Below are 88,567 nucleotides of genomic sequence, written 5' to 3'. Positions count from 1 at the left end.
ATACCAACAATGTCAATCAGCAGACGGTCGACGTGACCGCTTAACAACCTTCCCTCGCGACTCGCGTCGCTCGCGAAGGCCAAAGAGTATAGGAGCGACAAGTCCCCGCTGCAACGCCCAAGGCGCTGCAAATTTGGCCTGTCTATCCGGAAGCCTCGTCGGCACCGCCGCAGCCATCGAAGGTTGCGGCAACGCCCTGAAGCGGCGCTGGATATAGGCGGTGGGACCGCCCCTTGTCCAGAGGGAAATTCAGAAAACCGCAACCTTTCTTACCAAGCCGAAGCCGCACGGCTCGCATAGGGCTCACATCAAGCCAAGCTCGCGCAGTTCCGCCCAAAGCGCCGGCGGCAGATCGTCGGCTTCGGCTCCGGCAAGGGTCAGATCGCGCGGCGCCTGATCCGGACGCAGATACCGCCAGCCCTGGAAGGGCCGTTGGGCACGCGGCACGACCCGCACCAACTCGGGATCGAGCATCAGCCGCGTATAGGGACGCCCGTTCTCGTCCTTGGCCTCTTCCAGATCCAGCAGGGACTGCCGGCACTGCACCAGACCACGAATCACCCAGTAGATCGAGCCGCCCTCCAGCAACTCGGCGCCGCGCTTCGGCCGCATGCGGGTGCCGTGCCAGATCTCTCCGTGCTGCTTCAGCCGCCCGGCCTGCCACCGCGTCAGCGAGTCCACGTCTTCGCTGCCCACGGAAAGTTTGATGAGATGCAACGTCATGATGTCACTCGAGAAAGTGGCGCAGCGCTCCTGCGCTGCCAAGCCGCCCGTCCGGTCCGGGCTGTGGACAGCTAGGCCGCCTTGCCCGCCAAGGCCTGGGAAACCTTGGAAACAGGGGCGCGGCCCAGATGGTCCGAAATAAAGCGACCGGCGGCCACCACGGCGTCGAAGTCGACGCCGGTCTCCAGCCCCAGACCCTCTAGCAGATAGAGCAGGTCCTCGGTCGCCACGTTCCCCGAGGCGCCCTTCGCGTAGGGGCAGCCGCCGAGCCCGGCGACGGAGGAATCGACCGTCGCGACCCCCTCCTCCAGGCAAGCCAGGATATTGGCCAGCGCCTGACCGTAGGTGTCGTGGAAATGCACCGCCAACCGGTCACGCGGAACCGCCTCGGCCACGCGGCGGATCAGGGTCCGCGCCTTGCCGGCGGTGCCGACGCCGATGGTGTCGCCGAGCGAAATCTCGTAGCAGCCCATCTCCACCAGGGCGGTGGAGACCTGGGCCACCTTGCCGGGATCGATGTCGCCTTCGTAGGGACAGCCCAACACGCAGGAGACATAGCCGCGCACTCGCATGCCGGCGGCCAGCGCCCCTTCGCAGACCGGCCGGAAGCGCGCCAGGGACTCTTCGATGGAGCAGTTGATGTTGCGCTGGCTGAAGCTCTCCGAGGCCGCACCGAAAACCGCGATCTCCTCGACCCGGCTCTCCAGGGCGCGGGCCAACCCCGTCTCGTTGGGAACCAGCACGGGATAGGCCGTCTCGGGCCGGCGGCTCAGGGATGCCAGCACCTCGGCCGTATCGGTCATCTGCGGCACCCACTTCGGGCTGACGAAGGCGCCGGCTTCGACCGCCGGCAGGCCGGCGGCGGCCAGCCGCTCGATCAGCTCCACCTTCACCGCGGTCGGCACCAGGGCGGTCTCGTTCTGCAGTCCGTCGCGCGGTCCCACCTCAACGACGCGGATTGCTGTCGCAGTCACGATGCCGCCTCCTCCACCACAGCCGGCGCGAACTCGAGCAGCTCGACGCCTTCCTCGACCAGATCGCCGGCGGCGTAGCGCAGCGCCGCGATCCGACCGTCCGCCGGCGCCGAGAGGGTATGTTCCATCTTCATGGCCTCGAGCACGATCAGGGGCTGGCCGGCCGTCACCTCGGCGCCGGCCTCGACCAGAACCTGCACGACCTTGCCCGGCATCGGCGCCACCAGACGGTCGTCGCGCGTCTCGTCGGCCTCGCCCGCGGCCAGTTGATCGAAGAGCGTCAGATGATGGGCACCGCCATCGCTGAGCAAGGTCAGTTCGCGGCCCTGCCAGACCGCGGTGGCGACCAGCCGCCGCCCGGCCAGATTGGCCTCGATCCGGCCCCCGCCGTCGGCGCGCGGCTCACGAAGCTGGGCGCGCGCCTCGATCACGCGCCCCTCCAGTTCGATCTCGTAGAGACCATCCGGCAGATAGTGGACGACCGCCGCGCGCGGCCCGCCCCCCTCATCTCCGGCCCCGTCGTCGAAGATCAGGCGCCGGTGCGTACCGGCGTTGAGCCGCCAGCCGTCGGTGCTCCACCAGGGCGAATGGGGGTCGCTGGAGGCCGCGGCCGCCCGGCGCGCCTCCTGGGCGCGCGCCAGCAACTCGGCCAGACAGGCCAGCGCCAGCAGGTCGTCGGAGGCGGCGCTCCGCTCGGGCTGCAAGGCCTCGGCGTGCTTGCCGATGAAGCCGGTGTCGAAATCGGCGTCGGCGAAGGCCGAATGCGCGGCGAGCCGCTGCAGAAACGCCAGGTTCGTGGTGGTCCCGACCACCTCGGTCAGCGCCAACGCGCCGGACAGCCGGCGCAAGGCGGCGGCGCGCGTCGAATCCCAGACGATCAACTTGGCGATCATCGGGTCGTAGTGCACCGAGATCTCATCGCCCTCGCCCACGCCGGCATCGACCCGAAGATGTGGAGACTCTTCGGGAAAGCGCAGATGCGTCAGGCGGCCGGTGGCGGGCAGGAAATCGCGCGCCGGATCCTCGGCGTAAAGGCGCACCTCGAAGGCATGGCCGGTCAGGCGGACCTCCTCCTGCGTCAGCGGCAGGAGCTCGCCCGCGGCCACCTTGAGCTGCCACTCGACCAGATCCTGGCCGGTGATCATCTCCGTCACCGGATGCTCGACCTGCAGGCGGGTGTTCATCTCCATGAAGAAGAAGTCCTCGCCCTCGGCGATGAACTCCACCGTCCCGGCACCGACGTAACCGATCGCGGCGGCGGCGGCCTTGGCCGCCTCTCCCATCTCCAGACGGCGCTCCGGCGTCATGCCGGGGGCCGGCGCCTCCTCGATCACCTTCTGGTGGCGGCGCTGGATCGAGCAGTCGCGCTCTCCCAAATGCAGAACGTTGCCCTGGCTGTCGGCGAAGACCTGCAGCTCGATGTGGCGCGGCTTGGTCAGGTACTTCTCGATCAGGACACGGTCGTCGGCGAAGGAGGCCGAGGCTTCGCGCTTGGCGGAGGTCAGTGCCGCCTCGAAGTCGTCCGGCCGCTCGACGACGCGCATGCCCTTGCCGCCGCCGCCGGCCGAGGCCTTGATCAGAACGGGATAGCCGATCCGCTGCGCCTGCGCCGCCAGCAGGTCCTGCGCCTGGTCGCTGCCGTGATAGCCGGGGACCAGCGGCACGCCGGCCTTTTCCATGATCGTCTTGGCCTCGGACTTGGAGCCCATGGCCCGGATCGCGGCCGGCGGGGGCCCGACGAAGACCAGTCCGGCGCGGGCGCAGGCCTCGGCGAAGCCGGCATTCTCCGAGAGAAATCCGTAGCCGGGGTGAACCGCCTCCGCCCCGCTGCGTGCCGCCGCCTCCAGCAACGCCTCGACATTCAGGTAGCTCTCGCGCGCCGGCGCCGGCCCAAGGCGATGGGCCTCGTCGGACAGCAGGACGTGGGGCGCCTGGGCGTCGGCATCGGAATAGACCGCGATGCAGCGCAGCCCCATGCGGCGCGCCGTCCGCTGGATACGGCAGGCGATCTCGCCGCGGTTGGCGATCAGCAGCGAGGCGAACATCTCAACTCCTCATGGGATCTTACAAGAATCCTTAGTCTTCAACCGAACGGCGCCCGCGCGGGGTGATGATCTCGCCCAGCTTGGCGTAGTTCTCGCGCCGGTAGTCTTCCACGATCACGGTGGCGCTGTCGCCGGCTCCTAGCGCCCCGAGCACGATGCCAGCAAGCTGCAGGGAGGCTTCGATGGTTTCCGGCACCACCGCCGTCGCCCCCTGCGCTTCCAGTTCGTCGCGGTGACCGAGATCGCGCGCCCGCACGAAGATCGGGATCTCCGGCGCCCGCTCGCGCAGCGCCGCCACCGTATGGCTCGCGGCCTCGGGGTTGTCCAGGGTGATCACGGCCGCCTTGGCCCGCTCCAGCCCGGCGGTGTGGAGCACGTCGACCTGGCTGGCGTCGCCGTAATAGACGGGCAGATCCAGGCCGCGGCAGCGGCGCACCCGGTCGTGGTCCAGATCCAGGCCGACATAGGGAACGTGAGCCTCGGCGAGGACCTGCGCGATGGTCTGGCCGACCCGGCCGAAGCCGGCGATCACCACATGGTCCTGCAGATCCTCCACCTCCTCGGCGATGTCGGGCAGACCGCCGCTCGCGGCCTGACGCTGCGCGATCCGATGCGACAGGCGCTGCCCGGCCCAGGCGGAGAGCGGCGTCAGCACCATGGTCATCGCCACCACGGCCAGGGCGAGCTGGCCGGTCACCGGCGGCACCACGCCGACCACCATGCCGCCGCCGACCAGCACGAAACCGAACTCGCCGCCCTGGGCCAGCAGCGGGCCGACCCGCGCGGCGATCTCGTCCGGCAGGCCGAAGGCCCGGCAGAGACCGTAGATCACCAGGGCCTTGCCGAGCATCAGCGCCACCACCGCCAGCGCCACCGTGACGGCATGCTCCGCGATCAAGCCAAGGTCGATCTGCAGCCCCACCGCCATGAAGAAGAGACCGAGCAGCAGGCCCCGGAAGGGCCGGATGTCCGCCTCGACCTGATGCCGGTACTCGGTGCCCGACAGCAGCAGCCCGGCCAGGAAGGCGCCGAGCGCCATGGAGACGCCGGCCAGCACCATGAGGTAGCCGGTGCCCAGCAGGACCAGGAGCGTGGTGGCGACGAAAAGTTCCGTGCTGCGGGTCTGAGCCACGACCCGGTAGACCGGGCGCAGCAGGAAGCGGCCGGCGAGCAGCGTCAGCCCCACCGCCGCCGTCGCCTTGACCGCCGCCAGGCCGAGCGCGAGAAGGACGCTGGAGCCTTCGGCGCCCAGCAGCGGCACCAGAGCCAGCAGCGGTACGATCGCCAGGTCCTGCAGCAGCAGGATGGAGAAGGCCACCCGCCCGAAGCGGGCCGCCAGCTCGCCCCGCTCCACCAGCATCTGCAGCACGAAAGCCGTGGAAGAGAGCGCGAGCCCGCCGCCGATCACCAGGGCGGCCGCCGGTGGCTGGCCGAACGCGATCAGAACGAGGGCGATCGCGGCCGCCGTCACCACCACCTGGGTCGTCCCCAATCCGAAGACATAGCGCTTCAGGACCTTCAGGCGCTCGACGGAGAGTTCCAGGCCAATGGCGAAGAGCAGGAAGACGATGCCGAACTCGGCCAGGATCAGGATCGACTCGGTCTCTTCGATCAGGCCCAGGAGCGAGGGGCCGATCACCACGCCTGCGGCGAGGTAACCGAGCACGGGGCTGGAACGGAGCTGGCGCGCCAGCGGTACGATCACCACTGCGGCAAGCAGAAAGTAGAGAATATCCTGCAGGTAGCTGAGGTCGTGCTCGTGCATAGCGGCTCAGGACTGAGTGGCGCCCGTGGACTCGGCGCATCGGGAACGGCGGCAGTCTAGCCGTCCCACTGCTGCATTGCACTCAACCTGCGGAGGGGCGCCCTAGCTTTTACGCTCGGTCACCACCAGGGCGACACCCAGGACCGCGACGACCATGCCGGCCAGCGCCAGCGGTCCCAGCCGCTCGTCGAAGAGGAAGAAGGCGACCAGGGCCGTCACCGGCGGCACGAGATAGAAGAGACTGGCGACGCGCGAAGCCTCGCCGAGCCGGATCAGCATCATCAGCAGGCTGACCGCGCCGACCGAGAGCACCAGCACCAGCCAGCCCAGCGCGATCACCAGGTCGAGGTGCCAGACGACGCGGTTGGTCTCGAAGATCAGCGCCAGGGCGCCGATGGCCAGCCCGGCCGCCGCATACTGCACGACCGCGCCGGCCCGCAGGTCGACCTCGGCGCAGAAGCGCTTCTGGTAGACCACGCCGACGGTGATCGAGAACAGAGCGACCAGCGCGCAGACGACGGCATCCAGTCCGAAACCGGAGAAGAGCGTGCCGGAGTCCGAGGGCGCCAGCTTGCCGGAGAGGACCAGCGCGACTCCGGCCAGCCCCAGGACCAGGCCGGCGATCTGCCGGCGCGTGACCCGCTCGCCGAGCAGCGGCCCGACCAGCGCCGCCGTCAGCAGCGGCTGCAGCGACACGATCAGCGCGGAGAGCCCCGCCGACATGCCGAGCGAGATGGCGACGAAGACGCCGCCCAGATAGCCGCCGTGGATCAGGAGTCCGACGACCGCGACATGCCCCGTCGTGCTCAGCTTCGGCCAGACCGCGCCGAGCAGGACGGCCGCCGGCGCCATGATCGCCACCACCAGCGCGAAGCGCAGGGCCAGGAAGGTCAGCGGCTCGACATAGGGCAACCCGAGCTTGGCCCCGATGAAGCCCGTCGCCCAAAGGCAGACGAAGGTCGCCGGCGCCAGCTTCGCCGCGAGGGCGAAGGAGTGGGAGGCTGTTTTCGACGGACTGCTCATGGCCGAAGCGCTACCACGCAGGGCCGCTCAAGGCACCCGGTCGCGCCGCATAACGCCTATGACGCAAGAGCGGCAGAGTCAGCCGGAAGATGGGTCGAAACGTCAGCCGCCCAGCTTTTCGCGCAGCAGCTTGTTGACCAGGCCGGGGTTGGCCTTGCCCTGGCTCGCCTTCATCACCTGGCCGACGAACCAGCCGAGGACCTTGGGGTTGCCCTCGAGGGCCTGCTGGGCCTGCTCGGGGTTGTCGGCGATCACCTGAGCCACGATCGCCTCCAGTGCGCCGCTGTCGGTGATCTGCTTCAAGCCCTTGGCCTCGACGATCTCGGCGGCGGACTTGCCAGTCTCCCACATGACCTCGAAGACCTCCTTCGCGATCCGGCCGGAGATGGTGTCGTCGGCGATCAGGTCGAGCAGGCCGCCCAGCTTGGCCGCATCGACCGGCGCATCCGCGAGCCCGGCGCCGGAGGCGTTGAGGGCGCCGAAGTAGTTCACCGTGACCCAGTTGGCGGCGATCTTGGGATCGCGCCGTCCCTTGGGACCGGCCTCCACCACCGACTCGTAGAAGTCGGCGTTGGCCTTCTCGGCGACCAGCACGGCCGCGTCATAGGCGCTGAGGCCGTAGTCCTCGATGAAGCGGCGCTTCTTGGCGTCGGGCAGCTCCGGCAGGCCCGCCCGCACCTCCTCCACCCAGGCCGGGTCGAGCTCCAGCGGCAGCAGGTCCGGGTCGGGGAAGTAGCGGTAGTCGTGCGCCTCCTCCTTCGAGCGCATCGCGCGGGTCTCGCCGCTGCGATGGTCGAACAGGCGCGTCTCCTGCACGATGCTGCCGCCGCCTTCGACCACCTCGATCTGGCGCCGCGTCTCGATCTCGATGGCCTGCTGCACGTAGCGGATGGAATTGACGTTCTTGGTCTCGGTGCGCGTGCCCAGCGGGTCGCCCGGACGGCGCACCGAGAGGTTCACGTCGCAGCGCATGGAGCCCTCGTCCATGTTGCCGTCGCAGGTGCCGAGATAGCGCAGGATCGAGCGCAGCTTGCGCAGGTAGGCGCCAGCTTCGGCGGCCGAGCGCAGGTCGGGCTTGGAGACGATCTCCATCAGCGCCACGCCGGCCCGGTTGAGGTCGACGAAGGTCTTGTAGGGATCCTGGTCGTGCAGCGACTTGCCGGCGTCCTGCTCCAGATGCAGGCGCTCGATCCCGACCTCCCGGGTCGCGCCCTCCTCCAAGTCGAGCAGGATGGTCCCCTCGCCGACGATGGGATGGGCGTACTGGCTGATCTGATAGCCGGCCGGCAGGTCCGGATAGAAGTAATTCTTCCGCTCGAAGACCGAGAGGTGGTTGATCCTGGCGTTCAGCCCCAGGCCGGTGCGGATCGCCTGCTCGACGCAGACCCGGTTGAGCACCGGCAGCATGCCGGGCAGGGCCGCATCGACCAGCGACACCTGGCTGTTCGGCTCCGCCCCGAAGGCGGTGGAGGCTCCGGAAAAGAGCTTGGAGTGAGAGATCACCTGGGCATGCACCTCCAGGCCGATCACCACTTCCCAGGTCCCCGTGTCACCCTCGATCAGGGTCATCGCGCGCTCATCCTCTTATCCATCACGCTTCCCGTCCCGCTGCTCACGGCCCGATCCCTAGGCCGCCAGGAAACTCGGCAAGCTGTCGAAACCGGCCGCCGTCTCCAGCACGCCGGCGGCGCGCAGCAGCGTCTCCTCGTCGAAGGCGCGGCCGATCAGCTGCAGGCCGAGCGGCAAGCCCTCGTCGGACGGGCCCGCCGGCAGGGAGATGCCGGGCAGTCCCGCCAGCGAAGCGGGGACGGTGAAGACGTCGTTCAGGTACATCGCCAGCGGATCGTCCATCTTCTCGCCCATGGCGAAGGCGGCGGAGGGCGCGGTCGGCGTCAGCAGCAGGTCGACCTCGTTGAAGGACTCGGTGAAGTCGCGGGCGATCAGGCTGCGCACCTGGCGGGCCTTGTTGTAGTAGGCGTCGTAGTAGCCTGCGGAGAGCACGTAGGTGCCGATCAGCAGGCGCCGTTTGACCTCGGCGCCGAAGCCGGCGGCGCGGGTGGACTCGTAGAGGTCGGTCAGGGTGCCGTCGCCGGGCTCGCGCAGGCCGTAGCGCACACCGTCGTAGCGCGCGAGGTTGGAGGAGGCCTCGGCCGGCGCGATAATGTAGTAGGTCGGAAGGGCGTACTTCGTGTGCGGCAGGCTGACCTCGCGCAGCTCGGCGCCGGCCGCCGTCAGCCAGTCCATGCCCTGTTGCCAGAGCCGGTCGATCTCGGGCGGCATGCCCTCGACCCGGTACTCCTTCGGCACGCCGATGCGCAGGCCCTTGACCTCGCCCGTCAGCGCCGCCTCGTAGTCCGGGACGCCGCGGTCGACGGAGGTCGAGTCCTTGGGATCGTAGCTGGCCATGGCGCGCAGCATCAGCGCCGCGTCGCGCACGCTGCGGGTCATGGGCCCAGGCTGGTCGAGCGAGGAGGCGAAGGCGACGACGCCCCAGCGCGAGCAGCGTCCGTAGGTCGGCTTGAGGCCGACGACCCCGGCGAAGGCCGCCGGCTGGCGGATCGAGCCGCCGGTGTCCGTGCCGGTCGCCGCCAGCGCGCAACGCGCGGCCACGGCGGCGGCCGAACCGCCGGAGGAGCCGCCGGGTACCAGCTTCTGATTGCTGCCCGCGCGATGCCAGGGATTCTCGACCCCGCCGAAGTGGCTGGTCATGTTGGAGGAGCCCATGGCGAACTCGTCCATGTTGGTCTTGCCCAGCAGCACCGCGCCCTCGCGCCAGAGATTGGCGGTGACGGTCGCCTCGTAGGTCGGCACGAACCCCTCGAGGATGTGGCTGGAGGCCGTGGTCTGCACGCCCTCGGTACAGAAGAGGTCTTTGATCGCCAGCGGCAGGCCGTCGAGCAGCCCCACCTCGCCTTTCGCGCGGCGCGCGTCGGAGGCCTCGGCCATGGCCAGGGCTTTCTCCGGCGTCTCGGTGACAAAGGCGTTGAGCGGACGGGCCGCCTCGACCGCGGCGATATGCGCCTCGGTCAGCTCCTTGGCGGAGAGCGACTTCCTGGTCAGCAGGTCGCGCGCTTCGGAAAGCTCCATGCGAGTCAGATCGCTCATTCCACCACCTTCGGCACCACGAAGAAGCCATGCGCCGCCTCCGGCGCGTTGCGCAGGACGTCGTCCGGCTTGCCGCCGTCGGTCATCGCGTCGGCCCGCAGCGGCAGGCGCATCTCGACCACCGAGGTCATGGGCCGCACGCCCTCGGTGTCCACCTGCCCCAACTGCTCGACCCAGTCGAGGATGTTGCTCAGCTCGCCGACCAGCGACTCGGCTTCCGCCTCGTCGATCTTGATGCGCGCGAGCTTGGCGATGCCGTGAACCGTGGCCTTGTCGATCGCCATGGGAAGAAAACGCCTCGCTTCGGATAAGGAGTTCAGACCGCTTCGCCGGAGACCGCAGGCTCCGCGAAAGCGCGGCGGAAGCTAGCACCGGCTCGGCAGGCTCACAAGGCGGCGAGCGAGAAGAAAGCGCGGACAGGGGCTGGTATCGCAACCCTTGCGACGGCTTGTGCTCCGGCGGTCCCCCGCTTACTGATCGGCTGCATGACCCTGCTCGACCTGCACGATCTGCCGGAGCGGCTGCCGGCCCGCGCCCGCCTGCTCGGCCTGGACCTGGGCAGCAAGACCATCGGTCTCGCGATCTCGGACGGCGACCGCAAGCTGGCCTCGCCCCTGGAGACCCTGCGCCGGGCCAAGTTCACGGCGGATGCCGAGGCGCTGAAGCGCGTCCTGGAAGAGCGGCGGGTCGGTGGCCTGATCCTCGGCCTGCCGGTCAACATGGACGGCAGCGAGGGCCCGCGCGCCCAGTCGACCCGGCAGTTCGCCCGCAACCTGATCGAGCTCGCCGGCCTGGATCTGCCCATCGCCTTCTGGGACGAGCGCCTCTCGACCGCCGCCGTCCAGCGGCTGCTGATCGACGAGGCGGACATGACCCGCAAGCGGCGGGCAGAGGTCGTGGACAAGATGGCCGCCGCCTATATCCTGCAGGGCGCGCTGGACGCGCTGGCGTACGGCCGGCCCGGCGGTCCTGCCGAGGGTGCGGGAGATCCGGCGTGACCGTCATAGCGCTGGTCATCCTGCCGGTCTTCCTGCTGATCTTCCTCGGCTGGCTGCTGCGCCGGCGGCAGTTTCCCGGCGAGGGGTTCTGGGCGCCGGCGGAGCGGCTGACCTACTTCTGCTTCTTCCCGGTCCTGCTGGCCACGACCCTGGCGCGCGCCGACTTCAGCGAGCTGGAGGTGCTGCCCATGGCCGGCGCCATCGTCGCCGCGATCCTGGTCATGACCCTGGCGCTGCTGCTGGCGCGACCCCTGCTCGAGTCCCGGTTCGGCCTGGGCGGTCCCGGCTTCACCAGCCTCTATCAAGGGGCCGTGCGCATGAACACCTACATCGGTCTCGCCGTGGCCTTCGGTGTCGCGGGCGAGGCCGGCGTCGCGGCGGCGGCCGTGGCCGTGGCCGCCATCGTGCCGCTGGTGAACCTGCTCTGCGTCAGCTTCCTGGCCCGCTTCGGCACGGCGGCCCAGCCGACCCCGAGCGGCCTGATCAAACAGGTCGCGACCAACCCGCTGATTCTCGGCTGCGCGGCCGGCGGCCTGCTCAACGTGACGGGCATCGGGCTGCCGCCGGTGCTGGGCGAGACCCTGCTGATCCTCGGCAGCGCCGCCCTGCCCCTCGGCCTGCTCTGCGTCGGCGCCGCGCTCGACCTGCAGGCGGCTCGCGCGGCTGGACGTCCGGTCCTGCTGAGCAGCCTGCTCAAGCTGGCGGTCCTGCCGGCCCTGACCTGGGCCGGCTGCTGGCTGCTGGGGGTGGAGGGCACCGCCGCCTTCGTGGCCGTCCTCTTCAACGGCCTGCCGACCGCCACCAGCGCCTACATCCTGGCCCGCCAGCTCGGCGGCGACGCCACGCTGATGGCGAGCCTCATCACCGCGCAGACCCTGCTGGCCATGCTGACCCTGCCCCTGGTGCTGGCGCCGCTGGTGCCGTAAGGCGACTTGACGGCCAGTGGTGCCGTAAGGCGCCTTGACCGCCAGTGGTGCCGTAAGCCGGCTTGACGTTCGACCGCGCGCCACGCCAAAACCGGCGCACCCGCCAATCGTATCCGGACCGACAGACTCATGACCGCCCCGCTAGCAGGCCTGCGCGTTTTCGACCTGACCCGCATTCTCGCCGGTCCGACGGCGACCCAACTGCTCGGCGACCTGGGCGCCGACGTGGTCAAGATCGAACGGCCCGGCCAGGGCGACGACACCCGCAAGTGGGGCCCGCCTTTCGTCAAGGACGCCGAGGGCGGGGACAGCACGACGGCGGCCTACTACCTCTCGGCCAACCGCAACAAGCGCTCCTTGACCATCGACATCGCCACCGAGGAGGGCCAGGCCCTGGCCCGCCGGATCGCGGCGGAGTGCGACATCTTCGTGGAGAACTTCAAGGTCGGCGGGCTGAAGCGCTACGGCCTGGACTACGACAGCATCCGCCAGGTCAAGCCCGACATCCTCTACTGCTCGATCACCGGCTTCGGGCAGACCGGCCCCTACGCCCCGCGCGCCGGCTACGACTACCTGGCCCAAGGCATGGGCGGGATCATGTCGCTGACCGGCGAGCCCGAGGGCGAGCCGATCAAGGTCGGCGTCGGCATCGCCGACATCATGTGCGGCATGTACGCGGTCAGCGCGATCCTGGCCGCCCTGCATCACCGCACGAAGACCGGCGAGGGCCAGCACATCGACTTGGCACTGCTCGACAGCCAGGTGGCCTGGCTCTCCTACGAGGGGCTGAACTACCTGACCAGCGGCCAGGTGCCGAAGCGCCAGGGCAACGAGCATCCCAACATCGTGCCCTACAAGGTGCTGCCCTGCGCCGACGGCTATTTCATCCTGGCCGTGGGCAACGACGGACAGTTCCGCCGCTTCTGCGACTTCGCGGGCCGGCCGGAGCTGGCCGACGACCCGCGCTTCGCCACCAACGCCCTACGGGTCCGGAACCGCGCGGCGCTTTACCCGATTCTGGAGGCCCTGACGCCGGGCAAGACGCTGAACGCCTGGGTCGAGGGCCTCTCCGCCCTGGGCGTACCGAGCGGCGCGGTCAACACCCTCGACCGGGTCTTCGCCGACCCGCAGATCCGGCAGCGAGAGATGCGGATCGAGATGGCCGACGCCGAAACACTGACGGGCCGGATCGCCCTGATCGGCAATCCCATCAAGTTCTCCGGCACTCCGGTGACCTACCGCCACCCGCCGCCCCGCATGGGCCAGCATAGCGACGAACTGCTGAAGGAACTGCTCGACCTGCCCGCCGCCGAGATCGCGCGCCTGCGGGAGAGCGGCGCGATTTAGGGGCCGGCACGATCTAACGCACACAGTCGAGCATCGGGCCGAGCTGGTCGATGCGGGTGCGGATGCGGGCCGCCTGACCGGCGAGGAAGTCGTCGGGCCGGCCGGCGGAGCGCTGCAGGGGATTGGGCAACACGGCGGCCAGCAGGGAGGCTTCCCAGAGGCTCAGGTCGCTGGCGGACTTGCCGAAGTGGGCCTGCGCCGCCGCCTCGGCACCGTAGATGCCGGGGCCGAACTCGACACTGTTGAGATAGAGCTCGACGATCCGGGCTTTCGGCAACAAGACCTCCAGGTAGAGCGTGAGATAGCCCTCCAGCCCCTTGCGGAGCCAGTCGCGCTCCGGCCAGAGGAAAAGGTTCTTGGCGGTCTGCATGGAGACGGTGGAGGCGCCGCGCAGCCGGCCGCCGTCGCGCCAGGTGTCGACCGCCTTGCGCAGTTCGACCAGGTCGAAGCCCCAATGGGTGCAGAAGCGGTTGTCTTCGGCCGCCAGCACCGCCTCGCGCAGCGGCTGGGCGATCTCCGCCAGGGGCACCCAGTCGCGCTGCCAGCCATGGCCTTCGAAGCTGCGAATCACCATCAGCGGCGTCGCCGGCGGCGGCACGGCGCGGTAGAACAGCACCAGGCCAGCCGGCAGAAGCACGACCAGAACCGCCAGCCATCTGAGGGCTTTCCACAGCCTGCGCATGTGAACCGCGACCTACCGCTTGTCAGAGGTGCTGCCGCGGTGCGATAAGCCCCGCTCGATGCAAGACTTCGAAGCCATCGCCCGTCCCGGCTACCGGCACCGCCATCTGCTCGGGATCGAAGGCCTGACCCCGGCGGAGATCGGCTATCTCCTGGATCTCGCGGGTCACTACGCCGTTCAGGATCCGCGGGCGCACAAGCACTCGCCGCTGCTGTCGGGTCATACCGTCATCAACCTCTTCTTCGAGACCTCGACGCGCACGCGCACCTCCTTCGAGTTGGCCGCCAAACGGCTGTCGGCCGATGTGATCAACATGTCGGTTGCCTGGTCTTCGATCAAGAAAGGGGAAACCCTGATCGATACGGCGATGACCCTGAACGCCATGCACCCCGACGCGCTGATCGTACGCCATCCAGACTCCGGCGCCGTCAAGCTGTTGAGCGAGAAAGTGAACTGCTCGGTCATCAACGCCGGCGACGGCAGCCACGAACACCCGACCCAGGCCCTGCTCGACGCGCTCACCATCCGCCGCCGCAAGGGCAAGCTGGCGGGCCTTACCGTCGCGATCTGCGGCGACATCATGCACAGCCGGGTGGCACGCTCCAACCTGCACCTGCTGACCACCATGGGGGCCAGGGTGCGGGTCATCGCGCCGCCGACCCTGATGCCCTCCGGCATCGAACGGCTGGGGGTCGAGGCCTACATGGACATGCGCGCCGGGCTGCGCGACGTCGACATCGTGATGATGCTGCGCCTGCAGACCGAACGCATGCAGGGCTCCTACGTGCCCTCGATCCGCGAGTACTTCCGCTTCTACGGCCTGGACCGGGACAAGCTCGCTCTGGCCAAGCCGGACGCGCTGATCATGCATCCCGGCCCGATGAACCGCGGCGTCGAGATCGACAGCGAGGTCGCCGACGACATCGACCGCTCGCTGATCCAGGACCAGGTCGAGATGGGCGTCGCCGTGCGCATGGCCTGTCTCGAGGCCCTGACCGCCAGCCTGCGTGCTCCGACGGAGGTGCCCTAGCCATGGCGACGCGCAGCGAAAGCGGACCCACCGTCTATCTCAACGCCCGCCTGCTCGACCCGCGCAGCGGCCTGGACGTGCAAGGTGCCCTCTTCGCCGACAAGGGCGTGATCCAGGACCTCGGGCCGCGCCTCTTCAACGATGGCGTGCCGGAGGGGGTCGAGGTCGTCGACTGCGCGGGCGCCTGCCTGGCGCCGGGGCTGGTCGACATGCGCGTGCAGCTCGGCGAACCGGGCCACGAGCACAAGGAAACCATCCAGACCGCCAGCAAGGCGGCGGCGGCCGGCGGCATCACGTCCATGGTGGCGCTGCCGAACACCGACCCGGTGGTGGACGACGTCGCCGGGATCGAGTTCATCGCCCGCCGCGCCCGCGAGGAAAAGCTGGTCAAGGTCTACGGCTACGGCGCCGTCACACGGCGGCTGGAGGGCCGCGAACTGGTCGAGATCGGCCTGCTGAGCGAGTACGGGGCGCTGGGCTTCACCGACGGCCTGCAGGCGGTGGCCGACGCCCAGGTGATGCGCCGCGCGCTCAGCTACTCGCGCACCGTGGACACGGTGATCCTGCAGCACCCGCAGGAGCCCAGCCTAGCCGGAGGCGTGATGAACTCCGGTGAACTGGCGACCCGCCTGGGGCTGGCCGGCAACCATCCGCTGAACGAAGTCATCATGATCGAACGCGACCTGCGCCTGGTCGAGATGACGGGCGGGCGCTACCACGTGGCCAACGTGACCTGCGCGGAGTCGGTCGAGGTCGTGCGCCGCGCCAAGGCGCGCGGACTCCCGGTCACGGCCAGCACGGCCCCGCACTACATGATCCTCAACGAGACCGCCGTCGGGGATTACCGCACCTTCGCCAAGGTCACGCCGCCTCTGCGCAGCGAAGCCGACCGCGAGGCGGTCGCCGCGGGCGTCGCCGACGGCACCATCGACGCTCTCGCGAGCGACCACACACCGCACGACCAGGACGCCAAACGGCTGCCCTTCAGCCTGGCGGAGCCCGGCATCGTCGGACTAGAGACGCTGCTGCCGCTGTCGCTGGCGCTGGTGCACAACGGCCGCATGAGCCTGCTCGAGCTGTTGCGGCGCCTGACGGAAGGGCCGGCGGAAATCCTGAAGGGCCGCGCCGACCTGACCCCCGGTCTGCCTTGCGACATCGTGATCTTCGACCCCGAGCGTCCGGCGACGATCGACCCGGACCGGTTCCGGTCGAAGTCCAAGAACTCGCCCTTCGAGGCGCACATGGTTCAGGGTGTCGTGCTGCGCAGCGTCGTCGACGGCCGCAGCATCTTCGCCCTGGACAGCGGCCGCCGGGCGGCCTGAGGTCTCTCGATGCCCGATCCGATCTCCTGGGACTTCGCCTGGCCCTATCTGTCGGCCGCGCTGGTCGGCGGCTACCTGCTGGGCTCGATCCCCTTCGGTCTGGTGCTGACCCGCCTCTCCGGTCTCGGCGACCTGCGGAAGATCGGCTCGCGGAGTATCGGCGCGACCAATGTCCTGCGCACCGGCCGCAAGGATCTGGCCTTCCTGACGATGCTGCTCGACGGCGGCAAGGGCGCCGCGGCGGCCGGACTCGCCTGGTACGTCGGCGGGCCGGACCCCATGCTGGTGGCCGGCCTCGGTGCCGTGCTGGGTCACAACTTCCCCGTCTGGCTCGGCTTTCGCGGCGGCAAGGGGGTGGCGACCTCGATCGCGGTGCTGCTGGCCGTCGCCTGGCCGGCGGCGCTGGCACTCTGCGCCACTTGGCTGCTGGTGGCCGCCGTCACGCGCTACTCCTCGCTGGCCGCGCTGGTGAGCTTCCTCCTCTCGCCGGCCTATGCCTGGTTCCTGATCGGCGATCTGCAGCGGGTCGAGTTCGCCGCCCTGCTGGCCGGCCTGGTGGTGCTCCGCCACACCAGCAACATCGGGCGGCTGCTGCGCGGCGAAGAGAGCAAGATCGGTGCCTCCGGCAGGAGTAGCGACGGCAACGAATAGAGGTTGACGGGCGGCCTTGCTCAACCAAAAGTCGGGCGCCATGAGCCCGACTGCCCAATCTCTCACCGACGGCGAACGACTCGACTGGCTGCGCCTGAGCCGCAGCGAGAACGTCGGCCCGATCACCTTCCGCCTGCTGCTCGAGCGCTTCGGCAGCGCCACGGCGGCCCTGGAGGCCTTGCCGGAGCTCGCCAAGCGCGGCGGCCAGGCGAGACCGATCCGCGTCTGCCCCGCCGCGACCGCCGAGCGCGAACTTGCCGACCTCGCCAGGTTGGAGGCCCGCACCATCGCGCTCTGCGAACCCGACTATCCTCAGGCCTTGGCCGCCGCCGACGACGCCCCACCCTTGGTCGTCCTGCGCGGGCAGGCGCAACTTCTGCGGCGCCCGGCCGTGGCCATCGTCGGTGCGCGCAACGCCTCCGCCAATGGACGGACGCTGGCCAAAGGCATCGCCGGCGACCTGGCCCGGGCCGGGTATCTGGTGGTGTCCGGCTTCGCGCGCGGCATCGACACGGCAGCGCACGAAGGCGCCCTGACGCCCGGACCGGGAGCCGGCGAAGCCGGAGCCGGCACCTTGGCCGTGCTGGCCGGCGGGGTTGACATTATCTACCCAGCGGAGAACGGGCGCCTCTACGACCGGCTGCTGACGGAGGGCGCGCTGCTGTCGGAGATGCCGCCTGGCCGCGAGCCTCAGGGCCGTCACTTCCCGCGGCGCAACCGGATCATCGCCGGGCTGTCGCTCGGCGTCGTGGTGGTCGAAGCGGCCCTGCGCTCGGGCTCACTGCACACGGCCCGCCTGGCCGCCGACTACGGCCGCGACGTCATGGCCGTACCGGGTTCGCCGCTCGACCCGCGCGCCAAAGGCTGCAACGGTCTTCTGCGTCAGGGCGCCACGCTGATCGAGTCGGCGGCCGACGTTCTGGAGGCCCTGGCCGGCAGCACCGAGTCCTTCGCCGAAGCCCCAAACGCCAGATTCGAGGCCGCCCCCATGGTGATGCCCTCTTCGCAAGAGCAGCTACAAGCCACTGATAAAATTATGGAATTGCTGTCACCTTCACCGATCTCAGTTGACGAACTGATACGCCAGTGCCAATTGTCAGCCGCGCTGGTCGGGACCGTACTCCTGGAATTGGAGTTGGCCGGCCGCCTCGAACGCACCCCCGGTAACCGCGTCGCGCTGATCGCCTGACCATCGCGTTCCGCCGGGAAAAGCGTCGCATAAAAAGGGCGCCAGCTAGGACGGACCTGCGAATGCATCTTGTTGTCGTCGAATCCCCGGCCAAGGCCAAAACCATCGAGCGCTACCTGGGCGGAGACTATCGGGTGCTCGCCAGCTACGGTCATGTCCGCGACCTGCCGCCGAAGGACGGATCGGTCAGGCCGGACGAAGACTTCGCGATGGACTGGGCGGTCGACGACCGCGGCGACAAACGCATCAAAGAAATCGCACGGGAGTTGAAGGGCGCCGATCAGCTCTATCTGGCCACCGACCCGGACCGCGAAGGCGAAGCGATTTCCTGGCACATCATCGAAGAGCTGAACCGCCGCCGCGCTCTCAACGGCAAGCCGGTCAAGCGCGTTGTCTTCAACGAGATCACCAAGCGCGCCGTGCAGGATGCCTTCAAGCATCCCCGCGAGCTGGACCGCCCGCTCGTCGAAGCCTATCTGGCGCGCCGGGCCCTCGACTATCTCGTCGGATTCACCCTCTCGCCCGTGCTCTGGCGCAAGCTGCCCGGCAGCCGCTCGGCGGGACGCGTGCAGTCGGTCGCCCTGCGTCTGGTCTGCGAGCGCGAAGCGGAGATCGAGGCCTTCCGCGCTCAGGAATACTGGACGGTGACAGCGACCCTGGACGCGCTGGAAACCGCAGCCTTCGACGCCCGGCTGACCCATCTGCGCGGCGACAAGCTCGACAAGTTCGACCTCAATGGCGAAGCCAAGGCGCTGGACGCGGTCGCCCTGCTGGAAAGTGCCGCGCGTTTCACCGTCGAGAGCGTCGAGACCAAACGCAGCAAGCGCCACCCTCAGCCGCCTTTCACCACCTCGACCCTGCAGCAGGAGGCTTCGCGCAAGCTGGGCTTCGGCACGACCCGGACCATGCGGGTGGCGCAGAAGCTCTACGAGGGCATCGACGTGGGCGGCGAGACGGCCGGCCTGATCACCTACATGCGGACCGACGGCGTCGGCATGTCCAACGAGGCGATCACCGCGGCGCGCGAGCTGATCGCCGGCAGCTATGGCGACCCCTACCTGCCGGACCAGGCCCGTGTCTACAAGACCAAGGCCAAGAACGCGCAGGAAGCCCACGAGGCGATCCGACCGACCGACCTCAAGCGACTGCCGAAGAACATTCGCAGCCAGCTCGGCGAGGACGAAGCCCGGCTTTACGACCTGATCTGGAAGCGCGCGCTGGCCAGCCAGATGGAGTCGGCCGAGTTCGACCAGATGACGGCCGACATCGACGTCGACGGCACGGCCGCACGCCTGCGCGCCACCGGGTCGGTTCAGGTCTTCGACGGCTTTCTGACACTCTACCAGGAAGGCCGGGACGACCCCGACGACGAGGATGGCGACGGCAGGCGCCTGCCGCCGCTCGCCAAGGGCCAGGACCTCAACCGCAAGGCCATCACGCCGCAGCAGCACTTCACCCAGCCGCCGCCCCGCTTCAGCGAGGCCAGCCTGGTCAAACGGATGGAGGAGCTGGGCATCGGCCGGCCCTCGACCTACGCCTCGATCCTGCAGGTGCTGCAGGACCGCGACTACGTCCGGCTCGAGAAGAAGCGCTTCCTGCCCGAGGATCGCGGCCGCATCGTCACCGCCTTCCTGACCGCCTTTTTCCGTCGCTACGTGGAGTACGACTTCACCGCCAGCCTGGAGGAAGACCTCGACCGCATCTCCGCCGGCGACAGCCGCTACAAGGAGGTGCTGTACCGTTTCTGGGAGGCCTTCAGCCAGGCCATCGACGAGACCAAGGGCCTGCGCATTACCAACGTCATCGATGCGCTGGACGAGGATCTCGGTCCCCATTTCTTCCCGGCCGACCCGGAGAACCCGGATCGCGAGCCGCGCCTCTGCCCGGCCTGCGGCAGCGGCCGTCTGGGTCTGCGGCTCGGCAAGACCGGCGGTTTCATCGGCTGTTCCAATTACCCGGAGTGCCGCTTCACACGCCCGCTGGCGGTTCAGGCCGAGGAGGGCAGCGGCGGCGCCACGCCGGGCGAGGCCGGCCCCCAGCGCCTCGGCGAAGATCCCGAGAGCGGCCAGGAGGTCAGCCTGCGAAAGGGTCCCTACGGCCACTACGTGCAGCTCGGCGAACAGGGCGAGGACAAATCCGTCAAGCCCAAGCGCACCTCGCTGCCTAAGGGGCTGGCTTTGGACGACGTCGATCTGAAGGTCGCGCTCGGGCTGCTTGCCCTGCCGCGCAGTCTGGGCAGCCACGACGGCGAGGAGATCACGGCCGGAATCGGCCGCTACGGCCCCTACGTGCGCAAGGCCAACACCTACAAGTCGATCCCGGCCGACGAAGACGTCCTGGTCATCGGCCTCAACCGCGCCGTCGACCTGTTGGCGCAGGCGAAGGGCGGTGGTGCCGCCGCGCTGAAGACGCTGGGCGAGCATCCAAGCGATAGCAAGCCGGTAACCCTGCACGAGGGCCGCTACGGCCCCTACGTCAAGCACGGCCGCCTCAACGCCTCCCTGCCGAAGGACCTGGGCATCGAGAGCATCGACCTCGCAGGAGCGATGGAGCTGCTCGCCAAGCAGGCGGAGAAGAAAGGCGACAAGAAGGCGCCGGCCAAGAAGGCGACCGCCAAGCAGAGTTCGGCGAAAAAGACCCCCGCGAAGAAGACTGCGACCAAAAAGACGGCGGCGAAAAAGGCAGCAACGAAAAAGACAGCCGACGCATAGAGCGAATTGCGATCTGGCTGAGGTTATCGCCCTAGCCCTCTTTCCCTGGCCGCATCGCGATTGTCGGTTTGCGCCAGGCGAACTTCGCGACGGCGTCGTCCAGCGGCGTGCCGGCGAGGGAGTTCGTGTAGTTGCTCGTGACCTTGATGGCCAAACCGAGCACGACCTCGAGCGCCTGTTCCTCGCCGTAGCCGGCCTCCAGGAAAGCCTTCAGGTCGCTTTCGCTGATGTTGCCCCGGTTGTGGATCAGTTGGCGTGCAAAGACGCGCAGCGCCTCCAGCTTCGGCGTCGCGAGCGGTTTGCCGGCACGCAGGGCCTCGATATCCACGGCTGCCATCCCCGCCTGTTCGGCGAGATAGCTGTGCCAGGGCACGCAGTAGGCGCAGTCGTTCTCGAAGTTGGCGGTCTGGTAGACGACCTGCCGTTCGACCGGCGAAAGCGACGTCCTATCGAACAGCTCCCAGAGGGCGCTGTAGGCGGCCAGGAGAGCCGGCGCGTTCGCCATGACCCGCTCCAGATTGGGGATCATCCCGAAGCTGCGGCGCGTCGCCGACAGGGCTTCGCGCGCAGCTTCCGGTGCACTGGTTTCATCGTGCAAGGCAAAGAGCTGACCCATCGTCGTTCCCTTCATGATTATCTATTCATAAATTTGGCGGTCTTTTGTCGAGCAGAGGTGTCGCGTCGCTAGCCAACGACGGTCGTCAGGAAGGCCGCGATGCTGGCTTCGGCACGCTGCGCCTGGCCCGAGGCGCGTGCATGCAGCAGGGCCCCGTCGCCCAGGACCACCGCGCAGTCGGCGAGGGCTTGCGGCGCGGCCTCGGTTCGCAGCTCGCCGGCCGCGCGGGCACGAGAGAAGGCCTCTTCGAAGGCAGCGGTCAGCCGGTCGGTGGCCGCCTCGACAATGTCGGCCAGGGCTTCGTCCCGCCGCCCGACCTCGCCGGCCGTGTTGACCAGCAAGCACCCGCGCCGCGCCTCGTTGCGCGCATCCTCGAGCCAGAGGGCAAAGGCGCCCTTGATGCCGGCCGCCGGAGATCCGGGCGCCGTCAGGCAGGCCACCACCTCCTCCACCCGCCGTTCCGCGTAGCGCCGCAGCGCGGCTTCGAAGAGCGCGCGCTTGTCGCCGAAGGCATAGACGAGGCTCTGCCGGTGCAGGCCCGTCGCCCGTTCCAGCACGTCGTAGGTGGCCGCAGACAGGCCGTAACGATGAAAAGCGGTCAGCGCCGCATCCAGCACCGCATCCGGATCGAAGCTCCGAGGCCGGCCGGCGTGAGGAGAGACATCATCCATGCCACATTCATGAACTCGAGTTCATATAATGGCAAGAGACAGCGACCCGACCGGCAAGGAAACCTAGCTCTGGGATTCCGATCCGCTTACTATCCCGGCTCAAGGCGCGCGCGCCGCAAGTAAGGAGCCCCCGTGGCCCGCGAAGACTTTCTGGAGGATTTCCCCGATACGACGGAGATCCTGCGCTACATCGAAGACAGCCCGACTCCCGTGGACAAGCGCGACATCGCCCGCGCCTTCGAGCTGAAGGGCGCCCAGCGCCGGCGTCTGCGCGAGGTGCTGCTGGAGCTGCAGGAACAGGGCAAGCTCGAGGACAAGGGCAAGAAGAAGCTCGCACCGCCCGACCGCTTGCCGCCGGTCGGCGTGGTCGAGGTCGTCGGCCTCGACGAAGACGGCGAGCTGATCGCCAAGCCGGCGAACTGGGCGGAAGAAGACTCCGGCCCTCCGCCGCGCATCTACCTGAGCGCCGGACGGAGCAGCCGCGCCGCCTTGGCCGTCGGCGACCAGGCGCTGGCCAAGCTCGCGCGGGTCGAGGACGGCGTCTACGAGGGCAAGGTCATTCGCCGCATCGGCCGCTCCCCCCGGCGCGTACTCGGCCTCTACGAGATGACCTCCCAGGGCGGCCGGCTGCGCCCGACGGACAAACGCGCCAAGCAGGACTACGTTCTCAATCCGCCGGACGCCGCCGGTGCCAAGCCCGGCGAACTGGTGTTGGCCGAGGTCAAGAGCTACCACCCCCGCATGGGACTGCGCGACGTGCGCGTGGTCGAGCGGCTGGGCAGCCTCGACAACCAGCGCGCGCTCTCCCTGGTCGCCATCCACGAACACGGCCTGCGCACGGCCTTCCCCGAAGAAGCAGAGGCGGAGGCGGAGGCGGCGGTAACCGTCGGTGCCAAGGGCCGCGACAACCTGCGCGATATCCCCCTGGTGACAATCGACGGGGCGGATGCGCGGGACTTCGACGACGCGGTCTACGCCGAGCCCGACGACGAGGCGAAGAATCACGGCGGCTGGCGCCTGCTGGTCGCGATCGCCGACGTCGCCCACTACGTTCAGCCTGACAGCGCCCTGGACCGCGAAGCGCGGGCACGCGGCAACTCGGCCTACTTCCCGGACCGGGTGGTGCCGATGCTGCCGGAGGCGCTGTCCAACGGCTGGTGCTCCCTGCGCCCCAAGGAGGACCGTGGCTGCCTGGCGGTCTGGATGACCATCGACGCCGAGGGCGAGCTGATGGCCTGGCGCTTCCTGCGCGGCGTCATGCGCTCGGCGGCCCGGCTGACCTACGAGCAGGTGCAAGCCGCGATGGACGGCGCGCCGGACGACACCAGCGGGCCGCTGCTCGATCCGGTGATTCGGCCGCTCTACGGCGCCTTCCAGGCGCTGCTGACCAACCGGCGCAACCGCGGCACGCTCGAACTGGACATGCCGGAACGGCGGATCCTGCTGAACGACGAAGGCGATGTGGCCGGCATAGAGCCGCGCCAGCGGCTGGACAGTCACCGGGTCATCGAAGAACTGATGATCTGCGCCAACGTGGCCGCCGCCGGTGAGCTGGAGCGGCTGCGCCAGCCCTGCATGTACCGCGTGCACGATCTGCCGGATCCGCAGAAGGTCGATGCCCTGCGCGAAGTGCTGGACGGCATGGGCATCCGCCTCGCCAAGGGCCAGGTGATCCGTCCGAAGACCTTCAAGCGGGTTCTGGAGCAGGCCGTCGGCACACCCCACGCCAACATGGTCAGCGAGCTGGTCCTGCGCTGTCAGTCCCAGGCCGTCTACAGCCCCGAGAACCTCGGTCACTTCGGGCTGGCGTTGCAGCGCTACGCCCACTTCACTTCGCCGATCCGGCGCTACGCCGACCTGCTGGTCCATCGCGCCCTGATCCGCGGCCTGAAATTGGGCGGCGACGGACTGACGGAGGCGCAGGCCACCCAGTTCAAGGCGATCGGCGAACAGATCTCCATGACCGAGCGAGCGGCCATGGCGGCCGAACGCGACGCCGTCGACCGCATGACCGCCGCCTTCCTGTCCGACAGAGTCGGCGCCACCTTCGAGGGGAGGGTCAACGGAGTCACCAGGTTCGGCCTGTTCGTCACCCTGATCGAGAGCGGCGCCGACGGGCTGATTCCGATCTCGAGCCTGCCGGACGACTTCTACGTCCATGACGAGCGGCAGCATTGCCTCGTCGGACGTCGCTGGGGCCGACGCTACCGCTTGGGCGAGCTGCTGCCGGTTCGCCTGGTCGAAGCGGACCGTACGACGGGCGGTCTGGTGCTGCACCTCGCGGATCCCGATCACGCGGAAGACACTGAAAAACAGCCCAGCTCCGGCCATCATAAAGCTAAGAATTCAAGCGAGAAAAAAACGCCAAGTAATTTAAAAACAAAACAAAGCTCTGACAGAAAAGATCGGAAACGCACGCCGCAGGCGCGCCGTTCCAGGGTTCGCCGCAGCCGCTGAACCGCTCTACCTCGAAAGCGGCAAGCTCTCGTTTACGTCTTCTGTCCTATAGTCTCGTAAAGCCAGCGTCGGCCTGAAGGTCCGCAAGCAGCACGGGAGCAGAAACCGCTAGCCGGAACCGATCACATGGTTTTTTCGGCTGCGGCTTCGGGCGCCACTGGCATAAGATGCGTTGCTTTTAATGGGCTTCGCGCCCGGATCCTGCCGCTTTCGGGCCGCCTCTACAGCGGGGACTACATGTCGTTTCGCCACCTCGCCATCTCGCTTGCCGTCGCCGGCATCGCTCTGGGCGCCTGTACGACACAGGAGTTGCGCAGCCAGCCGACCGCCTACGAGCCCTCGCGGGCCGAGCGGATGTTCATCGCCGGATATCAGGACGTCACCGCGGTCTATATCGAGGACGTGGAGGTCGACGATCTGGCCCTGGCGGGGCTCGAGGCCGTGACGCAGATCGACCCTGAACTCAGCTTCGACTTCGAAAACGGCAAGGTCACCGTGGCGTACGACGAAGCGGTGCTCCGCAGCCTGCCGGCCCCGTCACCGCGCGACAGCACCGGCTGGGCCCGGCTGACGGCCTCCGCGATCGAGGAAGGCAGACGCCTCTCTCCCGCGCTGGGCGAATCCCGGGCGGAAGACGTTTACGAGGCGGTCTTCGACGGCATGGTGGCCGAACTCGACGCCTACTCCCGCTATGCCGGCCGCGAAGAGGCGCGTGAGAACCGCGCCAGCCGCGACGGCTTCGGCGGCATCGGCGTACGCATTCGCGTCGAGGACGACGGCGTTCGCCTTGTCTCCGTGATGGAGGAAACGCCGGCCGAAGCCGCCGGCCTGCAGGACGAAGACCTGATCGTCACCATCGCCGGCCGGCCCGCCGCCGGGATGGACCAGCGGGACGTCGTCCGGACTCTGCGCGGTCCGATCGGGACCTACGTGCGGGTCAGCGTGCGCCGCGCCGACCTGCCGGAGCCTTTCGAGGTCGATATCGAGCGCGATCACATCGTTCCGCAGACCGTAACCTACCGTCGTGCCGACGACGTGGCGGTCATCCGCGTGGCCGGCTTCAACCAATCGACCACCCAGACCCTGCGGGAGAAGATCTTCCGCGCCGAGCGGGAGATCGGCGAAGACCTGCAGGGCTTCATCATCGATCTGCGCGACAATCCGGGCGGCCTGCTCGATCAGGCGGTCTCGGTCGCCGACCTCTTCGTCGCGGACGGCCGGATCGTCTCCACCCACGGCCGCCATCCGGACAGCCACCAGTATTTCGAGGCGCGACGCGACGATCTGATCGGCCAGCTGCCGATCGTCGTTCTGATCAACGGCAACTCGGCCTCGGCCTCGGAGATCGTGGCGGCCGCCCTGCAGGACAGCCGCAAGGCCATCGTCGTCGGCTCAAATTCCTTCGGCAAGGGAACGGTCCAGACCGTGCTGCGGCTGCCGAATGAAGGCGAGTTGACGCTGACCTGGGCACGCTTCCATGCCCCCTCGGGCTACGCCCTGCACAAACGCGGCGTCTTGCCGGATGTCTGCATCGCGGACGACAGCCGCGATCTACCGGCCACCCTCACCCGCCTGCGCGGCGGCGAACTGCTGATCCCCAGCCGCCAGCGTCAGGCACCCGTGGATATCGACGACGAGGACGGGCTGCAGCAACTGCGCGCGCTCTGCCCGACCCGAGACAGCGAAGGCGAACTCGACGTAGAAGTCGCCTTGCAGCTCATTCTCGATCCCAGCCTTTACGCCAGTGCCATCGGCAGCCCGGTCAATACCGCCGGCCGCGTCAAAGAGGCCGCACGCTTCGACTGATGCGATTTTTTCGGACCTAAAAACAATATCTTAGAGAAAACATCTCCTGTTAAACCGCAAGACGCCGCCGGGCTGATCTTGCTGCGACGGCCAAGGCGTGGCACCGCCGAGATCCTGCTTGGCCGCCGTCATGCCGCGACACGCTTCATGCCGGGCGTCTACGTCACGCCCGGCGGGCGCCTCGAAGCGATCGATCGACACCCGAGCGGCTTCCTGGAGGCCCTCCCGCAGGTCGAAGGCGCAGTCGACGCCGCCACGCGGCGTCGACTGCTCGCCCTGGCCCGCTGCGCCCTGCGCGAAACAACTGAGGAAACGGGACTGCTGGTCGGCCGGCCAAACGGCCCGGACAGCCCACAACCGGTGTCCCGATGGTCCCGCTTTGCCGAAGCGGGACTGGCGCCCGCCTTCGAGGACCTGCGGCTGATCGCGCGCGCCATCACGCCGGCCGGATCGCCGATCCGCTTCCACACGCGCTTCTTCCTGACGGACGGCGCGTTGGCCGAGGGGCGACTGGGCGGCGACGGCGAACTGGAGGATCTGCGCTGGGCCCCGCTGCCGACGTTGCCGGCCCTGCGAATGGCGGAGGTGACGCGGTTGGTGATCGAAGAAGCCGCGCGGCAGCTCGATGCCCCCGCCCCGGTGCGCGCCCTCACCTGGCGCGGCCATCGGCAGATGAGCCGGCGGACCTAACCTGCTTGAAGCTCATAAGTAGATGCAGAAAAATTTCATAATATATTGAAAAAATTATCTTTACTTCGATATGAATGCACTGAAGCCTGTGCGATCCCAGGCGCGCGCGCCTCAGTTCTGTGCCCGTAGGAGGCGCTGCTTCTGACGGTCCCAGTCGCGTTTCTTGATGTCCTCGCGCTTGTCGGCCTTCTTCTTGCCGCGGGCAAGGCCGAGGTTCAGCTTCGCGACACCGCGGCGGTTGAAGTAGATCGAGAGGGGAACCAACGCGTAGCCCTCACGCTTGACCTGGCCCAGCAGTCTGTTGAGTTCGCGCCTGTGCAGCAGCAGCTTGCGCGGCCTGAGGGGGTCGTGTCCGAAGCGGGCCGCCGGAGCGTACTCGGAGATATGAGCGTTCATCAGCCACAGCTCGCCGTTCCTGTCGACGGCAAAGGACTGACCGATGTTCGCGCGTCCGGCACGCAGGGACTTCACCTCGGAGCCGGTGAGCGCGAGCCCGGCTTCGAAGCTGTCCTCAATGGAGAATTCGTGCCGCGCCTTGCGGTTCTGGGCAACGGGTCGGTTGGGAGTCATGCCAGAAGAATAGGAACGCCGAGCTAGTTGATCAGCCCCGCATGGACCATAGCCGTGCGGACCCGCTGTTCGGTCTCGGCCGCCACCGGAACCAAAGGCAGGCGAAGCTCGTTCTGAAGATGACCCATCAGCGAGAGCGCATACTTGGCGGGCTGCGGGCTCGGCTCGATGAAGAGGGCCTCGTGCAGGGGCATCAGGCGGTCGTTGATCTCCGTAACCTCGCTCATCCGGCCGGCCTGCCAGGCCTTGTGGAGAGAACTGCAGAGCCGCGGCGCGACGTTCGAGGTAACGGAGATGCAGCCATGCCCGCCCATTGCCAGGAACGGCACGATCGTGGCGTCTTCGCCGGAGATCAGCGCGAAGTCGGGACCGATGGCATCGCGCGTCTTCCAGGGACGCAAAATATCGGCCGTGGCATCCTTGACACCGACGATGCGCGGCAACTCGGCGAGCCGCGCCATGGTCTCGACGGTCATGTCGACGACCGACCGGCCCGGGATGTTGTAGATGAGGATCGGCAGATCGCCGGCGTCGTGGATCGCCTTGTAGTGCTGATAGAGCCCTTCCTGGCTGGGCTTGTTGTAGTAAGGCGTGACAACCAGCGCGGCGTCGGCACCGGCCTCCTGAGCGTGCCGCGCGAAGTCGATGGCTTCGGCCGTGGAGTTGGACCCGGTCCCGGCGATCACGGGCACGCGGCCCGCCACCTGGTCGACGCAGATCTCCACCACCGCCTTGTGCTCCGCATGGGTCAAGGTCGGCGACTCGCCCGTCGTGCCCACCGGCACGAGAGCATCGCTGCCTTCGGCGATCTGCCAGTCGATGAATTTGCGAAAAGCCGCCTCGTCGACGGCACCGTCGGCAAAGGGAGTGATCATCGCTGTGATAGAACCGGTGAACAACGGCCCGGACATCGCCTAGGTTTCCTTCAAACGGGAAGTAAATCTTCACATCTTCTCGCCAGGATACGGGCGAGCGGTGACTGCACCATATCGCCGCGCCCCTTGGGCAGCAAGCGGCAGAGGCTTTCGGCGTTTCCGCCGTCTTGTTACCTTGAGAAGGCTCCACCGACATGAGGATCGACCGCTTGCGCACACTCCTTGCCAGTCTGCTTGTGGCCGGTCTCGCCTGGCCGGCCGCCGCGGCCGGCCAGACACCGATTGGGCAGACGCTCAGCCGCGCCGACCGCGATCTTTACAGCACGGCTTTTGCCGCCGCGGACGCACGGCAGTACGACGTGGCGATCGCCGCCACGGCCGTGGCCGAGGACCCCTTGCTGCGCGACGTCCTACGCTGGCTGCGCCTGACCGATCCCGCGACGGAGGCGAACTTCGCCGAGATCGCCGATTTCGTCGAGGCGCATCCGGGTTGGCCCGGCCGCAGCGCTCTGCGCCGCGCGGCCGAGGAGGCCATGCCGCTCTCTCTACCGGCCTCGCGAGTGTTGGCCTGGTTCGCCGCCAACCCGCCGGTGACCAGCACCGGCAAGGCCCGGCACGCCACCGCGCTGCTGAACATCGGGCGCGAAGCCGAAGCCGTGGCGCAAGCCCGGCAGGCCTGGCGGGAAACGAGCTTCCCACGCGACATCGAGATGTCTTTCCACGAGCGCTTCCGCCGCTACCTGACGCCGGAGGATGAGCGCGCACGCTTCGAGCGACTGGTATTCGAAGGCCGCAGCACGCCGGCGCAACGCCAAGCCCGCCGTCTCGGCTCGGGTTTCGCGGAGTTGGCGACCGCACGGATCAAGCTGGCCAAGCGCGAGCCGGGTGTGGACGGTGCCATCGAGCGCGTGCCGGCACATCTGCAGAACGACGAGGGCCTGTTGTTCGAGCGAGCCCGCTGGCGCATGCGGTCCGACCGCTACCGCGAGGCACTCGAGCTGGTCGATCCAGTGTCGGTCGCCGTCGCCCATCCGGCGCAATGGTGGGATCTTCGATCCTGGATGGCGCGACGGGCCCTGCGGCTGGGCGATGTCTCCGTCGCCTACCGGCTGGCCAGCGGAAACGGCCTGACGGCGGGCGTCGACTTCGCCGAGGCCGAGTTCCTGGCCGGCTGGATCGCGCTCGACTGGCTCGGCGACCCGGAGATGGCGCAGCCGCACTTCGAGCGGCTCTACGCCGGCGTGTCCTCGCAAATCAGCCTGGCACGCGGCGCCTTCTGGACCGGCGAGACGCTGGACCGGGCCGGCAAGCCGGCAGAGGCCGCCCAGTGGTGGCGGCGCGCGGCGATTCACGGAGAAACCTTTTACGGTCAGATGGCGATTGCCCGTCTGGGCGATGTGCCCGCGGTCGTCGCCAACCCACCGGCGGCCGTACCGGACAGCCGACGCCGCCAGTTCGACGAGCTGGAACTGGTCCGCGTGATCGTGCGGCTTGCGGAGCTGGATCGGCACGACCTGGTCTTTCGCTTCTTCGCAGCGCTGCGGCAGCAGACGCAGGACGAGGTCGATTGGCGCATGATCGGCGATTTGGCCGAGGCGCTTCGACGGCCCGATCAGCGCGTCTGGACGGCGAAGCGAGCGCGGCGCGACGGCTACCTTCTGGCGGACCACCTCTTCCCCGTGCTGGAAGGGATCGATCTGGGCGCCCCGGAGGAAGCCGCCCTGGTGCTCGGCCTGATGCGTCAGGAGAGTTCCTTCTGGACCGGCGCGGTCAGCAGCGCGGGCGCCCGCGGCCTGATGCAGCTCATGCCAGCCACGGCCAAGCAGACGGCCGCCCAGTTGGGGCTCGACTACAGCCTGTCCCGGCTGGTCGACGACCCGGAGTTCAACGTCACGCTGGGCCGCGTCTTCCTGATCGACATGGTGGCGCGCTACGACGGCTACCTGCCTCTCGTCCTCGCCGCCTACAACGCCGGACCCGGACGCGCCAATCAGTGGATCCGGGAGTACGGCGATCCCCGCGATCCGGCCGTCGACGAGATCACCTGGATCGAATCCATCCCCTTCTCGGAGACGCGTAACTACGTTCAGCGCGTCCTCGAGGCGGCCTATATCTATCGCGGCAAGCTCGGCCTGCCGACCAGGCCGCTGCCGTCGCTCTTCCGGCTGGCGCGGGGCCCCGCAACCGACTAAGCAGAGCTGCAGGTAGTCGCGGCATCTCATCGATGTCGCTCAAAACGCGACTGCCACGCTCGTATATCGTTAGGATGGGGTGCAGCCTGGGGAGGAAGCTATGACCGCGTTCGACGGGGTGAAGGCCTGCGTCTTCGATGCCTACGGCACGCTGTTCGACGTTCACTCGGCCGCCGCCGCCGAGGCCGCAACGCTTGGCGAACGGATGACATCCCTCTCGCAAACCTGGCGGCAGAAGCAGCTCGAGTACACCTGGCTGCGCAGTCTCATGGGCGCCCATGCCGACTTCCGGCAGGTGACGCGCGACGCACTCGATTTCGCGCTGCAGGCGCAAGAGATCGACGAGCCGGGCCTGGCCGAGCGGCTGATGCAGCTCTACCTCCGCCTCGACGCCTATCCCGACGTGCGCCCCACGCTCGAGCGCCTGCGGGCCGGCGGCCTCAAGACCGCGATCCTGTCCAACGGCGAGCCGACGATGCTGGCCGCCGCCGTCGAACACGCCGGCCTTGCCGATCTTCTGGACGCAGCGCTTTCGGTCGAGGAAGTCGGCATCTACAAGCCGGACGCCCGCGTTTATCAGCTGGCCATCGACCGCTTCGGCCTCGCCGGTCCGGCGGAGATCGCCTTCGTCTCGACCAACGGCTGGGACGCGCGCGGCGCCGCCAACTTCGGTTTCCAAGTGGCCTGGATGAACCGCTTCGGTCTGCAGCTCGACCGGCTGCCCGGCGAGCCCAAGGCGATCATGACCGGCCTGGAGGAACTCCCCGGCCTGTTGGGACTTTGAGCGAAAAGACCGTGCTGCGGACCAGCTACCGAGAGCGGCGCCTTTCCGCACAGGACGGCACCGGCCTCTACTACCGGGACTATCCGGGACCGGCGGAAGGTGCCGGACCGGCGGCGGTTTGCCTTGGCGGACTGTCGCGCAATTCCAAGGACTTCCATCGCCTGGCGGAGCGCCTGTCCGAGCGGCGGCGGGTGATCTGTCCCGACTACCGCGGACGTGGCCGATCCGACTATGCGGACGACTGGCGCAGCTACCATCCCGTTCAGTATCTCGACGATCTCCGCCATCTGCTGAGCGTCGCCGGCCTGCATCGCTTCGTCGCCGTCGGCACCTCGCTCGGCGGACTGCTGGCCATGGGGTTGGCGACCAGCCAGCCCGGCAGCCTGGCCGGGGCGGTGCTCAACGACATCGGCCCCGAGTTCGAGGGCAGCTCGCTGGACAAGATCATGGCCTACGTCGGCCAGGACGCGGCGCAACCGGACCTGGACGCCGCAACCCGCTTCCTGAAGGAGGCCTTCGGAGAGATCGCCTTTCGCAACGAGGAGACCTGGCGTCGCTTCGCCGAGGGTACCTACCGGCAAGGCGACGACGGGCAGTTGCACGTCGACTGGGATACGGCCATCGTCAAACCGCTCACGCAGACGGCAGGCGAATTGCCCGATCTCTGGCATCTTTTCGCCGGCCTCGGACGCCTGCCTGTCTTGGTACTACGGGGCGAGACCTCGCCCATTCTATCGGCCGAGACGCTGGCCCGCATGGAGACGGGCCATCCGGACCTGGTTTCCGTGACCGTGGCCGGACTGGGCCATGCCCCCTCGCTCGACGAACCGGAAGTCCTGGAGGCCATCGATGAGTTCTTTGCCGCAATCGACACCCCAGCCGCCTGAAGCGGTGACCGTCGCGGACCTGGAAGCCGCGCGGCGGCGGATCGCGGCGGAAGCGGTGACGACGCCCCTGCTGGCGGCGCCCGAACTCTCCACGCGGCTGGGCTACCGGATCCTGCTGAAGTGCGAGAATCTCCAGCGCACCGGCTCCTTCAAGTTTCGGGGGGCTTACAACTTCCTCGCCAGCATGACGCCGGAGCAGCGCGCGCGCGGCGTGGTTGCCTTCTCCTCGGGCAATCATGCCCAGGGAGTCGCGGCTGCCGCGCAGATCTTCGGCACGCCGGCGACCATCGTCATGCCCGCCGACGCCCCGGCCATCAAGATCGCCAACACCCGGGGGTACGGCGCCGAGGTGCTGCTCTACGACCGATACCGCGAGGAGCGCGAGGCCATCGGCGAGAGGCTGGTCGCCGAACGCGGCCGTACCCTGGTCAGGCCCTACGACGACCCCAAGGTCATCGCCGGCCAGGGGACCTGCGGACTGGAGCTGCTGGAGCAGGCCGCTGCCCGAGACCTGCGGCCCGACCGGGTTCTGGTCTGTTGCGGCGGCGGCGGGCTGACGGCCGGCATCGCTCTGGCTCTTGAGGCGCTGAGTCCCCGGACCCGGCTCTACACCTGCGAGCCCGAAGGTTTCGACGATACCGCCCGGTCCCTCGCCGCCGGCCGAAGGCTGGCGAACGAGGCCGGCGGCCGTTCGATCTGCGATGCGCTGCTCGCGGCGATGCCGGGCGAGGTGACCTTCCCGATCAACACCCGCCGCGTGACGGCCGGCTTGACCGTGACCGACGGCGAAGTCGAACGGGCGATGTCCTATGCTTTTCGCCGCCTGAAACTGGTGGTGGAACCGGGTGGAGCCGTCTGCCTCGCAGCCCTGCTCGCCGGCAAACTCGACATCGATGCCGGCGAAACGATCTGCATCACCCTCTCGGGCGGCAACGTCGACCCGGCACGGCTTGCCGCTGCGCTGGAGAGCGAACCCGACGCCTGACCCGGCCCGAAAGGGAGTTTGGACTCAGATAGTTGGAGCGCGTCTTCCGCGACCGGCGGAAATGATTCACCAGGTGGCGGAAGCCGCCAGGAAGATATCCGCCGGCTTGTCGTCGCGGGTGGCGGTCCTCCTGAAATCCTTGAGCCGACGGAAGAGCATCCGCTCCATGAGGTTTGAGGCTCGTTAGGCGACGGTGTCGTATGATCGGGGGTACTTGCGGATTGGTTTCGCAGGGATGACGGGAACGCATCCGCATTCGGTCGAGCAGGTTCGGCGGACAGGTAGTTTCGGGGCCGCCGTTTGCTCCACCGGTTATGGTCCTCGACGTGGTGCCTGCCGCAGCGACCTCGCGGAGGACAGGGTTCGATCCGCGACCACTCCTCGTCCGAAAGCCACTTAAAGCCCTACCATCCGATCCTCTCCCGGCCTTGGGACAACTTGGAAGACCGACTCACACCTGAGGACGGAAGACTCAGGAAAACCGCAGTTGAGTAGAGGTCCTAGATGACCGGCTTGGTTTCGCTGCCGGCCGACCCGCTGGAGATCGAATCGCTGGAAACCCGGCCGTTCGCACCTGGAGAAACCGGCTTGCCGGCCAGCGGCTTGTTGTCGAGCAGAGACACGGAGGTCGTGCCCGCGGCGTCACGGCGGCAATGGCCGTCGATGAAAGCCCCGGCTTCGATCGCCAAGCTGTCATGAACGATGTCGCCGCGTATCTTGGCGGTCTTCGTCACCACCACGGTCGCCGCTTTCACCTGTCCGTCGACCTCGCCGCAGAGACGCACCGTCTCCGCTTCGATCGCTCCCTCGATGCGGCCGTCTTCGCCGAGGGTCAGCGTCCGACTGCAGATGTCGCCCTGGACCGTGCCGTCGATCTGCAGATCCCCGTGACTCACGAGATTTCCTTCGATCGTCAGGTCGGCACTGATGATGGAGGGGACGCCGCTCGGCTGGCGACGGGCCGATCCACTCGCCGAACCACTGGTTCCGGGCGCGAGCGAGACACCGCCGGCACCTGAGTCGTTCGGCGAGGCGGCAGCGCCGTCGCCCTTCTTCTTACCCTTTGAAAACATGCCTACCTGCCTTCAGGAAGTCAGCCGGATCGTAGGGGGTGCCGTCGAACAGGATCTCATAGTGCAGATGAGGCCCCGTACTCCGTCCCGAATTGCCCATCTGCCCGACCTCTTGGCCGAAGGAGACCATGTCGCCAGCTTCCACCTCTATGGCGCGAAGATGAGCATAGCGAGTCTTAAAGCCGTGACCGTGGTCGATCTCGACCATCCGCCCGTAGGCGCCTTTGGTGCCGGCGAAGGTCACCTTGCCGGGCGCGGTTGCCAGGATCGGCTCTCGCAGTCGGCCGACCAGATCCAAGCCTTCGTGCCGCGCGCGCTTGCCATTCACGGGGTCCTTGCGCTGACCGAAGCCGCTGGTAATGCGGTATTCGCGCATCGGGGCCGCGACGGGCATGACCTCGAACAGGGTTTTGATGGCATCCCAGCGGTCGAGACGCTGATCAAGCATGCTGTAAGTCACTTCCAGGCGGTCCGAATGGGGGTCCGGAGGCCCCGCCAACCCGGCCGGCAGGAAGGGACCGCCCCGTCCGACGTCCAGATCACCGAGCCTGTCGGCACGGGCCAAGCGCAGATCGGCCTCAAGGCCGGCGATCAAGGGCTCGACCTCGAGCCCCGTCATGGTCAGCGCTGCCTCGAGCGCGTCGATCGAGCTTGCGGTCCTGCTGTCCAGGCGCTCCAGCAGAGCTTGCTGAGCGGAGCGCAACCGGCCCATCTGTGCGAAAGCGGTCACCAGTTGGGCCGCCATTCTTTGGCGATCGCTCTGCAGCGAATCGCCACGCGCCACGGCCTGCTGCAGTTCCATGCCGAGCGCGGCCAGCCTCTGCTGCAGCCGGGTTTCGCGCCTGAGCGCCGCGTTGACCTCGCCCTGCAAACCGACGATATCGGCCTTCAGAAGGTCGCGCAGCTCGCTCAGATCCGCAACTTCCTGGCCGGCCGTCGCGAGCTTGTGATGCAACTCGGCCAGTCTGCTCTGGAGATGCCGGTTCGCGATTCTGGCATCCGTTAGCTGCGACTTCGCCGAAATCAGCCGTCGGTCGAGCCGCGCCCGCGCCTCTGAAATCTGGATGCGCTCGGCCTCGGTGGCATGCAAGGTCGCCCGCAGCGAAGCCACCTGGCCTTGCAGCGCTTCGTTGCGCTGCGCAATCTCGTTCAAGCTGGTCTCGAAGGTCGTGAGACGGTTGCGCAGGGACTCGCGCGCCACTGTCATGCGGTCGTCGGCTTCCTCGATCGGATTCAGCCCATCGGCAATTCCGGCCAGCTTGTCGGGTGCGATGCCGTCTTCCCGCAAAACGTCGAGCAGGTAGTTCTGATTGGCCTCGAGATCGGTGGTGATGCGGGTGAACTGTGCATGATAGTCGCTGATCTCGGACATCAGCTCGAGATAGGTGAGCTGTTGCTGCTCGATCAGCGCCGAGCGCTCCGCAAGAATACTTTGCTGAAGGCCGATACCAAAACTGCCGGCAGCCGCCCAGCCGAGAACCGAAACGACAGCGACGGCCGTCAGCTTCTGCGCACGCCCGGACAGACGGAGATAGCGAACCTTATCGTTGCTACGGATAAAGATCTCGCGATCGAAGAAGAAACGGTCGAGCCAGAGGTTCATACGCGTCAGCAGACGCGTACGGCGGCGCAAGCGACCGGTCCCGAACGGCGCGGAAACGCCGGAGGCTAGCTCCTGCGCGCCCACTGATCCGCTGTCGGTCTCAGAGGACGCACAACCTGAACGTGCGGGCTGATCAGCCACGACGGCAATTTCTCCCTCTCTGTGCCCCATCTCCCCGACCCGCCACCGTCTGCCGCGGCATTGCCGCCCCAAACGATGCAACAGCGACGCTAGGGCGATCCCCCCGACCTTGCGTCATGCCCTTGGATTTCCCGTTCCAGGACAGCCGAAGATTAGCCGCGCAAACCTTACCAAACAAGTTAAAGCATTGGGTCGACGAGCAAAGCCGACTCGACCGACCGTCCCGAACAGCATCTTCAGGTTACCGTGAATAAAACCTGAAGATCCGCTCGACAGTCCGCCGATGCGAGCAAAGACCAGCTCAACTACCAGCTCCGCGACTGCTCGTTGGTCCCACCGCTCGTTGGTTCCTGGGGGCGCAGCCAGGCTGCCCTACTTCTCGTAGTGCTTCGCCACCAATTCGTCGAGCAGCCGAACGCCGAAGCCCGTCGCGCCCTTCGGGCCGGTCGGCCGGTCCTTGTCCGACCAGGTAACGCCGGCGATGTCGAGATGCGCCCAGGCGGTCCCGTCCTGAATGAAGCGCTCGAGGAACTGCGCCGCAGTGATCGAGCCGCCCCAGCGCCCACCGACGTTCTTCATATCGGCGATATCGCTATCGATCATCCGATCGAAGTCCTCGCCCATCGGCATGCGCCAGCAGGGTTCGCCGACGGTCTTGCCGGCTGCCAGGATACGTTCCGACAGCTCGTCGTCGTTGCTGAACAGACCCGCATGGGTTCTGCCCAGCGCCACCATGATCGCCCCGGTCAGCGTCGCGAGATCGACGATGGCCTTGGGTTTGTAGGTTTCCTGCACGTACCAGAGCGCATCGGCCAGGATGAGGCGGCCCTCGGCATCGGTGTTGATCACTTCGATCGTCTGGCCGGACATGGAGTGGACGACGTCGCCCGGGCGCTGCGCATTGCCGTCCGGCATATTCTCGACCAGCGCGCAGGCGCCGATCACGTCGATCTTGGCCTTACGGGCCGCCAGGGCGTGGAACAGGCCGACCACGACGCCAGCTCCGCCCATGTCCCACTTCATGTCTTCCATGCCGGCAGCCGGCTTGATCGAGATACCGCCGGTATCGAAGCACACGCCCTTGCCGACGATCGCCAATGGCAGGCCAGCGACCGCCTTACCCTTCGAGCGGCTCGCGGACTTGGACTTGCCCTTCACGGCCTTGCCGGATCCCATCCAGCGCAGAATCAGAAGCTGGGACTCGCGCACGGACCCCTGCCCCACGCCCAGGAGCGATCCCATCCCGAGCTTGTCCATCTCCTTCTCGCCGAGAATCTCGACCTCGACCCCGACTTTCTCGAGGGCTTTCTTGGCCTGTTTGGCAAAGCTTTCCGGATAGAGGACGTTCGCCGGTTCGGAGCAGAGGTCCCGGGTGGCGAAGACGCCTTCGCCGATCTTCTCCAGCTTCGCATAGGCCTTCTTGGCGCCCGCAGCGGCAGCCGCCATGACCGTCAGCTTCTTGAGGCTGGGTTTACGCTCGGGCTTCTCCGTGGTGCGGTACTTGTCGAAGCGGTAGCTGCGCAACTGAGCGCCGAAGGCCACGCGCGCCGCGACTTCCGAAGGCTCGAGCCTGAAATCCGGCAGCGCGTCGACGGTCACGGCCGCCTCCTTCTCGCCGGCCGCGTTAAGTCTGACCAGCAGATCGCCGCCGATCCGCTCGAAATCGAGCGGCCCGGCCTCGGCGGGCTTACCCAGGCCGAGCAGGACGACCCGGCTGGCCGACAAACCCGCGGGCGCCAAAACCTCCAGGATTTCACCCTTTTTACCGGTGAAACGGCTGGACTTGATCGCCCGCGCCAACGCGCCGCCCAGTCGTCCGTCCAGATCGGCCAGACTTGGGGCGAGCGTTCCCCCCTCGGTGACCAGCCCGGCAACAGCTCCGGACTTCGATTCGGCGGGCGCGGCAAAGGAGATACGCATGGGGCCTCCGTACTGTAGGGCTGTCGCGCGGGCCGTCAGGCCCGCGCCAAGGGGATCGTTCGGGCGGTTCCCGAAAGGGTCGCGGAAACTCTAGAGCAGGATTGCCTTAGATGGAATCGCTCTGGCGATATCACCTAAGGCAATCCTGCTCTTTCATGAGCCTAGCGAGCGATTCACGCCCCGGGTGGAAGCAAAACCCCTTCCGCCCGGGGCGATCGCGCTCTAGCGCAAAGCGTTAGAATCCGCGCTGCTCCCTGTCAACGATAGGGCCAGCGAGCCTCAGGTAGGTTTCGGCCTCGGTTTCGGAAGTTACCGAGCCGCCGACGGGCGGGTCGAAGCTGGACGCGGCGCGCGCAATCACGTTATCCCTTCACCGTCCCATCGCGTTGTCCCAATCGGGCTTTCGGCAGCCTGGTGTCGGTTGGCGCAGCGTCGTTCGACGCAGGGCCAAGGCGGGAGACCCAGAAGGAGCAGCCCTAGACGGCCGCAACCTTCGATAACGACAGCCTTCGATGACGAGGGAAAGCGACCGAGTGACCAAGACGGTCGAACAGAGCAACGATCAAGGGGCGTCGTCGGCCGAGGGCCGGCGGAGCGGAGCCCGCGGGACATGACGGCAGCCGCTGCGATGCCGCGCCACCGCCGGCGTCTATCCTGGACGTTGAGCGGGTACATTGCCCGGCAGTACATGCTCTGGTTCATCGTGTTTCTGCTCGCGATCTCCGGCATCGTGCTCTTGGCGGGGACCGCCGACCGGATGGACCGAATGGCCAACCGCGACGGCGTCACCTTCGGCATCGTCTTGAGCGTCGCCGTATTTCGCCTCCCATCCCTCATCCAGGAAACCATGCCCTTCGTCGTGCTGGGGGCGGCCATGTTCACCTTCTGGAGGCTGACCCGCACCAACGAACTGGTGGTGACCCGCGCCGCGGGCGTTTCCGCCTGGCAGTTCCTGCTGCCGGCCGTCGCGCTTTCGGTCCTGGTCGGTATTCTGACCATGACCATCCTCAATCCGGTGGGTGCGACACTGCTTTCGCGCGCGGACCAGATCGAGGAGAGTTACGATCCGACCCCCGGCCCGTCGCTCGCCCTGCGCGGTGGCGGCCTCTGGCTGCGGCAGGACCAGGGCGCCGACAGGCTGATGCTGCATGCCAGTCGCGCCGACGAAGAGACCATGACGCTCTACGAAGTCATCGTCTTCCGCTATCAGGACGAAGAGTTCCTCAACCGTATGGATGCCTCCTCAGCCACCCTCGAACCGGGATACTGGGCGATGCGCGACGTCTGGCTGAGCCAGGCGGGCACGCCGACGATCTTCGAGCGGGAAGTCCGGATCCCCACAAACCTGACCTCGCGGAAGATCCTGGAGAGCTTCGCCCCGGCCGAAACCCTCTCGTTCTGGGATCTTCCGGAGTTCATTCGCCTGCTGCAGGAGGCCGGTTTCTCGACGCAGCAGCATCGGCTCGAGTTCAACAAGCTCCTCGCGCTGCCCTTGCTCTTCACGGCCATGGTCGTACTCGCCGCGACCTTCTCGCTCCGGCCGCAGAGGCGCGGCCGCGTCGGCCTGATCATCCTGGCCGGAGTGATCTGCGGTTTTGTGCTGTACTTCATGTCCAGTCTGGTGTTTGCACTCGGCATCTCGGGCAAGCTGCCGGTTGCGATGGCAGCCTGGACGCCGGCGACCATCGCGCTGGCTCTGTCCCTGCCCTTGCTGCTGCATCTGGAAGACGGCTAGACCGAAAGTATGGTTGGGGGACAAGGGACTCGCGTGACAGCAGGTGCAGGCATTTCAGCAAGCCTGGGCGTTTCAGCCGCCAAGGCCGTTGCCTTAGCGATTGCCGCGACGATCACCGCAACCGGGCTCGCCTTCTGGAGCAATCCCGCCGCGGCGCAGTTGCTGATCGACACCCCTGGCCCCGGAAACGCGGGTATCGCCGAAGACCGTCCGGCCCTGATTACGGCCGACGAACTGGTCTACGAAGACGAACTGGGCATCATCACGGCTTCGGGCAACGTGGAAATCGCCCAGGATGCGAGCGTTCTGCTCGCGGACAGCGTCAGCTACAACCAGAACACCGAGATCGTCGTCGCCTCCGGCAACGTTTCGCTGCTCAACGAGAACGGCGACGTCTACTTCTCGGAGTACGCGGAACTCACCGGCGATCTGCAGGAGGGTTTCATTCAGGGCATTCGCTCCCTGATGTCCGACGGCCTCACACGGGTCGCGGCCGCACGCGGCATCCGCACCACGGATAACCGCACGGTCTTCGACGACGCGGTCTACTCGCCCTGTCCGCTCTGCCGCAGCAACCCCGACCGCCCGCCGATCTGGCAGTTGAGCGCGCGAAAGGTTATTCACGATCAGGAAGCCCGGGAAGTTCGCTACCGCGATGCGACGCTTGATGTCTTCGGCGTGCCGGTCTTCTACATGCCCTACTTCGAGCATCCCGATCCGACGGTCAACCGGAAGTCCGGCCTCCTTACCGCCTCTTGGAGATCCACCGAATTTCTGGGCTTCCAAGCGACGACGCCTTACTTCTGGGTGATCGACGACAACATCGACGCCACGATCACCCCGACCTTCACGACGAAGCAGAATCCCTATCTGAACCTGGAGTACCGCCACCGCTTTCCGGCCGGCGCGATCGAACTGCGGGGCAGCGGGACGATCGCGGATCGCGAGAACAGGGACGGCGAGATCGACCAGGACCGGTTCCGCGGCCACATCGATGCCAACGGCAACTTCACCTTGGACTCGCGCTGGCGAACCGGCTTCAACATCTTCCGCGTCAGCGACGATACCTACGACCAGCTTTACGACCTGGACGTGCCCGAAACCCGGGCGCGGACCGAGAGCAATGTCTTCGTCGAGGGCTTCGGAGGCCGCAACTACTTCACCGCCAACGCCTTTTCATATCAGTCGCTCCGCTCCGAGGAAGACGACGACGTACAGCCGCTGATTCTGCCGGAACTCGACTTCAACTACGTCTCGCAGCCCCTGGTCGCCAACAGCCTGCTGACCGCCGATGCGAACCTGCTCTACCTGACCCGGCAGCAGGGTCGCCGCATGGCGCGCGCCTCACTGGTGACCGGCTGGACCCTGCCCTATACTTCCGACTGGGGCGACGTCTGGACCTTTCGAACCAGTCTGCAAACCGACGGCTACTGGACCGAAGGCAACGACCCCGACAATCCGAACGACCTGGACCCGCAGAACGGGGAAGATGCCGACTCCGTCTTTCGCGCCTTTCCACAAGCTTCGCTGGAATGGCGCTATCCCTGGGCGATACAGAGCGGCGGCTGGGAGCAGATCATCGAACCGATCGCCCAGTTCGTCGCCGCTCCGAACGGCAACTGGTTCAACCGAGGCGATATTCCGAACGAAGACTCGCTGGGGTTCGAGTTCGACGACACGACGCTCTTCGCCCCCAACCGCTTCTCCGGCCTCGACCGTGTCGATCCGGGCGTCCGCGCCGATTACGGCCTGCAGTACACGCTTTACACGGGCGAGGAATCCTTTTCCCAAGTGTTTCTCGGCCAATCCTGGCGACTCAGCGACACGGATGTCTTCGCCGAGGGATCGGGGGTTGAGGGCGACGGCGCGTCTGACATCGTCGGCCGTGTGATCTTCAGCCCGATCTCCGAAATCTATACGGCCTACCGCTTTCGCCTGGACCAGGAATCCCTGGAAGCACGCGTGCAGGAAGTAACCGCCGGGTTCGGCAATCAGACCTTGCGGCTCGAACTCGACTACACCTTCACCGCGTCGCAAGAGCGCGACGGCGGTTTCGCCGAGCGCGAGACAGCCGGGCTGACAGTCTCCTCCCGCCTGTCGGAGAACTGGTTCGTTCGCGGTCGCATCGAGCAGGATCTGGCGGCCAACGAACTGCAGACCGCCAGTGCGTCGCTTACCTACACGGACGAATGCCTGCTGGTCTCCCTCTCCGTCGAAGAGCGCAACTTCGACGACCGCGATATCGAGTCGGACACTCGCTTTCTCTTGACGATCGGCCTAGCGCAACTGGGCCAGTTCGAGACAGGTTTCGACGGCGGGTCGGGAGAGGAGTAGTCGCCGACCGCAAGCCTTGGCCGGGCAGAGCCGCGTTGTTCCGGCTCCACCGCGGACCTATAGTCCGGACTCGACCGAGCGCGGCCAAACCAAACCACGAGGGTACATGCGAAGACTGATTTCTACTTTTCTCGCGCTTACCCTGATCTTCGGGCTCGCGACGTCGGCGGTGGCGCAGAACAGTCTGCGCGCCGCGGCGCTTGTCAACGACGAGATCATTTCGGTGCTCGACGTCATCTTGCGCCTGCGCATGGCCATCGTCTCGTCGGGCCTGGAGGATACCCCCGAAGCCCGCGACCGGCTGACCACGCCGGTCCTGCGCGCGTTGATCGACGAACGTCTGCAACTTCAGGAAGCGGAACGCCTCGACATCGCGGTCACCGACGAACAGATCGACAATGGTCTCAACCGCCTCGCCGAACAGAACAGGATGACGCGCAGCCAATTCCTGCAGAGCCTGCGCGAACGCGGCATTCTGGAGGAGGCGATCCGCAACCAGTTGCTGGCTCAGCTTTCCTGGCGCGAAGTCGTCACCCGCCGCCTGGCCCCGCAGGTCGAAATCGACTCGGAAGAGATCGAGGAGACCGTCGCGCGCATCACCGCCGATGCCAGCCAGCCGCGCGTCCGCGTCGCCGAGATCTTCATTGCCTTCGACACGCCCTCCGAAGAGAGCGAGGCCCGGGTGACCGCCGGGCGCCTGTTGGACGAGATTCAAAACGGCGCCCCTTTTCAGCCGGTCGCGCAGCAGTTTTCCCAATCGGCGACGGCCTCGGTCGGTGGCGACATGGGCTGGCTCGCCGTGCAGGAGCTGCCGCCGGAGTTGGTCGAGATCGTCAACGAGATGCAGCCCGGCTCGCTCGCGGGGCCGATCCGCACCATCGGCGGCTACTACATCGTCGCCCTGGTCGACCGCCGCGCGGCGGAGAACGTCGAGGATCGCATTCAGCTTGCCGAGTTTATCGTCCCGGCCAGCGGGGAAGACGATCTTCAGGTCGCAACGGCGGAAGCCGCACGCCTGGCCGAGGAGGTGCGAAGCTGCGCACAGGCCAATAGCCTCGCCCAACAGTACGGTGGCGCCGGGACGACCGGGAGCCAACCCTTCGACGCTCTGTCGGCGGAGGTTCGCGACGCCGTCTCCGGCCTCGGAATCGGTCAGCCGAGCGCACCGCTGGAAGTCGAGAGCGGCGTCGCCGTCTATACCGTCTGCCTGCGCGAGGGCGGCGGGATCGACCGGCAGGCCATCGAGAGCGACCTGCGCGCAGAGCGCCTGGAACTGCTGGCGCGGCGCTACATGCGCGACCTGCGCCGCGACTCCAACGTCGAGATCCGTCTCTGACGCGCGCGCGCCACGAGGCCGACACCGACGCCTTGACGGCCCTGCCGCCCTTGCGGGAGGTCATCGCGACCCATGGGCTGGCCGCCCGCAAGAGCCTGGGACAGCACTTCCTGCTCGATCTCAACCTGACGCGCCGCATCGCCAGAACGGCCGGCGATCTCGCCTCCGGCACGACGGTGGAGATCGGCCCCGGTCCGGGCGGCCTGACGCGCGGACTTCTGCTGGAGGACGCCGCCCGCGTGGTGGCGGTCGAAAAGGATCCCCGCTGCCGTGCGGCCCTGTCGGAGGTCGCGGCCGCCGCCCCCGGCCGCCTGGAGCTGCTGGAGGCGGACGCCCTGCAGGTCGATCTCACCGCGCTGGGTCCGGGCCCGCGCCGTGTCGTCGCCAACCTGCCCTACAACGTCGGAACGCCGCTCCTGATCGCCTGGCTGGCCCGGATCGCCGAGGATCCGACGGTCCTCGAGTCCATCACCGTCATGCTGCAGCAGGAGGTCGCGCAGCGCCTGGTGGCGGTACCGCGGACGAAACAGTACGGCCGCCTTTCCATCCTGACCCAATGGCTCTGCGAGACCCGCCTGCAGTTCGATCTGCCGCCCCGCGCCTTCGTACCGCCGCCGAAAGTGGTCTCGAGCGTGGTTCGGCTGATCCCGCGCGCGCAACCGCTCGCGCCGGCCCCCCTGCCCGCCCTGGAGCGCGTGACCCAGGCCGCCTTCGGCCAGCGGCGCAAGATGCTGCGCCAGTCCCTGAAGTCGCTCGGCGACGCGCAAGCTCTGCTGCGGGAGACCGGCTTGCCGGAAACCGCGCGCGCGGAGGAGCTGACCGTCGAGGATTTCTGCGCGCTGGCCCGCGCGCTTTGATCCAATCCTACCCGAGAAGTCCCTCGACGAAGGCGCTCAGGCCGGCCTGACGGCGCCGGCGCAAGCGTTCGGCGTGGAGAATGCTGCGGACGTCGGCGAGGGCCGCCTCCGCGACCCGGTTGACCACCACGTAGTCGTAGTCCTCCCAGTGCTCGATCTCTTCGAGCGCATTCTTCAGGCGTCGGCGAATGACCGCCTCGGCATCGGCGGCGCGGGCGAAGAGCCGGCGCTCCAGCTCCGCCAGCGAGGGCGGCAACACGAAGACGCTCACCATATCCCGATCGATCGCCTGCCGCACCTGCCGGGCGCCCTGCCAGTCGATGTCCAGCAGGACGTCCTGTCCGGCGGCAAGCATCCGTTCGACGGGTTCGCGCGGCGTGGCGTAACGGTGATCGTGCACCAGCGCGTGCTCCAGAAAGGCGTCGGCCTCGGCCATCTCGGCGAAGCGGTCCCGCTCGACGAAACGGTAGTCGCGCCCCTCGACCTCGCCCGCCCGCTTCGGCCGCGTGGTGCAGGAGACCGAGAGGCTCAGGTCCGGCTCACTGGCCAGCAGTCCGCGCGCGATGGTGGTCTTGCCGGCGCCCGACGGGGAGGAGATCACCAGGACCAGGCCGCGCCGCGCGACCGCTTCGCCCTCGTCGTTCTGCTTGTTGGTATCTTCGACCTGCACCCTGCCTCCGCTCCGCTCTGACACGGTCCGACTATTCCAGGTTCTGAACCTGCTCGCGCAGCTGCTCGATGGCGCCCTTCAGCTCCAGGCCGATCCGGGTCAGCTCGACATCGGAGGACTTGCTGCAGAGCGTATTGGCCTCGCGGTTGAACTCCTGGCAGAGAAAATCCAGCCGCCGGCCGACGGGGCCGCCCTCGGCCAGCAGTTCGCGGCTGCCGGCGATATGGGCGGCCAGGCGGTCGAGTTCCTCGCGCACGTCGGCCTTGCCGACCAGCAGGGCGGCTTCCTGGGCCAGCCGTTCCTCCGGCAGGGCGGGTTCGGCCTCCAGCAGTTCGGCGAGCAGCGCCTTCAGGCGGGCCTTGATCGCCGCCGGCTGGGTCGCCGCGCAGGCCCGGGCCGCCGCTTCTAATTCCGCGATGCGCTCCAGGTGGGCCTGGAGCAGGGTCTGCAGGCGCGCGCCCTCCTGCCCGCGCATCTCCGCCAGCGCCGCGAGCGCCCGGGAAAAGTCGGCGCGCACCGCCGCGCGGCGTGTAACCTGCTGTTCCTCGCTCTCTTCGTCCTCGCTCTCTTCCAGGACGCCGCGCAGAGAGAGCAGGCCGTCCAGGCGGGCCGGGGCCGCCGGCACCTCCGTCTCCAGCTCCTTGGTGATCGCCACCAGCTGGTCGAGCACGGCTCGGTTGATCGTGAGCTTCGCGGGCGCCTTGCCGGCCTTGGTGGTCAGATTGGCCTGCAGGCTGCCGCGCGACAGCGTCTCGCCGGCCAAGGCCCGGATTTCCGGCTCCAGGGCCTCCCAGCCGCTGGGCAGGCGGTAGCGCTGGTCCAGTCCCCGGCTGTTGACCGAGCGCAGCTCCCAGGTCCAGGAGACCCGGTCGTCGGCCCCTTGGGTCCGGGCGAAACCGGTCATGGACTGAAGCGCTGCCTTGGCGGTCATATTGGAATCCGGTCGATTGGGAAGGGTGCCGCTGGACGCGGCCGAACGCCGGGCCTTATAGACCGGGGCAGCCGGCGCAACAACCTTGCGGGCCTGGAGCGAAGCGTGACCGCCGATCCGAAGCACATCCTGATTACGGGCGCCTCCAGCGGCATCGGCGCGGCGTTGGCCCGCCGCTATGCCGGCGCGGGGCGGCGTCTGACGCTCACGGGCCGCGACGCGGCGCGCCTGGCCGGGGTTGCCGCCGACTGCCGCGCGGCCGGCGCCGAGGTTGCCGCGCTGACACTCGACGTGACCGACCGTGCCGCAACCGCCCAGGCCATCGAGGCGGCGGACCGGGCCCGACCGCTCGACCTGCTGATCGCCAACGCCGGGGTCTCCGGCGGCACGGGCAAGGCCGGCGCCGAACCGGAGGAGCAGGCCCGCCGGATCTTCGCGACCAATCTCGACGGCCTGCTCAACTCGGTGCAGCCGGCGGTGGCCCTGATGACGGCGCGCGGGCGCGGCCAGCTCGGACTCATGGCCTCCCTCGCCGCCTTTCGCGGCTTCCCCGGCGCGCCGGCCTACAGCGCCAGCAAGGCCGCCGTCCGGGTCTACGGCGAAGCCCTGCGCGGTCACCTGGCGGACAAGGGCGTATCGGTCTCGGTGATCTGCCCCGGCTACGTGAAGAGCCCCATGACCGCCGTGAACGCCTTCCCCATGCCCCTGCTGATGGAGGCGGAGCGCGCGGCCGAGATCATCGCCAAGGGCCTGGCGCGCGACCGCGCCCGAATCGCCTTCCCCCGCCGCCTCTACGCCCTGGTCTGGCTGCTCGCCGCCCTGCCGCCGGCGCTCATCGATCCGCTGCTGCGGCGCCTGCCCGAGAAGGGGTAGGTGGAGAGCGTCCTGCAGATAAGGAGACGTGTAGGCGCTCCGCCAGAACTCCGGTCTCGCTGGCTGTTAGTGACGTACCGGATAAAAGGATGCGGATGCGCGAACGCGGATCACCTGGCAAGCACAAGCAGTAAGAACAGCGCGCTCGGTCTCAGCGTCCAAAATACTTCCAGCGAGCTTAAGCGAGAATCGCTTTTCCAGCCGACCATAACAAACGCAGTCGATCTATTGGGTTCTAGACGTCTTCAGCGGCGACCCGCCGGCGCAGATAAGCCTCGGGATCGGGCCGCGCCGTCATCATGGTCTCGCGCCAGGCGCGCTGTTCCGCGTCGATCACGGCCAGTTCCCAGACGCAGGCGACGACCGGCCGCCTGACGGTGTCCAGCGGTGCCTTCGCGCCCCAGAGCCGGCGCCGGATGTGCTGACAGAGCACAGAGCCCTGGATCCACCAGTGCGCCGAGATGGAGACGCCCAGGTCGCCCGGATGGACGATGACGAAACCCAGGCCGTTGTCCTGGCCTTCGGCCTCGACGCGCGGCGGCACCTCGCTGCGCGTGAAATCGCGCGCCTCCTCAAGCAGGCTGTCCGAAAGCGCCTGCCCTTCGGCACACAGGCCGTAGACCTTGAGGCGCAGCGGGGAGATGTCCCACCTCCCCAAACCGCTGAGGGCGCGCGGACGATAGCGTTCTAGACGTTCCGAGTTCATTCCGATGCCCCGCCTCATTCAGGCAGGTTGAGTACCGTCTCAGGTGGAGTCAACGGCAGCGTGATCTCGACCTTGCCCAAGCGCAAAGGCCTGGGGCTCACCCCTGCCCAGCGGCCAGAACCGGCTGAGACCCCTGCTGATCTGGCCGAAGGGCGTCACCTCCCCAAGGGTCGAGGCCTTGTCTCATCTGTTGAGGGAGGCCCGGGCGGCGCCGGGGAGACGGGCTTTGGCTGGTCGCTCGTAGGAGGAGAATGCTGCGCCGCAACCACCATGACAGGCGCGCTCCTGGCGCGTCGCTATCCGGTCTAGGCTGTTCGGCGGCCCGTTGTTCAAGGTAAAAGAGGCTGCCCCGCAACCACCTGTCCAAAGGGATCATGATGTCCCATCATCGGATCGAGTCCGGGCGCGCGCTGCTGGCGGCGGAGGTTGCCGGCGAGGGCGCGCCCGTCGTCTTCCTGCATGCCGCCGTCACCGACCGCCGCCTCTGGCGCGTGGAGCTGGAGGGCGTCGGCGCCACCTCTCGGGCCATCGCCTACGACCGGCGGGGCTTCGGCGAGACCCGCGCCGAGACGGAGGACTATTCCTCGGTCGCGGACCTGATGGCGGTGCTCGAGGCCACGGCGGAGGGCGCAGCGGCGATCCTGGTCGGCTGCTCGCAGGGAGGACGCATTGCCATCGACGCGGCCTTTCGGCATCCGTCGCGGGTCCGTGGCCTCGTTCTGATCGCGCCCAGCGTGACGGGTGCGCCCGAGGCGACCTATCCGCCCGAAATCGAGAGCGTGACGGCCCAACTGACCGAGGCCGAAAAGGGCGGCGATCCAGAGCGGATCGGCGCGCTCAAGGCGCGGCTTTGGCTGGACGGCCCGCTCGCGCCCGAGGGCCGTGTCGCGGGTCCGGCGCGCCGGCTCTTCCACGAGATGCACTCCATCGTGCTCCGCTCGCCGCCGGTCGGGTCGGACAGCGACACCGCGCCCAACTTCCAGCGGCTGAGCGAGCTGTCGGTGCCGTCGCTGATCCTCTGGGGCGATCTGGACTTTCCCCATATCCAGGAGCGATGCCGCCATATGGTCGCGGCGATGCCGAGGGCTTCGGGCCGGAAGATGACGAAGGTCGCCCATCTGCCCAGCCTGGAGCGGCCGGCCGAGGTCACGGGTCTGCTGACCGACTTCATCGATCGCTGCCCGGGCGGTCGAGCCTAGCTCCTCCATCCGAGACCTTGGCCGGCGTTGACACCTGCGTCCGCCGCGCCGAGGCTTGCCTGCCGGCCGGCACGCCCCTTGGCCGTCCGAAGGAAACGGAGAAGCGGTTTGCTGGAGCCCTACGTCGCCGGAATTCTCATTGCCCTTGGCGTCTTCGTCATGGGGATGTTCAGTCCCGGGCCGAACATCCTGGCGATCATCGGGACGGCCATGTCCAGCGGGCGGCGGTCCGGAAAGGCCCTGGCGCTGGGCGTCGGGACCGGCTCCTTCCTCTGGGGGACCCTGACGCTCTTCGGCCTGACCGCCCTGCTGACGGCCTATGCCGCCTTTCTGACGGTCATCAAGATCGCCGGCGTCTGCTACCTGCTGTATCTGGCCTTCAAGGCCTTTTCGGCCGCCTGGACCGGCAAGGAGATGCCGGTGCGGGCCGTCGAGGCCGAGGGCGGCTTCTGGACTTATTACCGCCGTGGCCTGCTGATCCAGATGACCAACCCGAAGGCGGCGCTGACCTGGATCGCGATCCTGTCGCTGGCGATGGACCCGACCGCCCCCGTCTGGGTCGGCGGCATCGTCGTCCTGGGCACCGGGGTCATCTCCATCGTCGGCCACCTGACCTACGCCGTCGCCTTCTCGACCGCCCCGATGGTCGCGGGCTACCGCAAGGCCCAACGCCTGATCGACGGCGCGCTCGGCAGCTTCTTCGTCTTCGCGAGCTATAAGATCGCCACCTCGGATCGGTGAGCTTCGGGCGAGGGCACGCGATGACTCAAGGCTGGGCACCTCCATGCTTAGAGCTGGCAACACTATCGTGCGACGAACCTCTGCTCCGGTTCGCACCAACATCGTTTCCGAGCAACTTGAAAAGGATCCGAATAGGACCTAAATCCACACTCTCTGAAGTGGAGATTTCATGTCCCGGTAAGGTGGGGAGGCAAAAAGCCTCCCGACGCAAAATCAGCAATTGAGACGCGCGTTCAACGTCCGTTCGGCGCGCCTGCTGACTTGCGATTTCAAATGACACCGACCCTTTAGGCCAGAGCCCTGCTCTTGGCTGAGACATGAAAGTTGACCCGCAATGACACGGGACTATTCCAGGTTCTTTCCGTCCAAGATCAGAGGCGGAGGATCGGACCGACAGCCGTCACCGCTCCAAACGCTTGGCTGGCAGCCCCATTTCGCGCAACAGATCAGCGTTGACGAGCTGGTTGAGATGCCGCCGGTTCGCATTGTCGAAGTGCATTTCAACAGGCTGCACGTTGTCGGCGATGGCATCGACGAGACAATCCCGCCCCTACCCGATGCGACGGTCGGCGACTGGCTGTTGCTCGATCGCGCGCACCCACAATCAAGTCGGATCCTGGAACGAAAAAGCCTGATAAGACGGCGCGCTCCGGGAACAGGCCGGCAGCTGCAATTGATTGCCGCCAATATCGACACGATGTTTGTCGTGTCGTCCTGCAATCAGGATTTCAACATCGCGCGTCTGGAACGCTATATCGCCCTGGCATTTGACGCCGAGATCACTCCGGTTATCGTTTTGACAAAGGCCGATCTGGCCGCAAACCCTCAAGCCTATGTTGACGATGCCCAGGCGATTTCCGACCTCGTCGCCGTTATCACGCTCGACGCACGTGGCGGCGAGCCACGGGAAAGGCTGGCGGACTGGTGCAAGCCTGGCAAAACCGTCGCGTTTCTCGGGTCGTCCGGCGTGGGCAAATCGACCCTGACCAACGCCCTGGCGGATACGCGGCCGATCAAGACGCAGCCCATCCGTGAAGACGATGCCAAAGGTCGCCATACAACCACGCGGCGGCAGATGTATCTCATGCCGGGTGGATGCCTGGTGTTGGACACACCCGGAATGCGCGAGCTGCAGTTGACCGATGCGGCAGTCGGTATCGACGATGTGTTCGCGGACCTCCAAGGCCTGTCGACCCAATGCCGCTTCAACGACTGCCAGCATTTTGCGGAACCGGGATGCGCTGTCTTAAAGGCAATAGAGTCCGGCGATATCGACGCGGCACGGCTTGACCGATGGCGCAAACTCAAGGCCGAGGAAGCCTTCAATTCGTCCAGCTTGGCGGAGCGCCGGTCCAGGGATAAAGCGTTCGGCAAGATGGTCCGCTACGTAAAAAGGACAAAAGGCCTGAAAGGACTGGGACGATAAATCGAGCGCGGCTGTCCGCGACCCACTGTATCTGGCCTTCAAGGCCTTTTCGGCCGCCTGGAAGGGCAAGGAGATGCCGGTGCGGGCCGTCGAGGCCGAGGGCGGCTTCTGGACTTATTACCGCCGTGGCCTGCTGATCCAGATGACCAACCCGAAGGCGGCGCTGACCTGGATCGCGATCCTGTCGCTGGCGATGGACCCGACCGCCCCCGTCTGGGTCGGCGGCATCGTCGTCCTGGGCACCGGCATCATCTCCATCGCCGGCCACCTGACCTATGCCGTCGCCTTCTCGACCGGCCCGATGGTCGCCGGCTACCGCAAGGCCCAACGCCCGGTCGACGGCGCCCTCGGCACCTTCTTCGTTTTCGCGAGCTATAAGATCGCTATGTCAGACCGTTGAGCGGGGGTCTGGGGTGGCGTGGTTGTTAAGCGTCGAAGGCATCCAGCTTGGCAGCCGCATTTGTTTCAGAAGCGCAACTAATCAATTCGCCTCAAAGGCCGACGTGTGATCAACCGTTTTGTGCTGCGACCGTAAGATGATGTTCTGTTTCGTACATCCTATAAAAGCAAACTAGCGTGGTTCGCCAAAAACAAGAAGACTCGCCAAAGTGTTTCCCTCCGACTAAACTCAACTATGGAGGGAGGTCAAAATGACCACAGATGTAGACCGCGTTACTGAAACCGAAGTTTCGCTAGCTGTGTTAAGGATCGCCTCGGGTCGAGCTGATAGTACGGCTACCTTTCATAGACTTCGAAAAGAGCTTCCGAACTATCTCAATCTTTCAGCAGCAGATCGCAGGCGATCTGAGACACGACCTAACGAGGAAGTGTGGGAACAGCTTATACGGAACATCAAATCTCATTACGAATCCGAGGGCAACATCATCTGCGAAGGCTATGCGGAGCACGTGCCTCGCGTTGGTTACAGAATTACCGACAGTGGTAAACACTATCTCAAACGGCGGGGTTACTAGGAATATTTGGCCTTATAGCCGGGCTCAAGCCATTTGAGTTCTGTGCCGCCGGACGCATGCTTGTCCCAAACCACCCAAGCGTAGGCAGTAGTACCAGAACCCGCTCGCTTAGCACCTTTCATGTAGAATGTGATCCGCTCGCTGAAGACCCAAACACGGCTTGGTGGCGTCGTGCTAAAGATCGTGCGGGCTCGCTTTGCCCCCTCAAGAAAAGCGAGCCTGAGTAAGAGCGCAAACTTCTCATCAGCTTGCTTCAAAGCAGAGGCGACAAAGCCCTCAGCGCTGTGGAACGGCGGGTTAGTGACAATGTTCGGAGCACGGCGCGATGTATCGAGAAAGTCGTGACCAACCTCGCCAAAACCGCGATTAAAAAGATCGGAACTGATAACAACACTACCGGTTTCATCTAGGACTTTAGACATCTCGCCATCCCCACAAGCACATTCCCAAATGTCGCCCTTGAACGATTCGTTATCGATCAAAGCGAAAGTGGCCCATCGCGGCGTCGGATAGAAGTCTGGTCCGTCCAGATCCGCATTGCGCTTAGTGGTGGGCTTAAAGCCACCATTGATTTGGTATGTCGCATCCATCACTAAAATTGTCGCAGAATCAGTATGTTAGTCAAGTTCTCAAAATACGAGTCATTAGAATCACTTAGCCCCCGCGATCAGCTAGAAGCCGCCGCCGCCCCCTCCTACAACAACCCCAGCGACTTGAAACTCGCGTGTCCCTCGCGGCCGATGACCACGTGGTCGTGGACGCGGATCTCCAGCTTGGCGGCGGCCTCCACCACCGCCTGGGTCATGGCGATGTCGGCCTGGCTGGGGGTGGGGTCGCCGGAGGGGTGGTTGTGGACCAGGATGATTGCGGAGGCGTTCAGTTCCAGCGCGCGCTTGACCACCTCGCGCGGGTAGACCGGGGTGTGGTCGACCGTGCCGCGCTGCTGGCGCTCGTCGGCGATCAGCTTGTTCTTGCGGTCGAGGAAGAGGACGTGGAAACACTCGACCCGCTCGTGCGCCAGGGTCACGCGGCAGTAGTCGAGCAGCTTCTGCCAGGAGGCGACGACCGGCCGGTCCTGCGCCTGCTCGCGCGCCAGGCGCCGCGCCGCCTCCGGCACCACGGTCAGCACCGCCGCGCCCGCCTCCCCCAGGCCCTTGACCTTGGCCAGCTCCGCCGGCGTGGCGGAGAGCGCCCGCTCCAGGCTGCCGAAGCGGCCGAGCAGCTGCTTGGCCAGGGGCTTGGTGTCGCCGCGCGGGTTGGCGGCGAAGAGCAGCATCTCCAGCAGCTCGTGGTCGAGCAGCGTGCCCGGCCCCTGCTCCAGCAGGCGGCGGCGCAGGCGCGCGCGGTGGCCGAGGTAGTGGGGTTTCGACGCCGGCTCGGACGCGCGCCGGCCGCCGGTCTTGGACTCCTTGCCGATCGGGTCGTCCACCCGCGCCCGACCCCGACTAACCGTCGTAGGGCGGGCAGGTCCAGCCCTTGGGCGAGCCCGTGAAGATCTCGTAGCCTTCCGCCGTCACGCCGATGGAGTGCTCGAACTGCGCGGAGAGCGAGCGGTCGCGGGTGACCGCGGTCCAGCCGTCGTCCAGCAGCTTCACCTCGAAACGCCCCGTGTTCACCATTGGCTCGATGGTGAAGAACATCCCCTCCGTCAGGGCCACGCCGGTTCCCGGGCGGCCGTAGTGGAGGATCGAAGGGGCATCGTGAAAGACCCGGCCGAGACCGTGGCCGCAGAAGTCGCGCACGACCGAAAAGCGGTTCGCCTCCACGAAGGACTGGATGGCGTGGCCGATGTCGCCCAGCGTCGCGCCGGGCCGGACCACCTCGATCCCGCGCATCATGGCCTCGTAGGTCACCTCGACCAGCTTGCGCGCTTTGACGCTCGGCTTGCCGAGGTAGAACATCCGGCTGGTATCGCCGTGCCAGCCATCCAGGATGACGGTCACGTCGATGTTGATGATGTCGCCGTCGATCAGCTTCTTCTGTGGGCTCGGGATGCCGTGGCAGACCACGTGGTTGACGGAGGTGCAGATCGACTTGGGAAAGCCGCGATAGTTCAGCGGCGCCGGGATCGCCCCGCGCGCGACGATGAAGTCGTGGGCCAGTCGGTCCAGCTCCTCCGTCGTGACGCCCGGCTGCACCTGGGGCGTCAGGTAGTCCAGTGCCTCGGCCGCCAAACGGCCGGCCCGGCGCATGCCCTCGAAGTCCTCGGGGCCATGGATCACGATCTGTCGCCGTTCGGCGAGGGCCTGATCGGTCTGCATTGCGCCTCTGCTTGCTCTCGAAAGGAGGGAAAAGAAGCGATACGCCGCTTGCGCTCGCCGGCTGACTGGTAGTTTGCACCTGTCGCGCGGCGGTTCAAGGTCTTCGGGGCCTGCCCCGGCTCCCTGATAAAGTTGGAGCGCGATTCACGTCCCGACGGGACGGCGGCGCCCTAGAACCGGACCGGCAGAGCCTGCCCGACGAGGATCTCCCGCGGCGAGATCTCGCAGGCGACGCAGTAGGCCTCGACCCCGCGCGCCAAGGCCCGCGTCAGCGCCCTGGCGTAGCCCGGATCGAGGTCCCCGGCGATCGCGAAGGCCGTGCAGTCGACGCGCTGCACCACGTAGAGCATGACCGCGCGATGGCCGGCCTCGACCATGTCCCCCAGTTCTTCCAGGTGCTTGGCGCCGCGGGTCGTGACACAGTCCGGGAACTCCGCCAGACCGCCGCCGCGCAGCAGATGCACGTTCTTGACCTCGACGTAGCAGGGCGGGAGGCCGGCCTCCTCCAGCAGCAGATCGATGCGGCTGTTGCGGCCGTACTTGACCTCCCGGCGCAGCCCGCCGTAGCCCGAGAGTTCGGGGATCCACCCCGCCGAGATCGCTTCGGCCGCCAAGCGGTTGGGATGGCCCGTGTTGATCCCGACCAGACCCTGGCCGATTCCGTCGGCCGGCTCCACCAGTTCCCAGGTCCAGCGCAGCTTGCGGGCCGGATTCGTCGCCGACGACAGCCAGACCCGCGCCCCCGGCGTGGCGAGCCCCAGCATGGCGCCGGGATTGGGGCAGTGCGCGGTCGCCTCGCCGCCCTCCTCGAAGACCACGTCGGCGAGGAAGCGCTTGTAGCGGCGGATCAGGCGGGCGGGAACGAGCGGTCGGTCGAAACGCATGGCGGGCGGCACGCTAGAGCATGTTGCGATCGTATGGAATCGCCTCGCGGTTCCGCCGATCACAAGAAGCAGACTCTAATACTTTGAATCGAGACTGAATTTACCGCAATCGCCGGCCCCGATAGGTGGGTCCGGCCGATCGCTGTCCGGTCCGGACCGGATTCCGGCGGAAGGGACTCCCGGCCCCGGGGCCTCGTCGCCCGAGCGACAAGATGCCGGGGCCCGGCGGGCCGAAGAGCCTTGAGTCGCTTGCCGGATTATCGGGTCTTCGCACTTGCGGGAACCGGCGCCGCAGGTCAGTTTATCGGCTATGACGAAGCTGACACTCCTGATCCCCGCCGCTCTGCTGATCCTGCTGACCGCCTGCAGCGAGCCCGAGCGACAGCCCAGCGGTCTTCCGGCCGCCACCGCGCCGGCCGGGGAAACCTCGCCTCTGCTCTCCGTCCCGCCCGAGGCCCTGGTCTGGAGCCAGCCGGGCGTGGCCGACGACCGCCGGCAGGACGATATCGAGAGCTGTTACGCCTTCGCCCGGGCGCGGGTTCAAACCAATCGTCAGATCGACCAGGATATCCGCGGAAACCTCAGTCAATCCGGCAGCTACAACACCACGCGCGGGTTCCAGGGGCGGCTCGACGACTTCGAGTCGCGCAACCGCCAGTCCCGGCTGTTCAACGACTGCATGGAGTCCAAGGGCTACGTGCAAGGCGCGCCCGCCGACGCCGCCGACCCGCAGCCGGCCCAGTAGGCCTCGCATGTCGGACACCACCGTCCCGGAGAGCGGGAGCCGCGTCGTCACGGCCGCTCTTCTGCTGATCGGCAACGAGATCCTCTCGGGCCGGACCAGGGACGCCAACCTCACCTACATCGCGACGCGCTGTACCGAGCTGGGCATTCGCCTGGTCGAGGCGCGGGTCGTGGCGGACAGCGAGGCGGCGGTCGTGGAGGCGGTCAACAGCCTGCGCGCCAGGGTCGACTACCTCTTCACGACCGGCGGCATCGGCCCGACGCACGACGACATCACGGCGGACTGCGTCGCCAAGGCGGTCGGCCGGCCCCTGATCGAGCATCCGGAGGCACGGGCCCTGCTGGAGGCGCACTACGGCGACCAGATCAACCCGGCGCGTCTGCGCATGGCGCGCACGCCGGAGGGCGCGGAGCTGATCGAAAATCCCGTCAGCACGGCGCCCGGCTTCCGAACCGGGAACGTCTACGTGCTGGCGGGCATTCCGAAGATCATGCAGGCGATGTTCGAAAGCCTGGCGCCCGACCTGGTCGGCGGCGCGCCCCTGCTCTCCCGCGCGCTGGAGGTCGACCTGCCGGAGAGCGTGATCGCCGGCGTTCTGACCGAAGCCCAGGCCGCCTTCGCCGACGCCGTCGACATCGGCAGCTATCCCTTCGCGCGCGGCGGCGGATTCGGAGTCTCGGTCGTCCTGCGCGGGACCGACGGCGAGACGCTGGCCCGTAGCCTCGCCACCGTGGCCGCCGGCCTGCGCGACCTGGGCGGCACCGTCGAGGAGCGGACCTGACCGGCGCCGGGCCCAGGCGACAAGCGGCACAGGCGCCGATGACCGAGGCAGCGGCACGACGAACCTAGGCGACGATGGCTGCCACGGAACCGGCGCTGCCGGGCGCTGCGGCCGTCAGATCCAACTCGCCGACGACCTCCTCCACCGACAGGACCCGCCCCCACAGCCGGGTGAAGGCACCGAGCGTCATATCCTGCATCTCGTCGCTGCAGGTGCCGGTGGCGTCGGAGACCATCACGGACTCGAAACCCCGGTCGGAGGCCTCGCGCGCGGTCGTCTCGACGCAGTTGTTGGTCGAGACCCCGACGGCAACGATCTGGGTCAGCCCCTTGGCCCGCAGCACCGAGTCCAGCGGCGAGGACGCGAAGCCCCCCTGGGTGGTCTTGTTGAGAACGAGTTCGCCCGCCAGCGGTTTGAGCTCGTCGAGGATCTCATGCTCGCGCGTGCCCGCGTGGTTGTTGAGCGTGGACAGGAAGGCGCGCATATGCGGCGGTGCGTCGGAATAGTCGGGCAGCCGCGCACCCAAAGTCAGGAAGATGACCGTCTCTCCGGCGGACCGGAAGGCCTCGAGCAGACGCTGGATCCCCGGCACCACGACGGTTTCGATGCGGTCGAAGCGGTAATCGGCGTCGGCCAGCTTGCCCTGGTCGGCCAGCCACTTGCCCAGGCCATGACGGCGGCTGCCGCTGGCGTACTGCATGTCCACGACCAGCAGGGCGCAGGATCCGCGGGTGAGACGAAACTCGTGATTCAGGACATCGATGTATTGGGCCACAACTCCTCCTCCGCCCCCGCCGGGGCTCAGTCCAGGAACGCCAAAGAAATCCAAGGCAGATAGGTGACCAGCACCAGCGCCAAAAGCATGATGCCGACGAAGGGAACGACGCCCCGGATCACCTCCTCCGGCCGGGTGCCGGAGATACCCGAGATGACGAACAGGTTCATGCCGATCGGCGGCGTGATCGCCGCGATCTCGATATTGAGGGTCAGGATGATGCCGAAATGGACCGGGTCGATACCCAGTTCCCGCACCGCCGACAGCAGCAGCGGCGCCACCACGGTCAGAATCGTCACGCCGTCGAGGAAGCAGCCCAGCACCAGAAGCGCCAGGTTGACGATCAGCAGGAACATCCAGGGTTCGAGGTCGAAGGCGCCGACCGCCTCGACGATCCCGGCGGGGATCCCCGCCAGAGTCGCCAACAGGCCGATGAAGAGCGCCTGGGCCACGATGAAGAGGATGGAGGCCGTCATCCTCGCGCTGCGCGCGAAGATGACGGCCAGAGCGGCGAGACCGACGGTGCGATAGACGAAGGCGGCGATGAAGAGGCCGTAGAGGGCGGAAATCGCCGCCGCCTCGGTCGGCGTGAAGATGCCGCCGTAGATGCCGCCGAGAACGATGGTCGGCATCAGCAGCGCCGGCCCGGCCCGGCCCAAGGCCCGCAAAGCCGAGGTCGGCGAAAAAGCACCGCGTTCGCCCCAGCCGTTCCGGTGGACGAGCACCAGGGTGACGCCGATCAGGAGCAGCGTGACGAGGGTGCCGGGCAGGATCCCCGCCTTGAACATGTCGGTCACCGAGACCTGGGCAATGGCCCCGTAGATCACGAAGACGATGCTGGGTGGGATCATGATACCCAGGGTGCCGCCGGCCGCGAGCAGTCCCCCCGAGAAACGGCGCGGATAGCCGGCCCGGTCCAGCTCGGGGATGACGATCCGCCCGAGCGCCGCGGCCGAGGCCACCGAGGAACCGGTCATGGCGCCGAACAGGGCCGCCGAGAGCGTCGCCCCCACCGCGTCGCCGCCGCGGATCGGGCGGGTAACGCAGCGCATGAGGTCGAACAGCTGAGGCGCCATGCGCGCCTCCACCATGATGTTGCCGGCCAGAATGAAGAAGGGGATCGCCAACAGCACGAAGCTGTCCAGGCCCGAAAATTGGGACTGTGCCAGTTGCGTCAGGGAGGTGACGTCGAACAGCAGGATCGTCGCCAGCCCGACGGTGCCGAGGGCGAAGGCGACCGGCACGCCCAGAACCAGCAGCACGAAGAGCGCGACAATGAGAAAGACAGCCAAAGCGCCTAGAATCCCGTCGTCAGGGAAGGGTGGCGAGAGCGCCAGATCCGCAGTATGCGTTCGACCAGCCGGAGGCTGACCAGGAGGTAGCCGAGCGGCACGATGGCCTGAAAGGCCCAGATCGGAATCGCCAGGTCGCTGTCCGCGGACATCAGCCCGTAGCTTCGGCTGTCCTGCACGAGTTGGACGCCATACCAGGCGACAAAGAGACAGAAGACGAGACAGACCAGACTGGTCAGCACCTCCAGCCATCGCTTGACCCGCGCCGGCAAGAGCTCGACGAAGACGGTGACCTTGATATGGGCGTCGCCGCGCACCGCCGCGGCGACGCCGAAGTAGGTGAGCCAGATCAAGGTGTAGCGCGACACCTCCTCGCTCCAGATGAAGGAAACGGAGAACAGGCTGCGCGCCGCGATCTCCAACACCACGATGGACAGCCCGAGAAAAAGGAGCAGCCCCGCGAGCGCATCCTCAAAGCGGTCGAGGACGCGGCGAAACACCGCCATCCCCCGCTACGGGGCCTGCTGGAAGCTGCGCAGCTTGTCCAGAAGCTCCGAGCCGAAGCGCTCCTCCGCTTCGTCCCACTGCACCTTCGTCACCTCGATCCAGGCGCTGCGTTGCTCGTCGGTCAGGCGATGCACCTCGATGCCGCTCGCGGCGATCTTCTCGAAGGCCAAGGCAGCTTCCGTTCGGGCGCGTTCCCGATGGTTGCGCGTCACTTCCTCGATGGCCTCGCTGAGGATCGTCTGGTGTGCCTCGCTCAGCCCCTCCCACCAGGCCTTGTTTACAGCCCAGGGGTAAAAGGCGAAGTAGTGCGGCGAATCGGTCACGTAGGCGACCACATCGTCCCAGCCATAGGAGATGAAGGCATCGGCCGGAGTGTTCAGCCCGTCGATCACCCCACGCTCCAGCGCGGCGGAGACCTCGGTGACGTTGATCGGCACCGGCTCCGCGCCGAGCAGTTCCAGAGTGCGCGCATTGGTTCGGCCGAGTGCCCGCAGTTTCAGCCCGGCGAAGTCTTCCGGCATCTTCAGCGCACGTTCGGTATTACCGACAGGCAGGTAATCGTAAACCAGACTGCCGATGACCAACGCACCCTTCTCCTCGATCTCCGAGAACACGCTGGACATGAAGGCCTCGTCGTCGGCGGCGCGGTAGAAAGCCTCGTGCGTAGGGAAGGTGAAGGGCAGCTCGAATACTGAGATCTGCGGCGAAACGGCGGACCAGTAGACCGAGACGAGAGTCGCCATCTCGGCGTCGCCACGCATCACCGCCTGCAGGATGTCGAGGCCCTTGTAGAGGCTGCCCGACGGGTAGAACTCCACCTCGATCTCACCGTTCGAGCGCGCCTCCACGAGCTCGATGAACTCTTGGTTGGCCAGACCGGGCGATATATCCGCGTTGTACTCGACCGGGAACCTGATCTTCAGCTCCTGAGCATCGGCCTGGGGCATAACCGCGACCGTCGTCACCGCCAGGGCCGATAGGGCCGTCTTCGCCATGAACTTCATCTCGTGAGCCTCCTTGGTTTCTCATTTTCTTGGTATCTCAGTTTTGCTTCGGCGCGTTTTCTTCCAGAAGACTCAAGGTCTCCTCAAGAGACAGCACATCGGCGTAGCGGCGCCCGACGTCCCGAAGGTTGTCCTCATGCGGGCGCAGATCGACATCGCCGCAACAGTCGTGCGGCACCATCACGCGAAACCCGTAGGAGAAGGCGTCGATGACCGTCGCCCGCACGCAACCCGAGGTGTTGCAGCCGATCACGATCGTCGTATCGACCCGCTCCTTGATCAGGTAGGAGATCGCCGGCGTCTGGAACAGCAACGAAGGCCCGATCTTCTGCACCACGACATCGTAGTCCCGATCGTAGATGCGCGGATCCAACTCCGTGGTCCAGTTGCCCTGGTGGAACTCGCTGGTCACCGCCGGAATCTTCCAGTGCAGCGCATCCTTCTCGCCGCAACTCGCCACGAAGGTCTGCACCACCGGAACGCCGAGACGCCGTGCGGCGGCGAGGAGGCCAACGCTTTTCTGCACCGCCTGCTCGACCAGGGGGCTGCCGCCCAACGGGCTGGCGCTATCGGTGAAGCCGCGCTGAAAATCGACCACGAGGACGGCCGGGCGTTTGCCGAAACCGATCTCACGCGCGCCGAACCCCTGCTCCTTGTAACCGTCCTCCGTCATCGCTTCCCCTCCTCGCCTCAGGACTGGAGTTTCAGGTCGACGTCAAAGCGATCCTTGAAGGCCTGCCTGACCTTGTCGAAGACCACGCCGACACGGATCACGCTGAAGTCGTTGAAATCTATGATCGTGCTCGACCGCCCCTGGTCGTTGGCGTACTTCGATTGGCCGTAGTCGACGCAGATATCGGCAGCCGCCAGCACCTCCGGCTCGATCTCCTGCAGGCGGTACTTGCTGCCCTTCAGGGACGTGTTGGCGGAGGAGCCGAACACCGGCTTGCCGGCGGCCGAGGATTGCCGGGCGATCTCGTCGTGGAAAGCACCGGCGTTGAGCAACATGTCGAGCGTCTTCGCCTTCGTGGAGTTTTGTATGACGAAGGGGTCGACCTCGCGGAAACAGGCGTGATCGTCCCGAAAAGGCGCGACCACGGAAAAGGGCAGGCGGTCCTGCTCGATCACGGTCCGGATCATCTCCCGCTTCTCGTCCGGCAGAATGTGAATCTCCTCGCTCATCCGCCAGTTCGAGAACATGCCGCTCGGCTTCTCGTAGCTGCGATTCTTCGCTGCGAAGATGCGACGGATCGCGTCCTCGCGATGACCGACGATGGCATAGGCCACGTCGAGCGGCACGATGGCGACACCGCCGCCGTAGAGCACCTCCAGGACCTGCGCCACGTCACGCTCCAGGCGCTCGCGCGGAATGGGATCCCCGGTCGTCTGGATCGGCGGCTGCGGCGCAATGGTCTGGGACATCGTCTTCTCCTTACTGGTGCCGGACTGCTGCCAGGCCTCGCTCAGGCCGCCGGCTTCTCGGCGGCCCGCCGTTCCGGGCCGATCAAGCAGGTCACGAAAGCAGCAGCGTCGCCATCGCGCCAAAGCCGGGCGACCGCGGCCTCCAGCCCCTCGGGGTCGAGCCAGTCGACCCCCGGATTGAGACGTTCGAACTTGCGGGCGAAATGGGCGCGCGACATCTGCCGGCGCGGCGTTCCGAGGCTGTCGAGGACACGGGCTTCGCGGCGCTCGCCATTGGTCAAGTCCAGCTCGACGCTCATCCCGAAGTGGCGTGGGAAGGCCGCCTCCAGGGACTCGTCGGTCCTGGCCTCGACCAGGTCGCAAAGGCGGTGACGCGCCGGAGAGACCAGTGCGTCGACTGCGAAGCCCTCCAGGCTCTCCGGCCCGTCGAGCAAGGCGGCGGCCACGGTGAAGGGCAGACTGTACTGGGCCGCCATCTTGGAAGCCGGCCGGCGCTGCATGTGCTGTTCTACGACCAGACCCGGCCCGCCGAAGGACAGGCTGGCGATGGACTCGAGCGGCAGGGTGAAGTCATCCGTGACCGTCGCCAGCGCATCCAGTCCCGCATGGAACAGCCGGCAGCAGGGATAGGGCTTGAAACTGATGTCATGGATCGCCTGGGGCGCCCCCAGCCCCGCCGTCAGCCGCTCCGGGTCGGGTGCACTTCCGTAGAGGGCCAGCACGCCGTAGCGCCCGTCGAAGGCGCGCGACGGGCCCCAAAGGCTCTTGCGCACCAGATCCGCCGCGGTGATGCCGCGCTGCGCGGCGATCCCGGCATGCAGGCGCTTGACCTCGGGCGCCTGGGCGTCTTCGGAGAACTGCATGGACCCGCCGGTCATCGACAGCGCCAGGCCCCAAGCGGCGGCAAGCGCCTCGGGCGGCAGCCGATAGAGCAGCGCGGCGGTGGCAGCCGCGCCGAAGGTGGTGAACACGGCCGTCGGATGGAAACCGCGCTCGAGCATCTCCCCGGCTCCGACCGCGGCCCCCAGACGTGCCGTCGTCTCATAGCCGGCAGCGATGGCACGGGCGATCTCGCGTCCCGTCGGGGGTGTCTCGGCTTCGCTCGCGGCTTCGCTGGCGACGGCCAGGGCTGAGGCGATGACCGGCGCCCCGGGGTGGCTGACGGAGACGTCGTGGGTGTCGTCCAGTTCCAGCGCGTGGGCCGAGGTGGCGTTGGCCATCGAGGCCAGGGCCGGAGGACAAGCGAAGCCGGTGCCGAGCACCTGGGCCGCGCCGCTACCGGCGGTCGGCCGGGCATGTTCGGCGAGGGCCTGCGACCAGGCTTCCTCGGCGCCGCGCAGGGCGACCGCGGCGTGATCGAACAGCAGCCGGGACAGCTGGGTCCAGTCCGCCTCGCTCAAGTCCGCGTCCGACCAGCCGCAGAGATGCCGCGCCAGATCCAGGGTGCGATCCCGGCCGCTCATCGGAGCGCGACCCTGCCCTTGCGGCCCGTCTTGCATGCCCGTCCGGGCCTTTGCGGCAGCAGGGACGGACCTGCGGCCTGCAAGGCGTCGCGCGGCGCGACTTCGAGGGTTTCGACGCCGCGGGATCTGCCGGTCTCGGACATTTCACCTCCGCTCTTAGTCATAATATTGCATACACTTTTTATAGGCGTGCAAGCACAATTCGCCCCGCGGAGTTCGACACGCCGCCCCCGGCTCGGCCACCGGCCTGGCGGCGACGGGATTCAGCCGGACTTCGTCCTGACTGCGGTCGAGGACCCCCCGCTACTCGGCGGCCCGAGCCGGGCGGGTTTGGTGCAGCATACGCTCGCAGGCGACCAGAATGTGCTCCTTCATCAGAGCCCGGGCGCGGTCGGCCTGACGGCTCTGAAGGGCATGCAGGAGCGCCCGATGATCGGCCTGGGACCGGAACAACTCGTCGTCCGAGAAGCCAAAATAGTTGCGGATGATCAGAGGCAGACCGCTCGTGCGATCGATCAGTTCCAGCAGATGACGATTGGCGCAGTGGGCATAGATGGTTTCGTGAAACTGCTTGTTCAGAGCCAGAAAATCGCTGCGCTTGGTGTCCTGCGAGAGGCCTTGCGCACCGATCGTCTCGTCCATTTCCTGTGCCAGCCGGACCAGCGATGCCTCCGTCGGAGGCTCCAGCCCGCGTTCGGCGGCGATCCGTACCGCCTCCGATTCCAGGATGCTCCGGCAGACGTAGATCTCGGACACGTCGTCTTCGCTGTAGGTCGCCATGATGTGGCCGCGGTTCGGCTCGTAGACCAGCAGTCCCTCGAGTTCCAGCCGGTTCAGCGCGGCGCGGATGGGGGTGCGTGACAGACCGAGCTGGCGTGCCAGCCGAGCCTCGCGAACCCGCACTCCCATGTCGAAGGTGCCCCCTTCGATCAACCGCCGGATCTGTCTGTAGGCCGACAGGCTCAAGTCATCCATGGTCAAAAACTGTACAGAGAGACCACCACTTTCACCAGCTTTGAGCGAATTCAGCCGGCAATTTCGGGCGATCTGTATGCACTTTTCAGGAGATTGCGGCCGGAACCGCGCGTCATCCAGTTAGGCCAAAGCCAGCGAAGCGGCTTTCTGGCGTCCGAGTTTCAGCTAAAGAGTAAGGATCCCGTCAGTCGCCCGGCTCCGGTTTTCGCCGGCCCATCAGTCGAAAGGCGGCGGGCGCCAGAACCACGATCAGCACGATGCGCACGATATGGTGGGTGGCGACGAAGGCCGCATCGGCCCCCAGCGCGATGGCGATCAGACTCATCTCGGCGAGGCCGCCGGGCGCGAAGGCTAAAACCAGCGCACGCGGATCGAGGTCCAGCGCGAGGCTCAGCCCGCCGGCGAACAGCAGGGTGACGGTCACCAGGATCGCGGTGGCGCCGATCGACTGGACCAGGGTCTGGAGCACCAGCCGCAGCTCGGTGCCGGCGAAACGCGCACCGATCGCCGCGCCGACCGCGACCTGGGCGGCGGAGACCAGCTCGACCGGCGGCGCCGCCTCGGTCCAGCCGGCCAGATGCACGCCGGCACTGACCAGCATCGGTCCGACCACGGCCGCGGCCGGCACCTTGACCGCCCGCGCCAGGGCGAAGCCGACGATCCCGCAGAGCGTCAGAATGCCCAGGTCGGTGAGCGGAATGCTGGCGATCGGCAGGCCGGCGGCCGGGCGGCTGCCCGGCTCGAACTCCTCCAGCCAGCGGAAGGCGAAGGGGATGGTCAGCACGACCAGCAGCAGCCGCGAGGCATGGGCGAGAGAGATCCGCCGAGCATCGCCGCCCATCTCGCTGCCGACCACGATCATCTCCGACAGGCCACCGGGCATCGCCGAAAAGTAGGCGGTGATCGGGTCGTAGCCGCAAACGCGCCGGAAGTAGAGCAGACCCGCGCCGCCGGCCAGCGCGATGTAACCGATCAGCGAGACCAGGCTGACGACCCACTCGTCGAGTCGCGCCAGGATCTCGGGCGTGAAACCGCTGCCCAGCATGACGCCGAGAACGGCGACCATCACGGTGCGCAGCGGTTGCGCCATCGCGATCGGGGCCCCCGCGACAGCGGCGACCGTCGTCGCGGTCATGGCGCCGATCATCCAGGGCAGCGGCAGGCCGAGTGCCGCAGCGGCCCAGCCGCCCAGGCTACCGAGGATCAGCGCCAGGGCGATGCCGGGCGCGCGCTGCTTCAGATCCGGTTTGGGAACCGGTTCGGAGGCCGGCTCGGGGGCCGGAGCGACGTCCGGGCCGGGGTCAGGGTTGGAGGGTGAGTCTCGCACTCAGCCGCGCCTAGGCGGCCGACAGGCGCTCGGCGACCAGACGCTCGGTGAGGCGGTCCATGAAACGCTCGCAGAGCGCCACCTGCTCAAGGGCGATGAACTCGTTCGGCTTGTGCGCCTGCTCGATCGAGCCGGGTCCGCAGACCACCGAGGGAATCGCCGCTTCGTTGAAGAGGCCGGCCTCGGTGCCGAAGGCGACCTTGCTGGTCGCGTTCGCGCCGGTCAGAGCCTTGGCCAGGGCCACGACCGGATGCTCGCCGGGCGTATCCATTGGGGCGATGGTCGACATTTCCTCGAAGCTGAAGCCCGTACCCGGCCGGCGCGCCTGCATCTCCGGCTCCAGCACCTCACGGGCATAGACGACGACCTCATCGTAGAGCGGTCCGTAATCCTCGGTGGGCAGATTGCGGAACTCGAACTCGAAGCTGCAGTCCTTCGGCACGATGTTGAGGGCGGTCCCGCCCTGAATCGTGCCGGTGTGAACGGTGGTGTGGGGCACGTCGAAGTCTCGGTCGAAGGGGCCTTCTGCCTCCTTGCGCCGGGCCATTTCCTGCAGCTTGACGACCAGCCGGGCGGCGTACTCGACGGCATTCACGCCGGTCGGCGCCAGGGAGGAGTGAGATTCGAAACCGCGCACGCTGCAGGTCACGGAGATCTTGCCCTTGTGCGCGTTGATCACCTTCATGTCGGTCGGTTCGCCGACCACCACCAGCGCCGGCCGGACCGGCAGCTCGGCGAGACGGGCCAGCAGGGGACGCACGCCCAGGCAGCCGACCTCCTCGTCGTAGGAAAAGCAGAAGTGCACCGGCGTCTTGAGGTCGGCCTTGGCGAAGATCGGAGCCTTGGCCAGGGCGACGGCGACGAAGGATTTCATGTCGCAGGTGCCGCGCCCGTAGAGCTTGCCGTCTTTCTCGACGATCTCCCAGGGATCGGTCTGCCACTCCTGACCGTCCACAGGAACCACGTCGGTATGGCCAGAGAGCGCGATCCCGGGGCGGTCGGCCGGGCCGAGGGTGGCGTAGAGATTGGCCTTCTGACCGGTCTCGTCGTAGATCAGCTCGCAACTGGCGCCCAGGTCGGCCAGGTAATCGCGCACGTATTCGATCAAGCCGAGGTTGGAATTTCGACTGGTCGTGTCGAAGGAAATCAGCTTGCGGATCATCTCAAGCGAAGACTCGGAGGGACGGGCCATTCGGGACCTTCTCTGACGCTGGTGAGGGCAGGAGACTGTTCTACGAAGTCATCAGTTATAGCAGCCGGCTTCGGGAAAGTGCAGCGGGTCCGCGACAAAGCAGACACCTTGGGGACGCAAGGCTGAGGTCAGGGAGAGCCGAGCGTGTGCGGATCCGCCTCCGGCGGGCGCTGCAACAGACTGAAGGGCGTGGTCTCGCTGCGCGCCTCGGCCAGCAGCCAGTCGCGAAAGGCGACCACCTTGGCCCGATCCGCCATGGCGGGACTGCAAACGATCCAGTAGGCGAAGCTGGTGCGCAGCCGGGGACCGAAGGGACAGACCAGGCGTTCGGCCCGCAGGTCGTCGCAGGCCAGCGAGAGCCGGCCAAGGGCAACGCCTTCCCCCGCCATCGCCGCCTCCAGCACCATGGCCATGTGGGAATAGCCGGGGCCGCGCTCCCAATCGATGCCGCTGTCCTGCAAGCCGGCCGCCTGGAACCAGACTCGCCAGTCGGGACTGTCGGCGGTGCCGCTCACCTCGTCGTGCAGCAGGGTGTGATGCCGCAGGTCCTCGGGATCCCGCAGGGCGTTCCGGCCTTCGCAGAGCGACGGCGCGCAGACCGGCAGGATTTCGTCGCCCATCAGCCAGTCGACACGCAGACCCGGATAGATCCCGGATCCGTAGCGAATGCCGATATCGATCTCGTCGCGCTCCAGGTCGGCCAGACGGTCGTCGGCGGAGACCAGGACGTCGATCTCCGGATGCGCCGCACGAAAGCGGGCCAGACGCGGCAGCAGCCATTTCGAGGCGAAGGACGAGAGCGCCGAGACGCGCAAGGGCCCGCCGGCCTCAGCCTGCCGCAGGCGCCGGGCGGCCGCGTCCAGAAGATCGAAGGCCTCCTGCGCCGCCGGCAGCAGGCTGCGTCCGGCCTCGGTCAGGACAAGCGCCCGATTGAGCCGGCGGAACAGCGGAAGGCCGAGATGATCTTCCAGTGCCTTGACCTGATGGCTGACAGCGGCCTGGGTGACGGCCAATTCATCCGCCGCCTTGGTGAAGGACAGGTGGCGGGCCGCCGCCTCGAAGGCGCGCAGAGCATTCAGCGGAGGGAGACGACGACGACGCATGGCAGCCTTGCTCGCCTATAAAATTTCTAATCTCACTCCCGAGATAACATCGTTTGCGCCGAAGCCTCAAGCCGCACAGATTCTCTGGTGAAAGGAACGCAACGGCGTTTCCTCTCGATTTGCAGCCATGAGGAGATTTGTCATGACGATATCAGTCGGAACCCTGCGGCGGTTCGTATCCCATGGCCACACCGCCGACCATGACTCCCTCGCCGACTACGCCAAGGCGCCTTTGCGGCAGTCCGGCGCCGTCGGCCCGCTGGAAGCTCTGATCAACCTGTTTATCGCTTGGCAGGATCGCGCCAACCAGCGTCACGACCTGGCGGAGATGGACGACCGGCTCCTGCGCGACGTCGGCCTGGACCGCCTGGACGTCGAGCGCGAAATCGCGAAGCCCTTCTGGCGTTCCTGAGGTGACCGCAGCGCCGTGTCGCTTTCGTTCCGGGCGCAGCGATACCCTCCAAACGAAAACGGCCCGCGTGATCAAGCGGGCCGTTTCCTCTTTGGGTCGGTTGTAAAACAATTGGCTTATGCTGCATTGGTTCTGAAATGGACCAGATCGCGCAGCCACAGCCCTCTACTGCGCCGGCTACGGCGACCGACTGGAATTCGGTCGTGGTGGTCGTGCTCGGCATTACTATTTTCGCGATTGCACAAGGGCTGACCCACCCCTTGATTTCGCTCTTGCTCGCCGAACGCGGGGCGTCGGATCTGTTGGTCGGGCTGAACGCAACGGCATTCATGCTGGGGCTGGGAATCTCGGTTTTAGCAGTGCCGCGTCTGTCGAGACGCATGCGCGCAGGACAAGTAATCGTGGCAGGTCTGATCGGCACGGCTGTGGTCCTGTCCGCTTTTGCGATCTTCGACACCCTTGCCGCGTGGTTCATCCTCCGGTTTGCACTCGGTTTCTGCGTAAACGCCATTTATGTCTTCGGGGAAGCTTGGTTAAACGTCGCGACGGCAGACAAGGTGCGCGGCCGCGTTTCGGGCATCTACGGCGCCGGCATGACGGCGGGCTTTGTGATCGGCCCCATGATGATCCCGCTGCTCGGTACCGAGAACGGTCTCGCCTTTGCCGCCTGTGCGGTGATCGTGTCTCTGGTTGCTTTTGCCTTCGCGCAGTTGTCCAGGCGGGCGAAAGTCGAACCCGGCAAGCTTGAGCTTTCGGACCTGCCGCGTTTTGCGCGTGCCGCGCCGCTGCTGCTGTTTCTTGTACTTACCTTCGGCTTTGCCGACGCATTGGCTCTGGCCCTGGCGCCGCTGCACCTGACGGCGGGCGGAGCTTCGGTTAATGCGGCAGCCACCTTCGTCGCGGTCATGCATGTCGGTATGTTCGTCGCCCAACCGTTTCTGGGCATCCTTCTCGATCTTAGAGACCGGTGGTTCATCGCCGCGGCCTGTCTGTTCGCCACCGGTCTCTCCTTCGGCGCCCTGCTTCTGGTGCCTGCGACCAGTTGGCTCGTGTGGCCGCTCGGCGCGCTTGCCGGAGCCGCGTTCTTCGGCATCTACACCTGTGCGCTGTCGATCCTGGGGCGCGAGTACCACGGCCCGATGCTGGTCGCCGGCGCATCGGCTTTTTCGGTGGCCTATGCGCTCGGCGGTATGGTCGGACCCGCAGTCTCCGGCGTTACCAGCACGCTGCTGCCCGGAGCGACCTTTCTGCCAGTGGTGGTGGTTGGATTTGGCGGCGCGCTCATCGTTATCCGGCAGCGGAAAAAATTTGCCGGCCTGTTGGACGAATGAGCGGGTGTCCAATTTAGCGATGAGCGGATGCGGAGCGCTCTCTCGACCGCCCCGAACTCTCCACTGCTCCGAAACCTTCTCAGGTTGCGCACGACCTCGCGGCAAGCAGACCAACACAATGTTCGTGCTGTCGGCATAGAGGTGCCAGCAGGGTCGCTGCGCCTTCTCCAGTGTATCGCCCGCTCGGCAGTCCATAGACGACGGCGCGCTATTCGGTCATCACCTGCTGTTTGGCGACCTCGAGCAGTTCATCCATCTTCTTGCGCAGCCGATGCTCGGAGATATCGACCTTCTTGTCGGTCAGGTCGCCCATCACCTTGCGGTAAACGTCCTCGTGACCGGCCTCCTCGAAGTCGGAGGAGACCACCTCCTTGGCATAGGCGTCCGCGGCCTCGCCCTTGAGGTCCATCAGTTCGGCCGCCCAGAGCCCCAGCAGCTTGTTGCGCCGGACATCGACCCGGAACTGAACCTCCTGATCGTGCTTGTACTTGTCCTCGAACGCCTTTTCGCGATCGTTGAAGCTCATGCCTGCACCACCCTTGCTTTTGCCTAGAGCAGGATCGCCTTAGGCGGACCCGCTTCGGTGAATCCACCTCAGGCGATCCTGCTCCCATCATCCAGCTGGAGCGTGATCGTCCTGCCGCCCTTGTGCGGCGGCCGATCGCCGCCACCGGTTGGCCGCCGTTATAGCCCTTGGGTTACGGCAGGTGAACCGAAACTGCACAGTGCTTATGATTGGCGTCCCATGTGTACGATCGTTCTTCTCAGACGCCCCGATACCGCTTGGCCCGTCCTGCTCGCCGGCAACCGGGACGAGATGCGTGACCGCCCCTGGCGCGGCCCCGGACGCCACTGGCCCGACCGGCCGGAGGTGGTTGCGGGACAGGACGAACTGGCCGGCGGGTCCTGGCTGGGCGTCAACGACCACGGCGTGCTGGCCTGTATTCTGAACCGCTACGGCTCGCTCGGGCCGGCGGCCGGAAAGCGCAGCCGGGGCGAACTGGTGCTGGAGGCGCTCGACCATGCCGACGCGAGCGCCGCCGCGGCGGCGCTCGCGCAACTGGAGCCCTCGGCCTATCGCAGCTTCAATCTGGTGATCGCCGACTCCCAGGATGCCTTCTGGCTCCGCCACATCGGCGAGGATGCCGAGTCGGTCGTGGTGCAGCCTCTGCCGCCGGGCCTCTCAATGATCACCGCCGCCGATCGCAACGATACCAAGAGTCCGCGCATCGGGCATTTCCTGCCCCGGTTTCGCGATGCGACTCCACCGGATCCGGCGGCCGACGACTGGAGCGCCTGGGAAGCGCTGCTGGCGAGCCGGGACCATGGTCCCTCGGTCGGGCCGGAGGGCGCGATGAACGTGGCGCTTCCCAACGGCTTCGGCACGGTGTCCAGCTCCCTGCTGGCGCTCGCCAAGCCGGAGGCCGAGCGGCCGCGCGCCCTCTGGCGTTTCGCCGCCGGATCCCCGGACGGCGCGGCCTTCGAAACGGTGGATCTCTAGCGGCGCGCCGACCCGCTCGCTCGACGTTTAGCAGACCGGCCCCACGTCAGATTGTTTCTCCCGATGGGGGCTGCTATATGAGGACTTTCTCCTACGAGGGATGCGCCGTGATGCGATCGGTCGGGTTCTCATGCGGAACCGACGGCCGGCGACAGCTCCCGGTTTCCCCAGTTCGGACGTAACAGGATGCGACGCAGACGGATTTACGAGGGCAAGGCCAAGGTTCTTTTCGAAGGACCGGAGCCGGGCACCCTGGTGCAGTACTTCAAGGACGACGCCACCGCCTTCAACGCCCAGAAGAAGGGCGTGATCACCGGCAAGGGCGTGCTGAACAACCGCATCAGCGAGTTCTTCATGCTGCGTCTGGCGGAGATCGGCGTGCCGACCCACTTCGTGCGTCGTCTGAACATGCGCGAGCAGCTCGTGCGCCAGGTCGAGATCATTCCGCTGGAGGTGGTGGTCCGCAACGTGGCCGCCGGCAGCTTCGCGGAGCGCTTCAAAACGGAAGAGGGCACGCCCCTGCCCCGCTCGATCGTCGAGTACTACCTGAAGAACGACGAGCTGGGCGATCCGCTGGTCACCGAGGAACACATCACCGCCTTCGGTTGGGCGGCGACCCAGGACCTCGACGACATGCTGCACCTGGCCCTCAGGATCAACGACTTCCTCTCGGGTCTGCTGATCGGCGTCGGCCTCAAACTGGTCGACTTCAAGCTGGAGTTCGGTCGCCTGTGGGACGACGAGGAGCAGATGCACATCGTGCTGGCCGACGAGATCAGCCCAGACTCCTGCCGTCTCTGGGACCTGAAGACCAACGAGAAGCTGGATAAGGACCGCTTCCGCCGCGACCTCGGCAGCGTCGCCGAGGCCTATCAGGAAGTGGCGCGCCGGCTCGGCGTGCTGCCCGAGGCGGGCCCGGTCGACCTGCAAGGCCCCAAGGTCGTTCAGTGACGCACGGCGTGAAATGACCAGGGGCGGCCTCGCGCTTCTGCTGGCGGCGGTCGCCGCGATTCTTACCGTCACGGCAGGCGGCGCGATCTGGATGTGGCGGCGCCTCGATACACTGGAGGCCGCCCGCGCGGGACCTCCGGCGGACATGACCGCGGCCTGGTGGGCCTTCGCGCTGGGCGGCATCGTCATTCTGGGCGTGATCGCCCTCTTCGTGCGTCTGACTCTGCGCGGTCGCACCCGCCAATCGTGAGCCGGCAACAGGCGTTGCGGGGCTGCCGCCTGCCCGCTAGACCAGAGAGTGATCAGTCGGACCCGCTTAGTGGGTCCGGTGATTGCCTAGACTCTGCTCTAGATTCATATAGTTAGAGTATGTTTCTTGTGATCGGCGGACCCGCGAAGCGGTTCCATACGATCACAACATGCTCTAGTCTCCGCGCCAATCTCGTAGCAGCGGAGTCTCCCATGAAGGCGCGTGTCCACGTTACCTTGAAGCCCGGGGTGCTCGACCCCCAGGGCAAGGCGATCGAGCATGCGCTCGACACGCTCGGATTTTCAGGAATTCAGGAAGCGCGCCAAGGCAAGCTGATCGAGCTGAACTTGGCCGAATCCGATCCGGAGACGGCGCGGGCGCAGGTCGAGGAGATGTGCCGCAAGCTGCTGGCGAACACCGTGATCGAAAATTACGCAATCGAGTTGGAGGCCTGAGGGCGGGCGCGATGAAATCGGCAGTCGTCGTCTTTCCGGGGACCAATCGCGACAAGGACATGACGCGGGCGCTCGAGGGCGCATCGGGCCAGGCTCCCGTTCTGGTCTGGCATAAGGATACCGAGATCCCGAAGGTCGACCTGATCGTCCTGCCGGGCGGCTTCGCGCACGGCGACTACCTGCGCGCCGGCGCCATGGCGGCCCGCAGCCCGGTGATGCGCGAAGTGGTCGCACGCGCCGAACGCGGCGTGCCGCTGCTGGGCGTCTGCAACGGCTTTCAGGCCCTGACCGAAGCCGGCCTGCTGCCGGGCGCGCTGCTGCGCAACGCCGATCTGAAGTTCGTCTGCCGCACGGTCACGCTGCGGGTGGAGAACAGCCAGACTCTCTTTACCGGACGCTTCGAGGCCGGCGAGACCTTCGAGACGCCGGTCGCGCATATGGACGGCAACTACTTCATCGATACGGAGGGCCACAAGCGGCTCGCCGACAACGGCCAGATCGCCTTCCGCTATGCGGAGGGTGCCGCCGCCGGCCCGGCCAACCCGAACGGCGCGCTGGACGACATCGCAGGCGTCTTCAACGAAACCAAGACGGTGCTCGGTCTCATGCCGCACCCGGAGGATGCCACCGACCCGCTGCACGGCGGCACCGACGGGCGCAAGCTGTTCGACGGTATCGTGGAGGCCCTGTCGTGAGCGAATTGCCCCCCCAGATCACCCCGGACGTCGTTGCCGAACATGGTCTCAGCCCCGAGGAGTATCAGAAGGTCCTGGAGATCATGGGCCGGGCGCCGAACCTGGTCGAACTCGGCATCTTCTCGGTCATGTGGTCGGAGCACTGCTCCTACAAATCCTCCAAGCGCTGGCTGAAGACCCTGCCGACCGAGGGGCCGCAGGTGATTCAGGGACCAGGCGAGAACGCCGGCGTGGTCGACCTGGGCGACGGCCTGGCCGCCGTCTTCAAGATCGAGAGCCACAACCACCCCAGCTTCATCGAGCCCTACCAGGGCGCGGCGACCGGCGTCGGGGGCATCCTGCGCGACGTCTTCACCATGGGCGCCCGGCCGGTGATGAACCTCAACGCCCTGCGCTTCGGCGCGCCGGACCATCCCAAGACCCGCCATCTGCTGGCCGGGGTGGTCGCCGGCATCGGCGGCTACGGCAACTGCGTCGGCGTGCCCACGGTCGCCGGCGAGGTGAATTTCCACCCGGCCTACAACGGCAACATCCTGGTCAACGCCATGACCGTCGGCCTGGCCCCGGCCGACCGGATCTTCTACGCCAAGGCGGTCGGCGCCGGAAATCCGGTGGTCTACGTCGGCTCCAAGACCGGCCGCGACGGCATCCACGGCGCGACCATGGCCTCGGCGGAGTTCGGCGCCGACAGCGAGGAAAAGCGCCCGACCGTGCAGGTCGGCGACCCCTTTACCGAAAAGTTGCTGATCGAGGCCTGCCTGGAGCTGATGGCGACCGACGCCATCGTCGGCATTCAGGACATGGGCGCCGCCGGCCTGACCTCTTCGTCCTTCGAGATGGCCTCCAAGGGCGGCATGGGCGTGGAGCTGGACCTGGACCGGGTGCCGCTGCGCGAAACCGGCATGACGCCTTACGAGATCATGCTCTCCGAAAGCCAGGAACGCATGCTGATGGTGCTGAAGCCGGGCCGCGAGGACGAGGCACGGGCCATCTTCGAGAAGTGGGAACTGGACTTCGCGGTGATCGGCACGCTGACCGAGACCGGCCGCATGGTCCTGCGCTGGCAGGGGCAAAGCGTCGCCGAGCTGCCGATCGACCCGCTCGCCGAGGCCTCCCCGGAATACGACCGCCCGTGGGAGCCCGGCGAGACGCCGTCCCCGCTCGACGAGGCCGGGTTTCCCGAGGAGGGCGATCCGCTCAACAACCTGGAGCGGCTGCTCGGCACGCCGGATCTGGCGAGCCGGCGCTGGATCTGGGAACAGTACGACCATCTGGTGATGGGCGACACGGTGGAGCGCCCGGGCGGCGACGCCGGCGTGGTCCGGATCGCCGACGGGCCCAAGGGCCTGGCCGCCACGACCGACTGCACGCCGCGCTACTGCCTGGCCGACCCGAAGGCCGGCGGCGCGCAGGCTGTCGCGGAAGCCTGGCGCAATCTGACCGCCGTGGGCGCTGTCCCGCTGGCGGTCACCAACAACCTGAACTTCGGCAATCCCGAGAAGCCGCGGATCATGGGCCAGATCGTCGGCTGCGTCGAAGGCATGGGTGAGGCCTGCGAGGCGCTCGACACGCCCGTCGTCTCCGGCAACGTGTCGCTCTACAACGAGACCGACGGTCAGGCGATCCTGCCCACCCCGGTGATCGGCGGCATCGGCTTGGTGCCGGACGTGACCCAGATCCCCGGGATCGGCTTCGCGGCCGAGAGCGAGGAAATCCTGGTGATCGGCTGGACTCACGGCCATCTCGGCCAGTCCCTCTATCTGCGCGAGCTGTTCGGCCGCGAAGACGGCGCGCCGCCGCCGGTCGATCTGGAAATCGAGAAGCGCAACGGCGACTTCGTGCGCGGCCTGATCCACGGCGACCGCCTCTCCGCCTGCCACGACGTCTCGGACGGCGGTCTGCTGGTGGCCCTCGCCGAGATGGCGCTCGCCGGCCGCGGGCCTCAAGGCCCGATAGGTTGCAGCCTGACGGTGCCCGCCGGAGTAGCCTCACTAGCCGGCTGGTTGTTCGGAGAAGACCAGGCGCGCTACATTGTGACGGCCAAGGCTGCCATGCCCATTCTGGAAGCTGCGGAGATGGCGGGCGTGGCGGCACAGGCGATCGGACGGACCGGCGGCAGCGAATTGACGCTCGAGGGCTTCGGGCATATCTCGTTGGCACGATTGCAGACGGCTCACGAAGGCTGGCTGCCGGACCTGATGAACGGCAAGCTGGCCGAAGCGGCCCAATAAGGACGGTCAGGTAAAGGCGCTCCAAGATCTGGTGGGCGCAGGCGGTCGAGCGGTCAAACGCGGCCCTCGAGCCGCCGAGGAAAGAGGGTAAGAGTCACGCGATGCCGATGAACGTGGGTGAGATCGAGCAGCTCATCAAAACGGCGCTGCCCGACGCCAAGGTGACGATCGAGGATCTGGCGGGCGACGGCGATCACTATGCCGCCTACGTCGTCTCCGAGGCCTTTCGCGGCAAGACCCGGGTGCAGCAGCACCAGCTCGTCTATCAGGCGCTGCAGGGCCGCATGGGCAACGAATTGCACGCCTTGGCGCTGCAGACCACGCCGCCAAGCGACTGAAGACAGAAAACACGGAAACCCCGAGGGGATATCCCCAACCCAACACCGAGGAACCAGAAGGCGATGACCGACAATCCCGTTTTCGAGCGGATCAAGCACGACATCAGCGAGAACGACGTGGTGCTCTTCATGAAGGGCACGCCGGTCTTTCCACAGTGCGGCTTTTCCGCCGCCGTGGTCCAGGCGCTTAGCCATTTGGGCGTGAAGTTCAAGGGCATCAACGTCCTGGAGGATCCCGGCTTGCGCGACGGCATCAAGCAGTTCTCCAGCTGGCCGACGATCCCGCAGCTCTACGTCAAGGGCGACTTCGTCGGCGGCTGCGACATCGTGCGCGAGATGTTCCAGACCGGCGAACTGCAGGAACTGCTGCACAGCCACGGCGTCGACGCCCAGCCGGTAAGCTGATCGCCGGCCCGGCCCCTATCGGGCCTGCGGGAGACGCCGCCCCGGCGTCACCGGGACAAGACGTGACTATCGGTGAAGGCCGGTTCTGCGCCATGAAGGGCGCATGACCGGCCTTCTCGATTCAACGGACAGAGACCAGGCAGCGCGAGCCGCCGCCGAGCGGTTGGGACTGCTGCTGGGCCTGCTCGGCGTGCTGGCCTTCGCGGTGACCCTGCCGGCGACCCGGCTGGCGGTCGCCGAAATGCCGGTCTGGACCGTGGGTTTCGGGCGCGGCGCCCTGGCCGGCCTGGCGGCGGGGGCGTTGTTGCTGATCCTGCGTGTGCCTTGGCCAGGCCGCAAAGACCTGCCGGCCCTGGCGGTCACGGCCCTGGGCGTCGTCTTCGGCTTTCCGCTGCTGAGCACCTGGGCGATGCAGAGCGTCCCGGCGGCCCATGGCGGCGTGGTGATCGGCATCCTGCCCCTGGCCACGGCCCTTGCCGCCGCCCTGGTCGCGGGCGAGCGGCCCTCGGCCGGTTTCTGGGCGACAGCGCTGCTCGGCAGCGCCGCCGTGGTGACCTTTGCGCTGCTCGACACAGCGGATGGGGCCGCGGGTTCGGCGGCGGGCTTGACGGGGGGCGACCTGGCGCTGCTGGCGGCGGTCGTCGCCGCCGGCCTCGGCTACGCCTACGGCGCGCGCCTGTCCCGGCACCTGCCCGGCTGGACCGTGATCTGCTGGGCTCTGGTGCTGTCCTTGCCGGTGATGCTGCCCGCCGCCGCCGTGAGCTGGATCGCGGCACCGCCGAGCGGCGCAAGCGCGGGCGCCTGGGCCGGCTTCCTCTACGTCGCCCTGGTCAGCCAGCTCGCCGGCTTCTTCGTCTGGTACCGCGGCCTCGCCCTCGGCGGCGTGGCCCGGGTCGGCCAGGTGCAGCTCCTGCAACCCTTCCTGACCCTGCTGATCGCCGCGCTGCTGCTGGCCGAGCCCATCACCATCACCACCCTCGCCTTCTCGGTGCTGGTGGTCGGGCTGGTCGTGATCGGCCGGCGGCAACCCATCCGGCGATCGCCCGATTGACGCGGCAGCTTAGAGCGCGATCGTGTTCGATGGATGCGGCTTCGCTTCCATCGAACACGTGAACCGCACTCTAAACCTATGATTAGATAAGGATTCACGCTTGAGGTGGGATCGCCGAAGCGATTCCACCTCAAGCGATCCTGATCTAGAACGGCACCGAGAAGTTGAAGGCGATCATCTCCGTGCCGGGGTTCTCGTCCCCGAAGAGTCCGCCGTGGCTCATGTGGTGGAAGCTGGCGCCGAGCCGCCAGCCGCCCTCGGTGCGGAAGCCGACCTCGAAGCCGGAGCGCAGGACCGCATTGCTGCCCAGATCCTTGCCGTCGCCCTCGAAATAGAGCGCCGGTCCCGTCTCGAACCAGACATAGAAGTGCTCGTAGGGCAGTACGAAGTCGTGGCCGATGGAGGCGTGGAAGATGGCGCCGCCGTCGCTGGTGGCGGCCGCACCGATCACCGGGCGAAAGCGGTAGACACTCCAGGCCGGCGTGTACTCCAGCCGGCCTTCCACCGCCTGATCCTCGTCGTCGACCAGATCGAAGGCGCCGATGCCGGCCCGAAGGTACTGGCGATCCTTGTCGGCCTGAGGCGTGTCGTAGATCACGCCGGCCCCGACGGAGGCCGCCGCGACGCCGGCAAGGATCCAAACGGCCGGTTCGGCTTGCGCTGGCTGCGGCGCTGCCAGGCCGCCGGTCAAGCCAGCGACGGCGGCCAAACCGACCAGAAAAACAACAGGACGACGCAAAGACAGATCCCCCCTCAAGAATTCCACAGCGAAATTTCGTGCGGGAAATCCGTATAGCCGAGGCTCGACCGCCCCTGCAACAGCACGCTGCGCCCGTCGCCGACGCGGGCGACGCAAAACGCGGGACCGATCGTCCGGCCCCGCGTCGGCGGATCTAGAGCTGTACGGCTGGGAAGCCCAGCGTCAGCGCGAGTAGTACTCGATGACCAGTTTCGGCTCCATCTGCACCGGATAGGGCACGTCGGCCAGCTTCGGACCGCGCACGAACTTGACGGTCATCTTGCCGTTGTCGACGTCGATATAGTCGGGAACGTCGCGCTCGACCGAGACCGTGGCCTCCAGAACCATCGGGATCTCGCGGGACTTCTGCCGCACCTCGACCACGTCGCCGTCGCGCAGCATGTAGCTGGGGATCGTCACGCGCTGGCCGTTCACCGTCACGTGGCCGTGATTGACGAACTGGCGGGCCGCGAAGACGGTCGGCACGAACTTGGCGCGGTAGATGACGGCATCGAGCCGGCGCTCCAGCAGCTCGATCAGGTTCTCGCCGGTGTCGCCCTTGCGGTTGGTGGCGACGTCGAAGTAGCGGCGGAACTGCTTCTCGCCGATGTTGCCGTAGTAACCCTTGAGCTTCTGCTTGGCGGCGAGCTGGATGCCGAAGTCGGTCGGCTTCTTGCGGCGCTGGCCGTGCTGGCCCGGGCCGTACTCACGGCGGTTGACCGGCGACTTGGGGCGGCCCCAGAGGTTTTCGCCCAGACGGCGATTGATCTTGTACTTGGACTGCAGGCGCTTGCCCATTTCAGGGACTCCGTTCGGTTCGGGTTCGTCTTGTCCCGGTAGTCCCGCTGCGCCCGGTTTGTCGAAACCGAGGCAGTGGGCGGGGTGCGACCGTCTACGCCAAGGCCGCCCCACATTCCCAGGAAGGAAAGCGCGCGGTTATACCTGTTTCCACGCCACTGTCAAATGCACAGCGCTCGGTCTAGGATCAAGAGGCACCGCCGCGTTCAACAACCACAGTCGGCCGCAACCTTTCACCAGCGCCAATCGGGGCGACCATCGGACCGAGGCTTGTACCCATGCCCAGCCTGCTCACCCCCGACCTGACCGAGGCCTACCGCAGCCAGGGTTTCGTGACCTTGCCTGGCGGCGTCGCCCCGGAGACCCTGGCGGCCCTGCGGGCCCAGCTCGACGACTGGATCGAGGACAGCCGCGGTCATGACGAGAACTACGGGACCACGGAAAACGGCAAGGCCCGCTTCGACCTGGAGGAGGGCCACACGCGCGAGGCGCCGCGTCTGCGCCGGGTGATGAATCCCTGCGACATCTCGGAAGCCTACGAGGAAGCGATCCGCAATGCCCCCTTCGTCGACATGCTGGCGGAGCTGATCGGCCCGGACGTGAAGTTTCATCACTGCAAGCTCAACGTCAAGTTGCCGGGCATGGCGACGCATGTGGATTTCCACAGCGACCACGCCTTCGAGCCTCATACCAACAGCGACCAGGTCACGGCCCTGCTGCTGCTCGACGACATGAACGAGTCCAACGGCTGCCTGCGCGTCATTCCCGGCAGTCACCGGCAGTTCTACGACCACTTCCAGAACGGCCGCTTCGTCGGCGCCATCGACAAGGACCTGGCGGCGGAATTGGCGCCCCGGTCCTTGCCGGTCGTCGGCAAGGCGGGCGACGTCTGCCTGATGCACGTCATGACCCTGCACGGCTCGGGTCCCAACCTGGGTCCGAGCCCGCGCCGCCTCTTCATCGCCGAGTACACCGCCGCGGATGCCTGGCCCCTGGTGAAATGCAAGGTACTGTCCCGTTTTACCGGCGAAGTCGTGCGCGGCCGCCCCACCCGCTCCTGCCGCCTCGAGGCGGGGATCTTCGACCTGCCGCCCTACTACAAGGCGGACTCCTTCTTCTCGGTCCAGGGCCAGAAGACGGCGGCGCCCCACTAGCGGCAGGCCCCCGGATCGATCATGGCCGGACGCCCTCCGTCCGCAGCGGAAGCCACCCATACGAAGGGCGTGGCGATCGCCGCGCTGGGAGTCCTGATCCTGGCGCCGGATACCCTGCTGCTGCGCGTGATCGAGGCCGACGCCTTCACCGTCGCCTTCTGGCGCAACCTGCTGGTGGCCACCAACATCCTGGTGCTCTACGCCGCCGTCGAAGGGCCGGGCTGGTTCGCGAAGCTGCGCCACATCGGACCGGCCGGTCTGCTGGCCGCCGCCCTCTTCGCGGTCAACCAGATGGCCTTCGTCTTCGCGGTGGCCAACACCGGCGTCGCCAACGTGCTGCTGATCGTCGCGACCGCGCCGCTCTTCGCCGCGCTTTTCTCCCGCGTCTTTCTGCGCGAGGCCACCGCTCGGCGGACCTGGCTGGCGATCGTCGGCGCCCTGGCCGGCATGGCGGTGATCTTCGGCGGCGAAGCCGGACTGCTGGGCGGTTGGGGAGGCGGCCCGGGGCTCGGTACCGTCGGCCCCGATCCCCTGCTCGGCAACCTCTGCGCCCTGGCCGTGGCGATCGCCCTGGGCGGCGCCTTCACGGTCGTGCGCCATCGGCGCGAGGTGACCTCCCTGCCCTCCATGGTGCTGGCCGGCTATTTCTCCGCCTTCGCGATGATCTGGTTCGCCAGCCCCTTTGCCATGGACAGCGTCAGCTTCGGCTGGCAGGTGACCATGGGGCTGATGGTCGCCTGCGCCTTCGCCCTGATCGCCACCGCGCCCCGTTTCGCGCCCAGCCCGGTCGTCAGTCTGATGCTGCTGCTCGAGACCGTGCTCGGCCCTCTGCTGGTCTGGTCGCTGCTGGCCGAGGTGCCGAGCCGCTGGGCGCTGCTGGGCGGTGCCATCGTGCTAACGGCCCTGCTGGGCCAGGGATTCGGCGAGCTGCTCGCCCAACGACGCCATCGACGAGAGCGCTTGCGGGAGACGATGAAATCGGCAGACTCGCGGCTTGGATATCAGGCTGGGGAGTAAGTCAGGATGAGCATCTTTCCCGAGGTCGCGGATAACGGCAACGAGGACGGCCGGAACGCCACGCTGACCGAACCGATCTCGTCGGACGGCCGTCCGGAGGCCGGCAAACTCTACGCCGTCCCGGCGCGCCAGGGCCGCGCCGTCCGCCTGAAGCGCGGCGAGCGGCTGAAGATCGTCAATACCCACGGCACCCAGGTCTGCGACACCTGGGCCTTCTCGGCCGACGATCCCTCGGAGTTCCTCTCGATGGAGCATCTGCGCGCCTGGATCGGCCGGCTGGTGCCGCGCCCCGGCGACGAACTGGCGAGCAACCGCCGCCGCCCGATCCTGGTGCTGGAGGAAGACAGCTCGCCCGGCGTTCATGACACCCTGATCGCCGCCTGCGACCTCTGGCGCTACCGCACCCTGGGCGTCGAGGGCTACCACGACAACTGCGCCGACAACCTGCGCATGGCCGTCAAGGCCATCGGCCTGCGCGTGCGCGAGGTACCGAGCCCCCTGAACCTCTGGATGAACATCCCGATCCTGGCCGAGGGCGGCGTCGGCTTCTACCCCACCGTCAGCAAGCCGGGCGACCGGGTGGTGCTGCGGGCCGAGATGGACTGCGTCGTGGCCCTGTCCGCCTGCCCCCAGGACATGATCCCGATCAACGGCCAGGACTGCACCCCGGTCGAAGTGCATTTCGGATTGGTTTAACGGCGGAGCGTTTGCCGTTGTTTTTCAGAAAGATAAACGACGAGCCTCACGTCGCTTTTCCTGGGAGACGTCCCAAAGCACGACCTCCATCTTGAGCGGAGCGGCGAAGCTCCCCAGTCGTAAAGACCGGCGGTTTATGCTGACAGTCGGGCAGAGCCTCTTTCGACAAACTCACGGTAATGATGTATTCTAAATCAGTTTGTTAAGCTGCGATTCTCAAGTATTTTCTTCGCTTTCCGTCTGCTTCGCGGCCAGCGCCTCCGGGCCTCGTTTCAGCTTCGCGCCCAGGAACGCCGAGAGGACGCCCTGCAGGGTCCGGACTTCCTGATCGCTGAGCCGGGCGCGCTGGAAGATCGCATGGACGTTGCGGCGCATGCCCGGGCGCTTTTCCGGCGGATGATAGAAGCCGAGCCGGTCCAGCGCGGCGTCGAGGCGGTCGAGGTAGGCGAAGAGGACCCGCTTGTCGGCCGGGCCGCTGTCGCCGTGATCGAGCTGCCGGGACGGCGTGGCATCGCCGGCGGTCCACCACTCGTAGCCGACCAGCAGGACCGCCTGTGCCAGGTTCAGGGAGCTGTAGCCGGGATTGAGCGGCGCCGTGACCACCACGTCGGCCAGGGCGAGATCCTCGTTCTCCAGTCCGGTCCGCTCGGGCCCGAACAGCAGGCCGACCCCCTGCCCGGCCGCCATCTCCGTCCGCTGGGCGGCGGCGGCGGCGCGCGGGGTCATCACCTCCTTGACCAGATCGCGCGGGCGCGCCGTGGTGGCATAGACCCGCGTCAGATCGATCACCGCATCGCGTGTGGTCTCGAACACGCGGGCCGCCTGCAGCACCCGGTCGGCGCCGGAAGCGGCGGCCACGGCGTTGGGGTTCGGCCAGCCCTGCTTGGGCGCCACCAGCCGCAGGTCGGTCAGCCCGCAGTTCAGCATGGCACGGGCCGCCATGCCGATGTTCTCGCCCAGTTGCGGGGCCACCAGAATGACCGCCGGCGCGGGCGGCAGGTCCTTGATCTCGCGTGCGTTGGTTCCCGCCATTACCCGACGCCCGGCTCCCGCAGGCCTTCCCGTCTCAGCTTCCAAATAATGCCGTCTATCAGAGCCTTACAGGATGCATCGATGACGTTGGTCGAAACGCCGACGGTGGTCCAGCGGCCGTTGCGGCCGGCGCTTTCGATCATCACGCGGGTCACGGCCTCGGTCCCGGCCTGCGGCGTCAGAATGCGCACCTTGTAGTCCGTCAGCCGCATGGTCTCGAGCTGCGGGTAGGTCGGCAGCAGCGCCTTGCGCAGGGCCTTGTCCAGCGCATCGACCGGACCGTTGCCGTTGGCCACCGTCATCATCTGCCGGCCGGCCACCTCCAGGGTCACGGTCGCCTCCGATTCCGTGACCAGTTCGCCGCGCGCGTTCCAGCGGCGGTCGTCCATCACCCGGAAGCGCTGCAGTTCGAAGTAGTCCGGCACCTGCCCCAGGGCGCGCCGCGCCAGCAGCTCGAAGGAGGCCTCGGCCCCGTCGTAGGCGAAACCCTGAAACTCGCGCGCCTTGACCTCCTCCACCAGGGCCGCGACCTTCGGGTCGTCGGAATCGACTTCAAGTCCGATCTCAGCGAAGCGGGACAGGATGTTCGCGCGTCCGGCTTGATCCGACACCACAATATGCCGCTCGTTGCCGACCAGCGCCGGCTCGACATGCTCGTAGGTCCGGGGATCCTTGGCCACGGCCGAGACATGCAGACCGCCCTTGTGGGCGAAGGCGCGCGGCCCGACGTAGGCCGCCGCCGGATCGGCGGGGCGGTTGAGCCGCTCGTCGAGCAGCCGCGAGACGGAGGTAAGCTGGGCCAAGCGCTCCGGCTCCACCCCGACCTCGAAGTCCGTCTTCAGGGCGAAGGTCGGGATCAGGGCACAGAGGTTGGCGTTGCCGCAGCGCTCGCCGAGACCGTTGAGCGTCCCCTGAACCTGCCGCGCCCCCGCCAGCACGGCCGCCAGGGAGTTGGCGACGGCATTGTCGGTATCGTCATGGCAGTGAATGCCCAGGCTGGCGTCCGGCAGCGCGGCGCGCACAGCGCCAACGATCTCCGACACCTCATGGGGCAGGGTGCCGCCGTTGGTGTCGCAGAGCACCAGCCAGCGGGCGCCGGCCTCCTGCGCCGCCGCCAGGCAAGCCAGCGCGTAGTCGCGATTGGCCTTGAAGCCGTCGAAGAAGTGCTCGGCATCGAAGTGGGCCTCGGCCTTCCGCGCCGCCATGTGGGCGAGGCTGTCGCCGATCAGGGCCAAGTTCTCCTCGCGTGGAATCTCCAGCGCAACGTCCACGTGGAAGTCCCAGGTCTTTCCAACGATGCAGACCACCGGCGCCCTGGCTTGAACCAGCGCCGCCAGACCGGGGTCGTTGTCCACCGAGCGGCCCGGACGGCGGGTCATGCCGAAGGCCACCAGCTTGGCCGTCGTCAGCTCCGGCGGCTCGGCGAAGAAGGCGTCGTCGGTCGGGTTGGCGCCCGGCCAGCCGCCCTCGACGTAATCGACGCCGAGGCGGTCCAGCGCACGGGCCAGCGCGATCTTATCCGCCGCCGTGAAGTCGACACCCTGGGTCTGCGCCCCGTCGCGCAGCGTGGAATCGAACAGGTAGACGCGCCTGTTCTCGCGGATCTCAGCGTTCATGGGAAACCGGCCTTTCTTGGCAAGCCGGTTTTAAGGCACGAAGCGGGCCAGCGGGTCAATGTGCCCGGCGGGTCAATAACGGCGGGCCGCGCGGTCGCCCAAGGGAGTCTGCCGGCGAGGGAGTCTAGGACCGCGCGCCGACCTGTCCTGCGCAGGCGGCGAGAATGTCGTCCCAATTCTCTATATTGAAGTGCCCTTTTCCGGGAACGAGATGCAGGTCGACCCGCGGGAGGCCCCGTTTGAGATATCTGCCCATCGCGTTGGACACGAAGATGTCCTCCTCGCCCAGCCAGATGTACGTCGGGACGCGCACGCCGCCGATGTCGAAATCCCAGTCCCGGAAGGCGATGAGCGCCTCATGGCCGCCGCCCCGGCTGCCGTTACGGAAAGCCTCGAGTTCCATCCGGCGGAAATTTTCGAGGAAGGGACCGTTCCGCAGGGCGGCCTTGTCCGCCTCCGAGACCGAGGCCTCCATGAGTCTGAGGAAGAGGCTCGGCCAGTATTTCGCAGCCCAGGCGAGCGGCGCGAAGGACGCCCGCATGATCCACGGCAGGCGACGCGCCAAGCCCATGTAGAATCGATCGAGCGCGTTCAGGCTTGCCGAGATCTCCGGCGACGCAACCGGCCCCCATGGCCCCAACGCTCCGATGAACCTCAGACGCCTGGGCTCGATAAAGACTCCACAGGCGAAGAGGTGAGGCCCGGCCCCCGAATGGCCGACAACGCCGAAGGCATCGATGCCCAGGTGATCGGCAAGGGCGGAAATGTCCTTGGGCCAGTCGCTGAACTGACGGCCGGGCTGAAAGCTCGAGCGACCGAAGCCGGGGCGGTCGGTTGCGATCAGGCGGAAGCCATACCTGCGGGCGGCAGCATCGGCGAAGGCGCCTTCCAGCCGGCTGCTCGGCGTGCCGTGGAAATAGAAGGCCGGAAAGCCGGCAGGATCACCCCACTCCATGAACGCGAGATCCCGTCCATCCGGCAGCCTCAGCAGATCGAAGTCGTCCGAGCGATCGGTTTCGGGGAGAGTCGGGAGGTCCGTTGCCATCGTCGTCGTCATGTCCCGCCACCTGCCCTCTGCCGGTCGCGAAAACCGGGCTTGCGCGCGCCGAACGGTCCCTGCGCCGGACCCGAGGCCGAAGATCAGCGGACGTTGAACACCCCGTAGGGTTTGGCGTCGTCGAGAGCGCCGAGCCCCATGGAACTGTAGAAGGGACAGGTGCTGCGCGCGCTGTCGCGCAGGCAGGGCCCGCCGGCGGCCAGAAGATCGCGGGCCTGCTCCACCTCGCTCTGGCTGACCGGCACCGCGGCCTCGAAGGAGTCCGTCCGCCAGATTCGGGCGATCAGGTAAGCGGCGCGCTCGCCCTGAACCGCGCGCAGCAGCCGGATCTCGCCCCGCTCCCGATTTCCCGGGCCTTCGTCGAGCCGGCTGGGGCAGGAAAACAGCCGCCAGGCCTCGGACCAGCCCTCGTCGGTCTCCCCCTGTTCCAACCCGCTGCGGCGCAGATCGCGGCACTCCGTGGCGAGCCGCCGCTCGGCCCACCCCAGCAGGTCCTCCGGCGTCCTCGCGTCGTCTCGCAGAATGCCCAACTGCAGTCCGTCGGTCCAACCGCGCTGGGACTGGCCCTCCGGCGCGAAGGTCATGGCGTGGAACGGCGGCTGCGAGTCGACCGCCTGCCAGACCCAGCCCGACTCCAGCGGGTGCAGATAGAATTCCGACCCTCCGGCCTTGAGCGCCGCCAAGCTGCGCGTCAGTTCCGACGCCTCTCCCGAGGATTGCGCCCCGGTCTGGCTCTGGGCTTCGGCGCCCGGTGCCGCAAGGACGAGGAACAGGACAAGCAAAAACGGCAAGGCAGCAGCCGGCATGATCGCTTCCAGTGATCGAGAGGTGGTGTAATCCGGGCACCATAAGCCAGCGGATGTGGCGGTTCCAAGGCAGACGAACGATCGAACCGCCGGGGCGGACACCAGCCGTTGCGAACTGCTGCTCTTTCATCACAAAATCTCGTGACCCTCGCTCCATCTTGTGGTTAGATACGCGTCCTGAACGACATCTGGTAGCTCACTCGCTTGTGGGGAGGCGGAGTGGGCTTTCTATCGGGTGCGTTTCGGGGCCGAAAAAGTCCCAATCCGAGTTATCGAAAACCGCTAAGGGGGTCCTTACAGCCATGCGGGTCGCACGCCGATTCACGTCTTCCGACCGAGACGTCTACGCCGAGATTGCCTTCAAGACGACCAGCAGCGAGATCCGCAACCCCGACGGTTCGCTGGTCTTCCAGAACGAGCAGGTCGAGGTCCCGGAGGACTGGTCGCAGGTGGCGAGCGACATTCTGGCTCAGAAGTACTTCCGCAAGCGCGGCGTGCCGAAGCGACTCAAGAAGGTCGAGGAACCAGACGTTCCGGCCTTCCTCTGGCGCTCCGAACCCGACGAGGAGGCCTTGGCCGGCCTGCCCGAGGACGAGCGCTACGGCGGCGAGACCTCCTCCAAGCAGGTGTTCGACCGCCTGGCCGGAACCTGGGCCTACTGGGGCTGGAAGGGCGGCTATTTCGACACCGAGGAAGATGCCCGAACCTTCCACGCCGAACTCTGTGTGATGCTGGCCCGCCAGATGTGCGCGCCCAATTCGCCGCAGTGGTTCAACACCGGACTGCATTGGGCCTACGGCATCGACGGCCCGAGTCAGGGTCATCACTACGTGGACTACCGCAGCGGCGAGCTGACCAAGGCGACCGGCGCCTACGAGCATCCGCAACCCCATGCCTGCTTCATCCAGTCGGTGTCGGACGACCTGGTGAACGACGGCGGCATCATGGATCTCTGGACCCGCGAGGCCCGGCTGTTCAAGTACGGCTCCGGCACCGGCTCCAACTTCTCCAAACTGCGCGGCGCCGAGGAGCCGTTGGCCGGCGGCGGCCGCTCCTCCGGCCTGATGTCCTTCCTGAAGATCGGCGACCGCGCCGCCGGCGCGATCAAATCCGGCGGCACCACGCGGCGCGCCGCCAAGATGGTGACCGTCGATCTCGATCACCCGGACATCCTCGACTACATCGAGTGGAAGGTGACCGAGGAGCAGAAGGTCGCGGCCCTGGTCGCCGGATCGAAGCTCTGCAACAGACACCTGAACGCCGTCATCCAGGCCTGTCAGCTCGGCAGCGGCGAGGCCCGCTTCGACCCCAAGTCCAATGCGGCGCTCAAGCAGGCCATCCGCGACGCGCGCAAGGCGATGATCCCGGAAAACTACGTCCGTCGAGTCATCCAGTTCGCACAGCAGGGCTATGAAAAAATCGAGTTCCGGACCTACGACACGGACTGGGATTCGGAAGCCTACCTGACGGTCTCCGGCCAGAACTCCAACAACTCGGTGCGCGTGCCCGACGCCTTCCTGGGGGCGGTGGAGCGCGGCGAAAACTGGGATCTGATCCGTCGCACCGACGGCAAGGTGGCCCGGCAGATCGATGCCCGCGAACTTTGGGGCCGCATCGCCGAAGCGGCCTGGTCCTGCGCCGATCCCGGCGTGCAGTTCGACACCACCATCAACGACTGGCACACCTGTCCGGCCGGCGGGCGCATCAACGCCTCCAACCCCTGTTCCGAGTACATGTTCCTCGACGACACGGCCTGCAATCTGGCGTCGTTGAACCTCATGACCTTCCGGCGGGAGGACGGCAGTTTCGACGTCGAGAGCTTCCGCCATGGCGTCGCGCTCTGGACCGTCGTTCTGGAAGTCTCCGTGATGATGGCGCAGTTCCCGAGCCGGGAGATCGCGGAGCGATCCTACCGCTACCGGACCCTGGGCCTGGGCTACGCCAATCTGGGCGGCCTGCTGATGTCGCTTGGCCTGTCCTACGACAGCGAGGCGGGCCGCGCTCTCTGCGGTGCGATCACGGCGCTGATGACCGGCGCTTCCTACGTCACCTCCGCCGAGATGGCCGGCGAGCTCGGCGCCTTTCCGGGCTACGAGGAAAATCGCGACGCCATGTTGCGGGTGATCCGCAATCACCGGCTGGCCGCGCACGGCCGGACGTCGGGCTACGAGGCCCTGTCCGTCCTGCCGGTTCCGCTCGATCTGGCGAGCTGCCCCGACCGGGCGGTGGCCGTGGCCGCGGCGGCGGCCTGGGACGAGGCGGTCGAGCTGGGCTCCGTGCATGGCTTCCGCAACGCGCAGGCTACGGTGATCGCGCCGACCGGCACCATCGGCCTGGTGATGGACTGCGACACCACCGGCATCGAACCGGACTTCGCCCTGGTCAAGTTCAAGAAGCTGGCCGGCGGCGGCTACTTCAAGATCATCAACCGCACCGTTCCCGCGGCCCTAGCACATCTCGGCTATGGGGAGGTCGAGGTCGAGGAGATCGTGCGCTACGCCGTGGGTCACGGCACGCTGGCGGACGCACCCGGCGTCAATCACAAGACCCTGAAGGCGAAGGGCTTCAACGAGGCGGCTCTGAACGCCCTGGAGTCTTCCCTCGGCAGTGCGTTCGACATCAAGTTCGCCTTCAACAAATGGACCCTTGGCGAAAACTTCTGCCGGACGGCGCTCGGGCTCGGCGATGCCGAACTGGACGATCTCAGCTTCGACCTGCTCGCCGCCATCGGCTTCACCAAGGCCGAGATCGAGGCCGC

82 protein-coding genes (1 of these 82 cut by a window edge) are annotated in these 88,567 nt (G+C 67.0%); 41 read left to right on the top strand and 41 right to left on the bottom strand.

What is annotated here, in order from left to right; all coding sequences use genetic code 11:
- Nucleotides 1-303 precede the first annotated feature (303 nt).
- The 8 genes from DBZ32_RS19275 to gatC form a co-directional block, all read right to left on the bottom strand.
- A complete protein-coding gene (locus tag DBZ32_RS19275) occupies nucleotides 304-723 on the bottom strand; it encodes a DUF1489 family protein (RefSeq protein ID WP_119168856.1) in 420 nt (139 codons plus the stop codon).
- A gap of 71 nt (nucleotides 724-794) precedes the next feature.
- On the bottom strand, nucleotides 795-1,700 hold the full coding sequence (locus DBZ32_RS19270; RefSeq protein ID WP_119168855.1) for a hydroxymethylglutaryl-CoA lyase: 906 nt from the start codon (nucleotides 1,698-1,700) through the stop codon (nucleotides 795-797).
- Nucleotides 1,694-3,742 carry an acetyl/propionyl/methylcrotonyl-CoA carboxylase subunit alpha gene (locus DBZ32_RS19265; protein WP_119168854.1) on the bottom strand — a complete coding sequence of 683 codons (2,049 nt, stop codon included), beginning with the start codon at nucleotides 3,740-3,742 and terminating at the stop codon, nucleotides 1,694-1,696. The genes DBZ32_RS19270 and DBZ32_RS19265 overlap by 7 nt, the downstream gene beginning before the upstream one ends.
- A gap of 31 nt (nucleotides 3,743-3,773) precedes the next feature.
- Nucleotides 3,774-5,507: a monovalent cation:proton antiporter-2 (CPA2) family protein gene (locus DBZ32_RS19260; protein WP_119168853.1), complete on the bottom strand. Its 1,734-nt coding sequence runs from the start codon at nucleotides 5,505-5,507 to the stop codon at nucleotides 3,774-3,776.
- A 102-nt stretch (nucleotides 5,508-5,609) separates the two neighbouring features.
- Nucleotides 5,610-6,530 (bottom strand): DMT family transporter, encoded by a 921-nt coding sequence (locus DBZ32_RS19255; RefSeq protein WP_119168852.1) that lies wholly within the window; start codon nucleotides 6,528-6,530, stop codon nucleotides 5,610-5,612.
- Between the two features lie 102 nt (nucleotides 6,531-6,632).
- A complete protein-coding gene (gene gatB / locus DBZ32_RS19250) occupies nucleotides 6,633-8,099 on the bottom strand; it encodes an Asp-tRNA(Asn)/Glu-tRNA(Gln) amidotransferase subunit GatB (protein WP_119168851.1) in 1,467 nt (488 codons plus the stop codon).
- A 57-nt stretch (nucleotides 8,100-8,156) separates the two neighbouring features.
- Complete coding sequence (gene gatA / locus DBZ32_RS19245) at nucleotides 8,157-9,635, bottom strand: Asp-tRNA(Asn)/Glu-tRNA(Gln) amidotransferase subunit GatA (RefSeq protein ID WP_119168850.1); 1,479 nt, start codon at nucleotides 9,633-9,635, stop codon at nucleotides 8,157-8,159.
- Nucleotides 9,632-9,919, bottom strand: coding sequence for an Asp-tRNA(Asn)/Glu-tRNA(Gln) amidotransferase subunit GatC (gene gatC, locus DBZ32_RS19240; protein WP_119168849.1), 288 nt, complete (start codon nucleotides 9,917-9,919; stop codon nucleotides 9,632-9,634). Before gatC ends, gatA begins: the two co-directional genes overlap by 4 nt.
- A 201-nt stretch (nucleotides 9,920-10,120) precedes the next feature.
- Here gatC and ruvX point away from each other — a divergent pair, with 201 nt between their 5' ends.
- The 3 genes from ruvX (at nucleotide 10,121) to DBZ32_RS19225 (ending at nucleotide 12,906) form a co-directional block, all read left to right on the top strand.
- Entirely contained in the window at nucleotides 10,121-10,633 is a 513-nt protein-coding gene (ruvX, locus tag DBZ32_RS19235; protein WP_119168848.1) for a Holliday junction resolvase RuvX, read from the top strand.
- Nucleotides 10,630-11,559: an AEC family transporter gene (locus tag DBZ32_RS19230; protein ID WP_119168847.1), complete on the top strand. Its 930-nt coding sequence runs from the start codon at nucleotides 10,630-10,632 to the stop codon at nucleotides 11,557-11,559. Before ruvX ends, DBZ32_RS19230 begins: the two co-directional genes overlap by 4 nt.
- 129 nt (nucleotides 11,560-11,688) lie before the next feature.
- Nucleotides 11,689-12,906 (top strand): CaiB/BaiF CoA transferase family protein, encoded by a 1,218-nt coding sequence (locus tag DBZ32_RS19225; protein WP_119168846.1) that lies wholly within the window; start codon nucleotides 11,689-11,691, stop codon nucleotides 12,904-12,906.
- A 13-nt stretch (nucleotides 12,907-12,919) separates the two neighbouring features.
- Here the strand turns inward: DBZ32_RS19225 and mtgA are convergent, their stop codons facing one another.
- Nucleotides 12,920-13,588 carry a monofunctional biosynthetic peptidoglycan transglycosylase gene (gene mtgA / locus DBZ32_RS19220; RefSeq protein WP_119168845.1) on the bottom strand — a complete coding sequence of 223 codons (669 nt, stop codon included), beginning with the start codon at nucleotides 13,586-13,588 and terminating at the stop codon, nucleotides 12,920-12,922.
- Nucleotides 13,589-13,646: 58 nt separating this feature from the next.
- Here mtgA and DBZ32_RS19215 point away from each other — a divergent pair, with 58 nt between their 5' ends.
- The 5 genes from DBZ32_RS19215 to topA all read left to right on the top strand — a co-directional run bounded on the left by DBZ32_RS19215 (nucleotide 13,647) and on the right by topA (nucleotide 20,491).
- Nucleotides 13,647-14,618: an aspartate carbamoyltransferase catalytic subunit gene (locus DBZ32_RS19215; protein WP_119168844.1), complete on the top strand. Its 972-nt coding sequence runs from the start codon at nucleotides 13,647-13,649 to the stop codon at nucleotides 14,616-14,618.
- Nucleotides 14,619-14,620: 2 nt separating this feature from the next.
- Nucleotides 14,621-15,940 carry a dihydroorotase gene (pyrC, locus tag DBZ32_RS19210; RefSeq protein WP_119168843.1) on the top strand — a complete coding sequence of 440 codons (1,320 nt, stop codon included), beginning with the start codon at nucleotides 14,621-14,623 and terminating at the stop codon, nucleotides 15,938-15,940.
- Nucleotides 15,941-15,949: 9 nt separating this feature from the next.
- Complete coding sequence (plsY, locus tag DBZ32_RS19205) at nucleotides 15,950-16,591, top strand: glycerol-3-phosphate 1-O-acyltransferase PlsY (RefSeq protein ID WP_119168842.1); 642 nt, start codon at nucleotides 15,950-15,952, stop codon at nucleotides 16,589-16,591.
- 40 nt (nucleotides 16,592-16,631) lie between these two features.
- Nucleotides 16,632-17,780, top strand: a complete 1,149-nt coding sequence (dprA, locus tag DBZ32_RS19200; RefSeq protein ID WP_119168901.1) for a DNA-processing protein DprA — start codon at nucleotides 16,632-16,634, stop codon at nucleotides 17,778-17,780.
- A 62-nt stretch (nucleotides 17,781-17,842) separates the two neighbouring features.
- Nucleotides 17,843-20,491 carry a type I DNA topoisomerase gene (gene topA / locus DBZ32_RS19195; RefSeq protein WP_119168841.1) on the top strand — a complete coding sequence of 883 codons (2,649 nt, stop codon included), beginning with the start codon at nucleotides 17,843-17,845 and terminating at the stop codon, nucleotides 20,489-20,491.
- A gap of 31 nt (nucleotides 20,492-20,522) precedes the next feature.
- Here topA and DBZ32_RS19190 read toward each other — a convergent pair whose 3' ends face one another.
- Both DBZ32_RS19190 and DBZ32_RS19185 read right to left on the bottom strand, forming a co-directional pair.
- Complete coding sequence (locus DBZ32_RS19190) at nucleotides 20,523-21,122, bottom strand: carboxymuconolactone decarboxylase family protein (protein WP_235830273.1); 600 nt, start codon at nucleotides 21,120-21,122, stop codon at nucleotides 20,523-20,525.
- 53 nt (nucleotides 21,123-21,175) lie between these two features.
- Entirely contained in the window at nucleotides 21,176-21,778 is a 603-nt protein-coding gene (locus tag DBZ32_RS19185; protein ID WP_119168839.1) for a TetR/AcrR family transcriptional regulator, read from the bottom strand.
- Between the two features lie 132 nt (nucleotides 21,779-21,910).
- Between DBZ32_RS19185 and rnr the strand changes: the two genes are divergently transcribed.
- From rnr to DBZ32_RS19170, 3 genes are all read left to right on the top strand, one after another.
- Nucleotides 21,911-24,235, top strand: coding sequence for a ribonuclease R (gene rnr / locus DBZ32_RS19180; RefSeq protein ID WP_119168838.1), 2,325 nt, complete (start codon nucleotides 21,911-21,913; stop codon nucleotides 24,233-24,235).
- 237 nt (nucleotides 24,236-24,472) lie between these two features.
- Nucleotides 24,473-26,041: a S41 family peptidase gene (locus DBZ32_RS19175; protein ID WP_162906851.1), complete on the top strand. Its 1,569-nt coding sequence runs from the start codon at nucleotides 24,473-24,475 to the stop codon at nucleotides 26,039-26,041.
- 27 nt (nucleotides 26,042-26,068) lie between these two features.
- Nucleotides 26,069-26,731 carry an NUDIX domain-containing protein gene (locus tag DBZ32_RS19170; RefSeq protein ID WP_268877961.1) on the top strand — a complete coding sequence of 221 codons (663 nt, stop codon included), beginning with the start codon at nucleotides 26,069-26,071 and terminating at the stop codon, nucleotides 26,729-26,731.
- 111 nt (nucleotides 26,732-26,842) lie between these two features.
- Here the strand turns inward: DBZ32_RS19170 and smpB are convergent, their stop codons facing one another.
- Both smpB and dapA read right to left on the bottom strand, forming a co-directional pair.
- Nucleotides 26,843-27,301 carry an SsrA-binding protein SmpB gene (smpB, locus tag DBZ32_RS19165; protein WP_119168835.1) on the bottom strand — a complete coding sequence of 153 codons (459 nt, stop codon included), beginning with the start codon at nucleotides 27,299-27,301 and terminating at the stop codon, nucleotides 26,843-26,845.
- Between the two features lie 23 nt (nucleotides 27,302-27,324).
- On the bottom strand, nucleotides 27,325-28,212 hold the full coding sequence (gene dapA / locus DBZ32_RS19160; RefSeq protein WP_119168834.1) for a 4-hydroxy-tetrahydrodipicolinate synthase: 888 nt from the start codon (nucleotides 28,210-28,212) through the stop codon (nucleotides 27,325-27,327).
- Nucleotides 28,213-28,370: 158 nt separating this feature from the next.
- Here dapA and DBZ32_RS19155 point away from each other — a divergent pair, with 158 nt between their 5' ends.
- The 4 genes from DBZ32_RS19155 (at nucleotide 28,371) to DBZ32_RS19140 (ending at nucleotide 33,024) form a co-directional block, all read left to right on the top strand.
- Nucleotides 28,371-30,368 carry a lytic transglycosylase domain-containing protein gene (locus DBZ32_RS19155; RefSeq protein WP_119168833.1) on the top strand — a complete coding sequence of 666 codons (1,998 nt, stop codon included), beginning with the start codon at nucleotides 28,371-28,373 and terminating at the stop codon, nucleotides 30,366-30,368.
- Between the two features lie 100 nt (nucleotides 30,369-30,468).
- Nucleotides 30,469-31,152 (top strand): haloacid dehalogenase type II, encoded by a 684-nt coding sequence (locus DBZ32_RS19150; RefSeq protein WP_119168832.1) that lies wholly within the window; start codon nucleotides 30,469-30,471, stop codon nucleotides 31,150-31,152.
- A complete protein-coding gene (locus tag DBZ32_RS19145) occupies nucleotides 31,149-32,039 on the top strand; it encodes an alpha/beta fold hydrolase (RefSeq protein ID WP_208539304.1) in 891 nt (296 codons plus the stop codon). The genes DBZ32_RS19150 and DBZ32_RS19145 overlap by 4 nt, the downstream gene beginning before the upstream one ends.
- A complete protein-coding gene (locus DBZ32_RS19140) occupies nucleotides 32,002-33,024 on the top strand; it encodes a threonine ammonia-lyase (protein WP_119168830.1) in 1,023 nt (340 codons plus the stop codon). Before DBZ32_RS19145 ends, DBZ32_RS19140 begins: the two co-directional genes overlap by 38 nt.
- Before the next feature lie 500 nt (nucleotides 33,025-33,524).
- On the opposite strand, the gene DBZ32_RS19135 is transcribed toward DBZ32_RS19140, so the two are convergent.
- The 3 genes from DBZ32_RS19135 to DBZ32_RS19125 form a co-directional block, all read right to left on the bottom strand.
- A complete protein-coding gene (locus tag DBZ32_RS19135) occupies nucleotides 33,525-34,097 on the bottom strand; it encodes a bactofilin family protein (protein ID WP_119168829.1) in 573 nt (190 codons plus the stop codon).
- The gene (locus DBZ32_RS22585; RefSeq protein WP_162906848.1) at nucleotides 34,081-35,730 is read right to left on the bottom strand and encodes a M23 family metallopeptidase; all 1,650 of its coding nucleotides are present in this window, start codon (nucleotides 35,728-35,730) and stop codon (nucleotides 34,081-34,083) included. The genes DBZ32_RS19135 and DBZ32_RS22585 overlap by 17 nt, the downstream gene beginning before the upstream one ends.
- A gap of 483 nt (nucleotides 35,731-36,213) precedes the next feature.
- On the bottom strand, nucleotides 36,214-37,761 hold the full coding sequence (locus DBZ32_RS19125) for a leucyl aminopeptidase (protein WP_119168827.1): 1,548 nt from the start codon (nucleotides 37,759-37,761) through the stop codon (nucleotides 36,214-36,216).
- A gap of 610 nt (nucleotides 37,762-38,371) precedes the next feature.
- Here DBZ32_RS19125 and lptG point away from each other — a divergent pair.
- The 4 genes from lptG to rsmA all read left to right on the top strand — a co-directional run bounded on the left by lptG (nucleotide 38,372) and on the right by rsmA (nucleotide 44,023).
- Entirely contained in the window at nucleotides 38,372-39,496 is a 1,125-nt protein-coding gene (lptG, locus tag DBZ32_RS19120) for an LPS export ABC transporter permease LptG (RefSeq protein ID WP_119168826.1), read from the top strand.
- 33 nt (nucleotides 39,497-39,529) lie between these two features.
- Nucleotides 39,530-41,830: an LPS-assembly protein LptD gene (locus tag DBZ32_RS19115; protein ID WP_162906847.1), complete on the top strand. Its 2,301-nt coding sequence runs from the start codon at nucleotides 39,530-39,532 to the stop codon at nucleotides 41,828-41,830.
- 106 nt (nucleotides 41,831-41,936) lie between these two features.
- Nucleotides 41,937-43,166, top strand: coding sequence for a peptidylprolyl isomerase (locus DBZ32_RS19110; protein WP_119168824.1), 1,230 nt, complete (start codon nucleotides 41,937-41,939; stop codon nucleotides 43,164-43,166).
- 32 nt (nucleotides 43,167-43,198) lie between these two features.
- Nucleotides 43,199-44,023, top strand: a complete 825-nt coding sequence (gene rsmA / locus DBZ32_RS19105) for a 16S rRNA (adenine(1518)-N(6)/adenine(1519)-N(6))-dimethyltransferase RsmA (protein ID WP_119168823.1) — start codon at nucleotides 43,199-43,201, stop codon at nucleotides 44,021-44,023.
- Nucleotides 44,024-44,030: 7 nt separating this feature from the next.
- Here rsmA and gmk read toward each other — a convergent pair whose 3' ends face one another.
- Together gmk and DBZ32_RS19095 are read right to left on the bottom strand one after the other, a co-directional pair.
- A complete protein-coding gene (gene gmk, locus DBZ32_RS19100) occupies nucleotides 44,031-44,693 on the bottom strand; it encodes a guanylate kinase (protein WP_119168822.1) in 663 nt (220 codons plus the stop codon).
- Nucleotides 44,694-44,724: 31 nt separating this feature from the next.
- Nucleotides 44,725-45,624 (bottom strand): YicC/YloC family endoribonuclease, encoded by a 900-nt coding sequence (locus DBZ32_RS19095; protein WP_235830272.1) that lies wholly within the window; start codon nucleotides 45,622-45,624, stop codon nucleotides 44,725-44,727.
- Nucleotides 45,625-45,729: 105 nt separating this feature from the next.
- Here DBZ32_RS19095 and DBZ32_RS19090 point away from each other — a divergent pair, with 105 nt between their 5' ends.
- The gene (locus tag DBZ32_RS19090; RefSeq protein WP_119168821.1) at nucleotides 45,730-46,497 is read left to right on the top strand and encodes an SDR family NAD(P)-dependent oxidoreductase; all 768 of its coding nucleotides are present in this window, start codon (nucleotides 45,730-45,732) and stop codon (nucleotides 46,495-46,497) included.
- Nucleotides 46,498-46,732: 235 nt separating this feature from the next.
- On the opposite strand, the gene DBZ32_RS19085 is transcribed toward DBZ32_RS19090, so the two are convergent.
- A complete protein-coding gene (locus DBZ32_RS19085; protein ID WP_119168820.1) occupies nucleotides 46,733-47,203 on the bottom strand; it encodes a hypothetical protein in 471 nt (156 codons plus the stop codon).
- Between the two features lie 377 nt (nucleotides 47,204-47,580).
- On the opposite strand from DBZ32_RS19085, the gene DBZ32_RS19080 reads away from it, so the two are divergent.
- The 4 genes from DBZ32_RS19080 to DBZ32_RS19065 all read left to right on the top strand — a co-directional run bounded on the left by DBZ32_RS19080 (nucleotide 47,581) and on the right by DBZ32_RS19065 (nucleotide 50,969).
- Nucleotides 47,581-48,402, top strand: coding sequence for an alpha/beta fold hydrolase (locus DBZ32_RS19080; protein ID WP_208539303.1), 822 nt, complete (start codon nucleotides 47,581-47,583; stop codon nucleotides 48,400-48,402).
- A 108-nt stretch (nucleotides 48,403-48,510) separates the two neighbouring features.
- Nucleotides 48,511-49,143 carry a LysE family translocator gene (locus DBZ32_RS19075; protein ID WP_208539302.1) on the top strand — a complete coding sequence of 211 codons (633 nt, stop codon included), beginning with the start codon at nucleotides 48,511-48,513 and terminating at the stop codon, nucleotides 49,141-49,143.
- A 469-nt stretch (nucleotides 49,144-49,612) separates the two neighbouring features.
- Nucleotides 49,613-50,569, top strand: a complete 957-nt coding sequence (rsgA, locus tag DBZ32_RS19070; RefSeq protein ID WP_208539301.1) for a ribosome small subunit-dependent GTPase A — start codon at nucleotides 49,613-49,615, stop codon at nucleotides 50,567-50,569.
- A gap of 25 nt (nucleotides 50,570-50,594) precedes the next feature.
- The gene (locus DBZ32_RS19065; RefSeq protein ID WP_119168817.1) at nucleotides 50,595-50,969 is read left to right on the top strand and encodes a LysE family translocator; all 375 of its coding nucleotides are present in this window, start codon (nucleotides 50,595-50,597) and stop codon (nucleotides 50,967-50,969) included.
- 570 nt (nucleotides 50,970-51,539) lie between these two features.
- On the opposite strand, the gene DBZ32_RS19060 is transcribed toward DBZ32_RS19065, so the two are convergent.
- From DBZ32_RS19060 to sfsA, 4 genes are all read right to left on the bottom strand, one after another.
- Nucleotides 51,540-52,133, bottom strand: a complete 594-nt coding sequence (locus DBZ32_RS19060) for an SAM-dependent DNA methyltransferase (RefSeq protein ID WP_208539300.1) — start codon at nucleotides 52,131-52,133, stop codon at nucleotides 51,540-51,542.
- 104 nt (nucleotides 52,134-52,237) lie between these two features.
- Nucleotides 52,238-52,972, bottom strand: a complete 735-nt coding sequence (gene radC / locus DBZ32_RS19055) for a RadC family protein (RefSeq protein WP_119168815.1) — start codon at nucleotides 52,970-52,972, stop codon at nucleotides 52,238-52,240.
- Between the two features lie 16 nt (nucleotides 52,973-52,988).
- The gene (gene map, locus DBZ32_RS19050) at nucleotides 52,989-53,804 is read right to left on the bottom strand and encodes a type I methionyl aminopeptidase (protein ID WP_119168814.1); all 816 of its coding nucleotides are present in this window, start codon (nucleotides 53,802-53,804) and stop codon (nucleotides 52,989-52,991) included.
- Between the two features lie 170 nt (nucleotides 53,805-53,974).
- Nucleotides 53,975-54,688, bottom strand: a complete 714-nt coding sequence (gene sfsA / locus DBZ32_RS19045; RefSeq protein ID WP_119168813.1) for a DNA/RNA nuclease SfsA — start codon at nucleotides 54,686-54,688, stop codon at nucleotides 53,975-53,977.
- Nucleotides 54,689-54,998: 310 nt separating this feature from the next.
- Between sfsA and DBZ32_RS19040 the strand changes: the two genes are divergently transcribed.
- Together DBZ32_RS19040 and DBZ32_RS19035 are read left to right on the top strand one after the other, a co-directional pair.
- Nucleotides 54,999-55,433: a hypothetical protein gene (locus DBZ32_RS19040; protein ID WP_119168812.1), complete on the top strand. Its 435-nt coding sequence runs from the start codon at nucleotides 54,999-55,001 to the stop codon at nucleotides 55,431-55,433.
- Between the two features lie 7 nt (nucleotides 55,434-55,440).
- A complete protein-coding gene (locus tag DBZ32_RS19035) occupies nucleotides 55,441-56,214 on the top strand; it encodes a competence/damage-inducible protein A (protein ID WP_119168811.1) in 774 nt (257 codons plus the stop codon).
- Nucleotides 56,215-56,278: 64 nt separating this feature from the next.
- On the opposite strand, the gene DBZ32_RS19030 is transcribed toward DBZ32_RS19035, so the two are convergent.
- The 11 genes from DBZ32_RS19030 to DBZ32_RS18980 all read right to left on the bottom strand — a co-directional run bounded on the left by DBZ32_RS19030 (nucleotide 56,279) and on the right by DBZ32_RS18980 (nucleotide 67,274).
- Nucleotides 56,279-56,989, bottom strand: coding sequence for a cysteine hydrolase family protein (locus DBZ32_RS19030; protein ID WP_208539299.1), 711 nt, complete (start codon nucleotides 56,987-56,989; stop codon nucleotides 56,279-56,281).
- 26 nt (nucleotides 56,990-57,015) lie between these two features.
- The gene (locus tag DBZ32_RS19025) at nucleotides 57,016-58,281 is read right to left on the bottom strand and encodes a TRAP transporter large permease (RefSeq protein ID WP_162906846.1); all 1,266 of its coding nucleotides are present in this window, start codon (nucleotides 58,279-58,281) and stop codon (nucleotides 57,016-57,018) included.
- 5 nt (nucleotides 58,282-58,286) lie between these two features.
- Complete coding sequence (locus DBZ32_RS19020) at nucleotides 58,287-58,781, bottom strand: TRAP transporter small permease (protein ID WP_162906845.1); 495 nt, start codon at nucleotides 58,779-58,781, stop codon at nucleotides 58,287-58,289.
- 12 nt (nucleotides 58,782-58,793) lie between these two features.
- Nucleotides 58,794-59,792 carry a TRAP transporter substrate-binding protein gene (locus DBZ32_RS19015; RefSeq protein WP_119168808.1) on the bottom strand — a complete coding sequence of 333 codons (999 nt, stop codon included), beginning with the start codon at nucleotides 59,790-59,792 and terminating at the stop codon, nucleotides 58,794-58,796.
- Between the two features lie 37 nt (nucleotides 59,793-59,829).
- Nucleotides 59,830-60,465, bottom strand: coding sequence for an isochorismatase family protein (locus DBZ32_RS19010; protein WP_119168807.1), 636 nt, complete (start codon nucleotides 60,463-60,465; stop codon nucleotides 59,830-59,832).
- Between the two features lie 17 nt (nucleotides 60,466-60,482).
- A complete protein-coding gene (locus DBZ32_RS19005; RefSeq protein ID WP_119168806.1) occupies nucleotides 60,483-61,214 on the bottom strand; it encodes a Sua5/YciO/YrdC/YwlC family protein in 732 nt (243 codons plus the stop codon).
- Between the two features lie 41 nt (nucleotides 61,215-61,255).
- Nucleotides 61,256-62,677: an MmgE/PrpD family protein gene (locus DBZ32_RS19000; RefSeq protein ID WP_162906844.1), complete on the bottom strand. Its 1,422-nt coding sequence runs from the start codon at nucleotides 62,675-62,677 to the stop codon at nucleotides 61,256-61,258.
- Between the two features lie 303 nt (nucleotides 62,678-62,980).
- Complete coding sequence (locus tag DBZ32_RS18995; protein ID WP_119168804.1) at nucleotides 62,981-63,652, bottom strand: GntR family transcriptional regulator; 672 nt, start codon at nucleotides 63,650-63,652, stop codon at nucleotides 62,981-62,983.
- 184 nt (nucleotides 63,653-63,836) lie between these two features.
- Complete coding sequence (locus DBZ32_RS18990; RefSeq protein ID WP_235830270.1) at nucleotides 63,837-64,979, bottom strand: AbrB family transcriptional regulator; 1,143 nt, start codon at nucleotides 64,977-64,979, stop codon at nucleotides 63,837-63,839.
- A 10-nt stretch (nucleotides 64,980-64,989) separates the two neighbouring features.
- On the bottom strand, nucleotides 64,990-66,171 hold the full coding sequence (argE, locus tag DBZ32_RS18985; RefSeq protein ID WP_119168803.1) for an acetylornithine deacetylase: 1,182 nt from the start codon (nucleotides 66,169-66,171) through the stop codon (nucleotides 64,990-64,992).
- Nucleotides 66,172-66,299: 128 nt separating this feature from the next.
- Entirely contained in the window at nucleotides 66,300-67,274 is a 975-nt protein-coding gene (locus DBZ32_RS18980) for a transcriptional regulator GcvA (RefSeq protein WP_119168802.1), read from the bottom strand.
- Between the two features lie 142 nt (nucleotides 67,275-67,416).
- On the opposite strand from DBZ32_RS18980, the gene DBZ32_RS18975 reads away from it, so the two are divergent.
- Together DBZ32_RS18975 and DBZ32_RS18970 are read left to right on the top strand one after the other, a co-directional pair.
- Nucleotides 67,417-67,686 (top strand): DUF1127 domain-containing protein, encoded by a 270-nt coding sequence (locus tag DBZ32_RS18975; RefSeq protein WP_119168801.1) that lies wholly within the window; start codon nucleotides 67,417-67,419, stop codon nucleotides 67,684-67,686.
- A gap of 137 nt (nucleotides 67,687-67,823) precedes the next feature.
- Entirely contained in the window at nucleotides 67,824-69,017 is a 1,194-nt protein-coding gene (locus tag DBZ32_RS18970; RefSeq protein ID WP_119168800.1) for an MFS transporter, read from the top strand.
- Nucleotides 69,018-69,225: 208 nt separating this feature from the next.
- On the opposite strand, the gene DBZ32_RS18965 is transcribed toward DBZ32_RS18970, so the two are convergent.
- Nucleotides 69,226-69,543, bottom strand: coding sequence for a DUF1476 domain-containing protein (locus tag DBZ32_RS18965; RefSeq protein ID WP_119168799.1), 318 nt, complete (start codon nucleotides 69,541-69,543; stop codon nucleotides 69,226-69,228).
- Between the two features lie 219 nt (nucleotides 69,544-69,762).
- Here DBZ32_RS18965 and DBZ32_RS18960 point away from each other — a divergent pair, with 219 nt between their 5' ends.
- The 9 genes from DBZ32_RS18960 (at nucleotide 69,763) to DBZ32_RS18920 (ending at nucleotide 76,894) form a co-directional block, all read left to right on the top strand.
- Nucleotides 69,763-70,518 (top strand): NRDE family protein, encoded by a 756-nt coding sequence (locus DBZ32_RS18960; RefSeq protein WP_119168798.1) that lies wholly within the window; start codon nucleotides 69,763-69,765, stop codon nucleotides 70,516-70,518.
- 186 nt (nucleotides 70,519-70,704) lie between these two features.
- Entirely contained in the window at nucleotides 70,705-71,469 is a 765-nt protein-coding gene (gene purC, locus DBZ32_RS18955; RefSeq protein ID WP_119168797.1) for a phosphoribosylaminoimidazolesuccinocarboxamide synthase, read from the top strand.
- A gap of 13 nt (nucleotides 71,470-71,482) precedes the next feature.
- The gene (locus DBZ32_RS18950; protein WP_119168796.1) at nucleotides 71,483-71,719 is read left to right on the top strand and encodes a hypothetical protein; all 237 of its coding nucleotides are present in this window, start codon (nucleotides 71,483-71,485) and stop codon (nucleotides 71,717-71,719) included.
- A gap of 212 nt (nucleotides 71,720-71,931) precedes the next feature.
- The gene (gene purS / locus DBZ32_RS18945) at nucleotides 71,932-72,174 is read left to right on the top strand and encodes a phosphoribosylformylglycinamidine synthase subunit PurS (RefSeq protein WP_119168795.1); all 243 of its coding nucleotides are present in this window, start codon (nucleotides 71,932-71,934) and stop codon (nucleotides 72,172-72,174) included.
- An 11-nt stretch (nucleotides 72,175-72,185) separates the two neighbouring features.
- Nucleotides 72,186-72,869, top strand: a complete 684-nt coding sequence (gene purQ / locus DBZ32_RS18940; RefSeq protein ID WP_119168794.1) for a phosphoribosylformylglycinamidine synthase subunit PurQ — start codon at nucleotides 72,186-72,188, stop codon at nucleotides 72,867-72,869.
- Entirely contained in the window at nucleotides 72,866-75,100 is a 2,235-nt protein-coding gene (gene purL / locus DBZ32_RS18935; RefSeq protein ID WP_119168793.1) for a phosphoribosylformylglycinamidine synthase subunit PurL, read from the top strand. Before purQ ends, purL begins: the two co-directional genes overlap by 4 nt.
- 101 nt (nucleotides 75,101-75,201) lie before the next feature.
- Complete coding sequence (locus DBZ32_RS18930) at nucleotides 75,202-75,438, top strand: BolA family protein (RefSeq protein ID WP_119168792.1); 237 nt, start codon at nucleotides 75,202-75,204, stop codon at nucleotides 75,436-75,438.
- A 63-nt stretch (nucleotides 75,439-75,501) separates the two neighbouring features.
- Entirely contained in the window at nucleotides 75,502-75,843 is a 342-nt protein-coding gene (gene grxD / locus DBZ32_RS18925; RefSeq protein ID WP_119168791.1) for a Grx4 family monothiol glutaredoxin, read from the top strand.
- Nucleotides 75,844-75,946: 103 nt separating this feature from the next.
- Complete coding sequence (locus tag DBZ32_RS18920) at nucleotides 75,947-76,894, top strand: DMT family transporter (RefSeq protein WP_119168790.1); 948 nt, start codon at nucleotides 75,947-75,949, stop codon at nucleotides 76,892-76,894.
- Between the two features lie 145 nt (nucleotides 76,895-77,039).
- On the opposite strand, the gene DBZ32_RS18915 is transcribed toward DBZ32_RS18920, so the two are convergent.
- Both DBZ32_RS18915 and rpsD read right to left on the bottom strand, forming a co-directional pair.
- Entirely contained in the window at nucleotides 77,040-77,633 is a 594-nt protein-coding gene (locus DBZ32_RS18915; RefSeq protein WP_162906843.1) for an acyloxyacyl hydrolase, read from the bottom strand.
- A 183-nt stretch (nucleotides 77,634-77,816) separates the two neighbouring features.
- Nucleotides 77,817-78,431 carry a 30S ribosomal protein S4 gene (gene rpsD, locus DBZ32_RS18910; RefSeq protein ID WP_119168788.1) on the bottom strand — a complete coding sequence of 205 codons (615 nt, stop codon included), beginning with the start codon at nucleotides 78,429-78,431 and terminating at the stop codon, nucleotides 77,817-77,819.
- Nucleotides 78,432-78,709: 278 nt separating this feature from the next.
- Here rpsD and DBZ32_RS18905 point away from each other — a divergent pair, with 278 nt between their 5' ends.
- Genes DBZ32_RS18905 through DBZ32_RS18895 form a run of 3 tightly spaced genes read left to right on the top strand, consistent with a single transcriptional unit; the run spans nucleotide 78,710 to nucleotide 81,298 of the window.
- On the top strand, nucleotides 78,710-79,585 hold the full coding sequence (locus tag DBZ32_RS18905; protein WP_119168787.1) for a phytanoyl-CoA dioxygenase family protein: 876 nt from the start codon (nucleotides 78,710-78,712) through the stop codon (nucleotides 79,583-79,585).
- Nucleotides 79,586-79,606: 21 nt separating this feature from the next.
- A complete protein-coding gene (locus DBZ32_RS18900) occupies nucleotides 79,607-80,602 on the top strand; it encodes a DMT family transporter (protein ID WP_119168786.1) in 996 nt (331 codons plus the stop codon).
- Between the two features lie 6 nt (nucleotides 80,603-80,608).
- Nucleotides 80,609-81,298, top strand: coding sequence for a DUF1989 domain-containing protein (locus tag DBZ32_RS18895; RefSeq protein WP_119168785.1), 690 nt, complete (start codon nucleotides 80,609-80,611; stop codon nucleotides 81,296-81,298).
- 216 nt (nucleotides 81,299-81,514) lie between these two features.
- Here the strand turns inward: DBZ32_RS18895 and DBZ32_RS18890 are convergent, their stop codons facing one another.
- From DBZ32_RS18890 to DBZ32_RS18875, 4 genes are all read right to left on the bottom strand, one after another.
- Nucleotides 81,515-82,330 carry an RNA methyltransferase gene (locus DBZ32_RS18890; RefSeq protein ID WP_119168784.1) on the bottom strand — a complete coding sequence of 272 codons (816 nt, stop codon included), beginning with the start codon at nucleotides 82,328-82,330 and terminating at the stop codon, nucleotides 81,515-81,517.
- Nucleotides 82,330-83,946, bottom strand: a complete 1,617-nt coding sequence (gene cimA, locus DBZ32_RS18885; protein ID WP_119168783.1) for a citramalate synthase — start codon at nucleotides 83,944-83,946, stop codon at nucleotides 82,330-82,332. The genes DBZ32_RS18890 and cimA overlap by 1 nt, the downstream gene beginning before the upstream one ends.
- A 124-nt stretch (nucleotides 83,947-84,070) precedes the next feature.
- The gene (locus DBZ32_RS18880) at nucleotides 84,071-85,003 is read right to left on the bottom strand and encodes an alpha/beta fold hydrolase (protein ID WP_208539298.1); all 933 of its coding nucleotides are present in this window, start codon (nucleotides 85,001-85,003) and stop codon (nucleotides 84,071-84,073) included.
- Between the two features lie 83 nt (nucleotides 85,004-85,086).
- Nucleotides 85,087-85,809: a hypothetical protein gene (locus DBZ32_RS18875; protein WP_119168782.1), complete on the bottom strand. Its 723-nt coding sequence runs from the start codon at nucleotides 85,807-85,809 to the stop codon at nucleotides 85,087-85,089.
- 302 nt (nucleotides 85,810-86,111) lie between these two features.
- On the opposite strand from DBZ32_RS18875, the gene DBZ32_RS18870 reads away from it, so the two are divergent.
- Nucleotides 86,112-88,567, top strand: the 5' portion of a protein-coding gene (locus DBZ32_RS18870) for a vitamin B12-dependent ribonucleotide reductase (protein WP_119168781.1). Its footprint extends 1,267 nt past the window's final position; 2,456 of the gene's 3,723 nt are visible here — the first part of the coding sequence; its start codon is at nucleotides 86,112-86,114; its stop codon lies off the right edge, out of view.

The organism is Algihabitans albus (assembly GCF_003572205.1).
Classification (GTDB): domain Bacteria; phylum Pseudomonadota; class Alphaproteobacteria; order Kiloniellales; family DSM-21159; genus Algihabitans; species Algihabitans albus.
Note: the sequence above shows the minus strand (reverse complement) of the source record. Positions and strands in the feature narration are given on the sequence as shown.

Coding starts and splice junctions, on each gene's coding strand:
- DBZ32_RS19140 (WP_119168830.1), top strand. CDS start 32,002: ATGAGTTCTTTGCCGCAATCGACACCCCAGCCGCCTGAAGCGGTGACC.
- DBZ32_RS19175 (WP_162906851.1), top strand. CDS start 24,473: ATGTCGTTTCGCCACCTCGCCATCTCGCTTGCCGTCGCCGGCATCGCT.
- topA (WP_119168841.1), top strand. CDS start 17,843: ATGCATCTTGTTGTCGTCGAATCCCCGGCCAAGGCCAAAACCATCGAG.
- plsY (WP_119168842.1), top strand. CDS start 15,950: ATGCCCGATCCGATCTCCTGGGACTTCGCCTGGCCCTATCTGTCGGCC.
- DBZ32_RS19185 (WP_119168839.1), bottom strand. CDS start 21,778: ATGGATGATGTCTCTCCTCACGCCGGCCGGCCTCGGAGCTTCGATCCG.
- gatC (WP_119168849.1), bottom strand. CDS start 9,919: ATGGCGATCGACAAGGCCACGGTTCACGGCATCGCCAAGCTCGCGCGC.
- argE (WP_119168803.1), bottom strand. CDS start 66,171: ATGGCCCGTCCCTCCGAGTCTTCGCTTGAGATGATCCGCAAGCTGATT.
- DBZ32_RS19110 (WP_119168824.1), top strand. CDS start 41,937: ATGCGAAGACTGATTTCTACTTTTCTCGCGCTTACCCTGATCTTCGGG.
- gatA (WP_119168850.1), bottom strand. CDS start 9,635: ATGAGCGATCTGACTCGCATGGAGCTTTCCGAAGCGCGCGACCTGCTG.
- DBZ32_RS19225 (WP_119168846.1), top strand. CDS start 11,689: ATGACCGCCCCGCTAGCAGGCCTGCGCGTTTTCGACCTGACCCGCATT.
- sfsA (WP_119168813.1), bottom strand. CDS start 54,688: ATGCGTTTCGACCGACCGCTCGTTCCCGCCCGCCTGATCCGCCGCTAC.
- DBZ32_RS18920 (WP_119168790.1), top strand. CDS start 75,947: ATGACCGGCCTTCTCGATTCAACGGACAGAGACCAGGCAGCGCGAGCC.
- DBZ32_RS18965 (WP_119168799.1), bottom strand. CDS start 69,543: ATGAGCTTCAACGATCGCGAAAAGGCGTTCGAGGACAAGTACAAGCAC.
- DBZ32_RS18960 (WP_119168798.1), top strand. CDS start 69,763: ATGTGTACGATCGTTCTTCTCAGACGCCCCGATACCGCTTGGCCCGTC.
- DBZ32_RS19040 (WP_119168812.1), top strand. CDS start 54,999: ATGACGAAGCTGACACTCCTGATCCCCGCCGCTCTGCTGATCCTGCTG.
- rpsD (WP_119168788.1), bottom strand. CDS start 78,431: ATGGGCAAGCGCCTGCAGTCCAAGTACAAGATCAATCGCCGTCTGGGC.
- DBZ32_RS18890 (WP_119168784.1), bottom strand. CDS start 82,330: ATGGCGGGAACCAACGCACGCGAGATCAAGGACCTGCCGCCCGCGCCG.
- DBZ32_RS19255 (WP_119168852.1), bottom strand. CDS start 6,530: ATGAGCAGTCCGTCGAAAACAGCCTCCCACTCCTTCGCCCTCGCGGCG.
- DBZ32_RS19010 (WP_119168807.1), bottom strand. CDS start 60,465: ATGACGGAGGACGGTTACAAGGAGCAGGGGTTCGGCGCGCGTGAGATC.
- DBZ32_RS19085 (WP_119168820.1), bottom strand. CDS start 47,203: ATGAACTCGGAACGTCTAGAACGCTATCGTCCGCGCGCCCTCAGCGGT.
- DBZ32_RS18905 (WP_119168787.1), top strand. CDS start 78,710: ATGCCCAGCCTGCTCACCCCCGACCTGACCGAGGCCTACCGCAGCCAG.
- lptG (WP_119168826.1), top strand. CDS start 38,372: ATGACGGCAGCCGCTGCGATGCCGCGCCACCGCCGGCGTCTATCCTGG.
- pyrC (WP_119168843.1), top strand. CDS start 14,621: ATGGCGACGCGCAGCGAAAGCGGACCCACCGTCTATCTCAACGCCCGC.
- DBZ32_RS18880 (WP_208539298.1), bottom strand. CDS start 85,003: ATGACGACGACGATGGCAACGGACCTCCCGACTCTCCCCGAAACCGAT.
- DBZ32_RS19060 (WP_208539300.1), bottom strand. CDS start 52,133: ATGGATGCGACATACCAAATCAATGGTGGCTTTAAGCCCACCACTAAG.
- DBZ32_RS18930 (WP_119168792.1), top strand. CDS start 75,202: ATGCCGATGAACGTGGGTGAGATCGAGCAGCTCATCAAAACGGCGCTG.
- DBZ32_RS19000 (WP_162906844.1), bottom strand. CDS start 62,677: ATGAGCGGCCGGGATCGCACCCTGGATCTGGCGCGGCATCTCTGCGGC.
- DBZ32_RS19095 (WP_235830272.1), bottom strand. CDS start 45,624: ATGACCGCCAAGGCAGCGCTTCAGTCCATGACCGGTTTCGCCCGGACC.
- rsgA (WP_208539301.1), top strand. CDS start 49,613: ATGCCGCCGGTTCGCATTGTCGAAGTGCATTTCAACAGGCTGCACGTT.
- gatB (WP_119168851.1), bottom strand. CDS start 8,099: ATGACCCTGATCGAGGGTGACACGGGGACCTGGGAAGTGGTGATCGGC.
- DBZ32_RS19260 (WP_119168853.1), bottom strand. CDS start 5,507: ATGCACGAGCACGACCTCAGCTACCTGCAGGATATTCTCTACTTTCTG.
- DBZ32_RS19035 (WP_119168811.1), top strand. CDS start 55,441: ATGTCGGACACCACCGTCCCGGAGAGCGGGAGCCGCGTCGTCACGGCC.
- DBZ32_RS18975 (WP_119168801.1), top strand. CDS start 67,417: ATGACGATATCAGTCGGAACCCTGCGGCGGTTCGTATCCCATGGCCAC.
- DBZ32_RS19125 (WP_119168827.1), bottom strand. CDS start 37,761: ATGCGTATCTCCTTTGCCGCGCCCGCCGAATCGAAGTCCGGAGCTGTT.
- DBZ32_RS19155 (WP_119168833.1), top strand. CDS start 28,371: ATGAGGATCGACCGCTTGCGCACACTCCTTGCCAGTCTGCTTGTGGCC.
- DBZ32_RS18970 (WP_119168800.1), top strand. CDS start 67,824: ATGGACCAGATCGCGCAGCCACAGCCCTCTACTGCGCCGGCTACGGCG.
- DBZ32_RS19275 (WP_119168856.1), bottom strand. CDS start 723: ATGACGTTGCATCTCATCAAACTTTCCGTGGGCAGCGAAGACGTGGAC.
- DBZ32_RS19190 (WP_235830273.1), bottom strand. CDS start 21,122: ATGAAGGGAACGACGATGGGTCAGCTCTTTGCCTTGCACGATGAAACC.
- DBZ32_RS18980 (WP_119168802.1), bottom strand. CDS start 67,274: ATGCGTCGTCGTCGTCTCCCTCCGCTGAATGCTCTGCGCGCCTTCGAG.
- dprA (WP_119168901.1), top strand. CDS start 16,632: ATGAGCCCGACTGCCCAATCTCTCACCGACGGCGAACGACTCGACTGG.
- DBZ32_RS19135 (WP_119168829.1), bottom strand. CDS start 34,097: ATGTTTTCAAAGGGTAAGAAGAAGGGCGACGGCGCTGCCGCCTCGCCG.
- cimA (WP_119168783.1), bottom strand. CDS start 83,946: ATGAACGCTGAGATCCGCGAGAACAGGCGCGTCTACCTGTTCGATTCC.
- DBZ32_RS19005 (WP_119168806.1), bottom strand. CDS start 61,214: ATGTCCCAGACCATTGCGCCGCAGCCGCCGATCCAGACGACCGGGGAT.
- purS (WP_119168795.1), top strand. CDS start 71,932: ATGAAGGCGCGTGTCCACGTTACCTTGAAGCCCGGGGTGCTCGACCCC.
- DBZ32_RS19015 (WP_119168808.1), bottom strand. CDS start 59,792: ATGAAGTTCATGGCGAAGACGGCCCTATCGGCCCTGGCGGTGACGACG.
- DBZ32_RS18995 (WP_119168804.1), bottom strand. CDS start 63,652: ATGGATGACTTGAGCCTGTCGGCCTACAGACAGATCCGGCGGTTGATC.
- DBZ32_RS18895 (WP_119168785.1), top strand. CDS start 80,609: ATGAGCATCTTTCCCGAGGTCGCGGATAACGGCAACGAGGACGGCCGG.
- DBZ32_RS19080 (WP_208539303.1), top strand. CDS start 47,581: ATGTCCCATCATCGGATCGAGTCCGGGCGCGCGCTGCTGGCGGCGGAG.
- ruvX (WP_119168848.1), top strand. CDS start 10,121: ATGACCCTGCTCGACCTGCACGATCTGCCGGAGCGGCTGCCGGCCCGC.
- DBZ32_RS18950 (WP_119168796.1), top strand. CDS start 71,483: ATGACCAGGGGCGGCCTCGCGCTTCTGCTGGCGGCGGTCGCCGCGATT.
- smpB (WP_119168835.1), bottom strand. CDS start 27,301: ATGACTCCCAACCGACCCGTTGCCCAGAACCGCAAGGCGCGGCACGAA.
- dapA (WP_119168834.1), bottom strand. CDS start 28,212: ATGTCCGGGCCGTTGTTCACCGGTTCTATCACAGCGATGATCACTCCC.
- DBZ32_RS18875 (WP_119168782.1), bottom strand. CDS start 85,809: ATGCCGGCTGCTGCCTTGCCGTTTTTGCTTGTCCTGTTCCTCGTCCTT.
- DBZ32_RS18900 (WP_119168786.1), top strand. CDS start 79,607: ATGGCCGGACGCCCTCCGTCCGCAGCGGAAGCCACCCATACGAAGGGC.
- DBZ32_RS19150 (WP_119168832.1), top strand. CDS start 30,469: ATGACCGCGTTCGACGGGGTGAAGGCCTGCGTCTTCGATGCCTACGGC.
- grxD (WP_119168791.1), top strand. CDS start 75,502: ATGACCGACAATCCCGTTTTCGAGCGGATCAAGCACGACATCAGCGAG.
- purQ (WP_119168794.1), top strand. CDS start 72,186: ATGAAATCGGCAGTCGTCGTCTTTCCGGGGACCAATCGCGACAAGGAC.
- map (WP_119168814.1), bottom strand. CDS start 53,804: ATGCAGACCGATCAGGCCCTCGCCGAACGGCGACAGATCGTGATCCAT.
- DBZ32_RS19215 (WP_119168844.1), top strand. CDS start 13,647: ATGCAAGACTTCGAAGCCATCGCCCGTCCCGGCTACCGGCACCGCCAT.
- DBZ32_RS19265 (WP_119168854.1), bottom strand. CDS start 3,742: ATGTTCGCCTCGCTGCTGATCGCCAACCGCGGCGAGATCGCCTGCCGT.
- purC (WP_119168797.1), top strand. CDS start 70,705: ATGCGACGCAGACGGATTTACGAGGGCAAGGCCAAGGTTCTTTTCGAA.
- mtgA (WP_119168845.1), bottom strand. CDS start 13,588: ATGCGCAGGCTGTGGAAAGCCCTCAGATGGCTGGCGGTTCTGGTCGTG.